General features: G+C 52.9%; 113 protein-coding genes, 3 tRNA genes and 3 pseudogenes (2 of these 119 cut by a window edge). 55 read left to right on the top strand and 64 right to left on the bottom strand.

Annotation, left to right across the window (positions count from 1 at the left end; all coding sequences use genetic code 11):
• On the top strand, positions 1-125 hold the 3' portion of the coding sequence (gene uspE / locus ACOXYR_RS09840) for a universal stress protein UspE (RefSeq protein WP_108474338.1). 826 nt of this gene lie to the left of the window's left edge; the window shows 125 of its 951 coding nt (coding positions 827-951); the start codon falls outside the window, past its left edge; the stop codon is at positions 123-125.
• 70 nt (positions 126-195) lie between these two features.
• Here the strand turns inward: uspE and ACOXYR_RS09835 are convergent, their stop codons facing one another.
• The 3 genes from ACOXYR_RS09835 to pntA form a co-directional block, all read right to left on the bottom strand.
• Positions 196-384 carry a YdiH family protein gene (locus tag ACOXYR_RS09835; protein WP_108474339.1) on the bottom strand — a complete coding sequence of 63 codons (189 nt, stop codon included), beginning with the start codon at positions 382-384 and terminating at the stop codon, positions 196-198.
• A gap of 125 nt (positions 385-509) precedes the next feature.
• Positions 510-1898, bottom strand: a complete 1389-nt coding sequence (pntB, locus tag ACOXYR_RS09830) for a Re/Si-specific NAD(P)(+) transhydrogenase subunit beta (protein ID WP_108474340.1) — start codon at positions 1896-1898, stop codon at positions 510-512.
• A gap of 10 nt (positions 1899-1908) precedes the next feature.
• The gene (pntA, locus tag ACOXYR_RS09825) at positions 1909-3438 is read right to left on the bottom strand and encodes a Re/Si-specific NAD(P)(+) transhydrogenase subunit alpha (protein ID WP_108474341.1); all 1530 of its coding nucleotides are present in this window, start codon (positions 3436-3438) and stop codon (positions 1909-1911) included.
• Positions 3439-3959: 521 nt separating this feature from the next.
• Between pntA and ydgH the strand changes: the two genes are divergently transcribed.
• The 3 genes from ydgH to folM all read left to right on the top strand — a co-directional run bounded on the left by ydgH (position 3960) and on the right by folM (position 7223).
• Positions 3960-4910 carry a DUF1471 family protein YdgH gene (ydgH, locus tag ACOXYR_RS09820; protein ID WP_113856943.1) on the top strand — a complete coding sequence of 317 codons (951 nt, stop codon included), beginning with the start codon at positions 3960-3962 and terminating at the stop codon, positions 4908-4910.
• 172 nt (positions 4911-5082) lie between these two features.
• Positions 5083-6465: an amino acid permease gene (locus tag ACOXYR_RS09815; RefSeq protein WP_108474343.1), complete on the top strand. Its 1383-nt coding sequence runs from the start codon at positions 5083-5085 to the stop codon at positions 6463-6465.
• A 35-nt stretch (positions 6466-6500) separates the two neighbouring features.
• Entirely contained in the window at positions 6501-7223 is a 723-nt protein-coding gene (gene folM, locus ACOXYR_RS09810) for a dihydromonapterin reductase (protein ID WP_421355989.1), read from the top strand.
• Here folM and ACOXYR_RS09805 read toward each other — a convergent pair.
• Positions 7220-7555, bottom strand: a complete 336-nt coding sequence (locus ACOXYR_RS09805; protein ID WP_421355988.1) for a GlpM family protein — start codon at positions 7553-7555, stop codon at positions 7220-7222. The genes folM and ACOXYR_RS09805 overlap by 4 nt on opposite strands.
• A gap of 122 nt (positions 7556-7677) precedes the next feature.
• On the opposite strand from ACOXYR_RS09805, the gene rstA reads away from it, so the two are divergent.
• From rstA to tus, 3 genes are all read left to right on the top strand, one after another.
• Positions 7678-8397, top strand: coding sequence for a two-component system response regulator RstA (gene rstA, locus ACOXYR_RS09800; protein WP_108474346.1), 720 nt, complete (start codon positions 7678-7680; stop codon positions 8395-8397).
• A gap of 2 nt (positions 8398-8399) precedes the next feature.
• Complete coding sequence (gene rstB, locus ACOXYR_RS09795; protein WP_108474347.1) at positions 8400-9701, top strand: two-component system sensor histidine kinase RstB; 1302 nt, start codon at positions 8400-8402, stop codon at positions 9699-9701.
• 74 nt (positions 9702-9775) lie between these two features.
• Positions 9776-10708, top strand: a complete 933-nt coding sequence (gene tus, locus ACOXYR_RS09790; protein ID WP_421355987.1) for a DNA replication terminus site-binding protein — start codon at positions 9776-9778, stop codon at positions 10706-10708.
• Here tus and fumC read toward each other — a convergent pair.
• Positions 10705-12108: a class II fumarate hydratase gene (gene fumC, locus ACOXYR_RS09785; RefSeq protein ID WP_113856948.1), complete on the bottom strand. Its 1404-nt coding sequence runs from the start codon at positions 12106-12108 to the stop codon at positions 10705-10707. The genes tus and fumC overlap by 4 nt on opposite strands.
• Positions 12109-12225: 117 nt before the next feature.
• Positions 12226-13872 carry a class I fumarate hydratase FumA gene (fumA, locus tag ACOXYR_RS09780; protein WP_108474350.1) on the bottom strand — a complete coding sequence of 549 codons (1647 nt, stop codon included), beginning with the start codon at positions 13870-13872 and terminating at the stop codon, positions 12226-12228.
• A 228-nt stretch (positions 13873-14100) separates the two neighbouring features.
• On the opposite strand from fumA, the gene manA reads away from it, so the two are divergent.
• Entirely contained in the window at positions 14101-15279 is a 1179-nt protein-coding gene (manA, locus tag ACOXYR_RS09775) for a mannose-6-phosphate isomerase (RefSeq protein WP_421355986.1), read from the top strand.
• Between the two features lie 99 nt (positions 15280-15378).
• The gene (locus tag ACOXYR_RS09770; RefSeq protein ID WP_421355985.1) at positions 15379-16932 is read left to right on the top strand and encodes a YdgA family protein; all 1554 of its coding nucleotides are present in this window, start codon (positions 15379-15381) and stop codon (positions 16930-16932) included.
• A gap of 136 nt (positions 16933-17068) precedes the next feature.
• On the opposite strand, the gene ACOXYR_RS09765 is transcribed toward ACOXYR_RS09770, so the two are convergent.
• Complete coding sequence (locus tag ACOXYR_RS09765; protein WP_407731107.1) at positions 17069-18097, bottom strand: Mal regulon transcriptional regulator MalI; 1029 nt, start codon at positions 18095-18097, stop codon at positions 17069-17071.
• Between the two features lie 172 nt (positions 18098-18269).
• Between ACOXYR_RS09765 and malX the strand changes: the two genes are divergently transcribed.
• The 3 genes from malX to add all read left to right on the top strand — a co-directional run bounded on the left by malX (position 18270) and on the right by add (position 22200).
• Complete coding sequence (gene malX / locus ACOXYR_RS09760) at positions 18270-19862, top strand: maltose/glucose-specific PTS transporter subunit IIBC (protein ID WP_421355984.1); 1593 nt, start codon at positions 18270-18272, stop codon at positions 19860-19862.
• Between the two features lie 66 nt (positions 19863-19928).
• Positions 19929-21101 (top strand): MalY/PatB family protein, encoded by a 1173-nt coding sequence (locus ACOXYR_RS09755; RefSeq protein ID WP_421355983.1) that lies wholly within the window; start codon positions 19929-19931, stop codon positions 21099-21101.
• Positions 21102-21198: 97 nt separating this feature from the next.
• The gene (gene add, locus ACOXYR_RS09750; RefSeq protein ID WP_407731110.1) at positions 21199-22200 is read left to right on the top strand and encodes an adenosine deaminase; all 1002 of its coding nucleotides are present in this window, start codon (positions 21199-21201) and stop codon (positions 22198-22200) included.
• 49 nt (positions 22201-22249) lie between these two features.
• On the opposite strand, the gene ACOXYR_RS09745 is transcribed toward add, so the two are convergent.
• On the bottom strand, positions 22250-23290 hold the full coding sequence (locus ACOXYR_RS09745; RefSeq protein ID WP_108474357.1) for an oxidoreductase: 1041 nt from the start codon (positions 23288-23290) through the stop codon (positions 22250-22252).
• Between the two features lie 251 nt (positions 23291-23541).
• Here ACOXYR_RS09745 and blr point away from each other — a divergent pair, with 251 nt between their 5' ends.
• The 13 genes from blr (at position 23542) to gstA (ending at position 35437) form a co-directional block, all read left to right on the top strand.
• Complete coding sequence (gene blr / locus ACOXYR_RS09740) at positions 23542-23679, top strand: division septum protein Blr (protein WP_108474411.1); 138 nt, start codon at positions 23542-23544, stop codon at positions 23677-23679.
• A 116-nt stretch (positions 23680-23795) separates the two neighbouring features.
• Complete coding sequence (locus ACOXYR_RS09735; protein WP_421355982.1) at positions 23796-25196, top strand: GH1 family beta-glucosidase; 1401 nt, start codon at positions 23796-23798, stop codon at positions 25194-25196.
• Between the two features lie 276 nt (positions 25197-25472).
• Positions 25473-25688, top strand: a complete 216-nt coding sequence (gene ydgT, locus ACOXYR_RS09730; protein ID WP_108474359.1) for a transcription modulator YdgT — start codon at positions 25473-25475, stop codon at positions 25686-25688.
• Between the two features lie 76 nt (positions 25689-25764).
• Entirely contained in the window at positions 25765-26205 is a 441-nt protein-coding gene (locus ACOXYR_RS09725; RefSeq protein WP_108474360.1) for a DUF2569 domain-containing protein, read from the top strand.
• 77 nt (positions 26206-26282) lie between these two features.
• Positions 26283-26864, top strand: coding sequence for an electron transport complex subunit RsxA (gene rsxA, locus ACOXYR_RS09720; RefSeq protein ID WP_015964281.1), 582 nt, complete (start codon positions 26283-26285; stop codon positions 26862-26864).
• Positions 26864-27439, top strand: coding sequence for an electron transport complex subunit RsxB (rsxB, locus tag ACOXYR_RS09715; RefSeq protein ID WP_421355981.1), 576 nt, complete (start codon positions 26864-26866; stop codon positions 27437-27439). Before rsxA ends, rsxB begins: the two co-directional genes overlap by 1 nt.
• Positions 27432-29564, top strand: coding sequence for an electron transport complex subunit RsxC (gene rsxC, locus ACOXYR_RS09710; RefSeq protein ID WP_421355980.1), 2133 nt, complete (start codon positions 27432-27434; stop codon positions 29562-29564). Before rsxB ends, rsxC begins: the two co-directional genes overlap by 8 nt.
• Positions 29565-30617: an electron transport complex subunit RsxD gene (rsxD, locus tag ACOXYR_RS09705; RefSeq protein ID WP_108474363.1), complete on the top strand. Its 1053-nt coding sequence runs from the start codon at positions 29565-29567 to the stop codon at positions 30615-30617.
• Between the two features lie 9 nt (positions 30618-30626).
• Entirely contained in the window at positions 30627-31247 is a 621-nt protein-coding gene (gene rsxG, locus ACOXYR_RS09700) for an electron transport complex subunit RsxG (RefSeq protein WP_421356013.1), read from the top strand.
• 3 nt (positions 31248-31250) lie between these two features.
• A complete protein-coding gene (locus tag ACOXYR_RS09695; protein ID WP_421355979.1) occupies positions 31251-31946 on the top strand; it encodes an electron transport complex subunit E in 696 nt (231 codons plus the stop codon).
• Positions 31946-32581 (top strand): endonuclease III, encoded by a 636-nt coding sequence (nth, locus tag ACOXYR_RS09690; RefSeq protein WP_108474366.1) that lies wholly within the window; start codon positions 31946-31948, stop codon positions 32579-32581. Before ACOXYR_RS09695 ends, nth begins: the two co-directional genes overlap by 1 nt.
• A gap of 593 nt (positions 32582-33174) precedes the next feature.
• On the top strand, positions 33175-34680 hold the full coding sequence (gene dtpA, locus ACOXYR_RS09685; protein WP_108474367.1) for a dipeptide/tripeptide permease DtpA: 1506 nt from the start codon (positions 33175-33177) through the stop codon (positions 34678-34680).
• A 151-nt stretch (positions 34681-34831) separates the two neighbouring features.
• Complete coding sequence (gene gstA, locus ACOXYR_RS09680) at positions 34832-35437, top strand: glutathione transferase GstA (protein WP_421355978.1); 606 nt, start codon at positions 34832-34834, stop codon at positions 35435-35437.
• A gap of 105 nt (positions 35438-35542) precedes the next feature.
• On the opposite strand, the gene tyrS is transcribed toward gstA, so the two are convergent.
• The 4 genes from tyrS to anmK form a co-directional block, all read right to left on the bottom strand.
• Positions 35543-36817 carry a tyrosine--tRNA ligase gene (tyrS, locus tag ACOXYR_RS09675; RefSeq protein ID WP_113856959.1) on the bottom strand — a complete coding sequence of 425 codons (1275 nt, stop codon included), beginning with the start codon at positions 36815-36817 and terminating at the stop codon, positions 35543-35545.
• A gap of 124 nt (positions 36818-36941) precedes the next feature.
• A complete protein-coding gene (gene pdxH, locus ACOXYR_RS09670) occupies positions 36942-37598 on the bottom strand; it encodes a pyridoxamine 5'-phosphate oxidase (RefSeq protein WP_415727873.1) in 657 nt (218 codons plus the stop codon).
• Between the two features lie 57 nt (positions 37599-37655).
• Positions 37656-37979, bottom strand: a complete 324-nt coding sequence (mliC, locus tag ACOXYR_RS09665; RefSeq protein ID WP_015964270.1) for a C-type lysozyme inhibitor — start codon at positions 37977-37979, stop codon at positions 37656-37658.
• A gap of 97 nt (positions 37980-38076) precedes the next feature.
• Positions 38077-39192 carry an anhydro-N-acetylmuramic acid kinase gene (gene anmK / locus ACOXYR_RS09660; protein ID WP_108474371.1) on the bottom strand — a complete coding sequence of 372 codons (1116 nt, stop codon included), beginning with the start codon at positions 39190-39192 and terminating at the stop codon, positions 38077-38079.
• 283 nt (positions 39193-39475) lie between these two features.
• On the opposite strand from anmK, the gene slyB reads away from it, so the two are divergent.
• Together slyB and ACOXYR_RS09650 are read left to right on the top strand one after the other, a co-directional pair.
• The gene (gene slyB, locus ACOXYR_RS09655) at positions 39476-39943 is read left to right on the top strand and encodes an outer membrane lipoprotein SlyB (RefSeq protein WP_108474372.1); all 468 of its coding nucleotides are present in this window, start codon (positions 39476-39478) and stop codon (positions 39941-39943) included.
• Between the two features lie 244 nt (positions 39944-40187).
• Complete coding sequence (locus ACOXYR_RS09650; protein WP_415727870.1) at positions 40188-41552, top strand: MASE4 domain-containing protein; 1365 nt, start codon at positions 40188-40190, stop codon at positions 41550-41552.
• Between the two features lie 46 nt (positions 41553-41598).
• Here ACOXYR_RS09650 and slyA read toward each other — a convergent pair whose 3' ends face one another.
• Positions 41599-42039: a transcriptional regulator SlyA gene (slyA, locus tag ACOXYR_RS09645; RefSeq protein ID WP_108474374.1), complete on the bottom strand. Its 441-nt coding sequence runs from the start codon at positions 42037-42039 to the stop codon at positions 41599-41601.
• Positions 42040-42234: 195 nt separating this feature from the next.
• Here slyA and ACOXYR_RS09640 point away from each other — a divergent pair, with 195 nt between their 5' ends.
• Genes ACOXYR_RS09640 through ACOXYR_RS09630 form a run of 3 tightly spaced genes read left to right on the top strand, consistent with a single transcriptional unit; the run spans position 42235 to position 45360 of the window.
• Positions 42235-42471, top strand: a complete 237-nt coding sequence (locus ACOXYR_RS09640) for a DUF1656 domain-containing protein (RefSeq protein WP_108474375.1) — start codon at positions 42235-42237, stop codon at positions 42469-42471.
• Positions 42472-42481: 10 nt separating this feature from the next.
• Positions 42482-43339, top strand: a complete 858-nt coding sequence (locus ACOXYR_RS09635) for an efflux RND transporter periplasmic adaptor subunit (RefSeq protein ID WP_189623093.1) — start codon at positions 42482-42484, stop codon at positions 43337-43339.
• The gene (locus ACOXYR_RS09630) at positions 43336-45360 is read left to right on the top strand and encodes an FUSC family protein (RefSeq protein ID WP_421355977.1); all 2025 of its coding nucleotides are present in this window, start codon (positions 43336-43338) and stop codon (positions 45358-45360) included. The genes ACOXYR_RS09635 and ACOXYR_RS09630 overlap by 4 nt, the downstream gene beginning before the upstream one ends.
• On the opposite strand, the gene sodC is transcribed toward ACOXYR_RS09630, so the two are convergent.
• From sodC to ACOXYR_RS09615, 3 genes are all read right to left on the bottom strand, one after another.
• Positions 45353-45874, bottom strand: coding sequence for a superoxide dismutase [Cu-Zn] SodC (gene sodC / locus ACOXYR_RS09625; protein WP_108474378.1), 522 nt, complete (start codon positions 45872-45874; stop codon positions 45353-45355). The two genes, ACOXYR_RS09630 and sodC, sit on opposite strands and share 8 nt — an antisense overlap.
• 76 nt (positions 45875-45950) lie before the next feature.
• Complete coding sequence (locus tag ACOXYR_RS09620) at positions 45951-46847, bottom strand: aldo/keto reductase (RefSeq protein WP_421355976.1); 897 nt, start codon at positions 46845-46847, stop codon at positions 45951-45953.
• 48 nt (positions 46848-46895) lie between these two features.
• Positions 46896-47162 (bottom strand): DUF1289 domain-containing protein, encoded by a 267-nt coding sequence (locus ACOXYR_RS09615; protein WP_199538645.1) that lies wholly within the window; start codon positions 47160-47162, stop codon positions 46896-46898.
• A 101-nt stretch (positions 47163-47263) separates the two neighbouring features.
• Here ACOXYR_RS09615 and ACOXYR_RS09610 point away from each other — a divergent pair, with 101 nt between their 5' ends.
• The 4 genes from ACOXYR_RS09610 to rnt all read left to right on the top strand — a co-directional run bounded on the left by ACOXYR_RS09610 (position 47264) and on the right by rnt (position 50254).
• Positions 47264-47860, top strand: coding sequence for a TetR/AcrR family transcriptional regulator (locus ACOXYR_RS09610; protein WP_421355975.1), 597 nt, complete (start codon positions 47264-47266; stop codon positions 47858-47860).
• 55 nt (positions 47861-47915) lie between these two features.
• Positions 47916-49013 carry an alkene reductase gene (gene nemA, locus ACOXYR_RS09605; protein ID WP_350437218.1) on the top strand — a complete coding sequence of 366 codons (1098 nt, stop codon included), beginning with the start codon at positions 47916-47918 and terminating at the stop codon, positions 49011-49013.
• A gap of 84 nt (positions 49014-49097) precedes the next feature.
• Positions 49098-49505, top strand: coding sequence for a lactoylglutathione lyase (gloA, locus tag ACOXYR_RS09600; protein WP_015964257.1), 408 nt, complete (start codon positions 49098-49100; stop codon positions 49503-49505).
• Between the two features lie 104 nt (positions 49506-49609).
• Positions 49610-50254 (top strand): ribonuclease T, encoded by a 645-nt coding sequence (rnt, locus tag ACOXYR_RS09595; protein WP_108474383.1) that lies wholly within the window; start codon positions 49610-49612, stop codon positions 50252-50254.
• Between the two features lie 70 nt (positions 50255-50324).
• On the opposite strand, the gene ACOXYR_RS09590 is transcribed toward rnt, so the two are convergent.
• Positions 50325-50672, bottom strand: coding sequence for a Grx4 family monothiol glutaredoxin (locus ACOXYR_RS09590; protein ID WP_421355974.1), 348 nt, complete (start codon positions 50670-50672; stop codon positions 50325-50327).
• A gap of 340 nt (positions 50673-51012) precedes the next feature.
• On the opposite strand from ACOXYR_RS09590, the gene ACOXYR_RS09585 reads away from it, so the two are divergent.
• Together ACOXYR_RS09585 and sodB are read left to right on the top strand one after the other, a co-directional pair.
• Positions 51013-51870, top strand: coding sequence for a C40 family peptidase (locus ACOXYR_RS09585; RefSeq protein ID WP_108474413.1), 858 nt, complete (start codon positions 51013-51015; stop codon positions 51868-51870).
• Positions 51871-51992: 122 nt separating this feature from the next.
• A complete protein-coding gene (gene sodB, locus ACOXYR_RS09580; protein ID WP_189623087.1) occupies positions 51993-52574 on the top strand; it encodes a superoxide dismutase [Fe] in 582 nt (193 codons plus the stop codon).
• 39 nt (positions 52575-52613) lie between these two features.
• Here sodB and ACOXYR_RS09575 read toward each other — a convergent pair whose 3' ends face one another.
• Entirely contained in the window at positions 52614-53780 is a 1167-nt protein-coding gene (locus tag ACOXYR_RS09575) for an MFS transporter (protein ID WP_108474385.1), read from the bottom strand.
• A gap of 161 nt (positions 53781-53941) precedes the next feature.
• Entirely contained in the window at positions 53942-54031 is a 90-nt protein-coding gene (gene cydH / locus ACOXYR_RS09570) for a cytochrome bd-I oxidase subunit CydH (RefSeq protein ID WP_015964251.1), read from the bottom strand.
• A gap of 294 nt (positions 54032-54325) precedes the next feature.
• Here cydH and purR point away from each other — a divergent pair, with 294 nt between their 5' ends.
• Positions 54326-55351, top strand: coding sequence for an HTH-type transcriptional repressor PurR (purR, locus tag ACOXYR_RS09565; RefSeq protein WP_108474386.1), 1026 nt, complete (start codon positions 54326-54328; stop codon positions 55349-55351).
• Here purR and punR read toward each other — a convergent pair.
• Positions 55348-56280 (bottom strand): DNA-binding transcriptional activator PunR, encoded by a 933-nt coding sequence (gene punR / locus ACOXYR_RS09560; protein ID WP_108474387.1) that lies wholly within the window; start codon positions 56278-56280, stop codon positions 55348-55350. The genes purR and punR overlap by 4 nt on opposite strands.
• Positions 56281-56389: 109 nt before the next feature.
• Between punR and punC the strand changes: the two genes are divergently transcribed.
• Entirely contained in the window at positions 56390-57574 is a 1185-nt protein-coding gene (punC, locus tag ACOXYR_RS09555) for a purine nucleoside transporter PunC (protein ID WP_421355973.1), read from the top strand.
• A gap of 297 nt (positions 57575-57871) precedes the next feature.
• The gene (gene cfa, locus ACOXYR_RS09550; protein WP_108474389.1) at positions 57872-59020 is read left to right on the top strand and encodes a cyclopropane fatty acyl phospholipid synthase; all 1149 of its coding nucleotides are present in this window, start codon (positions 57872-57874) and stop codon (positions 59018-59020) included.
• A gap of 33 nt (positions 59021-59053) precedes the next feature.
• Here the strand turns inward: cfa and ACOXYR_RS09545 are convergent, their stop codons facing one another.
• Positions 59054-59698: a riboflavin synthase gene (locus ACOXYR_RS09545; protein ID WP_015964246.1), complete on the bottom strand. Its 645-nt coding sequence runs from the start codon at positions 59696-59698 to the stop codon at positions 59054-59056.
• 237 nt (positions 59699-59935) lie between these two features.
• Here ACOXYR_RS09545 and mdtK point away from each other — a divergent pair, with 237 nt between their 5' ends.
• A complete protein-coding gene (gene mdtK, locus ACOXYR_RS09540; protein WP_108474390.1) occupies positions 59936-61309 on the top strand; it encodes an MdtK family multidrug efflux MATE transporter in 1374 nt (457 codons plus the stop codon).
• Between the two features lie 33 nt (positions 61310-61342).
• Here mdtK and zinT read toward each other — a convergent pair whose 3' ends face one another.
• On the bottom strand, positions 61343-61996 hold the full coding sequence (gene zinT, locus ACOXYR_RS09535; RefSeq protein WP_421355972.1) for a metal-binding protein ZinT: 654 nt from the start codon (positions 61994-61996) through the stop codon (positions 61343-61345).
• 239 nt (positions 61997-62235) lie between these two features.
• Between zinT and ACOXYR_RS09530 the strand changes: the two genes are divergently transcribed.
• From ACOXYR_RS09530 to ACOXYR_RS09520, 3 genes are all read left to right on the top strand, one after another.
• Positions 62236-62312: transfer RNA gene (locus ACOXYR_RS09530), tRNA-Val, on the top strand.
• Positions 62313-62316: 4 nt separating this feature from the next.
• Positions 62317-62393, top strand: a tRNA-Val gene (locus ACOXYR_RS09525).
• Positions 62394-62397: 4 nt separating this feature from the next.
• Positions 62398-62474: transfer RNA gene (locus ACOXYR_RS09520), tRNA-Val, on the top strand.
• A 126-nt stretch (positions 62475-62600) separates the two neighbouring features.
• Here the strand turns inward: ACOXYR_RS09520 and ACOXYR_RS09515 are convergent.
• The gene (locus ACOXYR_RS09515; protein ID WP_108474392.1) at positions 62601-62897 is read right to left on the bottom strand and encodes a fimbrial protein; all 297 of its coding nucleotides are present in this window, start codon (positions 62895-62897) and stop codon (positions 62601-62603) included.
• Positions 62898-63350: 453 nt separating this feature from the next.
• On the opposite strand from ACOXYR_RS09515, the gene ldtC reads away from it, so the two are divergent.
• Complete coding sequence (gene ldtC, locus ACOXYR_RS09510; RefSeq protein ID WP_113856972.1) at positions 63351-64316, top strand: L,D-transpeptidase LdtC; 966 nt, start codon at positions 63351-63353, stop codon at positions 64314-64316.
• 100 nt (positions 64317-64416) lie between these two features.
• Here the strand turns inward: ldtC and bhsA are convergent, their stop codons facing one another.
• A complete protein-coding gene (gene bhsA, locus ACOXYR_RS09505; RefSeq protein WP_015964235.1) occupies positions 64417-64674 on the bottom strand; it encodes a multiple stress resistance protein BhsA in 258 nt (85 codons plus the stop codon).
• Positions 64675-64923: 249 nt separating this feature from the next.
• On the opposite strand from bhsA, the gene ACOXYR_RS09500 reads away from it, so the two are divergent.
• Entirely contained in the window at positions 64924-65559 is a 636-nt protein-coding gene (locus tag ACOXYR_RS09500) for a TetR/AcrR family transcriptional regulator (protein ID WP_108474394.1), read from the top strand.
• Between the two features lie 441 nt (positions 65560-66000).
• Here ACOXYR_RS09500 and ACOXYR_RS09495 read toward each other — a convergent pair whose 3' ends face one another.
• From ACOXYR_RS09495 to ACOXYR_RS09370, 26 genes and pseudogenes are all read right to left on the bottom strand, one after another.
• The gene (locus tag ACOXYR_RS09495) at positions 66001-66504 is read right to left on the bottom strand and encodes a hypothetical protein (protein ID WP_407731126.1); all 504 of its coding nucleotides are present in this window, start codon (positions 66502-66504) and stop codon (positions 66001-66003) included.
• A 4-nt stretch (positions 66505-66508) separates the two neighbouring features.
• Positions 66509-68581, bottom strand: a complete 2073-nt coding sequence (locus tag ACOXYR_RS09490; RefSeq protein WP_421355971.1) for a peptidase M23 — start codon at positions 68579-68581, stop codon at positions 66509-66511.
• A 150-nt stretch (positions 68582-68731) separates the two neighbouring features.
• A pseudogene (tssI, locus tag ACOXYR_RS09485) lies at positions 68732-70254 on the bottom strand (type VI secretion system tip protein TssI/VgrG); the annotation flags it as partial.
• Between the two features lie 290 nt (positions 70255-70544).
• Complete coding sequence (locus ACOXYR_RS09480; protein ID WP_421356733.1) at positions 70545-70964, bottom strand: hypothetical protein; 420 nt, start codon at positions 70962-70964, stop codon at positions 70545-70547.
• A 42-nt stretch (positions 70965-71006) separates the two neighbouring features.
• A pseudogene (locus ACOXYR_RS09475) lies at positions 71007-71225 on the bottom strand (type VI secretion system tip protein VgrG); the annotation flags it as partial.
• A gap of 35 nt (positions 71226-71260) precedes the next feature.
• Positions 71261-71437 carry a PAAR domain-containing protein gene (locus tag ACOXYR_RS09470; RefSeq protein ID WP_407732804.1) on the bottom strand — a complete coding sequence of 59 codons (177 nt, stop codon included), beginning with the start codon at positions 71435-71437 and terminating at the stop codon, positions 71261-71263.
• Positions 71438-72192: 755 nt separating this feature from the next.
• Complete coding sequence (locus tag ACOXYR_RS09465; protein ID WP_421356732.1) at positions 72193-72675, bottom strand: hypothetical protein; 483 nt, start codon at positions 72673-72675, stop codon at positions 72193-72195.
• Positions 72676-74898: a hydroxyethylthiazole kinase gene (locus ACOXYR_RS09460; RefSeq protein WP_421425951.1), complete on the bottom strand. Its 2223-nt coding sequence runs from the start codon at positions 74896-74898 to the stop codon at positions 72676-72678.
• Between the two features lie 14 nt (positions 74899-74912).
• Positions 74913-75114 (bottom strand): annotated as a pseudogene (locus ACOXYR_RS09455) (DUF2345 domain-containing protein); the annotation flags it as partial.
• A 213-nt stretch (positions 75115-75327) separates the two neighbouring features.
• Complete coding sequence (gene tssI, locus ACOXYR_RS09450) at positions 75328-77532, bottom strand: type VI secretion system tip protein TssI/VgrG (protein ID WP_421425953.1); 2205 nt, start codon at positions 77530-77532, stop codon at positions 75328-75330.
• 35 nt (positions 77533-77567) lie between these two features.
• Positions 77568-77855: a type VI secretion system PAAR protein gene (locus tag ACOXYR_RS09445; RefSeq protein WP_350437525.1), complete on the bottom strand. Its 288-nt coding sequence runs from the start codon at positions 77853-77855 to the stop codon at positions 77568-77570.
• Between the two features lie 310 nt (positions 77856-78165).
• Complete coding sequence (locus tag ACOXYR_RS09440) at positions 78166-78705, bottom strand: glycine zipper 2TM domain-containing protein (RefSeq protein WP_108476808.1); 540 nt, start codon at positions 78703-78705, stop codon at positions 78166-78168.
• A 195-nt stretch (positions 78706-78900) separates the two neighbouring features.
• The gene (locus ACOXYR_RS09435) at positions 78901-80205 is read right to left on the bottom strand and encodes an NAD(P)/FAD-dependent oxidoreductase (protein WP_015964229.1); all 1305 of its coding nucleotides are present in this window, start codon (positions 80203-80205) and stop codon (positions 78901-78903) included.
• 270 nt (positions 80206-80475) lie between these two features.
• Positions 80476-81018 (bottom strand): alpha/beta hydrolase YcfP, encoded by a 543-nt coding sequence (gene ycfP / locus ACOXYR_RS09430; RefSeq protein WP_108476809.1) that lies wholly within the window; start codon positions 81016-81018, stop codon positions 80476-80478.
• Between the two features lie 33 nt (positions 81019-81051).
• Positions 81052-82077 carry a beta-N-acetylhexosaminidase gene (gene nagZ, locus ACOXYR_RS09425; protein WP_421356177.1) on the bottom strand — a complete coding sequence of 342 codons (1026 nt, stop codon included), beginning with the start codon at positions 82075-82077 and terminating at the stop codon, positions 81052-81054.
• A gap of 11 nt (positions 82078-82088) precedes the next feature.
• Positions 82089-82913, bottom strand: coding sequence for a thiamine kinase (gene thiK, locus ACOXYR_RS09420; protein WP_421356178.1), 825 nt, complete (start codon positions 82911-82913; stop codon positions 82089-82091).
• On the bottom strand, positions 82894-83532 hold the full coding sequence (lpoB, locus tag ACOXYR_RS09415; protein WP_188016846.1) for a penicillin-binding protein activator LpoB: 639 nt from the start codon (positions 83530-83532) through the stop codon (positions 82894-82896). The genes thiK and lpoB overlap by 20 nt, the downstream gene beginning before the upstream one ends.
• A gap of 22 nt (positions 83533-83554) precedes the next feature.
• Entirely contained in the window at positions 83555-83929 is a 375-nt protein-coding gene (locus tag ACOXYR_RS09410) for a YcfL family putative periplasmic lipoprotein (RefSeq protein ID WP_108476813.1), read from the bottom strand.
• A 3-nt stretch (positions 83930-83932) separates the two neighbouring features.
• Positions 83933-84289, bottom strand: coding sequence for a purine nucleoside phosphoramidase (gene hinT / locus ACOXYR_RS09405; RefSeq protein ID WP_015964223.1), 357 nt, complete (start codon positions 84287-84289; stop codon positions 83933-83935).
• 219 nt (positions 84290-84508) lie between these two features.
• Positions 84509-85726, bottom strand: coding sequence for a 3-(3-hydroxy-phenyl)propionate transporter MhpT (gene mhpT / locus ACOXYR_RS09400; protein WP_421356179.1), 1218 nt, complete (start codon positions 85724-85726; stop codon positions 84509-84511).
• A gap of 122 nt (positions 85727-85848) precedes the next feature.
• The gene (gene mhpE / locus ACOXYR_RS09395) at positions 85849-86862 is read right to left on the bottom strand and encodes a 4-hydroxy-2-oxovalerate aldolase (RefSeq protein ID WP_189623047.1); all 1014 of its coding nucleotides are present in this window, start codon (positions 86860-86862) and stop codon (positions 85849-85851) included.
• Positions 86859-87809: an acetaldehyde dehydrogenase gene (mhpF, locus tag ACOXYR_RS09390; RefSeq protein WP_189623046.1), complete on the bottom strand. Its 951-nt coding sequence runs from the start codon at positions 87807-87809 to the stop codon at positions 86859-86861. The genes mhpE and mhpF overlap by 4 nt, the downstream gene beginning before the upstream one ends.
• Positions 87806-88612, bottom strand: a complete 807-nt coding sequence (mhpD, locus tag ACOXYR_RS09385) for a 2-keto-4-pentenoate hydratase (protein WP_421356180.1) — start codon at positions 88610-88612, stop codon at positions 87806-87808. Before mhpD ends, mhpF begins: the two co-directional genes overlap by 4 nt.
• Positions 88613-88621: 9 nt before the next feature.
• Positions 88622-89488, bottom strand: coding sequence for a 2-hydroxy-6-oxonona-2,4-dienedioate hydrolase (gene mhpC / locus ACOXYR_RS09380; RefSeq protein ID WP_421356181.1), 867 nt, complete (start codon positions 89486-89488; stop codon positions 88622-88624).
• Positions 89489-89503: 15 nt separating this feature from the next.
• Entirely contained in the window at positions 89504-90448 is a 945-nt protein-coding gene (mhpB, locus tag ACOXYR_RS09375; protein WP_108476818.1) for a 2,3-dihydroxyphenylpropionate/2,3-dihydroxicinnamic acid 1,2-dioxygenase, read from the bottom strand.
• A 1-nt stretch (position 90449) separates the two neighbouring features.
• A complete protein-coding gene (locus tag ACOXYR_RS09370) occupies positions 90450-92114 on the bottom strand; it encodes a bifunctional 3-(3-hydroxy-phenyl)propionate/3-hydroxycinnamic acid hydroxylase (protein WP_421356182.1) in 1665 nt (554 codons plus the stop codon).
• 187 nt (positions 92115-92301) lie between these two features.
• Between ACOXYR_RS09370 and ACOXYR_RS09365 the strand changes: the two genes are divergently transcribed.
• The 4 genes from ACOXYR_RS09365 (at position 92302) to ACOXYR_RS09350 (ending at position 96109) form a co-directional block, all read left to right on the top strand.
• Complete coding sequence (locus tag ACOXYR_RS09365; protein WP_113856985.1) at positions 92302-93120, top strand: DNA-binding transcriptional regulator; 819 nt, start codon at positions 92302-92304, stop codon at positions 93118-93120.
• 181 nt (positions 93121-93301) lie between these two features.
• Positions 93302-94369 carry an ABC transporter substrate-binding protein gene (locus tag ACOXYR_RS09360; RefSeq protein ID WP_421356183.1) on the top strand — a complete coding sequence of 356 codons (1068 nt, stop codon included), beginning with the start codon at positions 93302-93304 and terminating at the stop codon, positions 94367-94369.
• A complete protein-coding gene (locus ACOXYR_RS09355; RefSeq protein ID WP_421356184.1) occupies positions 94356-95363 on the top strand; it encodes a FecCD family ABC transporter permease in 1008 nt (335 codons plus the stop codon). The genes ACOXYR_RS09360 and ACOXYR_RS09355 overlap by 14 nt, the downstream gene beginning before the upstream one ends.
• Positions 95360-96109 carry an ABC transporter ATP-binding protein gene (locus tag ACOXYR_RS09350; RefSeq protein WP_421356185.1) on the top strand — a complete coding sequence of 250 codons (750 nt, stop codon included), beginning with the start codon at positions 95360-95362 and terminating at the stop codon, positions 96107-96109. The genes ACOXYR_RS09355 and ACOXYR_RS09350 overlap by 4 nt, the downstream gene beginning before the upstream one ends.
• Here the strand turns inward: ACOXYR_RS09350 and ACOXYR_RS09345 are convergent.
• From ACOXYR_RS09345 to ACOXYR_RS09330, 4 genes are all read right to left on the bottom strand, one after another.
• Positions 96095-96817, bottom strand: a complete 723-nt coding sequence (locus tag ACOXYR_RS09345; protein WP_421356186.1) for a substrate-binding domain-containing protein — start codon at positions 96815-96817, stop codon at positions 96095-96097. The two genes, ACOXYR_RS09350 and ACOXYR_RS09345, sit on opposite strands and share 15 nt — an antisense overlap.
• Before the next feature lie 149 nt (positions 96818-96966).
• Positions 96967-97800 (bottom strand): shikimate dehydrogenase family protein, encoded by an 834-nt coding sequence (locus tag ACOXYR_RS09340; protein ID WP_421356187.1) that lies wholly within the window; start codon positions 97798-97800, stop codon positions 96967-96969.
• On the bottom strand, positions 97790-99136 hold the full coding sequence (locus ACOXYR_RS09335) for an MFS transporter (protein ID WP_407731144.1): 1347 nt from the start codon (positions 99134-99136) through the stop codon (positions 97790-97792). The genes ACOXYR_RS09340 and ACOXYR_RS09335 overlap by 11 nt, the downstream gene beginning before the upstream one ends.
• Positions 99137-99215: 79 nt before the next feature.
• Complete coding sequence (locus ACOXYR_RS09330; RefSeq protein WP_421356188.1) at positions 99216-101066, bottom strand: bifunctional sugar phosphate isomerase/epimerase/4-hydroxyphenylpyruvate dioxygenase family protein; 1851 nt, start codon at positions 101064-101066, stop codon at positions 99216-99218.
• A 128-nt stretch (positions 101067-101194) separates the two neighbouring features.
• Between ACOXYR_RS09330 and ACOXYR_RS09325 the strand changes: the two genes are divergently transcribed.
• On the top strand, positions 101195-101833 hold the full coding sequence (locus ACOXYR_RS09325; protein ID WP_015964207.1) for a TetR/AcrR family transcriptional regulator: 639 nt from the start codon (positions 101195-101197) through the stop codon (positions 101831-101833).
• Positions 101834-101851: 18 nt separating this feature from the next.
• Here ACOXYR_RS09325 and fumD read toward each other — a convergent pair whose 3' ends face one another.
• Entirely contained in the window at positions 101852-102064 is a 213-nt protein-coding gene (gene fumD, locus ACOXYR_RS09320) for a fumarate hydratase FumD (protein WP_350435781.1), read from the bottom strand.
• A 224-nt stretch (positions 102065-102288) separates the two neighbouring features.
• Between fumD and ynhH the strand changes: the two genes are divergently transcribed.
• The 3 genes from ynhH to ACOXYR_RS09305 all read left to right on the top strand — a co-directional run bounded on the left by ynhH (position 102289) and on the right by ACOXYR_RS09305 (position 104518).
• A complete protein-coding gene (gene ynhH / locus ACOXYR_RS09315; RefSeq protein ID WP_421356203.1) occupies positions 102289-102549 on the top strand; it encodes a protein YnhH in 261 nt (86 codons plus the stop codon).
• Between the two features lie 7 nt (positions 102550-102556).
• Positions 102557-103969 (top strand): pyruvate kinase PykF, encoded by a 1413-nt coding sequence (gene pykF, locus ACOXYR_RS09310; RefSeq protein WP_015964205.1) that lies wholly within the window; start codon positions 102557-102559, stop codon positions 103967-103969.
• A 312-nt stretch (positions 103970-104281) separates the two neighbouring features.
• The gene (locus ACOXYR_RS09305) at positions 104282-104518 is read left to right on the top strand and encodes a major outer membrane lipoprotein (RefSeq protein WP_007374746.1); all 237 of its coding nucleotides are present in this window, start codon (positions 104282-104284) and stop codon (positions 104516-104518) included.
• 63 nt (positions 104519-104581) lie between these two features.
• Here the strand turns inward: ACOXYR_RS09305 and ldtE are convergent, their stop codons facing one another.
• From ldtE to sufA, 7 genes are all read right to left on the bottom strand, one after another.
• Positions 104582-105589, bottom strand: a complete 1008-nt coding sequence (gene ldtE, locus ACOXYR_RS09300; RefSeq protein WP_421356189.1) for a L,D-transpeptidase LdtE — start codon at positions 105587-105589, stop codon at positions 104582-104584.
• A gap of 103 nt (positions 105590-105692) precedes the next feature.
• The gene (gene sufE / locus ACOXYR_RS09295; RefSeq protein ID WP_421356190.1) at positions 105693-106109 is read right to left on the bottom strand and encodes a cysteine desulfuration protein SufE; all 417 of its coding nucleotides are present in this window, start codon (positions 106107-106109) and stop codon (positions 105693-105695) included.
• Positions 106110-106121: 12 nt separating this feature from the next.
• The gene (gene sufS / locus ACOXYR_RS09290; RefSeq protein ID WP_421356191.1) at positions 106122-107342 is read right to left on the bottom strand and encodes a cysteine desulfurase SufS; all 1221 of its coding nucleotides are present in this window, start codon (positions 107340-107342) and stop codon (positions 106122-106124) included.
• On the bottom strand, positions 107339-108613 hold the full coding sequence (sufD, locus tag ACOXYR_RS09285; RefSeq protein ID WP_415728596.1) for a Fe-S cluster assembly protein SufD: 1275 nt from the start codon (positions 108611-108613) through the stop codon (positions 107339-107341). Before sufD ends, sufS begins: the two co-directional genes overlap by 4 nt.
• A complete protein-coding gene (sufC, locus tag ACOXYR_RS09280; protein ID WP_113856996.1) occupies positions 108588-109334 on the bottom strand; it encodes a Fe-S cluster assembly ATPase SufC in 747 nt (248 codons plus the stop codon). Before sufC ends, sufD begins: the two co-directional genes overlap by 26 nt.
• Positions 109335-109350: 16 nt before the next feature.
• On the bottom strand, positions 109351-110838 hold the full coding sequence (gene sufB, locus ACOXYR_RS09275) for a Fe-S cluster assembly protein SufB (protein WP_189623034.1): 1488 nt from the start codon (positions 110836-110838) through the stop codon (positions 109351-109353).
• 11 nt (positions 110839-110849) lie between these two features.
• Entirely contained in the window at positions 110850-111218 is a 369-nt protein-coding gene (gene sufA / locus ACOXYR_RS09270; protein WP_015964198.1) for a Fe-S cluster assembly scaffold SufA, read from the bottom strand.
• 474 nt (positions 111219-111692) lie between these two features.
• On the opposite strand from sufA, the gene ACOXYR_RS09265 reads away from it, so the two are divergent.
• Both ACOXYR_RS09265 and ACOXYR_RS09260 read left to right on the top strand, forming a co-directional pair.
• Complete coding sequence (locus ACOXYR_RS09265; protein WP_421356192.1) at positions 111693-112055, top strand: CHAP domain-containing protein; 363 nt, start codon at positions 111693-111695, stop codon at positions 112053-112055.
• 1 nt (position 112056) lies between these two features.
• Positions 112057-112542, top strand: a complete 486-nt coding sequence (locus ACOXYR_RS09260) for a DUF3828 domain-containing protein (RefSeq protein ID WP_350435786.1) — start codon at positions 112057-112059, stop codon at positions 112540-112542.
• 46 nt (positions 112543-112588) lie between these two features.
• Here the strand turns inward: ACOXYR_RS09260 and menI are convergent, their stop codons facing one another.
• Positions 112589-112999, bottom strand: a complete 411-nt coding sequence (menI, locus tag ACOXYR_RS09255) for a 1,4-dihydroxy-2-naphthoyl-CoA hydrolase (RefSeq protein ID WP_113857000.1) — start codon at positions 112997-112999, stop codon at positions 112589-112591.
• A protein-coding gene (gene ydiJ / locus ACOXYR_RS09250; RefSeq protein ID WP_421356193.1) for a D-2-hydroxyglutarate dehydrogenase YdiJ crosses the window boundary here: on the bottom strand, positions 112996-113938 show its 3' portion. Its footprint extends 2114 nt past the window's final position; 943 of the gene's 3057 nt are visible here — the last part of the coding sequence; its start codon lies off the right edge, out of view; it ends in the stop codon at positions 112996-112998. Before ydiJ ends, menI begins: the two co-directional genes overlap by 4 nt.

Here is a 113938-nt window from a genome sequence, read left to right as displayed (position 1 = left end):
TTTCTGCGGCATTCCTGGGCAATACAGCGGAACAAGTTATCGATCATCTGCGCTGTGATTTGCTGGCCATTAAACCGAACGACTATGAGACACCTGTCGAACTGGATGACGACGAAGACGATTAAGGGATAACACTGACGTCAGAAACAATAAACCCGCCATTACGGCGGGTTTATTTTTTGCAGCCGCGCTGCATTAATGAATACCGTAGCGCCAGGCAAGGTCGATCTCTTCTTTCAGCTCAAGAGAAGAAAGCGCCATCAGGTCAGCGAATTCTAATTCCAGCTGTTTCAGTTTTTTGAGGTATTGCGCGGGCGTAAGCACAGTGGTATCACGACGAAGATATTCAATAGCCAGCTGTGCGGGGGTCAATTCGGTATCCATAAAAGCCTCTGTTTTTGAAGGAACCTGTGAAGTATATCACATTGCAGTGTCTGTTTTTTGACCAAAAGCAATCCTGTGCAAAAAAAAACCGTCTCTCGAAAGAGACGGCTTCTCAGACATGACTCTTACAGAGATTTCAGAATCGCATCGACACTGGCTTTCGCATCACCGAACAGCATCTGCGTGTTCTCTTTAAAGAACAACGGGTTCTGTACGCCGGCATAACCCGTGTTCATGGAACGTTTGAAGACGATGACATTCTGCGCCTTCCAGACTTCCAGAACCGGCATGCCCGCGATAGGACTCTTCGGATCGTCCTGCGCCGCCGGGTTAACGGTGTCGTTAGCGCCAATGACCAGCACGGTGTCTGTATCACTGAAGTCGTCGTTGATTTCGTCCATTTCCAGCACGATGTCATACGGCACTTTGGCTTCCGCCAGCAGTACGTTCATGTGCCCCGGTAAACGCCCGGCAACCGGGTGAATACCAAAACGGACGTTAACCCCGCGTGCACGCAGCTTCTCGGTGATTTCCGCCACCGGATACTGCGCCTGCGCCACCGCCATGCCGTAGCCTGGGGTGATGATAACTGAATGCGAATTCTTCAGCATTTCAGCGGTATCTTCCGCAGTGATTTCGCGGTATTCGCCCATCTCTTCATCGCCGCCGGTCGAAGAACCGTCGGAGCCGAAGCCGCCCGCTATCACGCTAAAGAATGAACGGTTCATCGCTTTACACATGATGTACGACAGAATCGCACCGGAAGAACCGACCAGCGCGCCTGTTACGATTAGCAGGTCGTTACTGAGCATGAAGCCCGCTGCCGCTGCCGCCCAACCAGAATAGGAGTTCAGCATTGACACCACCACCGGCATATCCGCCCCGCCGATGGATGCCACCAGATGCCAGCCAAAGGCCAGCGCGATAGCAGTCATGACAACCAGCACCAGCCCTTGCAGACCGACGCTATCCGTGCGAACGAAAACCACCAGCAGCAGGAAGGAAACCACCAGCGCCGCCAGATTCAGTTTATGACGGTTCGGCAGCATCAACGGTTTAGACGAGATTTTGCCGCACAATTTACCGTAAGCCACCACCGAACCGGTGAAGGTCACCGCACCGATAAAGATCCCTAAGAATACTTCCGTCAGGTGGATATTGACCAGAATCTGTTCCTGACCAGCATCGTGATGCAGGTAACTGTTAAAGCCCACCAGCACCGCGGCGAGACCGACAAAGCTGTGCAGAATCGCCACCAGTTCCGGCATTTCGGTCATTTCGACTTTCTTCGCCAGACGGATACCAATCGCGCCGCCGATCGCCATTGCGATAATAATCCACACCACATTATGCGTATCCGGCCCAAAGATAGTGGCAATTAGCGCAATCGCCATCCCCGTGATACCAAACGTATTCCCCTGCTTGGATGTCTCGTGCTTTGAAAGCCCGGCAAGACTGAAAATAAACAGGATTGCGGCAACAATGTATGCAGCAGTAACTAATCCTCCAGACATGTGCTACCCCTTAGTTCTTCCGGAACATTTTCAGCATGCGCTGAGTGACGGTGAATCCACCAAAAATATTAATGCTGGCGATCAGCACCGCGATAAAGCTCAGGAAGCTTACCCAACCACCGTCGCCAATTTGCAGCAACGCGCCGACGACGATAATCCCCGAGATGGCGTTAGTGACCGACATCAGCGGGGTATGCAGTGCATGTGAGACGTTCCACACCACGTAGTAACCCACCACGCAGGAAAGCGCAAAAACGGTGAAGTGGCCGAGGAACTCTTTCGGCGCGACGTTGGCAAGCCAGCCAAACAGAATTATCGCCAGGGCAATCATTGCGTATTTACGCCACGGGGAGACGGGTTTCTCCGGCTCTTTTGGCGCTTCAACGGTCTTCGCAGCGGCCTGAGGTTGAGCGGAAACGGGAATCGGCGGCGCAGGCCAGGTGACTTCTCCTTCACGTACCACCGTCACGCCACGCACAACAACGTCTTCGAAATCGATGGTAATAGAACCCTCTTTCTCTTTGCACAGCAGTTTCAGCAAGTTCAGCAGGTTAGTCCCGTAAAGCTGGGACGATTGTGTCGGCAAACGACCGGGTAAATCCGTATAACCAATCACTTTCACACCGCCCGCGGTGGTGACCACTTCATTGGCGACCGTATATTCACAGTTACCGCCATTTTGCGCCGCGAGGTCAACAATCACACTGCCCGGCGTCATGGAGTCAACCATTTCGCGGGTGATGAGCTTCGGTGCCGGTTTGCCCGGAATCAATGCCGTGGTGACAATAATGTCGACCTCTTTTGCCTGTGCAGCGAAGAGTGCCATTTCCGCTTTGATAAACGCATCAGACATCACTTTGGCATAGCCGTCCCCACTGCCCGCTTCTTCTTTGAAGTCGAGCTCAAGGAACTCCGCGCCCATACTCTGTACCTGCTCTTTCACTTCAGGACGAGTATCGAAGGCACGTACAATCGCGCCAAGACTATTAGCTGCGCCAATTGCCGCCAGACCCGCTACGCCAGCACCAATGACCATCACTTTTGCCGGCGGTACTTTACCTGCGGCAGTAATCTGCCCGGTGAAGAAACGACCAAATTCATGCGCCGCTTCGACAATCGCCCGATAACCGGCGATATTGGCCATGGAGCTCAGGGCATCAAGCGACTGCGCGCGCGAAATACGCGGCACGGAGTCCATCGCCATCACGTTAATACTGCGCGCGGCGAGTTTTTCCATTAATTCCGGGTTCTGGGCCGGCCAGATAAAGCTAATCAGCGTCGTGCCCGGATTGAGCAGCGCAATTTCTTCCTCCAGCGGCGCATTAACTTTCAAAATAACGTCGGCATGCCAGACATTATCACCGTCGACAATTTCTGCGCCCGCCTGAGTAAACGCGTCGTCCTCAAAACTTGCCAGTTTACCCGCACCGCTTTCCACCGCCACGCTGAAGCCAAGTTTTAGCAGTTGTTCCACCGTTTTCGGTGTTGCCGCCACTCGCGTCTCCTGGGGCCACCTCTCTTTTGGTACACCAATACGCATAGTTTTCCCTTCCATCGGTTTTTAATGATGGTTTGCCGTCATACCAGGTCCGAACCGCTGGCGCAATAAACGCACAGTCGTTCATCAACCCAAAAATAAAACAGTAACAAACTTTCTATAACCTACTGAAAATACCCGTTGTGATCTACAACCTGAAAACACTATTTTTGATTTTATGCAGGAAAAATTACTTTGCATAAGCAGGTCAGGGATATTTACCTGAAATTGATAGCCAGGCCTGATAATTCGCTTAAGCGAAGCGGCAAAACATGATTTTTCGCCAGAGTGATGAAGCGATTTAACAATATATTAACTTGAAAAAGTGATATCGATGACCCGCTTTTCCGGTCAACAGCCTGTTTTTTCAACATATCGCGAAAAGTTATGCAAAACAGTTATCCGCTTCGCATCTGATGTGAAAAATCACGCAGACAGTGAGTCGAATTAAATGCAATAATCATTGGGTTTTCAGTCAACAACAACACCAGTACCTGGTTTGCGCAAGGCGAAGGATTATTTTTATGAAGCTTAAGAACACTCTACTCGTGTCCGCTCTGTTGTCTGCCGCGGCTGTGTCCGCTCACGCAGCGACAGAATTGACGCCGGAGCAAGCAGCCGCACTGAAACCTTACGACCGTGTCGTGGTTACCGGCCGCTTTAATGCCATTGGCGATGCCGTTCAGGCCGTTTCCCGTAAAGCAGATAAAGAAGGCGCTGCCTCTTTTTATGTGGTTGATACCTCCGATTATGGCAATGGCGGTAACTGGCGCGTGACAGCCGATCTCTACAAAGACGATGCTGCCAAAGCCGATGCCCCGAAAAACCGCATCATTAACGGCGTGATGGAACTGCCAAAAGATCAGGCCGTGACTCTCGAACCGTACGATACCGTGACTATCCAGGGCTTCTACCGTAGCCAGCCGGAAGTGAACGACGCCATCACCAAAGCGGCAAAAGCTAAAGGTGCGTATTCGTTCTATATCGTGCGTCAGGTTGATGCCAACCAGGGCGGCAATCAGCGCATTACCGCCTTCATCTATAAAGAAGATGCCAAAAAACGCGTGCTGCAAAGCCCGGATGCTATCCCGGCTGATTCCGAAGCAGGTCGTGCAAAACTGGCGAAAGGTGGCGAAGAAGCCAAAACCGTGGAGATCCCTGGCGTGGCAACCACTGCTTCCGTGGGCGCCGGTACCGGTGTAGGTCGTTTCTTCGAAACACAGTCATCTAAAGGCGGACGTTACACTGTCACGCTGCCGGATGGCACTAAAGTTGAAGAGTTGAACAAAATCACTGCCGCGCAGATGATTCCGTTCGACAGCGTGAAGTTCACCGGCAACTACGGCAATATGTCTGAAGTCTCCTACCAGGTTGCCAAACGCGCAGCCAAAAAAGGTGCGAAGTACTACCATATTACGCGCCAGTGGCAGGAACGTGGCGGGAACGTCACCATCAGCGCCGACCTCTATAAGTAATTTAGGTTGTGCATAAAGGCGGCGCTTGCCGCCTTTTTTACGCTTTTATGCCTGAACTCATTGCATGCACTCCCCACACTCCGTAAAATCGCGCGCCTGGCGCAATCTTCCATGTTTATGCGATTTCGCCAAATAAATATTCTGGTTTGATGTCGTTTACAACAGGATCCTCATGGAAAAGAAACTTGGCCTTAGCGCCCTGACCGCCCTTGTTTTGAGCTCCATGCTTGGCGCGGGTGTTTTCAGCCTTCCACAGAATATGGCGGCTGTCGCCAGCCCGGTTGCGCTGCTTATTGGCTGGGCCATTACCGGGGTTGGGATCCTGTTTCTGGCAATTGCGATGTTAATCCTGACCCGCATTCGCCCGGACCTGGACGGCGGTATTTTTACCTACGCCCGTGAAGGCTTCGGCGAACTGATTGGTTTCTGCTCTGCATGGGGCTACTGGCTGTGTGCGGTTATCGCCAACGTCTCCTATCTGGTTATTGTCTTCTCAGCGCTGAGCTTTTTTACCGATACGCCAGAACTGCGTCTGTTTGGCGACGGAAATACCTGGCAATCGATTGTCGGCGCCTCTGTTCTGCTGTGGATCGTTCACTTCCTGGTATTGCGCGGCGTACAAACGGCGGCGGGTATTAATCTTGTCGCGACGCTGGCAAAACTGGTACCGCTCGGTCTGTTCATCGTTCTCGCGGCTATTGCCTTCAAAATGGACACCTTCTCGCTCGATTTTAGCGGCATTGAACTGGGCGTGCCGGTATGGGAGCAGGTGAAAAACACCATGCTCATTACCCTGTGGGTGTTCATCGGCGTGGAAGGCGCGGTGGTGGTTTCTGCACGCGCACGTAACAAGAAAGATGTAGGCCGCGCTACGCTGCTGGCGGTGCTTTCCGCTCTCGGGGTTTATCTGCTGGTGACGCTGCTGTCGCTGGGTGTGGTTGCGCGTCCGGAACTGGCGGAAATGCGTAATCCATCGATGGCCGGATTGATGGTCAAAATGATGGGCTCCTGGGGTGAAATCGTCATTGCCGCCGGACTGATTGTCTCCGTGTGCGGGGCTTATCTGAGCTGGACGATTATGGCGGCGGAAGTGCCGCTGCTGGCGGCGACGCATAAAGCTTTTCCACGCGTGTTTGCTCGCCAGAATGCCAACAATGCGCCGTCGGCATCGCTTTGGCTGACTAACATTAGCGTGCAGGTGAGCCTGGTGCTTATCTGGATGACGGGCTCGGATTACAATACACTGCTGACCATCGCCTCCGAGATGATTCTGGTACCCTATTTCCTCGTAGGCGCGTTTCTGCTGAAAATTGCTACCCGACCGCTGCATAAAGCCGTGGGTATCGGTGCGTGCATTTATGGCTTATGGTTACTGTATGCGTCCGGACCAATGCATCTGCTGTTATCCGTTGTGCTCTACGCGCCCGGGCTGTTGGTGTTTCTCTATGCGCGTCGCACTCATGTCGATAATGTGCTGCTAAAACGTCGCGAACTGGCATTGATTGGCTTATTACTGGTTGCCGCCATCCCGGCAACGTGGCTGTTGATGGGGTAGAGATCTCCCCATCGTTAAACGATAAGGAGACGACGATGGGAGAGACGCTTTCGCGCCCAATCCTCATTACCGGCGCAGGCCGTCGCATTGGCCTGGCGCTGGCCCACCACTTGCTTAATCAACAGCAACCGGTAATTGTCAGTTATCGAACCCATCTTCCCGCCATTGATGTGCTGGAGAAAGCCGGTGCACAGTGCATTCAGGCTGATTTTTCAACCGATGGCGGTATCATCGCGTTCTCCGAAGAGGTGAAAATTCGCTGTAGCGGCCTGCGCGCGGTGATTCATAATGCCAGCGCATGGATACCGGAAAATCCACGTCAGCCGCTGAGCGACGTGATGCACGCCATGATGCAGGTACACGTCAATGCCCCTTACCTGTTGAACCACGCACTGGAAAGCCTGCTGCGCGGCCATGGGCATGCAGCCAGCGATATTATCCACTTTACTGATTACGTGGTGGAACGCGGCAGCGAAAAGCACATCGCTTACGCAGCCAGCAAAGCGGCGCTCGACAATATGACCCGTTCGTTTGCCAAAAAACTGGCGCCAGAAGTCAAAGTGAATGCCATCGCGCCATCGCTGATCCTGTTCAATGAAAGCGATGACGCGGCCTATCGTCAGCAGGCACTGAATAAATCACTGATGAAAATTGCCCCAGGCGAGAAAGAGATTATCGATCTGGTCGATTACCTGCTCACCAGTTGCTACGTGACCGGACGAACCTTTGCCGTCGATGGCGGGCGACCGCTCGCTTAATGAAAGCGGCTCCAGACCAGAATTAGCAGCCAGGCGCTCACGCTCCAGCAACCTACCGCTCCTGCCAGCGCCAGGGGCAGTCGCAGAAAGCCGGTGAAATACCACAGCGACAGCAGATAGAGAAAATAAGGAATAATCGACCACATGCCGAAAACGATAGTGGCACGTAACGCTTCCGTGCCGCGCTCGCTGGCGACAATGTAGTGCGCGATCATCGCAAAAGTAGGAAACAGCGGGATTAACCCGGCAATATAGTAATTTTTTGTTTTTGCCAAAATCCCTATCAGCAAGACCACCAGCGCACCCAATAGCGCCTTAATCAGCAGTGCCATTTTTCTTCAGCCAACCAACAAGATGTGTTCGCAGCATAGCTGAATTTATGTTGTTTATGAATGATTAATGGAAGGCTACGCACTGCAGGTGTATGTTAATTCTTTTAAGTACATCTGAGCACATGAATAAGATCGTTTTCGTAGAGGATGATCCAGACGTTGGCGCGCTGATCGCCGCGTATCTGGCAAAGCACGATATGGATGTTGTGGTCGAACCCCGCGGTGATACTGCCGAAGCAGCCATTGCCCGAGAGCAACCCGATCTCGTTCTGCTGGATATCATGCTACCCGGTAAAGATGGCATGACTCTGTGCCGCGACCTGCGTGGTCAGTTTCCGGGCCCGATCGTTTTGCTCACCTCGCTCGACAGCGACATGAACCATATTCTGGCGCTTGAAATGGGTGCCAGCGATTACATCCTGAAAACCACCCCGCCCGCTGTGTTGCTCGCGCGTGTACGTCTGCATCTGCGCCAGCACGCACCTTCCTCTGCCGGAATTGCCCCGCAACCCGCCATGACGCCGCATAAAGCGATTCGCTTTGGCACGCTGTTCATCGACCCGGTAAACCGTCAGGTGGAACTGAGCGGTGATACCATTGCCCTTTCTACCGCCGATTTTGACCTGCTGTGGGAGCTTGCGACCCATGCGGGGCAAATTATGGATCGCGACGCGCTGCTGAAAAATCTGCGTGGCGTCAGCTATGACGGCATGGATCGCAGCGTTGACGTGGCGATTTCGCGGCTGCGTAAAAAGTTGCTGGATAGTGCGACCGAGCCTTATCGGATTAAAACAGTTCGCAATAAAGGCTATTTGTTTGCACCACACGCCTGGGATAACTGATCGTGAAAAAACTGTTCGTGCAGTTTTACCTGCTGCTGTTTGTCTGCTTTCTGGTGATGACCATGCTGGTTGGGCTGGTGTATAAATTCACCGCCGAACGTGCAGGCCGACAGTCGCTGGACGATTTGATGAAAAGCTCGCTTTATCTGATGCGCAGCGAACTGCGCGAAATCCCGCCGCGTGACTGGAGCAAAACGTTAAAAGAGCTGGATCTTAATCTCTCCTTTGATTTGCGCATTGAGCCACTGAATAAATTCCACCTCGCTGAGGTGTCGATGAAACACTTGCGAGAAGGCGATATCGTCGCGCTCGACGATCAGTACACCTTTATTCAGCGGATTCCGCGCAGCCATTATGTTCTGGCGGTCGGCCCGGTGCCCTATCTCTATTTCCTGCATGAGATGCGTCTGTTCGATGTGGCGCTGATGGCCTTTATCGCCATCTCACTGGCCTTTCCGGTGTTCATCTGGATGCGTCCGCACTGGCAGGATATGCTGCGCCTTGAGAGCGCCGCGCAACGTTTTGGCGAGGGCCATCTTGGCGAACGCATCCATTTTGACAGTATGTCCAGCTTTGAGCGCCTGGGCGTGGCCTTTAATCAGATGGCCGATAACATCAACGCGCTGATTGCCAGTAAGAAACAGCTTATCGACGGGATCGCCCACGAACTGCGTACGCCGCTGGTGCGACTGCGTTATCGTCTGGAGATGAGCGAAAATCTGAGCGACGCCGAATCCCAGGCGCTGAACCGTGATATCAGTCAACTGGAAGCGCTGATTGAAGAACTGCTTACTTACGCCCGTCTCGACCGCCCTAAAACGGAGCTTTCGCTCACTACGCCTAACCTGGCCGTCTGGATTGCATCGCACGTGGAAGACGTTCAGGCCGTCACGCCCGAGCGAACGCTTTCGCTGAAGCAGTTGATGCCAGGTGACTATGGTGCGCTGGATATGCGCCTGATGGAACGTGTACTGGATAATCTTGTTAACAATGCCCTGCGTTACAGCCAGAAGCAGATTCAAATTAGCCTGACGCTTGACGGCAGCCGCGCCTGTTTACGCGTAGAGGATGATGGCCCCGGCATCGCGCCGTCCGAACGGGAACGGGTTTTCGAGCCGTTTGTGCGCCTTGATCCCAGCCGCGATCGCGCCACCGGTGGATGTGGGCTGGGTCTGGCAATTGTACACTCCATTGCGGTGGCGATGGGCGGTGAAGTCCGTTGCGACGATAGCGAACTGGGCGGCGCGAACTTCAGCCTTCACTGGCCCGTTTATCACCACATCACCTTTCCCCCCGCTGCCTGACGCAGATTTGCACGTAGCCCGATGCCGGGCTATAGTGCAATAATTAAAAAGTATGTTGTAACTAAGGTGGTAAAATGGCTGACTATGATCTTGTTGAACGCCTGACCAGCACATTTCGTCAGCTTGAGCGCGAATTGCTCGCGGTGCGCGAGCAACTCGCCGAATGCCGCTTGCTGGCTGCCCGCATTTTTGAACTGCCGGAGATCCGTAAAGAAGACGAGCACGCCCCTTTGTCGGAAATTCAGGTGGTACAGCATATCGGTAAAACTGCGCTGACCATGGCGCTGTCGCATTTCGGACATCTGTTTATTCAGCAGCAGTCGGAAACCCGCAGCAGTAAAGCCGCGGTGCGCCTGCCTGGTGCCATCTGCCTTAACGTGACAACGTCACAACATGAAGCACTGCGTGAACGCATTTTGCGCGTAAATACCCTGAAGGGCGCGTTTGAAAAGATTATCACGGTTGATTCCGGGCTCCCGTCCGTCGCCCGCTTCGACTGGGTTCATCGCCATCTTCCGGGGCTTATCACACTCAATGCCTATCGCACGCTGACATTGCTTGATGACCCCAGTACCATTCGATTCGGCTGGGCAAATAAACATATCATCAAGAATTTAACTCGCGACGAAGTACTGGCGCAGTTAGAAAAAAGCCTGCAATCGCCACGCGCGGTGCCACCGTGGACGCGCGAGCAGTGGCAGGCGAAGCTGGAACGTGAGTATCAGGACGTTGCTGCGTTGCCGCAAAAAGCGCGGCTAAAGATTAAGCGCCCGGTGAAAGTGCAACCTATCGCGCGGGTGTGGTATGCCGGAGAACAAAAGCAAGTACAGTACGCCTGCCCTGCACCGCTGATTGCGCTGGTTTCCGGTCCGGGAGCGGTCAGCGTCCCCGATTTAGGTGAGTTGCTAAATTACGATGCCGATAACGTGCAGTATCGTCACAAACCGCAAGCACAGCCGCTGCAATTGATTATTCCGCGGCTGCACTTATGGCTGGCGACCGATTAACCTTTTGCGGTCATACTTCCGACCATCGACTCCGGACGCACCCAGCTATCAAACTCGGCTTCTGTGAGGTAACCCAGCGACAGCGCGGAAGCTTTCAGCGTCAGCCCCTCTTTATGGGCTTTTTTGGCAATTTCAGCGGCTTTATCGTAGCCAATATGCGTATTCAGCGCGGTGACCAGCATCAGTGACTCATTAAGCAACTGATTAATACGCTCGCGATTCGGTTCAATGCCCACCGCACAATGCGCGTTAAAACTCTCCATGCCGTCCGCCAGCAGACGGATGGATTGCAGGAAATTATGGATAATCATCGGGCGGTAGACGTTCAGTTCAAAGTTGCCCGATGCCCCGCCCATGTTGATGGCGACATCGTTGCCCATCACCTGACAGCAGAGCATGGTCATCGCTTCACACTGCGTCGGGTTGACTTTGCCCGGCATGATGGACGAGCCTGGCTCATTCTCAGGAATAGCAATTTCACCAATGCCGCAACGCGGGCCAGAGGCCAGCCAGCGCACATCGTTGGCGATTTTCATTAGCGACGCCGCTAAGCCTTTCAGCGCGCCGTGGGCGTGTACCAGAGCATCACAGGTGGCAAGCGCTTCGAATTTATTAGGTGCAGTGATAAACGGCTGATGGGTAAATTCCGCCAGTTCTTTCGCCACGCGTACCGCATATTCGGGATGGGTATTTAGCCCGGTACCGACCGCCGTGCCGCCCAGTGCAAGTTCACCGACGTGCGGCAAACTGAGTTCAATGTGCTTCAGGTTGTGCTCCAGCATCGCCACCCAGCCAGAGAATTCTTGCCCCAGCGTCAACGGCGTGGCGTCCTGTAGATGGGTACGGCCAATTTTGACGATATCCTGGAAAGCATCCGACTTCTGCTTCAGCGTCTCTTTTAGCTCGTTTAGCTGCGGGATCAACTGTTCGCGCAGGCCAATCAGCGCCGCAACATGCATTGCCGTTGGGAATACATCGTTTGAGCTCTGGCTTTTGTTCACATCGTCGTTGGGGTGAACCTTACGCTCCATGCCACGAACACCGCCGAGCAGTTCACTTGCCCGGTTAGCCAGTACCTCATTCATATTCATGTTGGTTTGCGTACCGGAACCGGTTTGCCAGATAGCCAGCGGAAACTCATCGGCATGCTTGCCTGCCAGCACTTCATCCGCTGCGCGGATTATGGCATCGGCTTTTTCCGTCGGCAGCAGCCCTAAATCCTGGTTTACCTTCGCCGCCGCACGCTTGGTGAGCGCCAGAGCGTAGATCAGCGAGACCGGCATTTTCTCCGTGGAAATTCGAAAATGCTCCAGCGATCGTTGGGTTTGTGCGCCCCATAGTTTCTCGGCGGGGACATCAATAGCGCCCATTGAATCGTTCTCGCGGCGTGTCGTTGTCATTACTTTCTCCTTGATAACAAAGTGATTGTGAAGTGACATTGCTCATGCAAACCATTTTTAATTATGGAAGGTTTTACGCCTTTAAGCATAAAAAAACCGCCCCATAGGGCGGCTAACTCATTTTACGCAGCGGGTGCACTGTGAGGCCTGAATCTGCTGGAAGAAGTCATTCCCCTTGTCATCGACAAGAATGAACGCCGGGAAGTCTTCAACTTCAATTTTCCAGATGGCTTCCATCCCAAGTTCAGGATATTCCACACATTCCAGGCTCTTGATGCTGCTCTGCGCGAGCACCGCCGCCGGGCCGCCGATGCTGCCCAGATAGAAACCGCCGTGCTTGTGGCACGCGTCGGTGACCTGCTGGCTACGGTTACCTTTCGCCAGCATGATCATGCTACCGCCTTGCGACTGAAGCTGGTCGACGTAGGAGTCCATACGCCCTGCGGTGGTTGGGCCCAGCGACCCCGAGGCATAACCTTCCGGTGTTTTTGCCGGGCCAGCGTAGTAAATCGGATGATCTTTAATATACTGCGGCAGGCCTTCACCGCGATCCATGCGCTCTTTCAGTTTGGCGTGCGCAATGTCGCGCCCCACAATAATGGTGCCGGAAAGCGACAAACGCGTAGAAACCGGATATTGTGAAAGCTGTTTAAGGATTTCGCTCATCGGGCGGTTCAGGTCAACTTTTACCGCTTCGCCCTCGCCCGCTTTACGCAGCGATTCCGGAATGTATTTCCCCGGGTTGCTCTCCAGTTTTTCAATCCAGATGCCATCACGGTTAATTTTGGCCTTGATGTTACGGTCAGCCGAGCAGGATACGCCCATGCCCACCGGACAGGATGCGCCGTGACGCGGCAGACGAATCACGCGAATGTCGTGAGCAAAGTATTTGCCGCCGAACTGCGCGCCCAGGCCAAGGTTTTGCGCTTCAATCAGCAACTCTTTTTCCAGTTCGATATCGCGGAACGCCTGACCGTGCTCGTTCCCTTCCGTCGGTAAGCCATCGTAATATTTGGTCGAGGCCAGTTTCACGGTTTTCAGGGTTGTTTCGGCGGATGTCCCGCCGATCACGAACGCGATGTGATACGGCGGACAAGCCGCAGTACCCAGCGTGCGCATCTTCTCAACCAGATAATTTTTCAGTTTCGCCGGCGTGATCAGCGCTTTGGTTTCCTGATAAAGATAGGTTTTGTTAGCGGAACCGCCGCCCTTGGCGATGCACAGGAATTTGTATTCGTCACCATCGACGCTGTAGAGGTCAATCTGCGCAGGCAGGTTGGTGCCCGTGTTCACCTCTTTGTACATGTCCAGCGGGGCGTTTTGCGAATAGCGCAGGTTATCTTCAATAAAGGTGTCATACACCCCGCGTGACAGCGCTGCCTCGTCACCGCCACCGGTCCACACGCGCTGGCCTTTTTTACCAACAATAATCGCCGTGCCAGTGTCCTGACAGGTGGGCAGGATGCCTTTCGCGGCGATATCAGAATTACGCAGGAACTGAAGCGCAACGTACTTATCGTTTTCGCTGGCTTCCGGGTCGCTGAGGATATCGGCAACCTGCTGTTGGTGGGCGGGGCGGAGCATGAAAGAGGCATCATGGAATGCGTGTTTTGCGAGGAGCGTCAGGGCTTGCGGGTCAACTTTCAACACTTCCTGGCCGGCAAACTCGTCAACGCTGACGTAATCGGAACTGAGGAGGTAATACTCGGTTTCATCCTTTTTCAGTGGAAAAGGATCCTGATAGTAAAAAGGTTTGTTCGACATTGTATTCTCACTTACTGCTTCAGGTGATGTTTTCTACCCATTTGGGAATGTAGGGCAAACATGCAGAGCACATATCCATTTGCCCGGCTCAAAAGCGAGTCACCCTATCGTACACAATTTTTTAACAAAAACTGAGACTAGTACGACTTTTTATTTTTTCCGGTGACGCCATAGCGCATTTATTGCTTTAATACCGCCAAAGAATCCACATTGATACAGGGCTTGATAATGCAAAAACTCATCAACTCAGTGCAAAACTATGCCTGGGGCAGTAAAAGTGCGTTAACGGAACTCTACGGCATCGCCAACCCGGACAATCTGCCGATGGCAGAACTCTGGATGGGCGCGCATCCGAAGAGCAGCTCAAAAATCACCGATAATCAGGGAACCGAACGTTCACTGCGCGACGTGATTGACGCCGACAAAGCGACGCTGCTGGGCCGCGAGGTCGCCGAGCGTTTTGGCGAGCTGCCGTTTTTATTTAAAGTACTCTGCGCCGCACAGCCGCTTTCGATTCAGGTACACCCGAATAAACGCGCCTCGGAAATTGGCTTCGCCAAAGAGAATGCGGCGGGTATCGCCATGGACGCGCCTGAACGTAACTACAAAGATCCGAACCATAAGCCGGAGCTGGTCTTTGCCCTGACGCCTTTCCTGGCGATGAATGCCTTTCGCGAATTCAACGAGATTGTTTCACTGCTGCAACCGGTAGCCGGAGCGCATACCGCCATTGCCCATTTCCTCGAACAGCCGAATGGCGAGCGTCTGAGCGAACTTTTTGCCAGCCTGCTTAACATGCAGGGTGAAGAGAAAGCGCGCGCACTGGCAATCCTGCGTTCCGCGCTTGCGAGCCAACAGGGCGAACCCTGGCAGACCATCCGTGTCATTTCAGAATTTTACCCGGACGACAGCGGTTTGTTCTCGCCGCTACTGCTGAACGTGGTGAAACTGAAACCAGGCGAAGCGATGTTCCTGTTTGCTGAAACGCCGCACGCCTACCTCCAGGGCACCGCGCTGGAAGTGATGGCCAACTCAGATAACGTACTGCGCGCCGGGCTGACGCCGAAATACATTGATATCCCGGAACTGGTGGCAAACGTGAAGTTTGAGGCCAAACCCGCGGCCGAACTGCTCACCCAACCGGTGAAAAACGGCCCTGAACTGGACTTTCCAATTCCGGTCGATGACTTCGCGTTTTCGTTGCACGATCTCAACACACAGCCGACAGCTATCGCCCAGCAGAGCGCCGCCATCCTGTTTTGTCTGGAAGGCGAAGCGCTCATCAGTAAAGGGGGGGAATCTCTTCATCTGAAGCCAGGCGAATCCGCGTTTATCAGCGCGGCGGAATCACCGATTCAGGTAAGCGGCAACGGCAAACTGGCACGCGTCTATAATAAGCTGAAGTAAATACTGAAGTTTTAACGTGGGCTTGCTAATCTTAAACACAGCCTTATGACATAACCGGGCGATATGATTTCGCCCGGTTTCATTTTATGGATAAATGCTATGAAAAAATCGCTGGTCGCTGTTGGGGTTGTTGTTGCGTTAGGGGTTATCTGGACAGGTGGTGCCTGGTATACCGGGAAACAGCTGGAAAGTCGTTTTGCGGACATGGTGGCGCAGGCCAATGCCCAACTGAAACGTACCGCACCGGAAGCAGGCCTGGAGCTGAGCTATCAGGATTACCAGCGCGGCATCTTTAGCAGCCAACTGAAAATGGTGGTTAAGCCTATCGCTGGCGCAGATAAAGCCCTGCTGAAACCGGGCCAGAGCGTGGTGCTTAACGAGGATGTCGATCACGGCCCGTTCCCGCTGGCGGCGTTAAAACGCTTTAATCTCGTTCCGTCTATGGCCTCGGTGAATACCACTCTGGTGAACAATGACGTGACTAAGCCGCTGTTTGATATCGCCAAAGGCGAAACGCCGTTTGTGATAGATACCCGTATCAGCTATGGCGGTGATACCCACTCTGCTATCAATCTCAAACCGCTGAACTATGAAAAAGACGCTGAAAAAGTGGCGTTCAGCGGCGGTGATTTTGAACTTTCGGCAGACCGTGACGGTAACGTTGTGTCGCTCACCGGCGAAGCGGAAAGCGGTCTGGTCAATGCAGTGAACGAGTACAATCAGAAGGTACAGCTCACTTTCAATAATCTGAAAACCGAAGGCAGCAGCAAACTGGCGAGCTTCGACGAGCGCGTCGGCAACCAGAAAATCAGCCTGGATAAAGTGGCGGTTTCCGTAGAAGGTAAAGAGCTAACCGTGCTGGAAGGCATGACGCTGGATGGTAAATCTGACCTTTCTGCTGACGGCAAAAAAGTGAACAGCCAGCTCGATTACGCAGTGAAGAGCCTGAAGCTGCAAAGCCAGGACATGGGTAGCGGCAAACTGACGCTGAAAGTCGGCAATATTGACGGCCAGGCATGGCACCAGTTTAGCCAGCAGTATAATGCCCAGGCGCAGGCGCTACTGGCTCAGCCGGAACTGCAAAGCAACCCGGAACTGTACCAGGAAAAAATTACCGAAGCGTTCTTTAGCGCCTTACCGGTGTTGCTGAAGGGCGATCCGTCAATCACCGTCGCGCCGCTCAGCTGGAAAAACGCCAAAGGTGAAACCACCCTGAATCTGTCGTTGCTGCTTAAAGATCCCGCGCAGGCCACTCAGCCGGTACAAACGCTGGCGCAGCAGGTGGACACGCTGGTGAAATCAATCGACGGTAAGCTGGTTATCCCGATGGATATGGCGACCGAATTTATGACCCAGATTGCGAAGCTGGAAGGGTATCAGCAGGAAGAAGCCGAGAAGCTGGCCAGCCAGCAGGTGAAAGGCTTCGCCGCGATGGGCCAGATGTTCCGTCTGACCACCACGGAAGACAACCAGGTGACCTCCAGCCTGCAGTATGCCAACGGTCAGGTGACCCTCAATGGTAATAAGATGCCGCTGGACGACTTTGCGGGAATGTTTGGTTTGCAGGCTCCTGCCATCCAGCAGGATGAACCGCAGCCGCCAGTCACGCCGAGCGAACCGGCACCGGCACCGGCACCGGCACCGGCACAATAAACTATCAGGCCCCTCATTCGAGGGGCTTAACTTTCTGACAACGTGTGCGTGTTCTTGCCGGATGCGGCGTAAACGCCTTATCCGGCCTACAAAACAGTGTAAATTCACTATATTGCAGAAATCAGGCAATTTCGCACTATTTTCTGGCCACCAACCTTGGCGGCATGATCACATTACGCGTCGACGTCTGCCCGGTCTCAATACGCTGTAAAATTCGCTCCGCTACACTTTCACCCATCTCACGCGCAGGCGTTGTCACCCACGTTAACGGCACGTCATCTAACGCACTTTCCGGCACTTCTGCAAAGGCAGCCAGCGTAACGCGTTGATCAAAATAGCTCTCGACGCTGCCTTCCCCGCTTTGGCGCCCGCCACGCATCAGGCCAAACCAGGCCCCCATCGCAATGACATTGTTGTAGCACAGCACGGCGGTGATGGTTGGGTTATGGCGCAATAACGACGTTATGGCGTCTGCCGCCTGCTTTTGACTGGATTCACACTCAACGACCCATTCACTGTGAAACGGCAGGCCGAATTTAATCAGCGTTGAGCAATAGCCGCCAACCCTCTCGGCGCGCGTTAACGACGCGCTCTGTCCACCCAGCCAGGCAATACGCTGGTGTCCACGGCGAATGAGATCTTCGGTCACCACCTGCGCCGCCTGCATGTTATCCGGGCGAATCAAATCCACTTCATCGAGATAACTCGCACGGGATGCGAAAACCAGCGGAATATTCGACGCCTCCGCTTTCTCGCGTAGCTCACTGGCTTGATCCACCGCCCCCGCAATCACCACACCATCCACACCCTGCGCCACCAGCGCGTCAAAGCGCGCCAGCATGTTCTCACCTTTGCGCCCGCTTTGGGTCAAAAAAACCATTTTTCCCTGTGACTCCAGCGAGGCCGTCAGCCCGGCGGTCAGTTCCGCATAAAACGGTGACGACAGCGAGCCGACAATCAGCCCAATGACGCCGGTTTGCCCGCCGCGCAGAGACACCGCCTGGCGGTTACGCACAAAACCTAACTGGTCGATGGCCTGATACACCCGCTCACCGGTCGCGTTGGAGATCCGCCCTTTCCCACTGAGCACCAGTGAGACTGTACTCACCGATACACCAGCGGCCAGAGCGACATCATTGATCGTGACTTTTTTTGCAATTGCCATAAGGACTGGCGATTCCTTTTAAGTGATCGATAAAACGTTTTACCTAATAAGATACTTTATAAACGTTATCATCATTTCATTATGTGATTTCACTCGCACTAAAATTGGGTAAAACGTTTTATCTTGCGCTCCACAACCTCTTTAACCCATTTTTTGTACAAGGAGTCGTTCGATGACGACCAGAGCAGCACAAAAAGTCACATTGTGGGAGTTCTTTCAACAGCTTGGCAAGACATTCATGCTTCCTGTCGCCCTGCTGTCCTTCTGCGGGATCATGCTGGGGATCGGCAGTTCCCTCAGCAGCCATGACGTTCTCACGCTCCTGCCGTGGCTCGACACCCCGTTCCTGCAGGCGCTCTTTATCTGGATGAGCAAAGTCGGATCTTTCGCGTTTAGCTTCCTGCCGGTGATGTTCTGTATCGCCATCCCGCTGGGTCTGGCACGAGAAAACAAAGGCGTCGCCGCCTTCGCCGGTTTTGTCGGTTACGCGGTCATGAACCTGGCGGTCAACTTCTGGCTGACGGCTAAAGGTATCCTTCCCACCACCGATGCCGCGGTTCTGAAAGCCAATAACATCCAGAATATTCTCGGTATTCAGTCTATCGACACCGGTATTCTTGGCGCGGTGATCGCCGGGATCATCGTCTGGCTGCTGCATGAACGTTTCCACACCATCCGCCTGCCGGATGCGCTGGCGTTCTTTGGCGGCACCCGTTTTGTTCCGATTATCACCACCGTTGTATTAGGCCTGGTTGGCCTGGTCATCCCGCTAATTTGGCCGGTGTTTGCGATGGGTATCAACGCGCTGGGTCATGTTATCAACAGCGCGGGCGACTTTGGCCCGATGATTTTTGGTACCGGTGAACGTCTGCTGCTGCCGTTTGGTCTGCACCACATTCTGGTCGCACTGATTCGCTTTACCGAAGCGGGCGGCACGATGGATGTCTGCGGTCACACTGTCAGCGGTGCGTTGACCATCTTCCAGGCGCAGTTAAGCTGCCCGGAAACTCACGGCTTCTCCGAAAGCGCCACGCGCTTCCTGTCTCAGGGTAAAATGCCTGCTTTCCTCGGCGGCCTGCCGGGTGCGGCACTGGCGATGTACCACTGTGCTCGCCCGGAAAACCGTCATAAAATTAAAGGGCTGCTGATTTCCGGCGTGATCGCCTGCGTCGTGGGCGGCACCACTGAACCGCTGGAATTCCTGTTCCTGTTCGTGGCACCGGTGCTGTACGTCATTCACGCGCTGCTGACTGGCCTGGGCTTCACCATGATGGCGATTCTTGGCGTGACGATTGGCAACACGGACGGCAACGTTATCGACTTCGTGGTCTTCGGTATTCTGCACGGCCTCTCCACCAAATGGTATATGGTGCCAGTGGTGGCTGCCATTTGGTTCGTCGCCTACTACGCGATTTTCCGCTTCGCCATTACGCGCTTTAACATCAAAACGCCGGGTCGCGATATCGAAACCAGCAATGCCGTCGAAAAAGCAGTCGCCGGGACTATCGGTAAATCCGGTTACAACACCCCGGCCATTCTTGCGGCTCTCGGTGGCGCTGAAAATATTGTTTCTCTGGATAACTGCATCACCCGCCTGCGTTTGTCCGTCGAGGATATGTCAAAAGTCGACGTAGAAGCGCTGAAAGCTAACCGCGCGATCGGTGTCGTACAGCTTAACCAGCACAACCTTCAAGTGGTGATTGGCCCACAGGTACAATCCGTTAAAGACGAGATTGCGGTGCTGATGAATACCGTTCAGGCATAAAACGCCCTTTGCCCCTGCCTCGCGCAGGGGCAAAATAGCGTCCTCGCTAACAGTTAAGGATTTCACATGTTTGACTTCTCAACGGTGATAGACCGGCATGGTACATGGTGTACCCAGTGGGATTATGTTGCCGACCGTTTTGGTGACGCCGACCTCCTGCCGTTTACCATCTCCGATATGGATTTCGCCACCGCCCCCTGTATTCTCGATGCGCTGACCAAACGCCTGGCGCACGGTGTCTTCGGTTACAGCCGCTGGAAAAACGATGCGTTTCCCCCCGCTATCGTGCACTGGTTTGCCCGCCGTTTTCATAGCATGATCGACGAGGAAAGTATTGTTTACGGGCCGTCCGTCATCTATATGGTGGCGGAGATGATTCGCCAGTGGTCCGCGCCCGGGGATGGCGTTGTGGTACACACACCCGCATATGATGCCTTCTTCAAAACCATTACCGGTAATCAGCGTACGATTGTCGGCGTACCGCTGGAGAAAGCAGAGAACCAGTGGATTTGCGATATGGCAAAACTGGAAGCGGCGCTGGCACAGCCACAAAACAAAATTTTGCTGTTGTGCAGCCCGCATAACCCCACCGGGAAAGTGTGGACGCGCGATGAGCTCAACACGATGGCTGAGCTGTGCGAGAAGCATGGCGTGCGGGTCATCAGCGATGAAATCCACATGGATATGGTGTGGGGCAATCACCAGCATACTCCGTGGTGCGACGTGGCGCGCAGCCCATGGGCGCTGTTCACATCGGGTTCAAAAAGCTTCAATATTCCGGCCTTCACCGGGGCCTATGGTTTGATAGCCGACGAAATCGCGCGCAACGATTATCTGTTTGCACTGAAAAGCCGCGACGGCCTCTCTTCCCCGTCGGTACCAGCACTCGTGGCGCACATCGCGGCCTACCGCGAAGGCGAGCCGTGGCTGGATGCTCTGCGCAACTACTTACAGGATAATATGCGCTACATCGCGCAGACGCTGAATACCGCATTCCCGGAACTGAACTGGGCGATGCCCGAGTCAACGTATCTGGCATGGGTCGATTTGCGTCCACTAAACATTGACGACAACGCGCTACAGGATGTGCTGATCAAACAGCAAAAAGTGGCCATCATGCCGGGTTATACCTATGGCGAAGAAGGTAACGGTTTTATTCGCCTCAATGCTGGCTGCCCTCGCTCGAAGCTAGAACAAGGCGTCGAACGTTTGATTGCGGCCATCAACACGTTACGCTAACGATTTTGCGCAACGATAATTTTTCGTTGCGCAAATAGCTTTTTGCAGTGAAATGTTTTTATAATAGCGCGCACTTAATCTAAAAAAGAGTGCGACCATGATTGATACTACGCTCCCCCTCACTGACATTCATCGCCACCTTGATGGCAACATTCGCGCCCAAACTATTCTCGATCTTGGCCGTCAGCACAATTTAACCCTTCCTGCCTCCAGCCTTGAGGCATTAATTCCGCATGTGCAGGTCACCAGTAATGAGCCCGATTTGGTGAGTTTTTTAAGCAAACTCGACTGGGGCGTCAAAGTGCTTGCCGACCTCGATGCCTGTCGCCGCGTAGCGTACGAAAATATCGAAGATGCGGCGCGTAACGGCCTGCACTATGTTGAGCTGCGCTTCTCTCCGGGTTATATGGCGATGACTCACCAGCTTCCGGTTGAAGGCGTGGTGGAAGCCGTGATTGCAGGTGTTAGTGAAGGCTGCCGTGATTTCAACGTTGAAGCGCGATTAATTGGCATCATGAGCCGCACCTTCGGCGAAACCGCCTGCCTGCGTGAACTTGACGCCCTGCTGGCGCATCGTGACGGTATTACCGCGCTGGATCTGGCGGGTGATGAACTCGGTTTCCCGGGTAGCCTGTTCCTGAGCCACTTCAACCGCGCACGTGATGCAGGTCTGCGCATTACCGTGCACGCCGGCGAAGCGGCTGGCCCGGAAAGCATCTGGCAGGCGATTCGTGAATTGGGTGCAGAACGCATCGGTCACGGGGTGAAAGCCGTTGAAGACGCAGCGCTGATGGAATTTTTAGCGAAACAGCGTATCGGCGTGGAATCCTGCCTGACGTCGAATATCCAGACCAGCACGGTGCCCTCACTGGCCCAGCACCCGCTCAAAACCTTCCTGGAGCATGGCGTGCTGGCGAGCATCAATACCGATGACCCGGCAGTTCAGGGAATTGATATTCAACACGAATACCACGTTGCAGCACCGGCTGCCGGGCTGACGCCTGCGCAAATTCGTCAGGCGCAAATTAACGGACTCGACATCGCTTTCCTGTCGGAAGCCGAAAAATCCGCGCTGCGCGCACGCGTACAAAGCGCATAAAAAAACGGGCGCACAGTGTTTGCTTTGCGCCCGTTATTCATTCCCGTCATCAGGTCAGAGAAAGCACCGCGCGGTGTTTCGCAGATTCAATACCCAGCTCAATCAATTCCATAATCTGAATCGCCTGGCTTGCCGGAACCGGATTCTCACCCACGCCGTTTAACGCATCACGAATCGCCGCATAATAAGCCGGGTAGTTTCCCGGTGTGGTGAGCAGCGTCTCTTCAACGCGATCTTCACCTTCTACACGCGTCAGTACCCCATCGCGCATGTCATAGCCCCAATCTTCCTGCGGCAGACGTTCACCATTCTTCAGGCGTTCTTCCTGTGGGTCGAGGCCATATTTCACGTAACTTGCGCGCGAACCGTGCACAATGTACCGCGCGGTTTCGGCAGCAGCCAGCAGCGTGCCGTGCAGAACCACACGGCGTTGTGGATACGCCAGCACCGCATGAAAGTAATCCGTCGCCTGCGCGCCAGGACGTAACTGCGCAAGATCGACTGACAGGCTGACCGGCAAACCAAAAAGATTCACTGCCTGATCCAGCAGATGCGGGCCTAAATCGTACCAAATGCCGCTACCCGGGCCAGCCAGCTCGCGCCAGCGATTACGTACCTGCGGCCGATAACGGTCAAAGTGCGATTCAAAATAGGCCACCTCGCCCAGTCGTCCTTCGTTAATCAACGACTTCACCGTTAAGAAATCGCTGTCCCAGCGACGGTTATGGAACACTGACAGCAGTTTCCCCTGATTTCTGGCGATGGCGTCCAGTTCGCGTGCTTGTGACAGTGTCACGGTGAAGGGTTTATCAACCACCACGTGTTTGCCCGCTTCCAGCGCGGCCTTTGCCAGCGGGAAGTGGGTATCGTTTGGCGTAGGGATCACCACCAGGTCGATAGTAGGATCGGCGAAAATGTGTTTAGGTTCAGAGAACACGCTGACATTCGGCCAGTCGGCTTTAACTTTGTCGGCGTCGCTACTGGACACCACAGCCAGTTCCATCCCCGGTGTTCCGCTGATAAGCGGCGCATGAAACGTTTTGCTGGCGTAACCATACCCAATTAATCCGACACGAATACTGTCACTCATAATAGCCTCTTATTTGTGCTGTTTTTGCCCGACCCGGTGATGTACCCGTCGCCGTGTAATCGATTTCTTATTTCACAACATATTGCGGTGATGAACAACAGATTAATAACATTATGGTGTACAGAGACGGAGAATAATCGGAAAAAAAAGCAAAAGAGATGAATCGTTTCTGCTGAGGACTTGCGTTGCGCGCCAGGCGAGGTAAGATCTTCGTCCGTATTATTAATATTGTCGAAATTGTCTTAATTACTATGTCTACTGTCTTTACACGGATCGTTGAACTGATCGGTTGGGGCGTGCTTGGCGTCTCGGTTCTGCTTCTTGTTATCGCACACCACATTGATAACTACCAACCGCCAGAACCGATTGCGGCGGCTCAAAAGAAATAAGTCTGTTCGCTGAACAGTGACGGCGATCGCAACTGTGTAACCGGTTTCTGAAACCGGTTGCAACCCCATCATTCCCCTCTTTACACTCACCTTATTGCACAGATAAGGAGAGTTTCATGGCTGCTTTTCCAAAAGATTTCCTCTGGGGCGCTGCAACCGCGGCCTACCAGGTCGAAGGCGCATACAATGAAGATGGCAAAGGGCTGTCTATCTGGGACGTTTTTTCGCACCAGCCCGGCACAACCTATGAGGGAACAAATGGCGACGTTGCGGTAGACCACTATCACCGCATGCTGGAAGATGTCGCGCTGATGGCGGAAATGGGCCTGCAGAGCTATCGTTTTTCCATCTCCTGGCCGCGTTTATTACCGAATGGTCGCGGCGAGGTAAATGAAGACGGGGTAAAATTTTACAGCGATTTGATTGATGCCCTTCTGGCGCACAATATTGTGCCGATGATTACGCTTTATCACTGGGATTTACCCCAGGCGTTGCAGGATGAAGGCGGCTGGGAAGTCCGCTCAACGGCGGAAGCCTTCGAAGAGTACGCGCGTCTGTGTTACGCCCGCTTCGGTTCACGGGTCAAGCATTGGGCGACGTTTAACGAAACCATTGTCTTTATCGGTCACGGTTATATTACCGGCAGCCATCCGCCGTCGGTGAAAGATCCGGCGCGGGCGATTCAGGCTTGCCATCAGGTATTTATCGCGCATGCCATGGCTGTAAAAGCCTTCCGGGAAATGCATATTGACGGCCAGATTGGCTTCGTTAACGTCCTGCAACCCCATACGCCGCTTACCGATTCGCCAGAAGATACCGCCGCCAGTGAACTGGCTGACGCCATTCATACCCACTGGCTATACGATCCAGTACTGAAAGGCACTTACCCGGCTGAGCTTCTCGCTCAAACACAAGCCCTATGGGGCGTGCCGCGCTTTGCGTCCGGAGATGATGAATTATTACGAAATAACCGCTGCGATTTTATTGGTCTGAACTACTATCGTCGTGAGACCGTGACCGCCAACCCCGGTGAGACGCAAACACAGTCTAATCATAGCGGTGAGAAAAATAGCGGTGGCGAATTTGGTTTTAAAGGCTTGTTTAAATTTGTCCGTAATCCTCACGGCGTGTACACAGATTGGGACTGGGAGATCTGGCCACAAGGATTGACCGACGGCATTATGATGATCAAAGAGCGCTATGGGGCTATTCCTATCTACATCACGGAAAACGGGCTTGGCGCGAAAGACCCGATTGTGGACGGCGACATCGTTGACCAGCCGCGTATTGATTATTTACGTATGCATATTGATGCGCTGGAAAACGCCATTGCGTTAGGTGCCGATGTGCGTGGTTATTATCCATGGTCATTCATCGACCTGCTAAGCTGGCTCAACGGTTACAAAAAACAGTACGGTTTTGTTTATGTCGATCATCAGCAAAACCTGGCCCGTAAGCGCAAGAAAAGCTTTTACTGGTATAAAGAAGTCATTAGTAGCCACGGCAGCATCCGTTAATCCATTGTGGGCGCCGAACGGCGCCCAACCACTTTTCGTGATATCCTCATTTCCTGCGATATATCAATAACGCCATTTTCTGTTCTTGAATTTGTCATTATTAACCCAAATAATTACAGCGTCCTGAAGAGAGTGTGCCCATTGTGGGCTGAACTCTTAATAAAAACGGGTGTCGATAAACTGATTGTCAAACTGAGCGATACGCCCTTGCGGTGTTGCGCTTTTGCGCCCCTTCAGGCCCTGCGTGATTTAACATTATAAAATGGATACCTACAAATGACCGTCCTGGATTATTTACTAAAATTCCGTAAAGTCAGCTCGCTGGAAAATCTAGAAAAGCTTTATGATCATCTTAACTATTCCCTTTCCGACACCAATGAATTAATCAATATGTATCGCGCTGCCGATCATCGTCGGGCTGAGCTGGTTTCTGGCGGTCGTTTGTTCGATATCGGCCAGGTGCCGAAATCCGTTTGGCATTACGTGCAGTAACTATTGTTATCATCAGCGTCAGTTGCTTATACTCCACCGCCATATTTATAACTGACGCTGATAATCAGGAGACGAAATGTCGTCAAACTCTGCAGAACGAATTGGTGGATGGCTGCTCGGCCCACTGGCGTGGCTGTTAGTAGCGCTGCTCAGCATCAGTCTGCAACTGCTGATGTTCGTTAACGCCCTGCTCAATCCGCAGATCCTGAGCCTGTTAAAAGCCCAAAGCAGCACGCAACTAGCCCTGTGGGTGCTTTCTTTAGCGTTCGTGATTGCCATGTGGTATTACACATTGTGGCTGACCATGGCTTTCTTTAAGCGCCGTAAAAATGTGCCTAAGCACTATATTATCTGGTTACTGGTCTCATTATTGCTGGCGCTTAAGGCGTTTGCATTCGCACCGGTTTCCGATACCATCGCGCTGCGCCAATTATTGTTGCCGTTAGCCGCTGCGGCGCTGATTGTGCCGTATCTCAAACGCTCATCCCGCGTGAAGCGTACGTTTGTGAACCCTTAATAACCACACTCTTGCCCAGTTGTCGATGAACGCACTTTCGTCGATAATAGGCGGCTTTTTTTGTTACAGGTCGAATGATGACTGACTATTTATTGCTCTTTATCGGTACCGTACTGGTAAATAACTTCGTCCTGGTGAAGTTCCTCGGGCTGTGCCCGTTTATGGGCGTGTCCAAAAAGCTGGAAACCGCGATGGGTATGGGGCTCGCGACCACTTTCGTCATGACACTGGCGTCCATTTGCGCGTGGCTTATCGATACCTGGATCCTGATTCCGCTTAATCTGATTTATCTGCGCACGCTGGCCTTTATTCTGGTCATTGCCGTAGTAGTGCAATTCACCGAAATGGTGGTGCGCAAAACCAGCCCGGCGCTTTATCGCTTGCTGGGCATCTTCTTACCGCTGATCACCACCAACTGCGCGGTGCTTGGCGTGGCGCTGCTCAATATTAACCTCGGCCATAACTTTTTGCAGTCGGCGCTGTATGGCTTTTCTGCCGCCGTGGGTTTCTCGCTGGTGATGGTACTGTTCGCTTCTATTCGCGAACGCCTGGTAGTGTCGAATGTGCCTGCGCCGTTTCGCGGTAATGCTATTGCGCTGATTACCGCAGGGTTAATGTCTTTGGCGTTTATGGGCTTTAGCGGATTGGTGAAGTTGTAATGATGACCTTCTGGATTGCCGTCGCCGCAATCAGCGTTTTAGGGCTGATTTTCGGCGTCATACTGGGATACGCCTCACGCCGTTTCGCGGTGGAAGACGACCCGGTTGTCGAAAAAATTGATCAACTCTTACCGCAAAGCCAGTGCGGGCAGTGCGGCTATCCGGGCTGTCGCCCTTATGCCGAAGCAGTAAGCAACGGTGAAAAAATTAACTGCTGCGCCCCCGGTGGCGAAGCGGTAATGCTGAAAATTGCCGAATTACTCAACGTCGATCCGCAACCTGTCGATGGCGATACTGCCGTTCAGGAGCCGATACGGATGCTGGCCGTGATCGACGAAAACAACTGTATCGGTTGTACCAAGTGCATTCAGGCGTGCCCGGTTGACGCCATTGTCGGCGCAACCCGCGCGATGCACACGGTGATGAGCGACCTCTGCACCGGCTGCAACCTCTGTGTTGCCCCCTGCCCGACACAGTGTATTGAACTGCGTCCGGTCGCCACCACAACCGACAGCTGGAAATGGGATCTGCAAAGTATCCCGGTACGTAATATTCCTGTGGAACAACATGCTTAAGTTATTTTCCGCGTTCAGAAAAGAGAAAATCTGGGATTTCGATGGGGGGATTCACCCACCGGAAATGAAAACTCAGTCTAATGGCACGCCGCTGCGTCAGGTTCCCCTTGCGCAGCGTTTCGTCATTCCTCTGAAGCAACATATTGGTGCTGAAGGCGAGTTGTCGGTAAAACCCGGCGATCGCGTGCTGCGTGGTCAACCGTTGACGCGCGGCTGGGGGCGAATGCTGCCCGTACACGCGCCAACGTCCGGAACCATCGTCGCCATTGAGCCGCACGCCACGGCGCACCCTTCCGCATTGCCGGAAATGAGCGTCATTATTGATGCCGATGGCGAAGACCAGTGGATTGCCCGCGACGGCTGGCACGATTATCAGAATCGTTCACGCGAAGAATTGATCGAGCGTATTCATCAGTTCGGTGTCGCGGGGCTGGGTGGTGCTGGCTTCCCAACCGGTACAAAACTGCGCGGCGGCGGTGATAAAATCACCACTCTGATTATCAACGCGGCAGAGTGTGAACCGTATATCACGGCCGATGACCGACTGATGCAGGATTGTGCGGCGCAGGTCATCGAAGGTATTCGAATCCTGGGGCATATTCTGCAACCGCAGCAGATTTTAATTGGCATAGAAGATAACAAGCCGCAGGCTATTTCGATGCTGCGTGCGGTGCTGGCGGGCGCGCATGATATCAGTCTGCGCGTTATTCCCACCAAATATCCCTCCGGCGGCGCGAAGCAATTAACGCAAATTCTTACCGGCAAGCAGGTTCCGCACGGTGGACGCTCATCCGACATTGGCGTATTGATGCAAAACGTCGGTACCGCGTTTGCAGTGAAACGCGCAGTGATTGACGGTGAACCATTAACCGAACGCGTGGTGACCTTAACCGGTGAATCCGTGAGTCGCCCGGGTAATGTCTGGGCGCGTCTGGGCACGCCGGTCAGCCATCTGCTGGAAGACGCGGGTTTCTGCCCCTCCGCTGAACAGCTTGTGATTATGGGCGGCCCGTTGATGGGCTTTACCCTGCCGTGGCTGGACGTTCCGGTGGTTAAAATCACCAACTGTCTGCTGGCACCATCGCCATCCGAAATGGGCGAGCCTGAAGAAGAAAAAGGCTGTATCCGCTGTAGCGCCTGTGCGGACGCCTGTCCGGCCGATCTACTGCCTCAACAGCTTTACTGGTTCAGTAAGGGCCAGCAGCACGATAAAGCGACAGCGCACAATATCGCTGATTGTATCGAGTGCGGTGCCTGCGCATGGGTCTGCCCGAGCAGCATTCCACTGGTGCAGTATTTCCGTCAGGAAAAAGCGGAAATCTCTGCGATTCGTCTAGAAGAGCAGCGCGCCGCGGAAGCGAAAGCCCGCTTCGAAGCACGTCAGAATCGCCTTGAGCGTGAAAAACTGGCGCGTGCCGAACGCCATAAAAAAGCAGCCGTACAGCCCGCGGCGAAAGATCAGGATGCGATCAACGCGGCACTGGCACGTGTGAAAGAGAAACAACAGCAGGCCACGCAGCCGGTCATCATCAAAGCGGGCGCACTGCCCGATAACAGCGCCGTGATTGCAGCTCGCGAAGCACGTAAGGCGAAAGCCCGTGCTGCCCAGGCAGAAAAACAACCATCGGAAAACGGTGATGCGGTTGATCCGCGCAAGGCCGCCGTTGAAGCCGCCATCGCGCGCGCCAAAGCGCGTAAAGCGGAACAGCAAGCGGCCAGTGAGCCTGTTGCGGTAACGCAAGCCGTTGATCCACGTAAAGCCGCTGTTGAAGCCGCCATCGCCCGCGCCAAAGCGCGTAAAGCGGAACAGCAAGCAGCCAGTGAGCCTGTTGCGGTAACAGAAGCCGTTGATCCACGTAAAGCCGCCGTTGAAGCCGCTATTGCACGGGCCAAAGCGCGTAAAGCAGAGCAGCAAGCAGCCAGTGAACCTGCGGCAACAGTGGATGCCATTGATCCACGTAAGGCCGCCGTTGAAGCCGCTATTGCGCGGGCCAAAGCGCGTAAAGCCGAACAACAGGCCGCAAATGAGTCGGCTGCCAATGATGATCCACGCAAAGCTGCCGTGGCAGCAGCTATTGCCCGCATTCAGGCCAAAAAAGCCGCGCAAGCTGTAAACGAGGAATAAATGGTTTTCAAGATAGCGAGTTCTCCTTATACCCATAACCATCGCCAGACGTCGCGTATCATGATGCTGGTGATTTTGGCCGCCCTGCCCGGCATTGCGGTGCAAAGCTGGTTTTTCGGCTGGGGAACCCTGATTCAGCTTCTGCTGGCCTCATTAACGGCCTGGGCTACGGAATCATTTGTATTGCGTCTGCGTAAGCAGGCTATTGCCGCAACGCTTGCGGATAACTCCGCCTGGCTGACCGGCATTCTGCTGGCCATCAGTATTCCGCCATTCGCCCCATGGTGGATGGTGGTACTGGGCACCGCCTTTGCGGTGATCATCGCTAAACAACTCTATGGCGGCTTAGGGCAGAATCCGTTTAACCCGGCGATGATTGGCTATGTTGTACTGCTTATCTCCTTCCCGGTGCAGATGACCTCCTGGCTGCCGCCGCATGAAATTGCAGCCAATACGCCGGGTTTTATCGACGCATTACAGGTGATTTTCACTGGCCACACGGCTGCGGGCCAGGACATGAACGCGCTGAAAATGGGCGTAGATGGCATCAGTCAGGCCACACCGCTGGATACTTTCAAAACGTCGCGTCATGCGGGTCATTCTGTCGAGAGCATTATGCAATCGTCGATTTATCACGGTGCGCTGGCGGGCATTGGCTGGCAATGGGTTAACCTGGCGTATCTGGCGGGCGGGCTGTTTTTACTGTGGAAAGGCGCTATTCGCTGGCACATCCCGGTGAGCTTCCTGTTGAGCCTGGCAGTCTGCGCCACACTTGGCTGGCTGTTTAACCCGGAAAACGTCGCCTCGCCGCAGATGCATCTGCTGTCAGGTGCCACCATGCTGGGTGCATTCTTTATTCTGACCGACCCGGTGACCGCCTCTACCACCAACCGTGGACGCCTGATTTTCGGCGCGCTGGCAGGCCTGCTGGTGTGGCTGATTCGCAGCTTCGGGGGTTATCCGGATGGCGTTGCTTTTGCCGTATTGCTGGCGAACATTACCGTACCGTTGATCGACTACTATACGCGCCCGCGCGTTTACGGCCATCGCTGAGGATTGATGATGTTAAAAACGATGCGTAAACATGGGATAACCCTGGCTCTGTTTGCCGCAGGCTCTACCGGCCTGACAGCGGCAATCGACCAGTTGACCAAAAATACCATCGCCGATCAGGCGGCTAAACAGCAGAACGCGCTGTTTGAGCAGGTGCTACCGGCGGATCACTATAATAACGATTTGCTGCAAAGCTGCTATCTGGTCAGCGCGCCGGCGCTGGGGAAAGGCACGCATAGAGTGTATATCGCACGTCAGGGTGAGCAGGCTGTCGCCGCTGTGATGGAAGCTACGGCACCGGATGGCTACTCCGGCGCCATTCAATTACTGGTCGGCGCCGATTTCAACGGCACCGTGCTGGGAAGTCGTGTCACAGAGCATCACGAAACGCCGGGTCTGGGCGATAAAATTGAGCGGCGAATTTCCGACTGGATAACTCATTTTGCCGGGAAAACCATCGCTGGCGAGAGCGACGCAACGTGGGCGGTGAAAAAGGATGGTGGCCAGTTCGATCAGTTTACCGGCGCGACCATTACGCCTCGCGCAGTAGTAAATGCGGTAAAACGTGCCGGGCTGTATGCTCAAACGTTACCGAATCAACTTTCTAACCTGCAGGCCTGTGGAGAGTAAACCATGAGCGAAGTCAAAGAGGTTATTGTCCAGGGGCTGTGGAAGAACAACTCTGCACTGGTACAGTTACTGGGGATGTGCCCGCTTCTGGCGGTGACGTCAACGGCGACCAACGCGCTGGGCCTTGGCCTGGCGACTACGCTGGTTCTGACGTTAACCAACTTTGCCATCTCCTGCCTGCGTCGCTGGACGCCTGCAGAGATTCGTATCCCTATTTATGTGATGATTATCGCGTCGGTAGTGAGCGCTGTGCAAATGCTGATCAACGCCTATGCTTTCGGCCTCTACCAGTCGCTGGGGATTTTTATCCCGCTGATCGTAACCAACTGTATCGTCGTGGGGCGTGCCGAAGCCTTCGCGGCCAAAAAAGGGCCAGCGTTATCGGCACTGGATGGGTTTACCATCGGCATGGGCGCAACCTGCACTATGTTTGTGCTGGGCTCCCTTCGCGAGTTATTAGGTAATGGTACGCTGTTCGACGGTGCAGACGGCCTGCTGGGTAACTGGGCGAAAGCGCTGCGAATTGAAGTGTTCCATACGGATACGCCCTTCCTGCTGGCAATGCTCCCGCCAGGTGCCTTTATTGGTCTCGGCATGCTGCTGGCGATTAAATATCTGATTGATGAACGGACGAAACAACGCAAGGCGAAAGCCGTGCCCGCCACGGACGTCGGCGTTGAAACTGCTGAGAAGGCCTGATGAACAAAGTAAAACGGCTGGAGATTTTAAGCCGCTTGCGGGACAACAACCCGCATCCGACCACCGAACTCAACTTTAACTCCCCTTTCGAGTTGCTGATCGCGGTTCTGCTGTCAGCACAGGCTACGGATGTGAGCGTTAATAAAGCCACAGCCAGGCTTTATCCTGTGGCGAATACGCCGCAGGCGATGCTGGAACTCGGCGTGGATGGCGTGAAGTCTTACATCAAGACTATCGGCTTGTTTAACAGCAAAGCTGAGAATGTGATAAAAACCTGCCGGATGCTGATTGATTTGCACAACGGAGAGGTTCCGGAAGATCGCGCGGCGCTGGAAGCGCTGCCTGGCGTGGGGCGCAAAACGGCAAATGTGGTGCTCAATACCGCCTTTGGCTGGCCAACTATCGCGGTTGATACCCATATCTTCCGCGTCTGTAATCGCACGCAATTTGCTCCGGGCAAGAACGTTGAGCAGGTTGAAGAAAAGCTTCTGAAGGTGGTGCCGGCGGAGTTTAAGGTCGACTGTCACCATTGGTTGATCCTTCATGGCCGCTACACCTGCATCGCCCGTAAACCGCGCTGCGGTTCCTGCATTATCGAAGATCTCTGTGAATACAAAGAGAAAGTCGACATTTAGTTGTGTAAGGCGGCGCGTTTCCTCACCGCGTCGCCGTTAAATTCCCGCCGCGTCGATGTTAATCATTAGAATCCAGAGCATTATTGGTGTGAATACCCTGCCCTAAACAGTTTTTCTGGTTAATTCTTTTTTTAACACCTGAATTTTCTATAGCTTTTGCGTTTTGTACACTCTGGTAACATTATGTTATCTCAATGTTATCCTTTGTTCATATAACGCCCATCAATTCAATGTGTCACCCTGATGACACGAGACGATCAACCAGTTATTTTTCAGAATCCAGGCTATATCACTACTTCCAAAGCAAATCAGTAGAAGATATGGTCACTACGCCGTATATCCCCGTGCCAGGCAGAGTAAAACGCTACCTATTGGCAATGCAGAAAATTTAAATCTGAATAACATTTATATATATGGTCATTTGTAGTACCTTACGTATTTGTAACAGGGTATTACAAAACCCTTGTGCGAAAGCACCGGATAGTGAACATTACTCCCCGTTTCCCCTCCAGAATAACTATAAAGGCGGATGTCGATACGAATTTCCGTCCAGTAACGCCCCGTTAAGATGGGATGTAAAAAAAGAGGTATATGTGTCTACTGCAAACAATAAACCAACTGAAAGCGTAAGTTTGAACGCTTTTAAACAACCGAAAGCGTTCTATTTGATCTTCTCGATCGAACTTTGGGAACGTTTTGGTTACTACGGCTTGCAAGGTATTATGGCTGTCTACCTGGTTAAACAACTGGGTATGTCCGAAGCCGATTCGATTACGTTGTTCTCCTCCTTCAGTGCCCTGGTCTACGGTTTAGTCGCTATCGGCGGCTGGCTGGGCGACAAAATTCTGGGGACGAAACGCGTTATTATGCTGGGCGCAATTGTGCTGGCGATTGGTTATGCGCTGGTCGCGTGGTCTGGTCATGACGCGGCTATCGTATATATGGGTATGGCGACCATTGCGGTTGGTAACGGTCTGTTCAAGGCTAACCCATCCTCCCTGCTCTCTACCTGCTACGAAAAAGATGATCCGCGTCTGGACGGTGCATTTACCATGTACTACATGTCCGTCAACATCGGTTCCTTCTTCTCTATGCTGGCAACCCCATGGCTGGCAGCGAAATTCGGCTGGAGCGTGGCGTTCGCACTGAGCGTTGTGGGCATGCTGATTACCGTCGTCAACTTCGCGTTCTGCCAGCGTTGGGTGAAACAGTACGGTTCTAAACCTGACTTTGAGCCAATCAACTACCGTAACCTGCTGCTGACTATTGTCGGCGTTGTTATTCTGGTCACTATCGCGACCTGGCTGCTGCACAACCAGGATATCGCGCGTATGGTGCTGGGCGTGGTTGCGCTGGGTATCGTAGTTATCTTTGGTAAAGAAGCGTTCGCGATGCAGGGTGCTGCTCGCCGTAAGATGATTGTGGCATTCATCCTGATGCTGGAAGCGATTGTGTTCTTCGTCCTTTACAGCCAGATGCCGACCTCTCTGAACTTCTTCGCTATCCGTAACGTTGAGCACTCTATCCTGGGTATTGCGTTCGAACCGGAACAGTACCAGGCGCTCAACCCGTTCTGGATCATCATCGGTAGCCCGATTCTGGCCGCTATCTATAACAAGATGGGCGACCGCCTGCCGATGCCGCACAAATTTGCTATCGGTATGGTGCTGTGCTCTGGTGCCTTCCTGGTGCTGCCGCTGGGTGCGAAATTCGCCACCGACGCGGGTATCGTTTCTGTGAACTGGCTGATCCTGAGCTACTGCCTGCAGAGTATCGGTGAACTGATGATCTCCGGTCTCGGCCTGGCGATGGTGGCGCAACTGGTTCCTCAGCGTCTGATGGGCTTCATTATGGGTAGCTGGTTCCTGACCACTGCCGGTGCGGCGCTGATTGCTGGCCGCGTCGCCAACCTGATGGCTGTTCCTGAAAACGTCACCGATCCGCTGATGTCTCTGGATGTTTACGGTAAAGTGTTCCTGCAGATTGGTGTTGCCACCGGTATCATCGCCCTGCTGATGCTGCTGACCGCATCGAAGCTGAATCGTATGACTCAGGACGACGACAAAACCGTTACTGCGCAGGAAACCGCTTCCGCGTAATGTCATCGGGAAACATTTGAATTTGAGCCGTTAACGCAAGTTAACGGCTTTTTTTTTATCCTCGCGGGCACTAACATAGCGAAATGCCCTTCGTCACCGCTGTGTGGCTCAAGATAAAAAAACCGATGACATCTGCCTGAAGGAGTTAGCTATGAAACTGTTCTATAAACCCGGTGCCTGTTCACTTGCATCGCATATTTCGCTGCGTGAAAGCGGTCTGGACTTCACACTCGTGGGCGTAGACCTGCAAAAGAAAGTGACCGAAACCGGGGAGGATTTCCTGCAAACCAACCCTAAAGGGCAGGTTCCCACACTCCAGTTGGACGACAACACTGTTCTTACAGAAGGCGTCGCTATTATGCAGTATATTGCCGACAGCGTTGCCGATCGTCAGTTGCTCGCGCCAGTCAGCAGCATCAGCCGCTATAAGACGCTGGAATGGCTTAATTTCATCGCCACCGAGTTACACAAGGGCTTTACCCCGCTATTTCGTCCTGATACTCCGGAAGATTACAAACCGACCGCGCGCGCGCTGCTGGATAAAAAAATGGCCTATATCGATAGCGAACTGGCCGATTGCGAATGGATTAGCGGTTCACGCTTTACCATTGCCGATGCGTATCTCTTTACCGTTTTGCGCTGGGCTTTTGCGGTGAAACTGGAGATGGACGGATATAAAAATATTGCGGCCTATATGACGCGTGTCGCGGCGCGTCCTGCCGTTGCAGCAGCCATGGCGGCGGAAGGTCTGAAATAACATAAACCCGGCCGGATAAGCGTAAGTGTCATCCGGCAAGATACTGCTTCAGACATAAAAAAGGGCGTGATTTCTCACGCCCTTTTTCATTCCTGTTGTACTGAATTATTTCCAGCACACCAGACAGTAGTTTTTCTTACCGCGACGCAGCAGCGTGTAGCGGCCATACAGGCGATCGCTTTCGCTGAAGGTATATTCCGGGTCAGACTGTTTCTCACCGTTGATGGTGACCGCGTTCGATGCGATAGTTTTACGCGCCTGACCGCGAGACGGTTGCAGCTCTGAATCCACCAGCGCCTGCATCAGGTCAGCACCTTTCTCCATCTCGACCATGGGTACACCGTCCTGTGCCAGCTGTTCGAAGTCTGCTTCGCTCAGCGCGCTCAGGGTGCCGTTAAACAGGCTCTCGGTGATACGTTTTGCTGCCACCAGACCTTCTTCGCCGTGAACCAGACGGGTAACCTGCTCAGCCAGAACGTACTGGGCGCGCGGGGCTTTACCGCTGTTTTTGTCTTCTTCTTCCAGCGCATTGATCTCTTCAATGTCCATGAAAGTGAAGAATTTCAGGAAACGATAAACGTCCGCATCGGCAGTGTTGATCCAGAACTGGTAGAATTTATACGGGCTGGTTTTCTTCGGATCGAGCCATACCGCGCCGCCTTCGGTTTTACCGAATTTGGTGCCGTCCGCTTTAGTGATCAGCGGAACCGTCAGGCCGAATACCTGATTCTGGTGCAGACGACGGGTCAAATCGATACCGGAGGTGATGTTGCCCCACTGGTCAGATCCGCCAATCTGTAATGAAACACCGTGCAGTTTGTTAAGGCAGGCAAAGTCATAGCCCTGCAACAGGTTATAGGAGAACTCGGTGAAGGAGATGCCCTGATCGTCACGGTTAAGGCGCTGCTTAACCGCTTCTTTGTTGATCATCTGATTAACGGAGAAGTGTTTGCCGATATCGCGCAGGAAGGTCAACACGTTCATGCTGCCAAACCAGTCGTAGTTGTTCGCGGCAATGGCTGAGTTGTCGCCACAATCGAAATCGAGGAACGGCGCAACCTGTTTGCGGATTTTATCCACCCACTCCTGAACCGTATCTTCAGTGTTCAGTTTACGCTCGGCAGCTTTGAAGCTCGGGTCGCCAATCAGACCGGTCGCGCCACCTACCAGTGCAACGGGCTTATGGCCCGCTTCCTGGAAGCGTTTCAGGCATAACAATGGAACAAGATGCCCCAAATGCAAGCTATCAGCGGTGGGATCGAAGCCGCAATAGAGCGCGATCGGGCCTTGCGCCAGTCGCTCTGCTAACGCTTCCTCGTCCGTCACCTGGGCCACGAGGCCCCGCTCTTGCAATTGTTTAATCAAGTTACTGCTTGCCATCAAATTCTCCATGTATAAACGACTGCACCTCTGTCGGTACACGACTTTTTCGCCTGACGCGAAAGGGATATAGAATAAAGCGCCAGCCCTTTCAGCACCAGCGCTTAACACAACAATTTTGCCCTTAAGGCGCGAGTCGGTCGATTTTCCAGTCGTTCGCGTCGCGCTGGTATAAAAAACGGTCGTGCAGACGGTGTTCACCGCCCTGCCAGAACTCCATCTGTTCGATCGAGACGCGATACCCGCCCCAGAAACTCGGCAGTGGCACGTCGCCCTGCTGGAACTTCTGTTTCAGTTCAAGGAATTTGCTTTCGAGGATGCCTCGCGCGGAAATACGGCTCGACTGTTTTGATACCCAGGCGCCAATTTGACTGTCGCGCGGACGGCTGTGGAAGTATTTAACCACTTCAAGCGTAGAGAGGCGTTCTGCTTTGCCGGTGACCATCACCTGACGTTCCAGCGTATGCCACGGGAACAACAGGCTGATACGCGGATTCTGTTCCAGATGATGCGCTTTGCGGCTGCCGAGGTTGGTGTAAAACACCATCCCTTTTTCATCATAGTGCTTGAGCAAAACGATACGCTGGTAAGGTTGTCCGTTTTCATCGACGGTCGCCACCACCATCGCAGTAGGATCGGCAAGCTTCGCCTCACAGGCCTGAGACAACCAGCGCTCAAACAGCGTCAGCGGTTCAGCGGGAAGATCGCGGCGGCGAAGACCGCCACGGGTATACTCTCGGCGCAGATGCGCAATTTGCTGCAATTCGTCGTTATCGGACATAGCGATTGTGATTGTCAGAAATGGGTAGCGTTATTGTGCGCCGCCCGGGTGAAAATCTCAACGCTTAGGGTTTTGTAACTGACAGTTATTCAGCACGATACGGTCACGTTTGTAGACGGTGGCGTCGTTGCCTTTCGACCAGAAGACGTAAATACCATCAGTGTAGCGCGCTCCGGATGCCGACAGCCCCTGCGGCAGATGCAACTGCTGGTTGTCATAAACGAAGCTGACTTCCTGGCGAGGATTATTCAGTTTAACGGTGAGAGGTTTTTCATCGCACTGGTACTCAAGCGTGTCGGTTTGCATCCGTTCCATAAACTGGTTATAGGTGCTGCAACCAGCCAGCATTAAAGGGATAACAGCGATAAGTAATTTTTTCATTGGCGTGCCTTACGACTTTCCTGGTCCACAGGAGGTACGAACCCTCCCTTTTTCCTGAGTTTATCGCGCGGCACGCCAGGATGATTTCAGCAAACTCTTATTTGCGGGGATTTGCCGGAAAAATAGCCCCCAGAACGCTTTCATGCGTAGCCCCCGTCACCGATGGCAGATTTCCCGGTAAACCCGCGAGGGTACGCCAGGCGAGCCACGCAAAGGCCAACGCCTCCATATCGTCCCCGCTTATACCATATGCATCCGTCGCGGCGACTTCCGTTCCCGGCAGCATACCGGCCAGGCGCGTCATGACCATCGGGTTGCGGCTACCCCCACCGCACACCAGCAGACGATCGCAGCCACCGCTCAGCAGCACCTGCTCGCTGATAGTCGTGGCCGTGAGTTCTGCAAGCGTCGCCTGCACATCCTGAGGACGTAGTCCAGGGAATTGCCCAAGCACGCGTTCTATCCAACCGTAGTTAAAGTATTCGCGTCCGGTACTTTTTGGCGCAGGCGCGGCAAAATAGGGATCGCAAAGCATCTCCTGCAGCAGCGGTAGGAGCACTTTGCCTTCGCTGGCCCATGCCGCATCTTTGTCATACGGTTTTTTCTGGTTGCGCCAGATCCAGGCATCCATCAGCATATTGCCCGGGCCGGTATCAAACCCCCGAACCGGCTGACCGGGAATCAGCAAAGAGAGATTGGCAATACCGCCAATATTCAGAATCATTCGTCGCTCAGTGGGATGCGCCAGCAACGCATGATGGAAAGCGGGCACCAGCGGTGCCCCTTGGCCGCCTAACGCCATATCGCGACGACGAAAATCGCCGACTACGGTGACACCCGTTTGCGCCGCGATGATATTGTTATCACCAATCTGCAGCGTATGTGGCGCAGTACCTGTCGGTTCATGCCAGACGGTTTGCCCATGGCACCCCACCGCCACAATATCCTCGGGCTGAAGTTTTTCCTGCGTCATCAGCGCCTGTACCGCATCAGCGAACAATCGTCCCAAACGCGTATCTAGCTGACCAAACTGTGAGAGCGTCAGCTGTTGTCCCTGACAAACGGCCAATACCGCCTCTTTCAGTTCGATGGGTATAGGGAACGAGAGGCTGGCCAGTTGCGCGACGCTGCTTTCATCAATAGCCGCCAGTACAACATCAACCCCGTCGAGACTGGTTCCGGACATCACGCCAATATAACGGCCTGATTTCATACGCCTTCCTTAGTTGCATAAGCAATGGAATTACACTCCACCATAAAGCAATGCCCAATGCTATGATGCAATAATAATTTTTAGTGATATTTTATACAGCAGACGCGCACATGGACAAAAAATGTGCGGTTTTCAGGGGGAGTGTTTAACGTTGGTTAAGTTATTCCACGTTATTATTTGCCTATAGTTGTGCAGAATATATAACCTGCGATGAGCAAATACCATATAATTACCTGATACGGATGCTCGCATGAGCGTTTCTTGGTGAACAGGAGATTCATAAATGATGTTACGTGTTTTGACCGCTTCTATGATCGGTTTATCGTTAGCAGGGTGCGTAAGCAGCAGCGGTCTGTCCGGCGATGTCTATTCAGCTTCCGAAGCCAAGCAGGTCCAGAATGTCACTTACGGTACTATCGTTAACACGCGTCCGGTACAAATTCAGGGCGGTGATGATAGCAACGTCATTGGCGCAATCGGTGGTGCGGTGCTGGGTGGTTTCCTCGGCAATACCATCGGCGGCGGTACGGGCCGATCTCTGGCAACCGCAGCAGGGGCTGTCGCGGGCGGCGTAGCCGGCCAGGGCGTCCAGGGTGCAATGAACAAAACCCAGGGTGTTGAGCTGGAAATTCGTAAAGATGACGGCAACACCATCATGGTTGTTCAGAAACAAGGTGACACCCGTTTCTCTGTTGGCCAGCGTGTCGTAATGGCAAGCAACGGCAGCCAGGTGACCGTTTCCCCGCGTTAATGATTTTCAGCGTGGCCCAATCGGGTCACGCTTTCTTGCATGACTCCGCTGACATTTCCTTACTGATCCCCGGAATCCTTTAGATATATTGATGGCGTGAATATAAATAAGCCATTCTTCAATGTTATTATTTGCGCAAAAACAATATTCCTTCGGATAAATTCATCTAAGATTAATCCCGCCGGGAGGGATGCCCTGGGAAGCTGTGAATACTTTCACTCCGAATAATATTGGAATGTTGTCTATGCTGATGAAATTGAAGTTTCCGTTACAGCGTTTTTTGGTTTACTTCACCATTTGTATAATGGGGATTGTAATCCTCAATCATTTTTCTGCGGCGATAATTCATCGTACCCCTACGATTGCGCCGTTACTTTTCCCTATTTTGACTATGTTTTTAATGGTTTTTCATGCCATGATCGCCGCCTTCATGGTCATGAAATACTCCTGCGATAAACATCGTCTTTACCTCACGCCTATCGCCTTTGCATTCGCTGGGTCGGCCCTCCTGATGCTGGGAACACTGGACAGCTTCCCCGACTGGTTCATGTGTACCGGGCTTACTCGGGTTAACTATAACGACACGTTGATATTTTATTTCTTCCGCAACATCATGATGGCATTTCTTTTTATTTTCGCCGTCATTTTGTATGCCTTAAAAAAACGTGAGATGCATACATTTAAGATCCATACGATTATTCTCGTAGGCATCCTCCTTTTTACGCTAAGCATGCTGATATTATCCTGGCTTTACTCCAGCCATTACGAATTGCTCAGCATCAATTTTGTCGATAATAATACTTATCAGTTTACGCAGTTATGGGGTAATTTGCTGGGATGGATATTAATAGTCCTGTGGATTATCGCTCTACTGACAATTCTGTTTGTTACTCAGCTCAACAATATTTTCTGGTATAGCGGCGCCTTCTTCTGCGCCTGCTATATCTTTACGCTGATTGTGCTGATGTCTTCCGGGCATAGTGCGGGTTACACCTGGTATGAAGCCCGTTTGTTCGAGACCATCTCAACCCTGTTTCTGATTCTGGTGTTGCTTTGCGATGTCTTCACGCTCTATCGCCAGTCCAACACCAGGTACATGCACTCCTATCAAAACTCTATTCGCGATCCGCTGACGCAACTCTTTAACCGCAGTTACTTCTATGACACGTTCACCGCATTGATGCCAAAAGTCGCCCCTGGCCACCCTATCTCGGTGATTGTCAGCGACCTGGATCACTTTAAACGCATCAATGACAAATATGGCCATTTGCAGGGTGACAAGGTGATTCAGTTTGTCTCAAAAGTACTGCAGGATTCCGTGCGACAAAATGATGTCGCCGCGCGCATCGGCGGAGAAGAGTTCGCCCTGCTACTGGTCGGTGCTTCTTCAGGCGTTGCCCAGGGCATCGCCGAGCGTATCCGTGTTGCTATTGCCAGCCAGGATGCTGAAAGCAGCCAGTCGCAATTGCCGGAACCTATCACCATCAGTATGGGCGTTTACACTGCCACTGATCTATCCGTTCACGTAGAAGAGTGCGTACGTCGGGCAGATGAAGCGATGTACCGGGCAAAAGAGGCTGGACGTAACCGCGTGGTCGTTTGGGAATAAGAGGTAAAAAATCCCTGCCTTGTGGCAGGGATTTTGTCGAACAACATCAATCTCTGGATTGCAGGTCGATAATGTTTTGTTCCAGCTTGTGGATGAGCGCAACCAGTTGGTCAGTCTCTTCCGGCGAAATCCCCGAAAGAATTTCGCCTCGCGTCTGACTGATCACCGCTTCCATCTCTTCAATCAATGGCTCGGCTTTTTCGGTCAGTTTTATTCGCTTAGCACGGCGATCGTTTGCGCACGTTTGGCGAGAGATAAGCCCTTTCTCTTCCAGTTGATCCAGTGTGCGTACCAACGACGGCTGCTCGATACCGATCGCTTTAGCCAGCTGGATCTGCGACTGCTCAGGGGGCAACTGATGAATATTATGCAGCGTGACCCAGTGTGTCTGCGTGAGTTCCAGAGGTTTGAGGCGATGGTCGATCAGAGCACGCCAAATGCGCACCAACCGTGCCAGATCAGAACCTAATGGCGATTCCAATTTCATCTCCTTATAATTAGCTTGCTAAGTTATTATACTGATTTTAGAATAGTGTGCAGTATTTAAATACTCAAAACAAATGTATTGCCGCCTACGCGCGATGCAGAGCAATGATTTACACTGTGTTAAAGTTGTCTGCATTTCGTTAGCGTTACGCTCACTATCGAGTCTTAACTCTTCAATTGCAAAGGATTTCTGCTTGTGAAGTCGATTCTTCAACTCCCGGGACTACCGCTGCAAGACCTCGTGGTGGGTGCCTCTATCTATTTTCCACCGCTATTTAAAGCCGTCCTGCTCGGCTTTCTTATCTGGCTGGTTGCACACCAGCAACTGCGTGACTGGATGTACGCGGGCGATATCTGGCATCCCTTGCTGATGGATCTCTCGCTGTTTGCACTCTCCGTTTGCGGCGCGTTGCTGATTTTAGTCCTGTGGTGAAGCTATCTAAATGAAAAAATTAAAATATTTCTCTACGCTTCTGGTTGCTGCTCTGGCGGCTATCGCGGTCTGGCTGTGCTGGAACTACTACATGCAATCGCCCTGGACACGTGACGGAAAAATTCGTTCAGAGCAGGTGAATATTACCCCGCAGGTTTCCGGTAGCATCCTTAAGCTGAATGTGAAGGATAACCAGTTTGTTAAAGCAGGCGACGTCCTGTTTGAGATTGACCCCACGCCGTGGCGCATCGCTGTAATGAACGCTGAAGCGCAACTGGCAAAAGCGCAGTCCGATCTGGTGAAAGCTAACCACGAGGCCACACGCCGACAGAACCTGCCGCATAACTATATTTCAGCAGAAGATCTCGATAGCGCAAATATGTCGGTCAAAGCCGCCAAAGCCACCGGGGATGCCGCTGCCGCAGAACTGGAACATGCCCGCTGGCAGTTGACGCAAACCATCGTTAAAGCACCCGTCGATGGCTGGGTTACAAACCTTTCTACTCGTGTCGGGAACTACGCTACACAGGGGCAACCTGTGTTTGCGTTGATTGACAGTCATTCATTCTATGTTGTCGGCTATTTTGAAGAGACCAAGCTGCGCCATATCTCGCCAGGCGATAGCGCCACAATTCAGCTCTACAGCAACGGCAAAACGTTACAGGGTCACGTTAACAGTATTGGCCGTGCGATTTACGACCAGAGTCTGGAGAGTGACAGCAGCCTGGTCGCCGATATCAAACCTAATATTCCGTGGGTTCGTCTGGCACAGCGCGTTCCGGTGCGCATCGAATTTGATAGCTTACCGGATGACGTAGTGCTGGTCGCCGGGACTACTTGCTCCGTGTCGATTGGCAGCAAAAAATGACCTTACCGAGTCTGAGCCTGGCGTCACTCCCCTGGTTTAAGGCAACCCCGACACAGTGGCGATACGCATTACGTAACGGCATCGCCATGTGTCTGGCGTTGAGCATCGCCTACTACCTGCAACTGGATGAACCATACTGGGCGATGACCTCTGCGGCGGTGGTGAGTTTCCCTACCGTCGGCGGCGTTATCAGCAAAAGTTTTGGCCGTATCGCCGGTAGTCTCTTTGGTGCCTGGGCTGCGGTGATTATTGCGGGTCATACCCTAACCGATCCGTGGCTGTTTTTAGTCTGTATGGCGGGCTGGATAAGCTTTTGCACCTGGGCGTGCGCGATGTTCACCAACAACGTGGCCTACGCCTTTCAACTGGCGGGCTATACCTGCGCGATTATCGCTTTTCCGGTGATTAACGTCGCCGATGCCACCGAACTGTGGACGATTGCTCAGGCGCGTGTTTGCGAGGTCATTGTCGGCATTTTATGTGGCGGGTTGATGATGATGATTCTGCCCAGTACGTCCGATGGGACCGCACTGCTAACCGCGCTTAAAAACATGCATGCGCGCCTGCTGGAACACGCCAGCCTGCTCTGGCAACCGGTGACTACCGATGCCATCCGCACCGCGCATGAAAGCGTGATCGGCCAAATTCTCACCATGAATCTGCTGCGTATTCAGGCTTTCTGGAGCCATTACCGCTTTCGCCAGCAAAATTCATTGCTGAATGCCCTTCTGCATCAACAATTACGGCTGACCAGCGTCATTTCCAGCCTGCGGCGCATGCTGCTCAACTGGCCCAATCCACCGGAAAATATTCGCCCGGTGATCGAACAACTTTTACAGGCGCTGGCACGGCCTGGTTGTGACGTCTACACCGTAGCGCGAATCATTGCGCCGCTGGCCCCGACCGATCCAGAGGATTACCGTCATCGCGCCTTCTGGGAACGATTACGTTATTTTTGCCGCGTCTACCTCGACAGCAGCCGCTGGCTTTTACGGCTGGAAAACGCCACCGCTATTTCGGAATTCCGTGTGCCTGCAGCCCCGGCACTCATGCGTCATACGGACCACGCGGAAGCTGCCTGGAACGGCGTGCGTACTTTCTGCGCTTTGCTGGCTGTCGGCGCCTGGGCCATCAGTACCCAGTGGGAGTCCGGTGCGGCGGCACTCACGTTGTCGGCTATCTGCTGCGTGCTCTATTCCGTCTCTCCTTCGCCGTTTAACTCCCTAACATTATTGATGCGCACCCTGGTGCTGCTCTCGCTCTTCAGCTTTGTGGTGAAATTTGGCCTGATGGTACAGATCACCGATCTGTGGCAATTTCTGCTTTTCCTGTTTCCGCTGCTGACCACGATGCAATTGTTCAAATTACAAATGCCCAAACGCGCGGGATTATGGGGGCAACTGATTGTTTTTATGGGCTCGTTTATTGCCGTGACCAATCCGCCGGTCTACGACTTTGCCGATTTTTTAAATGACAATCTGGCTAAAATGCTCGGCGTAGGACTGGCGTGGATGGCGTTTGCCGTACTGAAACCCGGCTCCGATGCGCGCAAAAGCCGCCGTCATATTCGTGCGTTACGGCGTCACTTTGTTGATCAACTCAGCCGACACCCAACCAACAGCGAGCACGATTTTGAGTCGTTGGTTTATCATCATATCAGTCAGTTAAGTAACAGTAAGGATGACCTGGCTCGGCGCTGGCTGCTGCGCTGGGGCGTAGTGTTGTTGAACTGTAGTCACGTCGTGTGGCAGTTACGTAGCTGGGAAGCGCGCTCTGACCCGCTTTCACAGGTACGCGATCTTTGTATTAGTCTGCTGCGGGATGTGATGAGCGAGCGCGGCGTACAGCAACGCCCGCTCACCACGTCATTACAGGAATTACAACGTATTTCCGAGGCGCTGTCCCATCATCACCAGCCCGCCGCCCGTGAACTGGCGTCGATTATCTGGCGACTGCACTGTTCACTTTCACAACTGGAACAGGCACCGGTAGCCGGAACGATTACCGAACGAACTACTTAATTACCCCACAGGCATAGCGCGCCCCGCCGCCGCCCAGCGGTTTGGGATGATCGGACATGTTATCGCCGCCAACGTGAATCATCAGCGCTTTGCCTTCAATGTCCGCCAATTTCTTCAGGCGTGGTGCATACACCGGGGTGGTGGCTTTGCCGTCTTTATCAACGATAAGCGCCGGTAAATCACCGAGATGACCTTTACCATCCGGCCCTTCATGTTTACCGGTGTTTTCAGGATCGAAATGCCCTCCTGCGGCTTCCGCGGCGCTGGCTTTTCCGTCTTTGATGGCTGGCTGACAACTGCCGTTGGCGTGGATATGAAAACCGTGTTCTCCAGGCGGTAACGCCTTGAGATCGGGCGCAAACTCAAGCCCTTTATCGGTTTCACTGATTTTGACGCTACCAATTGACTGGCCGACGCTCTGGGATGTGACAAGATTCATTTCGACATTGTCACCCGCTGCCTGCGCTCCAGCTGAAAAAGCCAGCGCCAGGATCGTCAGAGTAAATCGTTTCATGATGCCTCCGTTACTGTCGTGTCCCCGTTAAGTGTAAACCAGGGACACGATTTTCACCGGAAGCCGGGGAAATCACTCAGGGAACATCATAGCCTAACGCCGCTTTGCGGATGCGGAACCACTGTTGGCGCGTCATCTCGAGCGACAGGGATTCAATCGCTGATCGCACACGCTCTATTTTGCCGGATCCGATGATGGGCAACGGTTTCGAGGGCAGACGCAGCACCCATGCGTAAACCACCTGCTCAATACTGGCGGCGTTCAGCTCTGTGGCGACCTGCGCCAGTTCAGCACGTAGCGGCTGGAACTCGTCGTCGTTAAACAAGCGACCACCGCCCAGACAAGACCAGGCCATCGGACGAATGCGCAGTTGCTGGAGTTGATCCAGCGTACCATCCAGAATGGCTGGCTGATGAATCGGCGAGATTTCTACCTGGTTGGTCGCCAGAGTAAATGGCAGACGCGACTGCAACAACGCAAACTGTGCTGGCGTAAAGTTAGAGACGCCGAAGTGGCGCACTTTTCCGCTCTGATGCAGGTTCAGAAACGCTTCCGCTACTTCATCGGCGTCCATCAGTGGATCTGGACGATGAATCAGCAGCAGGTCAAGACGGTCGGTCGCCAGGTTAATCAGCGACTGCTCTGCGCTACTAATAATGTGCTTGCTGTCGGTAATATAGTGGCCCAGAACGTTTTCGGTTTTCGCCGTAGTGGCGATACCGCATTTGGTGACGATTTCCATACGATCGCGCAGATGCGGCGCAAGCTTAATTGCTTCGCCAAAGGCGGCTTCACACTGGTATCCGCCGTAGATATCGGCGTGGTCGACTGTCGTCACCCCGAGGTCGAGATGCTCTTCAATAAAACTGACGAGCTGACGGACGGACATGTTCCAGTCCATCAAACGCCAGTATCCCATGACGAAACGTGAAAATTCCGGGCCTTGCGGCGCCAGGGTAATACGCTGAACCATAGCAGCTTCCTCAATGAAAATTTGCTATGAGTATACGCAATTCTGCCCTTAAAACAGTGAGGGTTGCTGAGGTTCTTCGGCATCGACCGTCTTGTTTGCGCGTATTTTACGCAGCAAACGTTGTCGACAGAGGCGTAACACCTCCTGCTTTTGCCCATCGCTCATCTTTTGCCAGTTGAAGCGCTCATCGCGGCTGCGCATACATCCACGGCAATATCCACGCTCATCACTCTGACAAATTCCCCGGCACGGACTCTGCACCGGGAAAAATTCCAGTTGCTCCGCCACGTTGGCCTCCTGTTCTCGATATATCATCTCATTGAAGACGTTTACGCCCGGCTGTGCAACTTTATCGTCAACGGGAGGGATGAAAAAAAACTTGCACTAGACCGATTGGTCTATTAGATTATTTTCCCATGAGCAAACATAGTGAACATGATACCCGCGAACATATTCTGGCCACCGGCGAGCAACTTTGCATGCAGCGCGGTTTTGTTGGAATGGGCTTAAGCGAACTGTTGAAAACGGCGGAAGTGCCGAAAGGATCGTTCTACCACTATTTCCGTTCAAAAGAAGCCTTTGGCGTCGCCATGCTTGAACGCTATTTTGCCGACTACCACCAGCGCCTCGCGCAACATTTTGCCGCTGGTGAAGGAACGTATCGCGACCGCCTGCTGGCTTACTATCAGCAGGCCGTTAATCAGTTTTGCCAGCAGGGTAAAATTAGTGGCTGCTTAACCGTGAAACTCTCCGCTGAAGTGTGCGACCTGTCGGAAGACATGCGTGCAGAAATGAATAAAGGCGCCAGTGAAATCATAAACCTGCTCGGGCAGGCGCTGGAACAAGGCCGTCGTCACGGTTGTTTACGCTTCGACGGCGAGGCGCATACCCAGGCAGAAGTGCTCTATTCACTCTGGCTTGGCGCGAACCTCCAGGCCAAGATTTCTAAGAGCTCAACGCCGCTGGAAAGCGCGCTGGCTCACGCCAAAATTATAATTGCCGCGCCCGCGTAATAAGGGCGTTTTATTTTACCGAATTACTAGACGACCGGTCTACTCAGGAGTCACCATGTCGCAAGAAAAACTGTTTACCCCACTGAAAGTGGGTGCTGTTACTGCCCCTAACCGTGTCTTTATGGCCCCGCTCACCCGCTTACGCAGCATTGAGCCGGGCGATATCCCAACACCGCTGATGGCCGAGTATTATCGTCAACGAGCCAGTTCAGGGCTGATTATCTCTGAAGCGACGCAGATCTCCGCCCAGGCGAAAGGTTATGCTGGCGCGCCAGGTCTTTACAGTGCAGAACAAATTGCTGCGTGGCAGAGAATCACCGCCGGCGTTCATGCTGAAGGGGGGCGTATTGCCGTGCAATTCTGGCATACCGGGCGTATTTCCCACTCAAGCCTGCAACCTGACGGCCAGGCTCCGGTTGCCCCGTCTGCTCTGAGCGCGGGGACACGTACTTCTCTGCGTGACGAAAACGGTCATGCCATTCGCGTGGATACGTCGATGCCGCGCGCCCTGGAAACCGAAGAGATCCCGGGAATTGTGAATGATTTCCGTCAAGCAGTCGCCAATGCCCGTGAGGCCGGATTCGACCTGGTTGAACTGCACTCTGCACACGGTTATCTGCTGCATCAGTTCCTGTCGCCTTCTTCTAACCACCGTACCGATCAGTACGGCGGCAGCGTCGAAAACCGTGCCCGTCTGGTGCTGGAAGTGGTTGATGCCGCAATTGAAGAATGGGGTGCCGACCGCGTTGGGATCCGCGTCTCGCCGATTGGTACCTTCCAGAGCCTGGATAATGGCCCGAACGAAGAAGCCGACGCGCTCTATTTGATAGAGGAACTGGGCAAACGCGGGATTGCTTACCTGCACATGTCTGAACCAGACTGGGCCGGTGGCGAACCCTATAGCGAAACTTTCCGCGAGAAAGTGCGCGCCCGCTTCCAGGGTGTGATTATTGGTGCCGGCGCCTATACTCCTGAAAAAGCCGAAGATCTGATTCAAAAAGGGTTAATTGATGCCGTTGCCTTTGGCCGTGCGTATATCGCCAACCCGGACCTGGTGACCCGTCTGCAACGCAAAGCGGAACTCAACCCTCAGCGTCCGGAAAGCTTCTACGGCGGCGACGCCGAAGGTTACACCGATTACCCTACCCTGTAATCGCACATTGATAGCGGCAGGGATCGGCCGCTATACTAAAATAATGTTTTGTTTTGAATAATGATTATCCAGTGAGAGGAAATTATGCGCTTATTACACACCATGCTTCGTGTTGGTGACCTGCAACGTTCCATCGAGTTTTACACCAAAGTCCTGGGTATGAAACTGCTGCGTACCAGTGAAAACACTGAATACAAATACTCCCTCGCCTTCGTCGGCTATGGCGATGAAAAAGACGAAGCCGTGATTGAGCTGACCTATAACTGGGGCGTCGATAAATACGATCTCGGCAATGCGTATGGTCACATTGCCCTGAGCGTCGATAACGCGGCTGAAGCCTGCGAACGCATTCGCAACAACGGCGGCAACGTTACGCGTGAAGCGGGCCCGGTAAAAGGCGGCACCACGGTTATCGCCTTCGTTGAGGATCCGGACGGTTATAAAATCGAACTGATTGAAGAAAAAGATGCCGGTAAAGGCCTCGGCAACTGATTCCCCACGGACGCTACGGCGTCCGTTCTTTTATCCGCTTTTACTGCATCTCCTGGCAAAATTTGCCATAATGCGCGCTACTTTTTTCAGGTTAAGAGATTCTAATGTCCGACAATGCGCAACTGAATGGTCTGTGCGACCGTTTTCGTGGTTTTTATCCCGTGGTGATTGATGTAGAAACCGCCGGATTCAACGCCAAAACTGATGCTCTGCTTGAAATTGCAGCGATCACGTTGAAAATGGATGAAGATGGCTGGTTGATGCCGGACACCACTGCACATTTCCATGTTGAGCCGTTTGAGGGTGCGAATCTGCAACCGGAAGCGCTGGCGTTTAATGGTATCGATCCGACTGACCCGGAGCGTGGCGCCGTGAGCGAATATGATGCGCTGCATGCTATTTTCAAAATGGTGCGCAAAGGCCTGAAGGACGCGGGCTGCAACCGTGCCATTATGGTCGCGCATAACGCCACCTTCGATCACAGTTTTATGATGGCCGCCGCCGAGCGCGCGAATCTGAAACGTAACCCGTTCCACCCTTTCGTCACCTTCGATACCGCTGCCCTGAGCGGTCTGGCGCTGGGGCAAACCGTTCTGTCGAAAGCCTGCATCGCAGCAGGTATGGCCTTTGACGGCGAGCAGGCACACTCCGCGCTGTACGACACGGAACAAACCGCGCAGTTATTCTGCGAAATCGTCAACCGCTGGAAACGCCTGGGCGGCTGGCCGCTACCAATAGCAGCAGAATAAATCTCATAAAAAAAGCGACCGTTCCAGGTCGCTTTTTTGTGCCCGCTGACGCAAAAGCGCCTTTCGCGAATTACTCCGCTTTTGGCTCTTCTTCTTTATATTTTGCAGCAGCTTCTTTGATCAACTGCTGCAATTCGCCGCGCTGGTACATCTCGATGATGATGTCGCAGCCGCCAACCAGCTCGCCATCAACCCACAGTTGCGGGAAGGTCGGCCAGTTTGCGTATTTCGGCAGCTCTGCGCGGATCTCCGGATTTTGCAGAATATCTACGTAAGCAAAGCGTTCGCCACAGGCAGAGAGCGCCTGCACAGCTTGTGCGGAAAAACCGCAGCTCGGCAGTTTCGGGGAACCCTTCATGTACAGCAGGATGGGGTTCTCAGCGATCTGACGTTGGATTGTTTCAACAGTTGTGCTCATTGTCTTACTTCCTTAACTTCGAATACCACATGTAGTCTGACATTGTAGCGTTTCAGACCTCAGACGGAAAATAACATTTTATTCACGCTTTACTATTTTAACGTCTGAGCACAGAAGATGCCTGTGAAATGTCACTTTAGCAACCTGCTGACTAAAAAACTGTCCATTTTTTAGCTCATTGTATTTCGATTGCTGTTTTTTTTTGCACTTGCTAACGAAACACTATTTTAGATACAAAATCGCTATTAACTTTATTGCTTTATATGGATTAGAATTGATGAGTTTTGTAAATCATACCCAGGCATGAATTTTTATGCCTCCATACTCAGAGGATTGCTCAGTGGCGCGAATAAAAAAAATGTCGATCACGCTCTGTGCTTTGCTGTTTTCATCATTAACATTCTCGCCGCTCTCGCACGCTTCCGGTCATACGAAAGCCACGTCGGCGCAAAAATCGCTCTCCGCAAAGGGAAGCGAACGGAAGAAGAAAAATACCGTCAGCAAAAGCAGCAGCAAGAAGAAGTCCACCGCCTCAACCAGTAAAAAAACCACCACGAAGGCGACGGCAAGTAAAAAAATCGCCTCTACCGCCAGCAAATCATCCCGCACCGCGCGCGCCGCCAGCACCACCAGAACGGCCTCAACGCGTCGCAGTAAGAGCAGCGCGATGAAAACCGCAGCGGCAAACGTCACCACCAAATGCGTTGCCCGAAAAGGTCACAGGAAGTCCTGTACCACCAGCAAGGTGGAGAGCAAACCGTTAACTATTGCTGAAGCGCACAAGGCGCGCGTGCAGAAAGCACAAAAAACCGCGATGAACAAATTGATGGGCCAGATTGGCAAACCTTACCGCTGGGGTGGCACGTCTCCGCGCACCGGTTTTGATTGCAGCGGTCTGGTTTATTACGCCTATAAAGATCTGGTGAAATTCCGTATTCCGCGAACAGCTAACGAAATGTATCACCTGCGCGATGCCCGTGCGATTGACCGGGGTGAGTTGGAGAGCGGCGATTTAGTGTTCTTCCGCACGCGTGGACGCGGCACCGCCGATCACGTTGGTGTCTACATCGGCGGTGGAAAGTTTATTCAGTCTCCGCGTACCGGTCGCGATATTCAAATTACCTCCCTCAGTGAAGACTACTGGGATCGCCACTACGTCGGCGCACGCCGCGTAATGACGCCGAAAACCATCCGCTAACCCCTACCCTGCCACACATCTGGCAGGGTAACCTTCTCTTTTATCACACCTTTTAATTTGCTACTCTATCCACACTCAGTACAGGGTTACTGGGGATATTAACTATAAAAAGGAGAGTAGCAATGTCGTTCGAATTACCTGCATTACCGTATGCCAAAGACGCTCTGGCACCGCACATTTCTGCCGAGACGCTCGAGTATCATTATGGGAAACACCACCAGACTTACGTTACCAACCTGAACAATATGGTTAAAGGGACGGCGTTTGAGGGCAAATCACTGGAAGAGATCATTCGCACCTCTGAAGGCGGCGTGTTCAACAACGCAGCACAGGTCTGGAACCACACCTTCTACTGGCACTGCCTGGCACCGAATGCCGGTGGCGAACCGACCGGTGACGTGGCGGAAGCCATCAACCGTTCTTTCGGTAGCTTTGCTGAGTTTAAAGCGCAGTTCAACGATGCAGCCGCGAAGAACTTCGGTTCTGGCTGGACCTGGCTTGTGAAAAAAGTCGACGGCAGCCTGGCAATTGTCTCTACCTCTAACGCAGGTACGCCGCTGACGACGGATGCCAAACCGCTGCTGACGGTCGATGTGTGGGAACACGCTTACTATATTGATTACCGTAATGCACGCGTTAGCTATCTGGAGCACTTCTGGGCGCTGGTAAACTGGAAGTTTGTTGCTGAGAATCTGGCGGCATAAAGAAAATGACGCAGAAGGGTTTCCCCTTCTGCGTTGTTGTTACTGGCTTACCACGACCTCTTCACCCTGAGAGCGGCTGCTGAAGAAAACCAGCAGTAGCGCCAGTCCTGCCACAATCGCCCCCATCACCGGCACAAAGCTGTAACCCAGTCCGCCAGAAATCACCGCACCACCGGCTACGGCACCTAAAGCATTACCGAGATTAAACGCGCCAATGTTGACGGAAGAAGAAAGCCCCGGCGCTTCATGCGCAACACGCATTACGCGCATCTGCAACGGTGGCACCACCGCAAAGGTCGCCGCGCCCCACACCACCATACTGAATGCGGCACCGATTTCCGTGCGCGCCAGGAACGGGATCGCCAGCATTATCAACATTAACAGCAGCAGAAAACCTTTCAGGGTACCGCTGACTGAACGGTCTGCAAATTTACCACCAAGATAGTTGCCGATGGAGAAACCTACACCAATCAGCACCAACATCAATGTGATAAAGGCAGGTGTCGCATCCGTGATAGTGTGCAGCACCGGCGAAATGTAGGTATAGAGCGTGAACATCGCCCCCGCGCCCAGCACGGTGGTGAGCAACGCAGACAGTACCTGCGGGCGAACCAGCACCGACAGTTCACGCTTCACGTCCGGTTTCTCACCCGCCCCGCCTTTCGGCAGCGACAGCCACAGACCAATAATCGCAATCACGCCGAGCCCGGCCGTCGCCAGGAACGACATACGCCAGCCGATCGTTTCTCCGAGCCATGTTGCCGCCGGAACGCCGCCGATGTTGGCGATGGTCAGCCCCATAAACATGGTCGCGACGGCGCTCGCTTGTTTATCTTTCGGTACCACGCTTGCGGCAACAACCGATCCCAGACCAAAGAACGCACCGTGATTGAGGCTGGTAATAATGCGCGACAGCATTAACGTAGTGTAATCCGGTGCAATCGCGGAAAGGACGTTGCCCAAAGTGAAAATCGCCATCAGGAAGATTAACGCGTTGCGCCGTGCGCGATGTGAAAGCAGCAGCGTCATCAGCGGCGCGCCAACCATCACACCTACAGCGTAAGCGCTGATCAACATGCCAGCGGCGGGAATCGAGACATCAACCCCTTTGGCAATAACGGGTAATAGCCCCATTGGCGAAAATTCGGTGGTACCGATTCCGAATGCGCCTACGGCTAACGCCAGTAAGGGATAATTCACTTTCATGCTTTGACTCCGGTTTGCCGCAAACGCAAGGCGGCGTGACAACAGATGGCAAAAGCATGACATCAATCACAAAAAAACAGAAGTGAACAAATTAGCAAAATATTTTTGCTGAATTGATAACAATCGAAGAGAGGGAGAGCCGTCTCTCCCTTTAGGATGGGTTAATGCAGGACGGCGGTCAGCGCAGCAGCAACGATCAGCGCCAGCGTAATAACCGTGGTGGTAATTGACATCTTCAGTTCGGTACTCATCAATTTTTCTCCTTATTATCCCCACACCAAAAGTGAGCTATGTCATTTTTGCACACTTAATCGCAAAAATCTTCCCGGATTTCACGCAATAACCGATTTTGCGCTTCCACTTTTGTCAAAGATAAGACAAAATTCGACGCTTATTAAAAAGTGTATCGGCCATTGACCCCCTCCTGTCGTCCTGTGTCGTTTTCCCGGCGAACCGCAATTCATAACATTGCGCCAGGGTGAGTGAAGGCAAACGTTTTCGTATTGAATCGATCAGGGGCAGGCCCGGGTCTGGAGTGAGATGGAATGGCAACTATTAAAGATGTAGCGAAGCGCGCAAACGTTTCCACTACAACTGTATCACATGTGATTAACAAGACGCGTTTTGTCGCCGAAGAGACGCGTGAAGCGGTGTGGGCGGCAATCAAAGAATTGCACTACTCTCCCAGCGCCGTGGCCCGCAGTCTGAAGGTCAATCACACCAAATCCATTGGTTTGTTGGCGACCAGCAGTGAAGCTGCCTACTTTGCAGAAATTATTGAAGCCGTTGAGAAGAACTGCTTCCAGAAAGGCTATACCCTGATCCTCGGTAATGCGTGGAACAATCTTGAGAAACAGCGCGCGTATCTCTCAATGATGGCGCAGAAGCGCGTGGACGGCCTGCTGGTGATGTGTTCAGAATATCCGGAATCATTGCTGCAAATGCTGGAAGAATACCGCCATATTCCGATGGTGGTCATGGACTGGGGTGAAGCGAAAGCCGACTTTACCGACTCGGTTATTGATAACGCCTTTGAAGGCGGCTACATGGCTGGTCGTTATCTGGTGGAACGCGGACATCGCGAAATCGGCGTGATCCCAGGCCCACTGGAGCGTAACACCGGCGCGGGTCGTCTGGCTGGCTTTATGAAAGCCATGGAAGAGATGATGATCAAGGTGCCGGAAAACTGGATTGTGCAGGGCGATTTCGAACCGGAGTCCGGCTACCGCGCGATGCAGCAAATACTGTCCCAGAATCCGCGCCCTACCGCTATCTTCTGCGGCGGCGATATCATGGCGATGGGCGCGTTGTGCGCCGCAGACGAAATGGGCCTGCGCGTGCCGCAGGATATCTCGCTGATTGGTTATGACAACGTGCGCAACTCGCGTTTCTTTACGCCAGCACTGACCACTATCCACCAGCCGAAGGACTCCCTCGGGGAAACCGCCTTCAATATGCTGATGGACAGAATCGTCAGCAAACGCGAAGAGTCGCAGTCCATCGAAGTGCACCCGCGCCTGATTGAACGCCGTTCCGTGGCCGACGGCCCGTTCCGCGATTACCGCCGTTAAGCGTCTTTGCGGACGCTCGAGTCGGGCGTTCGCAACCATTCATTGTTCAGCGTTTCACTGTCCCCTAAATAGTCGAGTAACCAGCTTAGCGCTGGTGAACTGTCGTTTTGCTGCCAGGTCAGACAACAGGCGGCATCGGGAAACGGGTTTTCCAGTGCCAGTGCCGCCCATTCGCCTTTATCAATCTTTGGTTGCGCAAAATGATCTGGCACCATTCCAACGCATAATCCAGCAGATAAACAGGTTTCTGACGATTCCCAGTCCGGTACCACGACCCGCTTCTGGTTATCCAGTAACCAGGTGGTACGTTTAGGTAACGAACGCGATGTATCTTCGCGCACCAGTGACGGCCAGTTGCGCAACACGTCATCACTGAGCGGCCCCTCCATTTGTGCCAGTGGATGCGAGCGGGCGACCACGCACTGCCAGCTCAGCATGCCCATATCCCGGAACGCATATCGCCCCCCTACGGGTATCGCGCGTGTCGCGCCAATCGCCAGTTCAACTCGCCCATCCGCCAGCGCATCCCATACGCCATTAAAAACTTCCTGGTAGACCAGCAGCTCTACATCACTGAAGTGGCGATAGAAATCAACAATCATCTGTCGTGTGCGTTCGGGTTTGACAATGTTATCCACGGCAATCGCCAACTGCCCACGCCAGCCGTTGGCTATTTGTTGACACTGCTGACGGGTGATCTGCATTTTTTTGATAACAGAGCGCCCCTCTTTCAAAAACCATGCCCCTGCAGGGGTTAATTCCACATCCCGGTGACGACGTTCAAACAGCGGAACCGCCAGCCACTCCTCGAGTTGCCGTACTGTATAACTGATTGCAGAAGGCACACGGTGGAGCTCATTTGCCGCGCCGCTAAAGCTTCCGTTCCGCGCGACAGCATCCACAACTTCCAGCGAATATTCAGACCACATTTTCTGCTCACAAAATTTTTGAAACCACTACGCAAATATTAGCGTTTCACAAGGCAGTTTTCACTCTCTACACTCTCAGCCTCCTCATCTGTACAAAAAAGGCGTTTTTATGCAACCTGGGAAAGGATTTTTAGTCTGGCTGGCGGGCCTGAGTGTTTTAGGCTTCCTCGCCACCGATATGTATCTTCCGGCTTTCGCCGCGATTCAAAGCGATCTGCAAACACCGGCTGCCGCCGTGAGCGCGAGTCTGAGTTTATTCCTTGCCGGGTTTGCCGTAGCACAGCTGCTGTGGGGGCCGCTCTCAGATCGCTATGGCCGCAAGCCTGTCCTGCTGATTGGCCTGACGATTTTTGCCCTTGGTTGTCTGGGAATGCTGTGGGTACGCGATGCCACCACCCTGCTCGTTCTGCGATTCGTGCAGGCAGTCGGCGTATGTGCCGCAGCGGTAACCTGGCAGGCGATGGTGACCGATTATTATCCGGCACAGCGAACTAACCGTATTTTCGCGACCATTATGCCGCTGGTCGGGCTTTCTCCGGCGCTGGCACCGCTGTTGGGAAGCTGGATCCTGCACCACTTTGAGTGGCAGGCTATCTTTGCTACGCTCTTTGCCATCACGCTGATTTTGATGATCCCCGCGTTGCGCCTGAAATCCGCTCACAAAAAGGTCACGGTAAGTGGCGATAAGCTGACATTTATGAAGCTGTTACGCAGTCGCGATTATCGCGGTAACGTCCTGGTGTATGCGGCCTGCTCGGCAAGCTTCTTCGCCTGGTTGACGGGCTCACCGTTTATTCTGAATGCGATGGGATATAGCCCGACCGTGATTGGACTGAGTTATGTGCCACAAACCATTGCTTTCCTCGTCGGTGGTTATGGCTGTCGCGCAGCACTGCAAAAGTGGGATGGCGCAAAACTGCTGCCATGGCTGCTGTTAATTTACGCTGTCAGCGTCCTTGCCACCTGGGGCGTCGGCCTCACCGCGCATGTCTCGCTCACCGCCCTGCTGATACCGTTCTGCGTGATGGCAATGGCCAACGGCGCCATTTACCCGATTGTGGTAGCGCGCGCGCTGCGACCGTTCCCTCAGGCAACAGGCCGTGCGGCAGCATTACAGAATACGCTGCAATTAGGTCTTTGCTTCCTGGCAAGCCTGGTGGTTTCTTCACTGATTGCCGCCCCGCTGCTGGCAACCACCAGCGTGATGGTCGCCACCGTCGTTCTGGCCGGAATAGGCTACAAGATGCAGGCTGGCGCAGAGGAAAATTCAGCAGAAGAAACTTCACGCGCCTAACATCATGAATATCAATGTTATTAACTCGTAGTTAGTTTGCTAAGATTTTTAATTGAATCAGTAGATTTTGCGTCCTATACTGAATCGGTGTCACATAATTACGATAGTTATTACTTATTAACGGGAGCAGGACGCCTCCCGGTTCCCCATGGATGGTCTTTTCGGCAAGGGAAATCTCCCTTCCTCTGTGCTACGTCGGATAGCAGGCTCACGGAAATTCCGTGAGAGTTCTCACAAACTCTAAAAAGCGTCTACGCTGTTTTAAGGTTCTGATCACCGGGTCGGGATGGAGAAGCTATGAGCTCATCGTGTATAGAAGAAGTTAGCGTACCGAATGATGACTGGTACCGTATAACCAACGAACTGTTAAGCCGGGCAGGCATCGAAATTAACGGTAACGCCCCCGCAGACTTGCAGATCAAAAATCCCCAGTTCTTTAAGCGTGTTTTGCAGGAAGGTTCCCTGGGGTTAGGCGAAAGCTATATGGACGGTTGGTGGGAATGCGAGCGTCTCGACATTTTCTTTCAGAAAGTCCTGCGCGCTGGCCTTGAAAATCAACTGCCCCGCCACCTGAAAGATACGCTGCGCATCGCTGCTGCCCGCCTGTTTAATCTGCAAAGTAAAAAACGCGCCTGGATGGTCGGCAAAGAGCATTACGATCTTGGCAACGATCTCTTCAGCCGCATGCTGGATCCCTTTATGCAGTACTCCTGCGGGTACTGGAAAGACGCCCAAACTCTGGAAGAGGCCCAGCAGGCGAAGCTCAACCTGATTTGCCAGAAACTGAATCTTGAACCCGGCATGCGCGTGCTGGATATTGGCTGCGGTTGGGGCGGGCTGGCGCAATATATGGCGGAGCATTATGGTGTCAGCGTTGTCGGCGTGACCATCTCCGCAGAACAGCAGAAAATGGCGCAACAGCGCTGTGAAGGGCTGGACGTGACGATTCTGCTTCAGGACTACCGTGACCTGAACGATAAGTTTGACCGCATCGTGTCCGTCGGTATGTTTGAACACGTTGGGCCGAAAAACTATGCCACTTATTTCTCGGTGGTCGACAGGAACCTGAAACCTGACGGTTTATTCCTGCTGCATACTATCGGTTCAAAACGTACAGACCTTAACGTCGATCCATGGATCAACAAATACATCTTCCCAAACGGTTGCCTCCCTTCCGTACGCCACATCGCGGATGCCAGTGAACCACACTTTGTAATGGAAGACTGGCACAACTTTGGCGCGGATTACGACACCACGCTGATGGCATGGCATGAACGTTTTCTGGAGAGTTGGCCGGAAATTGCTGACAACTATTCGGAACGGTTCAAGCGGATGTTTACGTATTACCTCAACGCCTGCGCGGGGGCATTTCGCGCGCGTGATATTCATCTCTGGCAGGTGGTTTTCTCGCGCGGCGTGGAACACGGTTTACGCGTCGCACGCTAGTAAAAATCCCCCGGCATCAACCGGGGGATTTTTTTATGCTTCAGGCTGCGCCGCCGCGATGGCTGCGGCTTCTTTCGCTGCCAGTACGCGCTCGACCGTATCAACAACGGCCTGAGTCTGCGGGTCAATCTCAATGTTGATTTTATCCCCCAGACGTTTCGCCCCCAGCGTGGTACGCTGCAAAGTTTCCGGAATCAAGTGCACGCAGAAACGGGTTGGCGTGACTTCACCGACCGTCAGGCTAATCCCATCAATACCAATAAAACCTTTATACAGGATGTATTTCATCAGTGAGGGATCCTGGATTTTAAACCAGATCTGCTTGTTGTTCTCGGAGGTGACAATTTTCGCCACTTCAGCGGTCGTCATAATATGGCCCGACATCAAATGCCCGCCAATTTCGTCGCTGAATTTGGCCGCGCGTTCAACGTTCACCACATCACCCACATTCACATCACCCAAATTCGTAATGCGTAGCGTCTCTTTCATCAGATCGAAGCTAATCTGATTGCCATTAATTTCGGTCACGGTCAGGCAGCAGCCGTTATGCGCTACCGATGCACCCGTTTCCAGGCCATCCAGCATGTAGTCCGGCAGCTCAACAACGTGCGTGCGGAAATTCGGTTTTTCATCGATGGACACGATTTTTGCCGTGCCCTGCACAATACCAGTAAACATGCACTTAACTCCTGTCGATAATTACTCCGGCGGGGCTTACAGCCACACCGTATTTTCTGATACGAACAATAACAGTTGCCCAAACAGGTTGCCAGCCTCGGCGCAAAGACGACGATTTTTAGACTGGCTTAATGGCAAATCCCCGCTACAATAGCTGGCAATCCTCTTTTTTATCTTCTTGCTGCCTGTTCAGGCGGCTTTTCTGTCTCTCAAATAACAAAAAATATAGGTGTTAACGTGCAGAAGTATTTTAGCGAAGCGCGTCAGTTATTGGCTCTGGCTATCCCCGTGATTCTTGCGCAGGTTGCCCAAACGGCAATGGGGTTTGTGGATACCGTGATGGCGGGCGGTTACAGCGCGACCGATATGGCCGCCGTGGCTATCGGTACCTCCATCTGGTTACCGGCCATTTTATTTGGTCACGGTCTGCTGCTGGCGCTGACGCCAGTCATTGCTCAGCTCAATGGTTCGGGCCGTCGCGAGCGCATCGCAGCGCAGGTTAGCCAGGGATTCTGGCTGGCGGGCCTGGTGTCCGTGTTAATTATGGTTGTTCTGTGGAACGCGGGCTATATCATCCGCTCAATGCATAATATCGACCCGGCACTGGCGGATAAAGCCGTCGGCTATTTGCGCGCACTGTTGTGGGGCGCACCTGGCTATCTGTGCTTCCAGGTCGCACGTAACCAGTGCGAAGGGCTGGCAAAAACCAAACCGGGTATGGTGATGGGGTTTATTGGTTTACTGGTCAACATTCCGGTGAACTATATCTTTATCTACGGTCATTTCGGCATGCCGGAACTGGGCGGCGTGGGCTGCGGCGTTGCTACAGCGGCGGTCTACTGGGTAATGTTTATCAGTATGTTCTATTACGTTAAACATGCCGGTTCCATGCGCGATATTCGCAATCAAAAGGGTTTTGTTAAACCCGATATTGCGGTACTTAAGCGCCTCTCGTCACTCGGCCTGCCCATTGCACTGGCGCTGTTTTTCGAAGTCACGCTGTTTGCCGTGGTGGCGTTGCTGGTGTCCCCGCTGGGTATTGTCGATGTCGCTGGCCACCAGATTGCGCTGAACTTTAGCTCGCTGATGTTCGTTCTGCCGATGTCGTTGGCCGCGGCGGTCACGATTCGCGTAGGATTCCGACTGGGCCAGGGTTCAACCCTCGATGCCCAAACATCAGCCTGGACCGGGCTGGGTGTCGGCGTTTGCATGGCGGTGCTGACGGCCATTTTCACCGTCTCGCTGCGCGAGCATATCGCCCTGCTGTATAACGATAATCCCGAGGTGGTCACGCTCGCAGCACAGTTAATGTTGCTGGCGGCGCTGTACCAGATTTCTGACTCCATTCAGGTGATAGGCAGCGGTATTCTACGCGGCTATAAAGATACGCGTTCCATCTTCTTTATCACCTTTATCGCTTATTGGGTGTTGGGCCTGCCAAGCGGTTACGTGCTGGCGCTTACCGACCTGGTGGTTGAGAGAATGGGCCCCGCCGGTTTCTGGCTCGGCTTTATTATCGGCCTGACCTCTGCAGCGATTATGATGATGCTGAGAATGCGCTTTTTACAGCGTCAGCCGTCAAGCCTGATATTGCAGCGAGCTTCGCGCTAATCCTTTGAAGGCCGCATCCGTGCGGCTTTTTCATTAATGATGTAGCATTTCATCCACAACTTGTTCTGTGGTCATTTGCCATGGATAGTAGGTCGGCCAGTTATCCATCTCTTTTAGCAGCACTTCCTGGGATGTATTACCCATAAAAATGTGGAAATGGGCGGATTTACGCGGCGCAATGGTGTGATCGCTGAACTGTACGTATTTTGGCGCGGCTGAACCTGCATCCTGACACTCGAAAAGATAGCGTACCCCCTTCTTACCTGACGCGTAGGTCAAAATTTTATGCCCGGCGTAACGGTAGTGACAGGCGTTAACCTTATCGCCTATATGGAACTCCATCACCCCATTTTCGATACCAATCGTTTCGACATTGGTGGCATACCCTTTGCGGTAGTAAGCCTTGATTTGCTCGGCAGTTTTGCCTGATTCCTTTGCTGCTTTCTGCTTAAATACCGGATCAAGGTCGCCATTTAGCAGAAGGCCGTTAACGGATTGCCACACGCCATCCCAGTCAGAAAGCGCACGATCTTTTACCGCGCTATCCTCGAAAATACCGTTTGCCGCCTGCTGTTCGGCTGCCGTCAAAGGTACGCCATGACTGTGATTCCCATGTGCGGACACCGCGCTGCTCGTCATCAGCGCAGCAATGGTCAGTGTTATTTTCCCCAGATGCTTCAACGTCATTCCCTCATTCGCGAAAAAAATGAATGTTATATTATAACATATCAAACATCAACACGAGACGAGCATAATGTCATCACCTCTCTCACCCGGAAGCACCGTGGGTCAACGATTAAACCTTAACGGCAGAAAAATGCGCCAGATATGCGTAAAACTTCTCCAGTCACATGAAATTGCACATTTTCCCCTTGCCACATCCCGCGGCTGCCGCTAATATTCGTCCCCGTTGTCACGGCAACAATGCGTTCGTAGCTCAGTTGGTTAGAGCACCACCTTGACATGGTGGGGGTCGTTGGTTCGAGTCCAATCGAACGCACCATTTTGCGTTTATAGCTCAGTTGGTTAGAGCACCACCTTGACATGGTGGGGGTCGTTGGTTCGAGTCCAATTAAACGCACCATTATGCGTTCGTAGCTCAGTTGGTTAGAGCACCACCTTGACATGGTGGGGGTCGTTGGTTCGAGTCCAATCGAACGCACCATTCTCTTTTCTCTCCCCTCTTTTTCTTATCCTTTGTTTTCTGCGCATTAGTTATTTCGAATAAATAAAAAGCACCATGAGTAATGAACAACGATTTGCCCATTACCCACGATGCCTTCAATGTTGTTCAGCGATAAGTAATCTGTAATACCTGTAAATCAGGATGGTCTGCAACGCTATAAACTTGTGCAGTCGCGAGATGCTGCATCATTGTAAATTGAGCGCCCTCACGTAACGATTGCGTTTCACGCTGCTGCTTTCCGTCACGGAAACAGGAGACGTGAACCACATCACGCTCAGGATTGACGCGGCAGGCTTCTTCAACAATCGAGCCGCGGAAATGAATCACCCCTGAATTAGCGTTCGCTAATAGCGGGCATGCAAAGAGAGCGGCCATCAGGCCATACTGAAGAGTACGTTTCATCCGTGTATACCTCACGTCCTGTGAGAAAGTCCGGTGACGCGGTGAACGAAAACCCATCAATCATTGATAAGCGTTTATTTCAACCGTCCCACATCACATCCCAACAAACTGAGAATCATTTAAGAATTTTCTCAAGCTCAGAATTAATGTAGCGTGATTTTTTACGGCTGAAAATAGTATTACCCGCAATATCTTCTCTCGATAATCAAAAATGAGATCTGACGCAGATACGTGTCGTAGATCTCATCCTCATATTATTTGCGACATGATGATGGTCCGCGAGAAATGCAGGTCATGGTCAAAATAGCGTTCTGCTCGGGCTGGTAGTCCTGGCTTAAAGAGCCGCTAATCGGAAACATTTACACATACTTGCAATCGCGCCTCACTTCCCGACACTTTCAGCAATCATAATATCCGTTTATGTTTTAGCGACTTGTTAACTGGATAAACATGATGAGTAAACAAAGACGTTTTACCCGCTGGGCAATGGGCATTGCGCTTGCCGCCACCGTAGCGTGGAGTCTGCCCGTTTCCGCCAATACCTGGCCGCTGCCATCCAACGGCAGCCGTCTCGTCGGGGAGAACCGCTATCACGTAGTTGAGAATGACGGGGGCTCGCTGGAGGCAATCGCTAAAAAGTATAACGTCGGTTTCCTTGCTCTGTTGCAGGCAAACCCGGGCGTAGACCCTTACGTTCCGCGTGCGGGCAGCGTGCTGACGATTCCGCTGCAAACGCTTTTGCCGGACGTGCCGCGTGAAGGCATCGTCATCAATCTCGCGGAATTGCGCCTCTATTACTACCCACCAGGAAGCAACAAAGTAACCGTCTACCCTATTGGCATTGGTCAGTTAGGCGGTGATACGGTGACCCCAACCATGGTGACCACCGTTTCGGACAAACGTGCCAACCCAACCTGGACTCCCACGGCAAATATTCGCGCGCGTTATAAAGCACAGGGCATTATTCTGCCGGCGGTAATGCCAGCTGGCCCGGATAATCCAATGGGCCATCACGCCATTCGCCTGGCGGCTCAGGGCGGCGTTTATCTGCTGCATGGAACCAACGCCGACTTTGGTATCGGCATGCGCGTCAGTTCCGGCTGCATTCGCCTGCGTGACGGTGATATCCGCAACTTGTTTGAGAAAGTTACCCCGGGTACCAAAGTGAATATCATCAACACGCCAATTAAAGCCTCGGTCGAACCTGGCGGCGTACATTTAGTTGAAGTTCACCAACCGCTATCGAAACATATCGATGATGACCCGAAAACGCTGCCTATCGTGCTGAATGAGACGATGCGCGCGTTTAAAGAAAAGACACAAACGAATACGGATGTGATGAACTATGCGATGGAGCTGCGCTCCGGCATGCCAGTTGACGTCACCCGCCATCGCATTGGGCAAGAGCAATCGATGTAACGCTGATTCCAGACAAGCAAAAGCCCTGAGTGATGTGATCACTCAGGGCTTTTTTGTGGCAGTGGCTTATTTAAAACGGCATTAATGAGGGAGTTAATGCTTATTTATAAATAACAGCCGTACCATGCAGGTTGTTCGGACCACTTACGGAAGTGATACGGAACGATTTAGCGCCCATTTCGTCTGCCTTCTGAGACAGCTGATCTTCCAGAGAAGCCAGGTTCGGGCCTGCTGATGCCGCAATGGTACCGACTTTATGCTGATCCGCCGGGGTGGACTGAACTTCAACCGCAGCGAAACTTGCAAATGAGAGTGAACTCAGAACAGCGGCGAGAGCCAGAGTTTTTACGTTTTTCATGATTATGACCTATGCAGATGAACTATGATGTAGAGCAATCTTTATTAACTTAACGATCGATAAGGTAATGATAATGAGATCTGGATCACTCGTCAACATGATTTTTATAACGATCATTTAAATAATTAAAATCAGCCTATTTTTCATACCCATATGAATTATTTATTTTTGGGAATTCACCGCTGGCAGCCTGAAGCGATTATTTTTATAATGAGCGTTCACTTAAACCGAAAGAGGTACAACGGCACTATGACAACTGAGACGCAAAGTTGCGCTAAAAAGGGCCGTGGTCGACCAAAAGTATTTGACCGGGAAGCTGCGCTGGATAAAGCAATGACGCTTTTCTGGCAGCATGGCTACGAAGCCACGTCACTCTCCGATCTCGTAGAGGCCACGGGGGCAAAAGCACCTACCCTGTATGCAGAATTCGTGAATAAAGAGGGGCTCTTCCGTGCCGTTCTCGATCACTACATCGCTCACTTCGCCGCAAAACATGAAGCGAAGCTCTGCTGTGATGACAAGCCAGTTGATGAGGCGCTGAAGGATTACTTCACCGCTGTCGCGACTTGCTACACCAGTAAAGACACGCCTGCGGGCTGTTTCATGATTAACACCTCAGCCGCGCTGGCGGCATCGTCAAAAGAGATAGCGAAAACCATTAAATCCCGCCACGCCGTTCAGGAACAAACGCTGCGCGAGTTTTTACAGCATCGTCAGGAGAAAGGCGAAATTCCGGCTGGGAAAGATGTGAAAGAGCTGGCGCTGTTTTTAAGCTGCGTATTGCAGGGCATGTCGATTAGCGCCCGCGAAGGCGCAAGCTTTGACACATTGATGCAGATTACCCGCACGACGCTGGGGCTGTGGCCGCATATGTTGGGTGAGTGATTTTCTGGCAATGCAGTAACAGATGAGACGGGGAGCTCTGGTATGTGAAGAACTCCCCGTTACGATAAATGCGTTCTGCTTTTCATCATCAAGCGCATTGTTTTGAATAGGTTCAAGTCTTTGATAGATAATCTTGCGAAGATAAACATCTAATTCTTTCGAATGATAAAAATCGACACATCTGTACATGATAAGATTTGCTGATGCCAGAGCCCCCCGATCTGTGCTGGGTTTATAAAAATTACCGGTTTTTACTTTTATATACCAGGCCAGAACATTGTCTCGCTTGCTAGAAAAAGCCATCCCGACATCAATATAGCCATAAGTATTATTATGGCGCGGAAGTTTATCGAAATCCACACCCATCCGCTCATAATTATTTATTATATTCAGGGCTAATTAACGACAATGTAAATCCAATCAATCCCCCTTGCGTTATCGTTACTTGAATTTATCAAGACATTTATCATCGCTTACACTTTCAATATTTATATGATATACAGCTCCTGTGTTTGAGATATATACTTCTTTAGGCTTATCGGTTTTACTCTCATCATTATAAAAATAGCCCCCGATAATTTTATTCTTCTTTGATATATAAGTGACAGTGTCAGTATGAACTCCACCATTTATTGTCATAATGAATGAGGCATCAAAGTTCATGGTACCCCCCCCCTTAAAATATATTTCACCATTAGAAATCACTCTTGTCTCAGAAACACCGTTAGGTTCGTCATTACTAATTAATATCAGTAAGTCTACCATTTCGGATTTTTTATCTCTTGCTTTATACTCACCAATATCATCCAGGATTTTATTTGACACTTTTCCACAAAGCATCACTGAGTAATCATTCAAATTTTTGAGTTGAGAGCACTTTGCCGCAAAAGGCAGTGAAATAAATATCAAGCCTACCAAACCGATTAATGTTTTTTTAAAATCCATTGTTTTAAATAATCCTTATGTAATTTAATGGAGGTGTTATTTCATCATTCAATACATACCAAGAATGCTCAAAAACTGGCCAACGAACTAAATCGAAGCCATCTGCTGCTGGGTTTATTCGCCGTGTAACTTCTCTTGCATGTGACAAACTACATCCTTTATCCGCCCAATAATTAACGCCTAAACTGCCGCTAGGTGTCAATCGATGGCTTACCATTATGTATTTTTGCTTACTTGCCCAAAAGTATCCCCCTGCATCGCAAGAAAAATAAGCATTTTCAACTGGGAGTTGGTTATTGGGTTCTGTAGTAAAAAAATCATCATCTGACGGATTCCTATACTTTCCATAATTTCTATAATTCTCACGACCAGTTAGATGTATGGTACCTCTGCCTTTAAATCTTGCGCCATCACCAACAACATTATTTCCAAGTTTAAGTCCCTGTTCTGTTCCTGGCTCATACATATTAAAATAACTCAAATCACCATTTTCTATAAAAGACGCAAATCTGCCTGTTTCTCTCGCCATCTGACCGAAATAATGCGCAATCCGCAATGGAGTTGTAATTAAGTACTTCCTTAGTGACTTCGATAGTTCATTTTTCAACCCTGCAGGTCTTATCACCTCACCATTGCTATTTTGTCCTTGGCTAGTAATCCGCTCAATGAGAGTGTCTTTACTTAATGGTCTTGTAAGTTCTGATGTCATGGGATAAGCATTTTGATAACGTCTTACCAGACTTAAAATATCATTTTCTCCTAACCACCCACATTTCCTGAAATGTGCAATAAACTGTCTGGGATCAAAATGCCATACACGCCTGGCAGGTAAAGGATTCTCTACCAAACAAAGTGCCTTACAGTGTTCTGTCAGCAAATCTAGGTCAGGCTCTGTCATCGGCTTACTCAGTACGTCATTGGGGGATTTCAGCCACTCAAACCGTGATTCCACGGTGGCGCTGTCCCATTCTAGCGGAAAATGACAAATCATCCGACTTAGGTCATTGCGGGTTGTACACAGGATGGTTGGTGAATTGCACTGGCTGTTGGTGTCCGTATCATCGTTCACCAGTTTCCACCCCGTCCAGTGTGGAAAATCACCATCGCTGTAAACCCTGATATCTCTCGCCCCTAAGTTAACTATGCCTTTACCCTGTGGCGTATTGATTGTTCGCCACAGCGGCGCATCCGCCGGGACTAATTCTTCATATTCAGTATTAACAACCCGACCAAAACGCAGCATCTCATAACCGGCACTTGGGCTTTTCGGATAGAGTTGCAGCGCGTAGGAATAGAGATTGTATTCATAATCCTTACCATCAGCATCAATTAAGGGAGAACCTACTTCAGTATAGGTATCATTAAGCGCTTCATTCTGCTGACGCGTCACCATCGTACAACTGCCTTTATCAAAACTCATTGTGACATACAATGGCACGCTGGTTCTTTGTACCGGACTGTTGTTCGCCAGCGAGTTTTCTTCCGGCATGTCCTCATAAACCGGTGTTCCGGCAGGAAGATAAAAATGGCTGTCACCGTAAACTACTTCAGTTCGTCCGTCTTTCTTCAGATCTGTTTCCGGTGATGTTCTTCCTGTGATTTTCTGAATGTTTTCATCATCACAAAAAATCTGAAAATGCAAGGCGTTCTGACCGTCCACCATCCCTGCTGCACCAACCGGTTCTTTCCGGCATAGCGTATTTCCCGGCTGCACATTACTGTCAATGCTTCTCAGGTGCATATATAATGAGTAATAGACTATTTTACCCTCTTCTCCACTACCGATTTCTGTTTCATGTTTTATCAAAACATAGCCTTTGTCCGTAACTCCGTTATAATTTAAAGGGGGAATTGTATTTTCCGCTGGTTCTGGCTGGCGTATTGAAATAACCTTCCCCTCGGCAATACACCTAACAGTCTCTGACGGATTGCCGTTCAAATGAACTCCACCATGCCAAGATCGACCGCTATTCATTGGGAAATTTCTTTCTGGATCAACAGACATCATTCTGTTTACCCAGTCAGAGTCTTTTTCAGTGTCTGTATGTGCATGCAATATTGGAGGGCTGATTATCATTATCAATAGTCCTTATTAAGGTTATAAAAATTATAACGAGTATGAATTATTTATTCACAGAGCTTCTCTGCTAAGAAAGTAGAGAATCATAGTATTATTGTATTATTATCACTACCGTCATCCATGATCTTTCTCTGAATGATTATCCCGCTATGAAAACATGAACTTCACTCTGGTCTCATCATTACAGATATCATCATCATTATTACTATCCGTATCATTACTGACTAAAGTGTTCAGGACAGTAAGTTGCAGTGTAGGTACCGGCTTCCCCGGACTGCCCCCGCCATTCAGATTTATCTTCGGCCCCACTATATCCACGCCACCAGAGTGTACCACCACGAACGAGCCACCCGCTTTCAGGCTTATCTGGCTGCTGCTCTCCAGCACGATATCCCCGTCCACCTTTATCCCCAGCGCGCCACTCACCTTCTCCGCAAGGTCGCCCTTCACCTCCAGGCTGTGCTTCCCTTCCACCAGGCTGACGTGGTTCCCCGTCGTTTTGTGCTCCTGCTTGCCTTCCACCGTCACCTTTCGGTCGTTTTTTACGTAAAGGCCGTCGTCATGGCTCACGCTTACCGTCCGGTCGTTCGTCACCTTCAGCGTCTGGTCGTTACGCACCGTGATGCTCCGGTCATGGGCCACTGTGATGGTCTGGTCATGTCCCCCGGCATTCTCTTTCCCCACCGTCACCGTCTGGCCCAGCCCCACCGTGATGTTCTGGTTGTTGCCGATGGTCTCCGTGTGGTCATGTTTCACATCCGTTGTCCGGTCGTTAAGTACCTCTGTATCCATGTTCTTCTGCGCGTGGATATAGACCTGTTCATTATCCGTGGCGTCCTCGAATCGCAGTTCGTTAAAACCACCGCCCTTGTACGTCTTTGACCGGATGGTCATCTGCGTCTTCGTCCCCGGCAGGTCGCCCGGTGAACGGTTATCCTCGTGGTAGGTACGGCCCGTCACAATGGGCTGGTCCGGGTCGCCGTTCAGGAAGTCCACTATCACCTCCTGGCCCACGCGTGGTATCGCCAGGTTGCCGAACCCCGCGCCCGCCCACGCCTGCGATACCCGTATCCAGCACGAACTCTCCTCCGTCATACCGTGATAACGGTCCCAGTGAAACTTCACCCGCACCCGGCCGTGTTCGTCGCAGAAAATCTCCTCGCCCTCCGGCCCGGTGACAACGGCACTCTGCGGGCCGTCCACCTTCGGCTTCGGCAGGGGCTGTGAGCGCCACGTCCGGTCTGCCGGGATAACCGTGATATGGTTACTCAGCGTCGTACCCTGCCCCCGGCTGCCGTGCAGCGCCTGCGGCTGGCTCCCCGTCAGCGTGCTGCTCACCACCTGCCACTCACGGTTCGGGTTCGCTCCCTGTACCGGATGCCCCGTCAGGGTGAACCGCCGTCCCGGCCACAGCGCCGGGGAGTTACTCACCCCCGTCGCCGCTTCGGCATTGTTACGCAGACCTTCCAGCCGGTAGCGGGTGAAGTCCTGGCCGTGCTGCTCGTCCTTGTAGCGCCCAGGCCAGTCCAGTATTTTTACTGCGTTAACTGCCCGTTGAGGTTTTCAGCATCCTCAATGTAAATACCCGGCCAGTCCGGCACCTTAAACGTGTGGTCTTTTGAACGCACCTGCGAGGGGCGCACCTGCGCCTGGTAGCGGAACAGGCTGATTATCCGTAAGTTTGGGATCAATATTTTCCTGCTGGCAACAATTTGAAATGACAGAAATATTCTTGCTAATTTCGATGAATTCTTATAGGAACATCCTTATATTCAGGAATTACTATAATTCATTAGCAGAAGCTTCATATTGTATATCTTTTAAAGGGATTATTATAATCTAGCCACAATATTATATATATGATTGTCATTCTCTTATATAGCTATCAAAACCTTTACAAACATAAGAACCATCAGGACGTAATATTTCCATTTCTAAAATAGAACTAAATTTAATTTCATTATTCATCTTTGTAAAAGAGAAAAAAATACCCCGAAGCCCCATTATCATCGCACATTTTTCTTATCTTCTCGGGTGTTAAAAAACTGACTTCCCAAACGCAACCATTGTTGGGGAAATTATTCATATTGGGATAATTATCTATAAACTGTTTAGATGACTGATAATCACCAGGATTTCCCCGACTGAAAATAATCTGCGTGGCGTGTTTCATAACATTATTTATCTGATTGTTTTTTTCATAATATTGAAGTTCATTTTTCAGATTTTCCGCAGCCATTTGCTTGACATAAGCAAAGTTATCTGAAGAAGAATAAAAACCAGTAACAATCGAATTAACCTCCCTTCGTGTAAAACAATTAATCCCATCTGCAAATGCACACGATGAACATAAAAAAATAAAAAATACAATAGTCTTCATAATATATCTTCAAAATCATTAGCGTGTATTATCATCACCAGATGTTATTACATCAGAATCTACAGCCTGTCTCACCACCTTAAAGCACGCCCCCTTCTCCAGCAACTGCTCCGCCGTCTGGCGGAACGAGTCTCTGGCGACATCCACATCCAGGACAAACGGCGATGAGTATGCCTGGGCGAGGCGGAAATCCACCACCGCAAACGTCTCCGGCACCAGTCCGTCCATCGTCAGCGTAAAACGCAGCCCTTTTAATGACATGATGACCTCCCTGGTATTGCTATAGGAAAAAGTAATTAACCGATATTGACCGTACCGCCACCGATAACCACGCCGCCACAGTCAATGGTATCGACGGCTCTGGCGGCGGGCAGGCCGGCAATGAATACGGTGGAGGAGCCTGCAATAATGGCGGTCTCGTAATAACCGTCATGCCAGGTGCCTTTATCACTAAGTCTGGCTGCTGTGGATATATAACTTTCCTCATGTGTTATATTATTTAAACACTAAAATACAAAACTGGCATGGTATACCTTATTTAAATCACAACAACTCCAATCAATTACATTCAATATATGAAGTCATTTTACTTTCTTCGCGTATCACGATGACACAAAATAGAAAAGCTAACAGATTTTATTCTTCAACATGAATTGTGAATTTTTTGAAATGTATTCCAGGATTTGATGCACCGAATATTGAGCCATCCAGTTCGATAACTATATCCTGTTTGACATTAATATCACCTTCAATTTCAATCGTGTTGCAAACGGGATTCAAATCATCAAAATCCCCGGCGCATTTTACATTAATACTATCACCTTTTATTTTTTCTCACCAATCTATTCCATTACGGGAAGAGTCCTTTCTGTCTTGTACACACCGGAAGAATATGGCTAAATTGTATAATAAAACCGATCTCGAATGATCCCCCCTTCATTTGAACCTGTATATTATACTTCTCTCCGACCTTAGCGGATGGGAGTTACTCAGGAGCATAACGCATACTCCCTGAGCAAGAAACTATAGCTGGGGAAATAAAAAAACATACAAACATAATCTCATTACAACTATGGTGTTTTTTAAACACCTCTCCATAAAAATTATTTAAAAAATATTTAAGTCTCGTGTTTTTGAGTAATTTTGAGTCAGTACTACTCCATGAAACCCTGATTCGCTGTCTTATCTCACCGACAATTACCAGCCCAGATAAAAATATTTTTAATCATCATTTAATCTTAAATGAGAGATATGCTTCCTTGTAGTCCTTAAATAAGGAAGACTCACCTACACCAGCAAATGTGAAATTTATATGCGTAGGCAACTCTATCTCTGCTTGAAAACATTTACCTGTATGATAACCAGCGTCATCATTATATTTACATGAAACTATTGCGCTCATACCAGTATATTTTGTTGTTACAAACACATCAGCCAAAATAGGAACGCCATCAGTAATAGCTTCCCAAACCCCATTATCATTCACAGTAAAATAATCACTTTCACCACTTGACATCCCCCGGCAAACCCTAAGATAGCTAACTGATTGAAATTGTCCCTTCCAAATAAACAAACAATCTTCTTCTTCCGCGAAATTCCATTTAGCAGGAATAGCAATAGTCGCTTCTTTAAAATTTATTGATTTATAAGTCTCACTACTATAGCTCGAGCCGGAAAAAAGAACAAAAAGCAATGTTATCACTATTTTCATTTAAAGATCACCCAGAATAAAATATACATTTTGTGTTGATTGATACCGTCGTTCAAAAGATTGTGTATCCCACCTATTTATAATCATGCTCACAGATCTTGAATTCTCACGAGTAACTCCAGCATCAGCCCTTCGTGACACTCCATTTTTTGCTGCAAACTGTCCTCCAGAATCAATACAGTTATAAGGTATTGTAGATATATTCTGAGGATTTGCTATTACAGGAACTCTTAATCGTGTAGAATTTTGCCACCAATTATTATCGTAATCCGTACGACTCAACCACCCTCTATAAGTCCAATACCCCGTGTAATTTGCTAAACCTGTTAACTGCTTAAACCCTCTCCCTCGAAATTTCATCCCATCTCCAACACGTGATAAATTTGCATCAATAATGCTTCTTTGGGGAGAAGTCAAAATAGGCCTATTCCTTTGATCTCTTCCCATTACTACAGACAAACGATTATTTCTTGAATCTCGCAAATCGCTTTTGGTAACATTACCTAAATCATTACCATCGCGCTCATAATTATAAAAATACCCATATGTATCTTTCGGATCTGCATAGTAACCATTAGTTTCATCTGCGAATGAAGGATGTTCTGGATGGTGGACATATGAAACAGTACCCTCAACCATGAGATTTAAATTTTGTGATTCAATCGCGCCTTGCCCTAAAAAATGAGCAGCTCGTTCTGGATTATTCATTCCATATTTAACCAATACAGCATTCATAGAGGGTCGATACTTTTCTCTGATCGTTTCAGATGTTATGGAGTAAATCCTACTTAAATCTGATTTATCTAACCATATACACTTCCTGAAATGCTCAATAAATCCATAAGGATCAAAATGCCAGACTTTGCCTTGAATCAACTCGCCAGAGTCAAAACACAGCGCTTCTACGTGCTGTTTGAACTTGCCATAATCCTCATCATTCATCAGAACGCGGTCCTTTTTTCCCTGCGTCCCCGGAACCTGCCATATAGCCGTTTTTTCCGGCGTACACTGCTCCCAGGGCAAACCGGTCATCAGCCATTTATACCTGGTATCAATTGTGCTTTTTTCCCACTCAAACGGTAAGCAGCAGATAAGCCTGTTGCTTTGAGCCTCAAACCTGCCCTCTTCCTGCAACTTTCTGATGATCTCCGAATTACACTGACTGTGTGTATCGTTGTCATCATCAACCAGCAGCCATCCTGTCCAGTGGGGGAAATCTGCATCGCTAAACTTTTTAATATCAGGAGCGGCAAGATTTACCACCCCCGTTCCACCTGGATAACTGACTGTCATCCATAATGGTGCGTCAGCCGGAACCAGCGTTTCATTTTCCGTATTGATAACCCGGCCAAAACGAAGCAACTCAAATCCGGCACTGGGGCTCTGTTTATAATTCCGCATAGCGGTTTTATAAAGATTATATTCATAATCTTCACCATCGGCGTTAACCAGCGGCTCGCCCAGCAGATCATACTTCCCGTCAGTCTGCATATTCTTCTGTCGGGTCACCATCGTACAGTTGCCTTTTACCAGGTTCATGCTGACATACAGAGGCGCACTACTGGTATACAGCTCAGAAAGCCCGCCCAGGGAAGTGCTGTTATTTGCGGGGGCTTTATCGTAAAACGTTGTTCCTGCTGGCAGATAAAAATGGATATCACCGTAAACCGCATCAGTGCGACCATCTTTCGAAATATCCAGTTCCTTCGTTTTTCGTCCCGTCAGTTTACTGATGTTGGCATCATCGCAGAAAATCTGGAAGTGAAATTCATTCTGGCCGTCAGTCATTCCGGAAGAGCCAAGTGGGTCTTTCCGGTAAATTTTGGCGTCAGCTTTTATCTCTGCTTCCAGAAACTTGAGATGCATATACAAAGAGTAAAAAACGACCTTACTGTCTTCTCCGGAACCTATTTCTGTCTCATGTTTCAATAAAACATAACCATCATCCGTCCCTCTTACAGCGGCATACTTCAATGGAAACTGGTCTCTTTTTTCTGGCGGAGACGGCTTGCGGAACGACACCACGGTCCCGTCAGCGATTGCCCTCACTTTCTCCGCTGCTGTGCCTGTATCAGTATGCGATATATGTATGCCCCCATGCCAGGACGCTGATGCATTGAGAGGATATCCCCGGCGAGCATTGACAGGCATCATCGCTTCAATCCAGTCTGCGTCAGACTGAGTCGCCTCTTTATCTCTCAGAAACGGAGGACTGATAATCATATGTTGACTCCTTGTCAGGAAAAGCTGAAGTTACTGGAAGGTTCGGTCGTTTCAGGTGCCACATTCGGGAAGTCTTTTGGCTTATTGGCCTTATCTTTTCGCCCGTAATGCCCGGTTTTGGTCTAAAACTCCCCCTGAGTGGCAGACTCAATACCATTGGCATCAAGCGTGATATAACTTCCGCTCCCCGTTAATCGTGACTTTTTTCTTTGTCATAGTCAGATGAATACTTCCGTGACAGGACTGCCCTGCATTGACAGGGAAGCCCCTCTGTGTTTCTGAGGGCATCATCCGGTTCACCCAGTCAGCATCATTTTCAGGGTTTGAGCGCTCACGTAAAAATAGTGGGATGATGATCATTTTATAATCCTTTATTAATGTAATGAACAATGTTGCAATGGTGTGATATACATCCGGATAATATTGTTGTTACGAAAACATAAACCTGACTACTGATTCTTCACTTTCTGGCTCATCATGTTCTCCTGAGTCATTACCACTTCCGGAACGATCACTTCCTCTGCGCTCAGCCGGGGCAGACGCCGAATCCCCCTCATCCGCCAGAGCTTTTATTGCAGTTGGCTGCAGCGTCGATACTGGCGTCCCCGTACTCCCCCCGCCGTTCAGATTTATCTTCGGTCCCGCAATGTCAACCCCTCCGGCATGTATCACCACGAACGAGCCGCCCACCTTCAGGCTTATCCGGCTGCTGCTCTCCAGCACGATATCCCCGTCCACCTTTATCCCCAGCGCGCCACTCACCTTCTCCGCCAGGTCACCTTTCACCTCCAGGCTGTGCTTCCCCTCCACCAGGCTGACATGGTTCCCCGTCGTTTTGTGCTCCTGCTTCCCTTCCACCGTCACCTTTCGGTCATTTGCCACGTACAGACCGTCATCGTGGCTGACCTCCACCCGCCGGTCGTTCGCCACCTTCAGCGTCTGGTCATTGCGCACCGTGATGCTGCGGTCATGGGCCACCGTGATGGTCTGGTCATGTCCCCCTTCTTTTTTTGTGCCCACCGTCACCGTCTGGCCCAGCCCCACCGTGATTTTCTGGTTGTTGCCGATGGTCTCCGTGTGGTCATGCTTCACGTCCGTCGTCCGGTTGTTAAGCACCTCCGTGTCCATGTTCTTCTGCGCATGGATATACACCTGCTCACTGTCCGTCGCATCCTCGAACCGCAGCTCGTTAAAGCCGCTGCCCTTGCAGGTTTTTGAGCGGATGGTCATCTGCGTCTTCGTTCCCGGCAGGTCGCCCGGTGAACGGTTATCCTCGTGGTAGGTACGGCCCGTCACAATGGGCTGGTCCGGGTCGCCGTTCAGGAAGTCCACTATCACTTCCTGGCCCACGCGCGGTATCGCCAGGTTGCCGAACCCCGCGCCCGCCCACGCCTGCGATACCCGTATCCAGCACGAACTCTCCTCCGTCATACCGTGATAACGGTCCCAGTGAAACTTCACCCGCACCCGTCCGTGTTCGTCGCAGAAAATCTCCTCGCCCTCCGGCCCGGTGACAACGGCACTCTGCGGGCCGTCCACCTTCGGCTTCGGCAGGGGCTGTGAGCGCCAGGTCCGGTCTGCCGGGATGACTGTGATATGGTTACTCAGCGTCGTTCCCTGCCCCCGGCTCCCGTGCAGCGCCTGCGGCTGGCTCCCCGTCAGCGTGCTGCTCACCACCTGCCACTCACGGTTCGGGTTCGCTCCCTGTACCGGATGCCCCGTCAGGGTGAACCGCCGTCCCGGCCACAGCGCCGGGGAGTTACTCACCCCCGTCGCCGCTTCGGCATTGTTACGCAGCCCTTCCAGCCGGTAGCGGGTGAAGTCCTGGCCGTGCTGCTCGTCCTTGTAGCGCCCCGGCCAGTCCAGTATTTTGTACTGCGTTAACTGCCCGTTGAGGTTTTCAGCATCCTCAATGTAAATACCCGGCCAGTCCGGCACCTTAAACGTGTGGTCTTTTGAACGCACCTGCGAGGGGCGCACCTGCGCCTGGTAGCGGAACAGGCTGATACACGCCGTCGTCACCTCGCGGGTGTTCGGGTTAAACGGTATCTCCCCGTACACCGGCAGGCCCGCCACATCATCGCAGAGCGTGAGCGTCTGCTCCGGGCTGTCGTCAGCGTATCTGTCATAAAAGAAAATGCCTTCCTCCGCCCACAGCCGGGTCAGAAACGCCAGGTCGCTTTCACCGTACTGGACGCAGAACTCCCGGGCCGGGTGGCTCTCATAAAAGCGCGGCGTCCACTGCGTCACTCCGTCCTCGTTTAACAGCGTGGCGGAGATGGCCTTAATGTCCTGCAGCTGGAAGATACGGTAGTTCTGGCGCAGCCCGCTGCGCCACAACGGCGGGCGTATCTGAAGGTGGTACTGCATCTGCCAGCCGTTGTGCTCCTTCATGCCGAACCCCGACACCACACCGCTCACATAACGCAGCGCCGTGCTGCCCTGCCAGATAGTCAGCACGGCCCCCTTTTCCAGCAGCTTCTCCGCAGTCTGGCGGAACGAGTCGCTGGCGACATCCACATCCAGGACAAACGGCGATGAGTATGCCTGCGTGAGGCGGAAATCCACCACCGCGAACGTCTCCGGCACCAGTCCATCCACCGTCAGCGTAAAACGCAGCCCTTTTAATGACATGATGACCTCCCTGGTATCGCTACAGGAAAAAGTAATTAACCGATGTTGACCGTACCGCCACCAATAACCACGCCGCCACAGTCAATGGCATCGCCGGTTCTGGCGGCGGGCAGGCCGTCAATGAAAACAGTGGCAGAGCCACTGGCGATTTTGCGCGGATGGGGCGGATGGTCGGGGGCTTTGTCATGAGGTGTCAGCGGGTCGCCCATACGGGCGGCGGGTAGGCCGTCAATAAACACAGTGAGAGAGCCTGCAATAATGGCGGTCTCGTAGAAACCGTCATGTTGTGTTCCTTTATCGCTGAGTCTGGCTGCTGTGGGCATACATAATTCCTTTTAATTATCTATCGTTATATTTTCTGGTTGATATTTTTCATTGATATTGGCGCACGCTACCGCCCAGGGAAGCCCCTTTACATTCTGTTTATAAACAGCATTTCATTATTAATCAGTCAAAGATCTCGAGTATAGGATGAACCACCAGCAACATAAATTCGTGTAATCTAATAACATTATCTTTCAGAAAATATTAAATTCATAAAAATTATGATTTGTTTTAATTAATTTATTATAAATATAAAAAAAGCCCCTCAGCCTGAGCGAATGAGGGGCTAAAACAACAGTAACGCTATTTTTACGTTTTGTTAGTCAGAATTAATTGGCCATTATTATCCAGCGGAATTTGCGTTCCCGGATCTTTATCCATCCGGATTTTGCCCTGCTGGTCGCCAATTTTATACGTCACGTCATACCCAAGCATTTTCTCGGATTTGTCATACACGGTTTTGCAGCGTTTCTGGGTGCTGGTGTAGGTGTCATTATCCTGCATCGAGCCCTGGATCTGATTCCCGGCGTAGCCGCCACCTAATGCCCCTACCACCGTGGCAACGTCTTTTCCGCGTCCGCCGCCAAACTGGTGACCAATCACGCCACCCGCGACAGCGCCGAGCACGGAACCGGTAATCCGGTTTTCATCCTGTACCGGGCGGCGATGGGTAACCGCCACATTGCGGCACTCCTCACGCGGAGTTTTGATGGTTTCTTTGATAGGTTTAGCCGAAATCACCTGCGCATATTGCGGGCCGCGGTCAAACACGTTCAGGCTGGCGACTGCCGCCACGCCAAGCGCAGCTGCGACGCCAATCCCTATACCCGCCAACATCGATTTATTCACGGGAAATCCTCCTTTGTTGCTGATAGTAACAATTCTGCAACTTGGTGAGAGGGTTAGCAAATCAGAAAGCGGATGAAAAGTGCGAGATAAAACCACAAACCCGCATGAATCAGAGGAGTCTTAGCGGTAATTTCTGTTAGTCAGCGAACAATCTGCTGAAAATGGCCCGACAGAACGTCGGGCCGGGATGTGACATTAGTGCAGTTTCAGGCGCGGGCGGATCACGCGGTTGATACTGCCGACCAGCATCATCAGGCCGGTTTTGATGTAGCCATGCAGTGCAATCTGGTGCATACGATACAGCGAGATATACACCATACGCGCAATGCGACCTTCAACCATCATCGAGCCGCGCATCAGGTTGCCCATCAGGCTGCCGACCGTCGAGTAGTTCGAAAGTGAAACCAGCGAGCCGTGATCTTTGTAAGAGTACGGTTTCAGCTCTTTGCCCTTCATCTGCGCCAGAATGTTATTCAGTGCGCAGGTTGCCATCTGGTGCGCAGCCTGAGCACGCGGCGGCACAAACCCGCCTTCCGGACGGGCGCAGGACGCACAGTCGCCAATGGCGAAGATGTCCGCATCACGTGTAGTCTGCAACGTCGGTTCAACCACCAGTTGGTTGATACGGTTGGTTTCCAGACCGCCAATCTCTTTCATAAAGTCTGGCGCTTTGATGCCCGCCGCCCACACCATCAGGTCGGCCTGAATATATTCGCCGTCTTTGGTGTGCAGGCCGCCTTCATCGGCGCTGGTGACCATGGTCTGCGTCAGGACGCGTACGCCCATTTTGGTCAGCTCGTTGTGCGCGGCACCGGAAATACGCGGCGGCAGCGCAGGCAGAATACGTTCGCCCGCTTCCACCAGCGTGACGTTCAGTGCATCGTTGGTCAGGCCTTTATAGCCGTAGCTGTGCAACTGTTTCACCGCGTTGTGCAGTTCGGCCGAAAGCTCAACGCCGGTTGCCCCACCGCCCACGATGGCAATATTCACTTTACCGTTCGCGCCGAGGTTCGCTGAATATTTCAGGAACAGGTTCAGCATCTCCTGATGGAAACGACGTGCCTGATGCGGGTTATCGAGGAAGATGCAGTGCTCTTTCACGCCTGGGGTGTTGAAGTCGTTGGAGGTACTGCCCAGCGCCATCACCAGTGTGTCGTAAGCCAGCTTACGTTCCGGCACCAGCAGATCACCCTTCTCATCACGCAGTTCAGCGATAGTAATGGTTTTCGCTTCGCGGTTGATGTCCATCACCGAACCCAGCTGGAACTGGAAGTGATGGTTACGCGCGTGCGCCAGGTAGCTCAGCGCATCTACGCCTTCATCCAGAGAGCCGGTTGCCACTTCATGCAGCAACGGCTTCCACAGATGACTGTGGTTGCGGTCCACCAGCGTAATTTTCGCTTTTTTGCTCCGGCCAAGCTTTCTACCCAGTTGAGTAGCCAGTTCCAGGCCGCCAGCGCCACCACCCACAATAACGATTCTTTTGATTGGTGTAGTCACATGACCCCCTTAAAAATTATTAACCAATTGTTAATTAAAAGTTATTAAAATAGCTCTTATCTAACAACAAGTTACTATTCCGAAACCATTCAGCAGCAAGAAGAATAACATGAACGGTGCATTGGTCATACCAAATTTGATGTGTATCAAGTTTTACCGCGCAGAAGTTAAACAACTTTAGCGTTTAGTGGGATTTTTGGTGGGTGATGGAAGTGAAAAAGGAGGGAAATTTAACATTTCACGCCCCAGAACGGGGCGTGGAAAACGGTTTCAACCTAAGGTTTTAAAAGCTTTAATACGCTGCAGATGTGGCGAGATGTTTTTAAATTTATGCCCCTGAACGTCATCCCAGATAATTTCATAAAAGTGATGCAGTTCCTGCGCCGAGCGCTGGCTGTCGAGCGCCTCATCCTTACGGGAAAGGATGGCCAGGCAGCGGTCGCGGTTTTTCTCGCGGAAGTTGTTCACACACTTGGTGGCAATATCGAGATACTCTTCCGGGCGGTCAATCTTCCCGTCCATGTTCTCATTCGGGAACAGGTTCGGGTTGAAGATCACCTGACGTACGTCGCATAAAAAGCCGATGCGTTCCGCCCAGTAGCCACCGAGCCCCACACCGCAAATCAGCGGGCGATCGTCGACGTTGAGCTGCAACATTTTGTCCACTTCTTTAAGCAAATGCTGCATATCATGTTTTGGATGCAGCGTACTGTAGCTAATCAACCGCACATCCGGATCGATAAACTGGAGCTGCAACACTTTTTCATGGTTGCCTGGGCTGTTCGAGTCAAAACCGTGCAAATAAATAATCATTTGATCCTCACCACAACTCCCTTGTCGGGAGGGTTAATGGCCTGCCTTCACGTCCTGCCAGCGTTCATGGAGCTGTTCAAGTTGCGCACTGACGCTCTTCCAGCGGGCGGAATCCCTTAACGCCTGACGTGTAAATGAACCTTTATGATACAATTTCGTAACACGCTCAGCATTGATCGGCGACAGGTTATCAAGAACGCTGACCGCGCCTTTACGATTATTGCAGACCAGGATCATATCGCAACCCGCATCCAGCGATGCCTGACCGCGTTCGGCATAGCTGCCCATAATCGCCGCGCCTTCCATCGACAAATCATCAGAGAAAATCACGCCATCGAAACCTAGCTCACCGCGCAACACGGTTTTCAGCCAGTGCGGCGAGCCGCTTGCCGGGCGCGGGTCAACGTCGCTGTAGATGACGTGTGCAGGCATAATGGCATCGAGTTTGTTTTCCGTAATTAGCGTCTGGAACACCGCCATATCTTTGGCGCGAATGTCGGCTTCGCGACGCGGATCGCGCGGCGTCTCTTTATGGGAATCGGCGGTGACCGCACCGTGCCCCGGGAAGTGTTTGCCGGTGGTTTTCATCCCGGCGCTGTGCATACCGTCGATAAAGTGACGCGCCATCGTCAGCGCTTTTTGCGGATCCGCATGATAGGAGCGCTCGCCAATCGCGGCGCTGATATGCCCAACGTCCAGCACCGGCGCAAAGCTGATATCGATATCCATGGCAATCATTTCGCTGGCCATCAGCCAACCGGCCTCAACCGCCAGCCGTCCACCCTCTTCCTCGCCGAGCACGGCGGCAAAAGATTGTGCGGCAGGCAGGCGGGTAAATCCTTCGCGGAAACGCTGCACGCGACCGCCTTCCTGATCGACCGCCACCACCAGGTGATTACGCGATGCTTCACGGATCTGGCGCACCAGTTCACGCAGCTGCGCCGGATCATGATAGTTACGGGTAAATAAAATCAGGCCGCCTACCAGCGGATGCGCCAGAATCTCGCGCTCTTCCGCATCCAGTTCGTAGCCTTCCACATCCAACATTACCGGACCCACACTGACCTCTCTTATCGTTTTTCCTTTAACTGACACCAAATTTCATCTGCCAGCGTGATAAATTGTCGATCGCCGGTTTGCCGCCAGCGACACTCGTACCAGCCCGCCATGAGCATTAACACCCAGGGCCGCCAGCGTAAAATCTGTTGCCACAGCGCGTCTGGCGCAATGCTCGCCAGCGTCGCGTACGCATCGCTGTAGTCACGGCGTTGACGCTCGTCCTCCATCCACATCGACGCCAGCTCCAGTGCGATATCGCCGTCCCCGGCATACTCCCAGTCAATCAGCCGCAACCCGGCAGGCGTATGCACAATGTTGCCCGCGTGAACATCCATATGCAATGGCGAGAGGCGCAGCGGCTGCGGCTCTCGCTGCTTTTTCAGGCGATGTAACGTCCGCAGCCAGAACGGCGTGCGTCGCGCAGGGTGGCACTGCTGCCAGTAGCGTTCCAGCAACGGCTGCACCGTTACGCGCCAGCCGAAACGCGGCTGCTGATGCAGATGATACAGGAGAGACGCCAGTTGGCGAGGGGGCGGCAGCACGCTTTTCACCTCTCCGCTGAAAAATTCAACGGCCATCCAGCCAGCGGTATAAAAAACCGGCTTCGGGGCGAGCGTGGAGGGTAAACGCGTGAGCGCGTGATAGTGACGCAGAAAGTGAAATTCTCGGGCCTGCGCCGTGTGGTGCTGACGCAAAACCCGCTGCTGATCACCGCAGGCGATGATGCAGCTACTGCCGCTCAGCCCCGCGTAATCAGGGCTGGCGACAAGATGATACTGAGGAAAATAGCGTGACAGAACCGCGTCACGCGTGAGTTTATTGCTGAGTGACGGCACCGCTACCTGACCAGATAATCTCGCCCGTCTGTACCAGCATCAGCTGCATTTTGAGTACCGGGGAATTCACGTTGCCGGTGGCGTTGCTGTAGAGCACATACTGTGCGCCGACGTTACGGGCAATTCCCATCGCTTTGCTGCGCGAACCGAGGCTATCCTGCGGTGACAGGCCAAGCTGCTGTTTAGCAACAGCCAGCTGCTGCGCGGAAACCAGGGTGAATTTACCGTTACCGGTCAGTGCGTTACGCAGCGCCGTTGTCGCTTCAGCCGCGTTCAGCGTGCCGTTGGTACGGTTATTCACGCTATCGACCAGCAGAATGCTGCCCGCATTCACGCCGCTGGCCTGCAACATTTTGCCTGCCATCGGCTGCACCGCACCATTCCAGTCATAGTGACGAACGCGAGGCGCAGGCTGCGACGGCTGTTGGTCCTGATGCTCAATAGGGCCTGGTTGCTGCGGGATCGTCGGAACAGAAGGCACCGTCGGTACCGGCTGCTGCGGTTCGACTGGCTGTTGCGGTGTTGGCTTCGCCTCTTCCACCGGTGCGGGTTGTTCTTGTTTCACCACGCACCCGGAGAGCAGGACAGCCAGTGCCGAGATTAGCGCATAGCGACGCAATGTAGTCATTCCGTTTTACCCCTTACAAATAAAGATAAAGTCGGACTTTATGTGCGCCCAGGCTGCTGGCGCTGCCGTACAGCGTGACCGATCCCATAGCCGGGATGGTGACGGTACGCGGCGCTTCAAGCGGGTGCATTTCCAGTCCTCTGGCTTCATACCAGTAAAAACGATAATGAAGGGTGACAGGTTCACGCCGTTCATTGAACAGTTTCGCGCTGGCGGTCGCCTGAATTTCCGACCGCGTCAGCTCAGGCTTTTCCGCACTGATCCCGGCGGCCAGGACATTCGATTCCATCACCAGCGTTTGCTGATCGCCTACCGGAATTTCCGGATGCGAGCCACAACCGGCCAGCAAAAATGCGGCCAGTAGCGCGGCTGAAAAGCCTGCTTTCATCACTTAACCTTTATGTGCCAGCATCGGCCCAAGCGGACGACCGCCCAGCAGATGCATATGAATATGGAAGACTTCCTGCCCGCCGTGGCGGTTGCAGTTCATGATCAGACGATAGCCATCATCAGCAATGCCTTCGTCGCGGGCAATTTTTGCCGCCACGGTCACCATACGACCCAGCACCTGTTCGTGTTCAGGCGCCACGTCATTGGTCGTGGCAATCAGGATGTTAGGCACGATCAGAACGTGAGTCGGCGCCTGTGGGGAGATATCGCGGAACGCGGTAACCAGCTCATCCTGATAAACGATATCCGACGGGATTTCGCGACGAATAATTTTGCTGAAAATAGTTTCTTCTGCCATGAGGGATTCCTTAATTATGCGACCGTGCGAATTCCTGTTATTGATCTTCAGGGTTTTCTGATGCACGGGAGACTGGGTAAGAGTATGAGCGACTTACTCCTTCTCTTTCAACCTGATTACGTTTTTTATTGTATTAACTCGGAAAAACCCCGGCAAGAAGGTCAAAACAGAGGGGAATTGATAGGCCGGGCAGCCTTGCACCGCCCGGTAAAATTACGCTTAAGACGCTTCAATCGCGGTGGATGCCAGCTTCTGTCGATTCATTAGCCAGAAAACCGCAACACCAGCCAAAACGATCCCCGGCGCGGAGGCGGCCATCACGCCTACCGTGCCGGTACCCAGCGCCAGCATTTTTCCGGCCAGCAGCGGGCCGCTCATCGCCCCCAGACGGCCAATCGCGACCGCCGTGCCAACACCTGTGGCGCGGATTTCGGTGCGATAAAAGAGCGGCGCCAGCGCATACAGTACGCTCTGTCCCCCCGTGGCAAATAACCCGGCGACAAATCCGGAAAGCAGCATCGTGCTCAGCGATTCCGCCGAACCGAGCGCCAGCAGCGAGGCCAGCATGCCGCTGTAAATCAGCAGCGACATGCGCATTGGGCTCAGTTTATCCATCAATGCGCCGAGGATAAGCGTGCCCACCGCGGCACCCATTTGTAGGGAGAACATTACCCCCGCCGCCTGCGAGCCGCTAAAGCCCTGGTCAACCAGCAGCATTGGCAGCCAGTTGATCAGCATATACACCACGAGCAAGGTGAAGAAGTAGCAGAGCCACAGCAGTAACGTGGAGGAGGCCGTCCCCGGCGCGAGTAACGCGCGAAGTGGTGCGGGCGACGATGCCTGTTGATGGGTAAACGCCTGCGATTCGGGTAGCCAGCGCATCAGCAACGGCACCAGCAGCAGCGGTACGACGCCGCCCACCCAGAATACGGTTTGCCACGCCTGCGCCAGGCCGCTAAACCCCAGCGCTGCCGCCAGCGCCGCGCCAATCGGCACGCCACAGTACATCAGGCTCACCGCCGTGCCGCGAAAACGCGGGCCTGCCGCTTCAGAGGTCAGGGCTATCAGATTAGGTAGCGCCGCGCCCAGCCCCACACCGGTCATCAGACGCGCAAAGACCAGCGACGGAAAACTCCACGCCAGCGCGGTGGCTATCGAAAAGAGACCAAACAGCATGACCGATCCCAGCAGAATGCGTTTACGACCATAGCGATCGGCAAGCATTCCACCTACCAGCGCGCCGGGCAGCAGACCCAGTATCCCGGCGCTAAAAATCCAGCCCATCTGCATTTTATCGAGCGCAAAAGCTTGGGCGATACCAACAGCGGCAATGCCTGCCGCCTGTAAATCCAGCCCTTCCATCAGGGCGACCAGAAAACAGAGCCCGATGGTCAGTATCAGGCGTGATGTTGCAGGTGTAGAGGCGATGTTCGACATAGCGTTACCTTTGCGAGGGTGACAGGTGAAAGGCGGCTGATACGTTGCCAGCCGCGCATTTTTTCCTTGCAAACGCGCCCGCCAGGCATCATGCCGGGCGGGCGAAGCTTTCTTGTTATGTTTTACGCTTTGGCTTTCAGGTCGAGCGCCACATCGACGATCATGTCTTCCTGGCCGCCAACCATTCGACGTTTACCGAGCTCAACCAGAATATCCACCGCGCTGAGGCCGTAGCGCTGCGCCGCCACTTCGCTGTGGCGCAGGAAGCTGGAGTACACCCCGGCGTAACCGAGCGCCAGCGTTTCACGGTCAACGCGCACCGGGCGATCCTGCAACGGACGCACCAGATCGTCTGCCGCCGCCATCAGCGCATACAGATCCGTGCCGTGATCCCAGCCGAGCTTATCCGCCGCAGCAATAAAGACTTCCAGCGGCGCATTCCCTGCCCCTGCGCCCATTCCTGCCAAACTTGCGTCAATACGATCACAGCCCTCTTCCACCGCTACGATAGAGTTCGCTACGCCAAGGCTCAGGTTGTGGTGTGCGTGCATCCCGGTTTGTGTTTCCGGCTTGAGCACCGCTTTCAGCGCACGGAAGCGGTCGCGAATGTCGTTCATGTTCATCGCGCCACCGGAATCAACCACATAAATGCAAGTTGCACCGTAGCCTTCCATGAGCTTCGCCTGTTTCGCCAGATTTTCCGGTGTAGTCATATGGCTCATCATCAGGAAGCCGACAGTGTCCATGCCCAGCTCACGTGCGAACGCGATATGTTGTGCGGAGACATCCGCTTCGGTGCAGTGCGTTGCCACACGCACCACGCGCGCGCCAGCCTGATAAGCGGCTTTCAGGTCATGCAGTGTTCCGATGCCAGGAATCAGCAGGGTGGCGATTTTGGCGTGCTTCACCGTATCGGCGGCCGCTTCAATCCATTCGATGTCGCTGTGCGCGCCGAAACCGTAGTTAAAGCTCGACCCCTGTAAACCATCGCCGTGCGCCACTTCGATAGAATCCACGCGTGCGTCATCCAGCGCTTTGGCAATCTGGCGCACATTGTCTAAGGAATACTGGTGGCGAATGGCGTGCATGCCGTCACGCAGAGTGACGTCGGAGATATAGAGTTTTTTACCGATCATGCGACTTCTCCTGCTGCTTTCACCATGGTTTGCGCCATTTTTTCCGCCGTCGACATCGCCGCTGAGGTCATGATATCGAGGTTGCCGGCGTAGGCCGGCAGATAGTGCGCCGCGCCTTCGACTTCCAGATACACCGCCGTTTTCAACCCGGAGAACTGCCCAATTCCCGGAATGGTCACCGGTTTATCCTGCGGAATCATTTCAAACTGCACCTTCTGCTTCAGGCGATAGCCCGGTACATACGCCTGCACGGCCGCGGCCATCTCTTCAATCGACGCTTCAATTTCAATTTGCGAGGCGTCCTCGCTCAGCACATACACGGTGTCTCGCATCATCACCGGCGGCTCTGCCGGGTTGAGAATAATGATGGCTTTGCCTTTCGCCGCGCCGCCCACCACTTCAATGGCCTGCGAGGTGGTTTCGGTAAATTCGTCGATATTGGCGCGTGTGCCCGGCCCGGCAGATTTACTGGAAATTGAGGCGATAATTTCCGCGTAGTGAACCTTCGCCACGCGGGAAACCGCCGCCACCATTGGGATAGTCGCCTGACCACCGCAGGTCACCATGTTGACGTTGCCCTGGCTGAGGTTTTTATCGAGATTCACCACCGGCACGCAGTATGGGCCAATTGCCGCAGGCGTCAGGTCAATCAGGCGAATATTGGGTTTCTTCGCCCGCAGCGCGGCGTCGTTTTTCACATGTGCCCCCGCGCTGGTGGCGTCAAAGACGATATCAATGTCGGCGAATTCCGGCATCGCCATCAGGCCGTTGACGCCTTCATGGGTGGTGGCAACGCCCATACGACGCGCGCGCGCCAGGCCGTCGGATTCCGGGTCGATTCCGACCATCACCGCCATTTCCAGGTGTTTGCCGTTGCGCAGAATTTTGATCATCAGGTCGGTGCCGATATTGCCTGAACCGATGATGGCGACTTTTATCTTACTCATGACTGACTTCCTTCTTGTGCGGCAGAGAACGTGGCTGCCACAGAACCAATACCTTCAATACGCGCCTCAAAACGATCGCCTGGATTGATGGCGACCATCGGGCCCAGCGCGCCGGTCAGCACGATGTCACCCGCACGCAGCGGTTCGCCAAGGCTCGCCATCTTGCGCGCCAGCCAGACGGCGGCGTTAAGCGGATGCCCCAGACATTCACTGCCGCGCCCGCTGGACACCTCTTCGTTATTACACGTCATGCGCATGGCGCAGTTTTTCAGGTCTAAGCCTGCCGGGCGCATCGCCGGGCTACCGATGACGTACACGCCGCAGGAGGCGTTGTCCGCCACTGTATCGACAAACTTAATTGACCAGTCGCGCACACGGCTGCCCACCACCTCCAGCGCGGGTAGCACCCATTCGATAGCGCTGTATAGCTCATCAAAGGTGGTATCGGCGTTTGGCAAATCGCGGTTCAGCACCAGCGCAATTTCCGCTTCAATTTTTGGCTGCATCACGCGATCAAAAGGGATCGTGTCGTTGTCGCCGTAACACATATCGGCAAACAGCGTGCCAAAATCCGGTTGATCAACGCCCAGTTGCTGTTGCACTTTCGGATGGGTCAGGCCAATTTTGCGCCCGACCACGCGACGGCCTTTCGCCACCGCGTTTTCCACATTGAGAGCCTGGATGGCATAGGCGGCTTCGGCATTATCAGGGCCGATAATGTCGCGTAACGGCGCAATCGCCTGTCCGGTTTGTTCGGCCTCGCGTAGAGCGGCGGCCAGATGTTCCAGTGTTTGTACAGACATCACGGCTCCTTATGCGCGTTTGAGGTAATCCAGCACCAATTGGTTGAAGGAATCTGCATGTTCCCATTGCGCCCAGTGCCCGCAGTCGCGGTAAATGTGCAGCTCAGAGCCATTAATGCCGGAAAGCAGACGTAAACCTGCATCCATCGGGACGAAACGGTCGTTGCGGCCCCAGACAATCAGCGTCGGGGCTTTAATTTCAGCCAGCCGCGGGCTAAAGTCCGGGAACTGTTTCGGGTTGGCTTCCAGGCTCTTAATAAAGTTTTCCAGGTGATCGCGACGCGCCAGCATATTATTGAGACGCGCTTCAAACAGCGCCTCGGTCAGATCGCTTGGGTCGTAGACGAAGATGTTCATCATCTTCTTCAGGTTCTCGATATTGGGTTCACGATACAGGCCATTCAGCAGCTTAATACCTTCCGTCGGCATCGGGGTGAACAGGCTCATTCCGCCCGTACCGCCGCCCATCAGTACCAGTTTGCCGACGCGTTCCGGCCAGGTTAAGGTAAACGCCACCGCACTGTGCCCGCCCATGGAGTTACCCAGCAGATGCACCTTCTGGATATCCAGCTGATCAACCACGCTTTTCAGAATGCGCGCGTTGAGGTCGGAACGGGAACCGCTATTAATGATGGTGTCACTCTTCCCCCAGCCCGGACAGTCGAGCAGGATAACGCGGTAACCGGCTTCCACCAGCGGGTCGATGTTACGGCTAAAGTTCGCCCAGCCGGTTGCGCCGGGGCCTGAGCCGTGCAGCATGACGACGGTTTCATCGCCCTGCCCACAATCGTTAAAATGGATGCGCAGCGTCTCGCCGCCCTCTTCAACATTCAGAAAACGGCTGGTTGCGGCTTCAGTTTGCGGTTGATAGGTCATTGTTTTTCTCCTGCTTTAATTCTGTGAACGGGCGCTGAGGGAACCAAAACCGGCAATCCATTCAGGGATTGGGCGGTAGTAACGCCCCTCGGTGCGATAGTCGCCAAAGGCCGACAGCGCAGCGAACGCGGCAACCCAGGTCTTAATTTCGTGGGTAGATTTCCCGGCAATGGCCGAAAGTTCTTCATTACTGACGGCATCCAGCTCGCCCAGACGCTTCTGTTCAAGCAGCGTCATAAACTGGTTATCCCAGACCGGGTTGAGCGGATGCAGGCTTTTCTGGTCTTCAATAAACTTCTCGGCGGCTTCGATGACGCGGCGCTGACGCAGCTCACGCTCGTCCGGCGGCAGATGCTTACCGCTGCCCAGCAGACGATCGCGCATGTGGGCGTCTACCTTCGCCAGCTCCGGCACCGGCGGCTGATGCGATAACCCGCCAGACCCCAGAATCAGGACGCGCTTGTTGAGGGTCGTGAGGAAACGGCCAATCACTTCCCCCATCATGCGGGTACGCTGGAAACCGGGCAGCGGCGTGGCGACACCGTTAATGAAGATGGGCAGCACCGGGCGAGAATCCAGCCCGCCTAACAGAAACTCCAGCGGCTGGGCAAAACCGTGGTCAACCTGCATACAGTAGGAAACCGCCAGGTCGATGCCGTTTTTCATGGTGTAGTGTGCGCAGGCCTCTGCGATATCCGTCGGCACCGGCAGTTCACCCGCAGCGCTGGAGAAATCGCCAATCGCCGTCGCGCCAACGCCCAGGCAGAACGGCGGCATCACGTCGTAGAAGAAGCCGTTGTAGTGATCGGGCGCAAAGAGCACCACCAGTTCCGGGTCAAAAGCCGCAATGCGTTTGCGCGCTGCAGCAATCACGCCATCCACTTCATCCAGTACCGCCTGGGCCGGGTCGACATAGCCGACCAGCGGCGTGTGGGAGAGACAATGCAGATATGCGTTCATATCAGGCCACCTTTTCAACAGGAGCGGAGGATGAAACGGCTTGCAACGCCATGACGCTGGCAAGCAGGTTTAGTTGGTTACCCAGCGTTTGCGGAATTGCCAGCGCGGCGACAAAACGGTCCGGGCGAATGACCGCCACCGACGCATCCTGCGCCGCAAACCAGGTTTTCAGGCGGTTTTGCGTATCACCGAGGCGAAGCACGCCCTCGACGTTGTCCTGCGGGGTATGAATCTGTACGTCTGGCACGATCTGCATGAATTGCGTACCCAGCGCGCGCCAGCGGGCAATTTGCTGCTCGCTCATGCCCCACAGCGGGTTGCAGCCCCAGCCGATAATGGCGAATTTTGCGCCAATCACGTCATCCAGCAGCGTCACCTCGCCGTTCTCTCGGGTCACTTTCGGCTGAATAAACATCTTGCCGACCGGGGAGTTTTTGGCGCTGGCGTCCATCACCAGCGCGCCTTCGCGGTACTGCGGCATCGGTTTAAAGCGCATTTCGAGGAAATAACGTTTTACCGGCGGGATATAGTTCAACAACCACGAGATGCCATCACGCACGTTGCCATGCCAGCGTTTTGCCGGGGCGAGGACATTTCCGGCGGTAACGGATAAATCAATCATCGCTTTGGCATGGTCACGACGCTCCTGCTGGTAGGTATCCAGCAGACGCTCACCCGCGTTACCGTTCACCACCAGCGCCAGTTTCCAGGCGAGGTTGAAGGCGTCGCGCATCCCGCTGTTATAACCCTGCCCCTGCCAGACCGGCATGATGTGCGCGGCATCGCCCGCCAACAGAATACGATCAACACGGAAACGTTCGGCAATGCGCGCGTTGTGGGTGTAAACGCGCTGGCGAATCAGTTCAACGTGATCGGGATTCGGCAGCACTTTGCTCAACAACTGACGCATGTTGTGCGGCTCGCTCAGTTGTTCTTCGGTTTCGCCCGGCATCACCATGAACTCGAAGCGGCGCACGCCATGCGGCAACGCAGCGGAAACATAAGGACGTACCGGGTCGCAGCACAGATAGATGTGTGGTGTCGCCAGAGGATCGTTGGCGATATCTATCACAATCCATTTATTCGGTGCGGTTTTGCCTTCAAACGGCACATTGAGCGTACGACGCACCACGCTTGCCCCACCATCGCAGGCCACCAGCCAGTCAGCTTTCACCGTTTCGCGCTGCCCTTCCGGGCCTTGCAGATTAATCGTGACACTGTCACTATTTTGACTAAACGCTTCCAGCTCGCGTGAGAAAAGTACCCGCACGTTCGGGAAACGCGCCAGCCCTTCATACATCACCGCATCGACCTGCGGCTGAATAAAGGCGTTTCGCCGCGACCAGCCAAACTCATCGGTCATTGGTTGAATATCAGCAAAGCAGCGACCTTTTGGAGTCAGAAAACGCATCGCATGCCACGGTGTGGTATGGGGCAACACTTTCTCCACCAGGCCGACCGACTGCATGGTGCGCAGCGCTTCATCGTCAATACCGATGGCGCGCGGATAGTCGATCAGTTTGTCGAGCTTCTCAACTACCAGTACTTCGACGCCCATCTGCCCAAGGTAGTTCGCCATCATCAGGCCCACCGGGCCCGCACCAATAATGGCGACCTGAGCGGACTGCTGAACGGCAGGCTGGATATCGGGATTTATCGTTGTCATGTCATTACCTCACTTCTCGGACCAAATGATCGGTACGGATACGCCCGCGCCGCCATTTGTTAAGTTGATGTAAATATTTTTTTATAATGCGCTCAGTATATGTCCGGTAATTTAGGCTACAATCAAAACAGGCCCGGATGTGCACTCTGTGCACACCGTTGTTTTAGCTATAGAATTGTCAGGAAATATGAAGAATAACGAGGCGACGGAATACAAAACGGTACGCGGATTAACCCGAGGGTTAATGTTATTAAACTTGTTAAATAAATTCGACGGAGGCGCGTCAACCGCGACGCTGGCTGAGTTTAGCGGCCTGCATCGCACTACCGTGCGGCGACTGCTGGAAACACTTCAGGATGAAGGCTACGTTCGCCGTAGTTTGTCCGATGACAGCTTCCGTTTGACGATGAAAGTTCGTCAGTTGAGTGAAGGATTTCGTGACGAACATTGGATTTCTGCACTTGCAACGCCATTACTTGGCGAATTATTGCGCGAAGTCATTTGGCCGACTGATTTAACCACGCTCGACGTTGACGCAATGGTGGTACGCGAAACCACGCACCGTTTTAGCCGTCTCTCTTTTCACCGTGCCATGGTGGGGCGCCGCCTACCGCTGCTGCTGACCGCGTCGGGTATTACCTGGCTGGCGTTTTCCGCGGAACACGACCGCCAGCCGATTATCGACATGCTGGCTGGCCGCCCGGAGCCGGAGTATCAACTGGCGCGCGAACCCGAGAAGCTGGCATCAATTCTGGAACGCACACGACATAATGGCTACGGGGAAAACTTTGGCGGCTGGCAGCAGGAGGAAAAAATCGCCTCGATCGCGGTGCCGGTACGCAGTCAGGGCCGGGTAATGGGCTGTCTGAACCTGGTGTATATCGCCAAAGCGATGACCATTGAACAGGCGGCAGCGAAGCATTTGAGTGCGTTACAGCGGGTAGCGAAGCAGATTGAGGCGCGCATGGAGGAGCAGGAGATTATCTATGAGCACCCCTCACCCTAATCCTCTCCCACAGGGAGAGGGAACCGATCGAGCCGGGTTTGCAGATCTCTCCCTGCGGCTGAGAGCCCCATCGCGCACCCTCCCCCAGAAATTAATAGGTATCTCCCCCACAACCATTTGCAATCCCCATCGTTATATATTCAAATACACATCGAAATTTTCCGTCCCTTAGAGCCACTTCATGTTGAATGTAAAACGTCTGCTTCCCGGCATCGCGCTGCTCTGCGCCACGTGTGCCGTTGTTTCACCCGCCGAGGCGGATCGCACGCTCACCGACCAGCTTGGCCGTCAGGTCACCCTGCCCGATACCGTTAACCGGGTGGTAGTATTGCAACACCAGACGCTCAATCTGCTGGTGCAGTTAGACGCCAGTAAAGACGTGGTTGGCGTACTCAGCAGTTGGAAAAAACAGTTGGGCCCCGATTTCGCACGCTTTATGCCGGCACTCTCCTCTTTGCCCATGCCCGGCGACCTGACGCAGGTGAATATCGAAAGCCTGCTGGCTCTGCGCCCGCAGGTAGTATTCGTCGCCAACTATGCGCCTGCGGCGATGATTCAGCAGATTCAGAACGCCGGGATCCCGGTGGTCGCGATTTCGCTGCGTGAAGATGCCGCCGGTGAAAAAAACAAGATGAACCCGACGATGGCTGATGAAGAACACGCCTATAACGAAGGGCTGAAACAGGGTATTCGCCTGATTGGCGCGGTGGTGAATCGCGACAAACAGGCAGACGAGCTGATCCGCTACACCTTTAGCGCGCGCCAGAAATTCAACGCACCGGTCGCGGATATTCCCGAAGACAAAAAAGTCCGCGTTTATATGGCGAACCCGGATCTCAACACCTACGGCTCCGGAAAATATACCGGGCTAATGATGCAGCATGCGGGTGCGATGAACGTCGCAGCGGCGACCGTGAAAGGTGCGCGTCAGGTGTCGCTGGAGCAGGTATTGCAATGGAACCCGCAGGTGATTTTCGTGCAGGATCGCTACCCGGACGTGGTGAAAGAAATCACCACTGATCCACAATGGCAGGCCATTGATGCCGTGAAAAATCATCGCGTCTGGCTGATGCCGGAATACGCCAAAGCCTGGGGCTACCCGATGCCGGAAGCGCTGGCGATTGGCGAATTATGGATGGCGAAGAAACTCTATCCAGAGCGCTACAAAAACGTCGATGTCGATGCTCAGGCCCAGGATTATTACCAACGCTTCTACCGCACTGACTGGCAGCCGCATGCTCAACCGTAGTCAGCCGCTGGCGCTTCAGGGTGGGTTGATGCTGCTCACCCTTTTTCTTGCCGTGGTGTCCCTTTGCTTTGGTCAGTATCCTCTGCCCCTGCGCGATGTGCTCTGGCAGCTGTTTCATCCCAATGCGTCTGCGGATATCGCGCAGCAGATAGTCTGGTCAGTGCGCTTACCGCGCGTGTTGATGGCGCTGCTGGCGGGGGGCGCGCTGGGGTTGTGCGGTGCGACGCTTCAGGGCGTGTTCCAGAATCCGCTGGTCGATCCGCATATCATCGGCGTTACCTCCGGCTCCGCTTTTGGCGGAACGCTGGCGATTTTGCTGGGGTTTAGCGCCCCGCTGATGATGGGATCCACGTTCTTCTTTGGCCTGCTGGCGCTGTGCCTGGTCTATCTCATCGCTGCGTTACAGGGGCGAGAAAGCACGCTGATTTTGATCCTCGCCGGGATCATTCTCAGCGGTTTCTTTGCCGCGCTGGTAAGCCTGATGCAGTATCTCGCCGATACGGAAGAGACGCTGCCCAACATCGTGTTCTGGCTGCTCGGCAGCTTTGCGACCGCAAACTGGCACAAAACGCTGATGCTCGCGCTCCCGGTCGCCCTGGCCGCTGCGGTCCTATTTAAACTGCGCTGGCGCATTAATTTACTGACCCTCGACGATAAAGATGCGCGCGCGTTGGGCGTTAACGTCACACCGCTACGTCGCGGGGTGCTGGTGTGCTGCGCTCTGCTGGTTGCCGCACAGGTGGCGGTAAGCGGCAGTATTGCGTGGTTGGGATTGGTGATTCCCCATCTGGCCCGTTTGCTGGCGGGTGCGGATCACCGTCGCCTGCTGCCAACCGCGTTCTGGCTGGGTGCCAGCTTTATGATTGTGGTGGATGACGTGGCGCGCACGCTGACGGCGGCGGAGATCCCCATCGGCATTCTGACCGCATTGATTGGCGCGCCGCTGTTTACCCTGTTACTGGTGCGCAACGCGCGCCGAGGAGCCCGCTCATGACCGCGTCACTTTCTCTGAATGCATTGGTATATGGTCATCAGCAGCCGTTGTTTTCCCCGATGACACTCGAGTGCCGTCCCGGTGAAATCTGGGCGGTGTTGGGGGCAAATGGGCGCGGGAAGAGCACATTGCTCGACACAGTAACTGGCGTGCTGCGGGCAATCTCTGGCAGCATACTTGTGCGTGGCGGCGTGGGGATTGTGCCGCAATCTTTTCGTCCGGCGTTTGCCTGGCGGGTACGGGATGTGGTGCTGATGGGCCGTGCGCGTCACATCGCCCTGTTTGCGCAACCCAAACAGGAGGATGAGCAACAGGTGACGCAGGCGCTGGCGCAGCTCAATATTACGCATCTGGCCGATACATTGTTCCACGCCCTTTCCGGCGGCCAGCAGCAATTGGTGATGATTGCGCGCGCGCTGGTCAGCGCCAGTCAGAATATTTTGCTCGATGAGCCCTGCTCGGCGCTGGATCTCGCCAATCAGCAAACCGTGTTGCAGCTGATCAGTAACCTGGCTCATGGTCAGTCGCGCACGGTGGTGTTCACCACACACGATCCCACTCATGCGTTACAAATCGCCAGCCACACGTTGCTGCTGTTGCCCAACGGCGAGTGGCTGGCAGGCGCAACATCGGACATCGTTCAGGAAGAAAACCTGCAACGCGCGTATGGCCTGCCGGTGCGTAAAATTCAGCTTATTGATTACGCATGCCCGGTTCTGGCGCCGCTGTTTTCAATTTACCGCTAAAAAACCTGCGTCGCGCAGATAACGTTGCCCAACGTCCGCAAGGATAAAGGCATACAGTGTCTGCGCATTTTCACTCTCAGCCAGCCGTGCGACATGGTAATCACAGCGAATATTCTGCACCAACGGAAGCGAAACCACGCGCAGAGCGTCGTCGTGCGTTAACGCGGCGGCATAGTGCGCATAGCCGATAAACAGATCGGTCAGCTCCTGTTGCAGCAACCATTTACTGGCGATTTCACCTGACGGAATGCACAGTGAGTCGCGCCCGCCGACCAGTTGCATAGCGCGGGATTTCAGTTGCTCACCGAGGCCGGGATAAAGGCTGTTTATATTATCAAACAGCTGCCAGGTGTAATCACCGGAAGGGTCACAGCCTGGCGTGGAGGTCGCCAGCCGCAAGGCTGGGTTGCGCAGAAGTGTTAATGCGTCGCTCCTGAGATGGCGACGCGCGGTCAGAATTAGCGTGTTGCGGGCAAAGATCTGGCTTTCCCGCGCCAGTCCCTGCGCAACCAGCGTTTGTGGGTGCTGCGCGTTAGCCGAAGCAAACACATCGCACGCCTCACCCGCTTCGATACGCTCACGCAGCAGCCCGGCCGGACCAAAATTCAGGTTCACCGGGATGGCGGTTTGCGCGGTAAAACATTCAATCAGAGGAATAAATGCGCGACGCAGGCTGCCTGCGGCGAAAAGCGTTAAGGGGGATGGCATAGCAATATCCAGCGGGAAAACGGATATTTTAGCGGGATTATGCGCAATGTGCAGCCCGTAAAAATGCCGGGGGCGCTGCGCTTGCCCGGCCTACAAGGGCTGATATTCCCGTTGGTCTGATAAGCGCAGCGCATCAGGCAAAAGCAGCATTAATCGATTTGAGCCAGGGCGCGCAACTGTTCCGGCGTTGCCACGGGGAGATGGAAGAAATCGAGATACGCGGGAATCATCTCAAACAACATATCCGTGCCCTGCTGAGTCGCACAACCGCGCGCTTTTGCCAGCGCCAACAGTGGCGTGACGGCCTGCTTCATGACCACTTCACCGACGAACATCTCCGGCGTAAGCAATTCAGCGGGCAGCGGCAACGGATCATCCGGGCTCATCCCTAAAGGCGTCGCGTTCACCACCAACTGATGTCCGGTAGGATCGTTCGCCATCAGGGTGATTTTCAGCCGTGGGTAATGCGCCTGTAAACGCGTAGCGAGCGCCGCAGCCATTTCCGGGCGGTTGTCATACAGGCTGAGCGCCGTAACGCCTGCCGCCGCTAAAGAGGCGGCAATCGCCGAGCCTACTCCGCCGCTGCCCACCACCAGCGCGCGGGCCCCACGGGTTTGAAAGCCTTTGCGCTGAATACCGCGCACGAAACCGTCGCCATCGAACATTTCGCCGGTAAGCGAGCCATCCGCCTCGCGACGAATGGCATTGCATGCGCCGGCAATGGCCGCTGTCGGGCTCAGACGCGCCATGAGCGCACAGGTCGCCACTTTGTGCGGCATAGTGACCAGCGCTCCGGCAATATTGGTCATTTTGAACAGTGTCGGGACGAAAGCCGCGTAATCCTCAGGCGTGACGCCCACCGGCACCACTCTGGCATCCACCTGCTGATCCGCAAACCACGGGTTGTAGATCATCGGTGCTTTGAAGCCTTCCGTCGGATAACCCAGATGGGCAATTAACCGCGTGTGACCACTAATTTGCATCGGTTTCTCCCTGCGTAATATCCAGTTCAATACGTTTTACATCACCAAGAATAAAGAGATATGCCACCACGCCGAGCAGTGCGGCCCCGCCGATATAGATAAGCGCATAGAAGAAGTTGCCAAAGGCGGCGACGATAAAACCAATCACCAGCGGAGTGAGGATACCCGCGAAGTTAGCGCAAAAGTTAAACAACCCGCCGGTGAGGCCACCGAGTCCTTTGGGCGCCATATCGGAGATAAGCGTCCAGCCAAGCCCGACCATTCCCTGCCCAAAGAACGCGAAGGACATCACCAGGATCACCGCCGTGTCGCTCTCCAGCCAGTTAGCGGAGATGATGCAGCTTGCCATCAGCAGCCCCACCACGATCGGCAGCTTACGGCCAAGGTTGGCGCTGCCTGTGGCTTTAAGAATTTTGTCCGATACCCAGCCGCCGAACATCACGCCGCCCGCCGCCGCCAGGAACGGCAGAATGGCGAAGAAGCCCACTTTCAGCCACGGCATATGGCGCTCGGTTGCCAGATAAGTGGGGAACCAGGTAAGGAAGAAGACCAGCACCGTGTTGCCGGCAAATTGCCCAATACTGGCCCCGAGAATTTGCCGTTTGCTCAACAACTGGCGCACCAGCGGCCAGCTGAAATGCTTTTTTTTCTCCGTTCCGGTGGTGATACCGCCGCCTGCCGCGATGTAATCTCGCTCCTGATCGCTCAGATGTTTATCTTCGTGCGGTTCGCGATAACAGCGCCACCACACCAGCGCGAATAGCAGACCAAAGACGCCAACGGTAATAAACAATGTTCGCCAGCCAAAACCATCCATTATCCAGAACAGTAATGGCGCGAAGCAGGCCAGCCCGAGGTATTCCCCCACCGTATACACCGCCGTGGCGCGCGCGCGCTCCTGCTGCGGGAACCAGGCGCTGACGACCCGACTGTTGACCGGGAAGCATGGCGCTTCACTCACCCCAAGGCCGAAACGGCACAGCAACAGCGTTTTCAGGCCAATCGCGAAACCATGCAGTAAGGTAAACAGCGACCAGAAACTCAGCGCCAGTAAATAGGTGACTTTGTTGCCAAAGCGGTCAAGGAACATCCCGCCGGGAATTTGCGCCAGCGCGTAAGTCCAGGCAAATGCAGAGAAAACAATCCCCATCATTGCCGCGCCTATCCCCAGATCTTGCGTCAGTTGTGGGGCGGCGATACCTAAAACCGTTCTGTCGAGATAATTGATCATAGTACCCGCGGCCAGCAGCGTCAGAATACCAATACGCCGCCGTGAGCGGGGAACCGCCGCCACCGCCTCAACGGTTGCCACGCGATTATGGCTATATGTGTTCATAGGGCTTACCTGTCGTTGTAGAGTGCAGATGAATGTTTATTGTTATGGTCTTATGTCCGAAATGAACCGGATGGTACAGTTAAAGCATCTGACGGTACTGCATCGCCGAAAGGCGTACGGCGGCATTTACCGCCCCGTACTGGGCGTAACCACCGCGCCTTTCGGTCAATTCGAAAAAGAAGCGCCCTTCACTGAACGGCCAGCTATAGCGATGGAAAAACTCACCACCCTGCGCATCGCGGTCATACAGAATTTGCTGCTGTTGCAGGGTTGCCATCCCTTCCGCCTGACCAAAGCGCGCGACCAGATCCTCGTAATAATTCGCCGGAACTGGCAGCGAAATGGCCGGGGAGAACGGCGGCATCGCCGGTAAATCGCGACAGGAAAAAGCGGCGTGCTGCAAGCCCGCGCCCTGATAACAAGCAACAGAGCGCGCAATCTGCGTGGCACGGCTTTGCGAAATATTGAGTGCAAAACGAATATTGCCCTGCGGGCTTTGCACTGCCAGGCTGCGCACCAGTCCGTACGGGTCGGGCATGGTTTGTTCGTGCTCAAGCTCAAAACCAAACACCGAGCGGAAGAACATCACCCAGTTATCACGGCTGTCGGCTTCCATACCCAGTGCCAGATGATCGATTCCTGTAAAACCCTCAAGGTTATCATCAGGCGTCAGGGTGAAGTCCTGGGTGTAGATATTTTGTTTCTCATCAACCAGATAGATAAGGCTCCCGTCCGGCGCGCACACCGCCGGAATGGTGCTTTCATTCGGGCCGACTTCCCCTTGCCAGGTGGCATAGCCGTACGCACGTGCCCGGGCAATCACCGCCGTACTATCGCTGACGCGCAACGCCATCGCGCAAAGAGAGACGCCATGACGTTGATAGAAGTGATCCGCCCAGCTGTGCGGTTGATAGTTAATGATGACCCGCGCATCGCCATTGCTCCACAGCGCCACCTGCTTAGAACGGTGCATTCCGGTCTGTCGAAAGCCCATTCCCGCCAGCATCGAGCCCAGTTTTTTCGCCTCTGCGGCGCTGGCGGTAAACTCAATAAACTCCATACCGAGCCATTGTGGCAATGGCTCGGTGACAAACAGATCCGCATCGCTTTTACTCAGCGCCATGCGGGTTTGCTCCTCCAGCCACAGCAGAGAGCGATACCCATCTTTCGCCGTCGCGCCGTTGGGCGAGGCGCGAAAACCGTCGTTAAAAATTTCCAGCGACCAGGGGCCACGATAGCCACGGCGCGTCAGTTCTGTCGCGAATTCAATCAGCGGCAACTCGCCCTGACCAGGGAAGCAGCGAAAATGGCGGCTCCACTCCAGCACATCCATCTTCATTAGCGGGGCATCTGCCAGTTGCAGGAAGGTGATTTTCTCCAGCGGCACCTCATTCAGGCGCGTGAGATTATCCCCAAGCGACAGCACGTGAAAACTGTCCAGCACAATCCCCATCGCCGGGCTATTGACTGCGTTGACGCGCTCCCACGCCTGATACCAGCGATTGACGTGTGTCCCCCAGGCCAGCGCTTCGTAGCCAATATGGATATTCTCCTGCTCCGCCAGCGTTGCCAGCGCCCGCAGATCGGCAACCTGCAGGTCAAAATCTGCCGAGCAGTTCGGCGAGACATTGCTGCACAGCAACATGGTGTCGCACCCCAGCTCATGCATCAGCGCGAATTTACGTTTCGCTCGTGCAAGATTGGCGGCAAACTGTTCGCGGCTTGCGCCTTCGAAGTCACGAAATGGCTGAAATAAGGTAATTTTTAAGCCCAGATCGTCGGCCAGCATTCGGATATCGGTGGGCGTACCGGTATAATAGAGCAGATCGTTTTCAAAGATTTCAACGCCCTGATAGCCCGCCGCCGCAATGGCGCTCAGTTTTTCAGGCAGCGTACCGGAAATGGAAACGGTGGCAATGGAGCGCAGCATAGGTTTCGCCCTGTGTGAATGAAAAGATGAAACGAATATGAATCATTTGGTTCATTTACGCCAGATTCGGTTGCTAAATTGTGATCATTGTGTGTATTTTTTGTTCTTGAGAAAAAACAGGAGTTGCTATGTCCGCCGTTGCTCACGATGAAGCACAGTCTCTGAAAGACAGGATTTTTACCGCCGCGATCGCCGTTTTCGCCGAGCATGGGCTCGCCGGGGCGCGTATGGAACAAATTGCCGGGGAAGCACAAACCACTAAGCGCATGGTGGTGTACTACTTCAAAACGAAGGAACAGCTTTATCAGGCCGTGTTGCAGCACGTTTATGCGCGTATACGTGAAACGGAACAGCAACTGGGGCTGGAAAATGTGCCACCGGTCGAGGCGCTGGTGCAACTGGTGAAATGGAGCGTGCGTTATCACGCCACGCATGCCGATTACATGCGGATTATCTGCATGGAGAATATGCAGCGCGGGAAATGGTTATTATCGTCCGATGACTTTAAGCGGGTGAATAAGAGCGCGCTTTCGCTGCTGGAGAATATTCTTCAGCGCGGTCAGCAGCAAACGATTTTTCAGCCCGGCGTGGAAGCGCGCGATGTGCACCGCCTCATCAGCAGCTTCAGCTTTTATCAGGTCTCCAACTTTTACAGTTTTAATAGCCTGTATCTGGATGGCCCGTTGCCGGAAATTGATGATGAAGCGTTAATTGCGCATCACAGCGATATTGCCGTTAAAGCGGTGCTACGTTTTGTGATTGCCTGAGTACATTGCCCGGCGGGGTTATTGCCCTGCCAGTGCTTTAATCACCTTTTCCATGGCTTCGCGCGTCAGTTCTGAACGCTGAATCTTACTGTTCGCCAGCGCCGTACGTACCACGCCCGCAATCACAATATGTTTCGGTTCCTGGCCCAAATCGCGCATTTCGAGCACAACTTTACCGACCACTCGACACATCTCCTGGTACAGAACCTCGTCTTTACTCAAACTTCCCATTCCGCGCGCTCCCTGTTTTCCATTAATAATCAAAATATTATTGATTCAAATTTAATATAAATCAAATTGATGAATTCACGACTTTTTGTGCCGCAAAACGGCCTGTTACGGCGAGGAATTCATCAGTAAACCTTACCGCGTTGTTATAATACCTTACTGGAAAGGTTTTTATTTTGTTAATCCTTACCTTTCTGATTTTGAAACGCTGTTTTTATTTTCTTTTTGTGTTGTTACACCGTATAATACGCGCCGATTCTTTCTTGAATGGTTTCAGCTCATTGAACTGTATTAATAACCAACATAATTATCGTACCCTTCAGTTTGCTGACCTACGAGCACACTTTCCTCTGCACGCTTTTTTGATGTCACCTATCCTTATGATGGCGTGGCGTCGCAAGTTTCGTAACACAGGTTTGACTCCGTGGCTGTGCGCTTATGGAGCGAGATTCCCATATCCTTCTCAACTTACTCAACTTAAAGACTAAGACTGTCATGAAAAAGACCAAAATTGTTTGCACCATCGGTCCGAAAACCGAATCCGAAGAGATGTTAGGCAAAATGCTCGATGCGGGCATGAACGTAATGCGTCTGAACTTCTCCCACGGTGACTATGCTGAACACGGTCAGCGCATCCAGAACCTGCGCAACGTGATGAAGAAAACCGGCCAGAAAGCCGCTATCCTGCTGGATACTAAAGGTCCGGAAATCCGCACCATCAAACTGGAAGGCGGCAACGACGTCTCCCTGAAAGCAGGCCAGACTTTCACCTTCACCACTGACAAATCTGTTGTCGGTAACAACGAAATCGTTGCTGTCACCTATGAAGGTTTCACCACCGACCTGTCCGTTGGCAATACCGTTCTGGTTGACGATGGTCTGATCGGCATGGAAGTTACCGCTATCGAAGGTAACAAAGTTATCTGTAAGGTGCTGAACAACGGCGACCTGGGTGAAAACAAAGGCGTTAACCTGCCGGGCGTTTCCATCGCGCTGCCAGCACTGGCTGAAAAAGACAAACAAGACCTGATCTTCGGTTGCGAACAAGGCGTTGACTTTGTTGCGGCGTCCTTCATCCGTAAACGTTCTGACGTAGTCGAAATCCGTGAGCACCTGAAAGCGCACGGCGGCGAGAAGATCCAGATCATCTCCAAAATTGAAAACCAGGAAGGCCTGAACAACTTCGACGAGATCCTCGAAGCGTCTGACGGCATCATGGTTGCGCGTGGCGACATGGGCGTTGAAATCCCGGTTGAAGAAGTTATCTTCGCGCAGAAAATGATCATCGAAAAATGTATCCGTGCACGTAAAGTCGTTATCACTGCGACTCAGATGCTCGATTCCATGATCAAAAACCCGCGCCCTACCCGCGCAGAAGCCGGTGACGTTGCCAACGCCATCCTGGACGGCACCGATGCCGTAATGCTGTCTGGCGAATCCGCGAAAGGTAAATACCCGCTGGAAGCTGTGACCATCATGGCGACCATCTGCGAACGTACTGACCGCGTGATGACCAGCCGTCTGGAGTTCAACAACGACAGCCGTAAACTGCGCATCACTGAAGCCGTTTGCCGCGGCGCGGTTGAAACTGCTGAGAAACTGGACGCGCCGCTGATCGTGGTTGCTACCCAGGGCGGTAAATCGGCTCGCGCAGTGCGTAAATACTTCCCGGATGCCACCATCCTGGCGCTGACCACCAACGAAACCACCGCGCGTCAGCTGGTGCTGAGCAAAGGCGTTGTGCCGCAGCTGGTGAAAGAAATCTCCTCTACTGATGATTTCTATCGTCTGGGTAAAGAAGTCGCTCTGGAAAGCGGTCTGGCGCAGAAAGGCGACGTTGTCGTGATGGTTTCTGGCGCACTGGTACCAAGCGGAACCACCAATACTGCATCCGTACACGTACTGTAATAATTTACAGATCTATTTCAGATGCGAATAAAAAGCGCCCTTCGGGGCGCTTTTTTTATTACGTCTAATCACCACGCTCAATAAAAAAGCAAATCAGATTTTACTCTTTAAACTAAAATTATCTAAGACGAATCCGATGGAACTCCCCTGTTTTCATAGAGTTTTTCTTTCATCAGAGGGAAAGTCGATGCTTCTTTGAGCGAACGATCAAAAATAAGGGTTTTCGGATAAAAAAATATTCTCAAGATAAAAAAGTTTGTGTAATACTTGTAACGCTACATGGAGATTAACTCAATCTAGAGGGTATTTATAATGAATCGTACTAAACTGGTACTGGGCGCGGTAATCCTGGGTTCTACTCTGCTGGCAGGTTGCTCCAGCAATGCTAAAATCGATCAGCTGTCTTCTGACGTTCAGACTCTGAACGCTAAAGTTGACCAGCTGAGCAACGACGTGAACGCAATCCGTTCCGACGTTCAGGCTGCTAAAGATGACGCAGCTCGCGCTAACCAGCGTCTGGACAACCAGGCTCACTCTTACCGTAAGTAAGAGTTCTGGTAATAAAATGGCGCACATTGTGCGCCATTTTTTTTGCCTGTGATTTAACAATCGCTACTGCGTTATCGTTCCCGAAACTTCGCCCTCCGACACCGCATCACCACGCTGCATCGATAATGACGGCTCTGTCGAGCGCGCTGTGCCACTTTCAGCACTCACGGCGACCGGATACCCCGCCCGACGCGTCAACGCCTTCTGAAGCTGCTCCTTGCGTACATCCGCATGCTGTGAGAACTGCGTGAAGTCAGACGAGAGCGTGAAGCTCAGATTCTGCGTATCCTGTTCCGGATTCTGCGATAGCGGACGATGCACTTCCACGTAACGCATGCCATTCGGCTCAACGGAATATTTCACCGGCTCGTTGATGACGCGCACCGGCGTGCCACTACGAACCTGGCTGAACAGCGCTTTGATATCCGGCGCATTCATACGGATGCAGCCTGAACTTACGCGCAGACCCACGCTGTCCGGCGCACTGGTGCCGTGAATCAGATATTCACCGTTACCGTATGCCAGACGCAGTGCATAGCGCCCCAGCGGGTTATTTGGCCCGGCAGGTACTACGGCAGGCAGATGGATCCCCTTCGCCGCAGAACGCGCGCGAATGCCCGCTGGCGGCGTCCAGGTTGGATTGGGGATCTTCTGACCGATGCGTGTGGTCATCTCCGGCGTTTCAAGCCCCTGTAATCCGATACCAATCGGATAAACCTGAACCTGATTTTCTCCCGGTGGATAGTAGTAGAGCCGTAGCTCAGCCAGGTTGACGATGATGCCTTCACGCGGAGCATCCGGCAGCAGCATCTGCGATGGGATGGTTACGACCGTTCCCGGTTTCGGTACCGGCGCCATGGTGTTATTGGCTTCAATAAGCAGCATCGCCGCCGTGTCAAAACGTCGCGCAATGGCCTGTAAGTTACGATCGCTCTCCTGAACCGTGTAGGTTTGGTTCTGGCCAATCAGGCGACTGTTGGCCGGAGGAAGCGGATAATCAACAGCCCAGGCGCTATGTACCGCACTAAGAGCCGCTAAGATGCTAAGAGTTATAAGAGACGCGCGCTTCATATGGGATTCCTTATTCACATTCACTGACAAACCGCCAGAAAGCAGAACGGCCAGCGAGGCGGTTCCTGCCTCGCGTAACTGTATGAAAGCTGTCTATATTATATTAGCTGAAGTTAGCGACTTGCGCGCGAATCGCGCGAATCATGGCTTCCAGCCCCTGCGAGCGCGAGGGCGTGAGGTGTTGGGTCAGCGCCATCTGGCTGAACCACGGGCGAACGTCAAAGGCGAGAATGTCGTCCGGCGTCATTTGGTCATAGAGAATAAACACCACGGCAATCAATCCTTTCACAATTGCCGCATCGCTGTCGCCCTGTAGTTCGACAATACCGTCCGCATTACGGGAAACCACAATCCACACCTGGCTCTGGCAGCCCTGAATACTGTTTTCCGGGTTATGTGCCTCCGGTGTCAAGGGCGCAAGACGCTGCCCCAGCTCAATAATGTAGAGATACTTCTCCTCCCAGTTTGCGCACCGGCCAAAATTACGCAGCAGCTTCTCTTTATCCGGTAAAGCAGCCATTATCCCTCCCTGTTATCCCAATAAGTGATGAATGCGTCGCAGCCCCGTCACCAGACGGTCGACCTCTTCAAAGGTGTTATACATCGCCAGTGACGCCCGGCACATTGCCGGCACCTGATAAAATGACATCAGCGGCATCGCACAATGATGTCCGGTTCGCACGGCAATGCCGTAGTTATCCAGGAAACTGCCGACGTCATAGGCGTGGTGCGTGCCGAGGTTAAAGGCGATAACGCCCAGTCTGTCCGCCGGGCCATAAAGATGGAGATCGGGCACGTCTGCCAGCGCGGCCAGGGCGTAATGCATCAGCGTTTGTTCATACTCGCCAACCGCTTCAAGCCCCAGCGCATTGAGATAATCGAACGCCGCGCCGAGCCCCATAATACCGCCCGTATTCGGCGTCCCGGCCTCGAAGCGCCACGGCGCTTTCGCCCAGGTCGTGCCTTCCGTCAGGCTGACGGTCGCAATCATTGAGCCGCCCCCTTCCCACGGCGGCATCGCCTGCAGTATTTCTTCTTTCACATACAGCACGCCGATCCCCGTCGGCCCATACAGTTTATGGCCCGAAAAGGCATAGAAATCGCAGTCCAACGCCTGCACATCGACCGGGTGATGCATCACCGCTTGCGCGCCATCAATCAGTGCTTTCGCGCCGTGTTGATGCGCCAGTGCGATAAGCGCCGCCACGGGGTTTTCTGTGCCGAGGACGTTAGACACCTGGGTCACCGCCAGCAATCGTGTGCGCTCGTCGAAAAGCGTTGGTGCAATATCCATCTGCAATGTGCCATCAACATTGAGTGGGATCACGCGCAGTTCCGCGCCTGTCCGGGCGCAAAGCATTTGCCACGGCACAATATTGGCGTGGTGCTCCATCGCGGTGATCACAATGTTATCGCCTGCACGGACGTTGTCGTTTCCCCAACTGTTGGCCACCAGGTTTATCCCTTCGGTGGTACCGCGCACGAAAACCAGTTCTTCAGCGGAACGGGCATTAAGGAAGTTTGCCGCTTTCTGACGCACCTCTTCCATCCGCTGCGTCGCTTCAGCGCTCAGCGTATGAATGCCACGATGCACCGCCGCGTAACCATGACGATAAAACTCCGCTTCTGCGCGGATCACCTGCTCCGGTTTTTGCGCGCTGGCGGCGGAGTCGAGATACGCCAGTGGCTGACCATTCACTTCCCGGCTTAACACCGGGAAATCGTCGCGCACCTGTTGTACGGAAAATGTCATTGTGAATCTCCTGGCAAGCGCTGGCCGATCCGCGCCAGTACCTGCTGTTTCAGCGCATCATGGGCGATGGCTTCCGTCAATTCGGCAGCAAAGGCATAGATAATGATTTTGCGCGCGTCGCTGTCGTTTATACCGCGCGAACGCAGATAAAAAAGCTGTTCATCATCAATGCGCCCGACCGTCGCGCCATGGCTGCATTTTACGTCATCAGCGTAAATTTCCAGCTGCGGTTTAGTATCCGCCTCCGCCAGTCGCCCCAGCAGCAGATTGTTATTGGTCATCTGCCCGTCGGTTTTGATGGCGTGTTTCGCCACGTTAATCAGACCATTAAATACCGCACGGCCTTTATCGCTGACGATAGTTTTGTGCAACTGACGGCTGTTGCAATAGCCTTTGTTGTGTTCAAGCCAGGTGCGGGTGTCGCACACTTCCGTATTGATCGGCATCGCCAGGCTGTTCATGCGTAAGGTGGTGTTTTCACCGTTTAACTGAGTGCTGGTGTGGTGTCGCGTTACCGCCGCGCCGAGCAGAAAACTGCTGCTGTGAGCGCTGGCATCCTGACCCAGCCGAATGTCGTTATGGGCAAAGTGGAAGCTCTGCGGATTTTCAAAGGCCAGCTTTAGATGATGCAGATGCGCATTGTCCGCCACATCCATGGTGAATCGCGCCCCGGTAAAGTGGCGTTGATCGTTGAGGCTGACGTAATGTTCAATCACCGTCGCTTCCGCGCCAGTTTCCAGCGTGATGTGGTGGCGATAATGGGCGGTGTTCATTTCATCGCCCATCAGGCCCCGCGTGATGTGCATAAGCAGCAACGGTTTCGCCGGACGTTGATTACGGGCGATGCGTATGTGCGTCACCGTTGCCGCGAGGCTTTCGGTGAGATGCAGAAAAACTTCGCCGTTAACCGCCGCAGGCAGGTCTTCACGCACGTTATTGACCGCAACCTCAAACCCGCTCTCGTCCAGCGCATCGCTCAGTCCAGGCGCAAACTGACCGTCGACAAACACCAGACGCCACGCATCCATCGTTAAGGCCAGTGAATCGGGCGCAATATCTTCAAGCGTGGTCAGCCGTGGCGCGACAAACTGGCTATTGAGCAGGCTATCCAGTGCGGTGTATTTCCAGTCTTCATCTTTACGCGTGGGCAGACCCAGTCGCAGCACCTGTTGCAAATGTTCCCGCGCCTGAGGGGAACGCTGTTCGCCCTGCGCCTCAAACAGATGATGCCACTGTTGCAGCGCGTTACTGCTGTTCGGTAAGCCAGCCATAGCCCTGCTCCTCCAGTTGTTTCACCAGGGTAAAGTCGCCGGATTTCACAATCCGCCCCTGATAAAGCACATGCACCACATCCGGTTTGATGTAGTCGAGAATGCGCTGGTAGTGGGTGACGATGATAAATGACCGCTTACCATCACGCAGAGAGTTCACGCCGTCTGCCACAATCTTCAGGGCGTCAATATCCAGCCCGGAATCCGTTTCATCCAGAATGCACAGCTCTGGCTCAAGCACCGCCATCTGCAGGATGTCATTGCGCTTTTTCTCACCGCCGGAGAAGCCGACGTTAACCGAGCGGGTCAGCAAGTCCTGCGGCATTTTCAACAGGTTGATTTTCTCTTCCATCAGATCCTGAAAATCAAAGCGATCCAGCGCGTCCTGACCACGATATTTACGCACGGCATTCAGCGCCGTTTGCAGGAAAAACTGGTTGCTGACGCCCGGTATTTCTACCGGATACTGGAACGCCATAAAGATCCCTTCCCCCGCCCGCTCTTCAGGGGAGAGTTCCAGCAGGTCTTTACCCTTAAAGGTCACCGTGCCGCCGGTCACTTCATAGTCTTCGCGCCCGGCAAGCGTAGCGGAAAGCGTACTTTTCCCGGAGCCGTTCGGCCCCATAATGGCGTGCACTTCCCCCGGCTTTACCTCAAGGCTCAAGCCGCGCAGGATTTCTTTCTCTTCAACGGCAACCTGTAAATCTTTGATACTTAACATAGAGATCCCTTAATTCTTATCCGACGCTGTGTTCGAGGCTTATCGCCAGCAGTTTTTGCGCTTCCACGGCAAACTCCAGCGGCAGCTCGGAGAAGACGTCCTTACAGAACCCGTTAACGATCATCGAGATCGCATCGTCTTCGCTGATCCCACGCTGCAGGCAGTAGAACAATTGATCTTCACCGATACGCGAGGTAGTGGCTTCATGTTCCAGCTGTGCACTGTTATTGCGGCATTCAACATACGGGAAGGTATGCGCGCCACAGTCCGGGCCTATCAGCATTGAGTCGCACTGGGTGTAGTTACGCGCGTTGGTGGCGGTAGGCATGATTTTAACCAGCCCGCGATAGCTGTTCTGGCTATGCCCGGCGGATATCCCCTTTGAGATGATCGTCGATTTGGTGTTTTTGCCGATGTGGATCATTTTGGTGCCGGTATCGGCCTGCTGATGCCCGCTGGTCAGCGCCACCGAGAAGAATTCGCCAATCGAATTATCGCCGCGCAAAATGCAGCTCGGGTATTTCCAGGTAATGGCGGAACCCGTTTCTGACTGGGTCCAGGACATTTTGCTGTTTTCGCCCTCGCACAGGGCGCGCTTGGTGACAAAATTCAGGATACCGCCGGTGTTGTTATCGCCAGGGAACCAGTTTTGCACCGTGGAGTATTTCACTTCCGCGTTTTTGTGGATGATCACTTCCACGACCGCCGCGTGCAGCTGATAACTTTCACGCACCGGGGCAGAACAACCTTCGATGTAACTCACATAGCTGCCTTCATCAGCAATCAGAATGGTGCGTTCAAACTGGCCGGTTTTTTCCGCGTTAATGCGAAAATAGGTCGACAGCTCCATCGGGCAGCGCACACCTTTCGGGATGTAGATGAAGGTGCCATCTGACGCCACCGCCGCGTTCAGGGCGGCAAAAAAGTTATCGTTCGATGGCACAACCGTGCCAAGATACTGTTTCACCAGTTCCGGATGATCGTGAATCGCTTCGCCAAACGAACAGAAAATAATGCCCTGCTCAGAGAGTTTTTCGCGATAGGTGGTCGCCACGGAAACCGAGTCGAAAATCGCATCAACAGCCACTTCTTTACCTTCGCGAACCGGTACGCCAAGCTGGTTAAACGCCGCTTCGACTTCATCGGTGAGGAAGGTATTGGCACCCGTCTGCTGCACCGCGCCCGGTTCAGAGGCACAGGTCTCATCGCAGTTGCCGCATGAGGGCGCAGAGTAGTAGCTGTAGTCCTGATAATTGAGCGAAGCATAGTTCGCTTTCAACCAGTGCGGCTCTTTCATCTGCTCCCAGGCATGGAAGGCATTCAGGCGAAACTCGAGCATCCATTCGGGCTCATTACGTTTTGCCGAAATCGCGCGGACCACCTCTTCGTTGATTCCTTTCGCCAGTTCGTCGGTCTTTAACTGGGTGAAGAAGCCCTCTTTGTAATTCAGCGGGCCGCCGGTCCAGGTCTGGACATCGTCAGTTGCTTCAGTATTGCGCGTCATAATCGTACCGCCTATACCCCAAAACTTTCGCCGCAGCCGCATTCGTTCTGCGCTTTCGGGTTATGAAATTTAAATATCTGATTCAATCCTTCGCGCACGTAATCCACTTCGGTGCCATCGATAAACGGCATCGCGGAAAGAGGCACCCACAGTTTTGCGCCGTCAGACTCAAATAACAGGTCATCGGCATGAGGCTCGGTTACCGTATCCAGCACATAGCCAAATCCTGCACAGCCGGTCTGTTTCACGCCAAGACGCACGCCCTGCATCCCTGGTTGTTTACTCACCAGATTGCGAATTTGTGTTGCTGCTGCAGGCGTTAACGTCAGGCCACGCCAGGCAAAATCATTGGGATCAAACGTTCCAGAATCTACTTCCATTGGTCTACCTCATCGGTTAAGCCATCGAAGGCATAACGCTATGTTAGTGATAATGATTATCACTTCAACCCATCTGCAACAGGGGTATTACCTTCGAACCTGTTTTACAGTGGCTTTTTATAAGCATAGACCCTCATTGTGCGGGCAACAGGGAGAGATGATTTTTTACAACACATTGAAAAATAATAGATTAAGAAAAGGTAATTACCGGAAGTGGTTGAAGAACAAAACATGCATCGATAATGCCTATTTATTTGATAGTTTTTGAGACTTCTGTCCCTATAAGTCACGTTTAAGGGTGATGGACAATTATTTCATTCTTGCTGTCGTAAAATTAATCATTCCATCTATTAAAGGCTCATCAACATAACCAATGCTGATGTTCGTTAACGAGGGCACACACTTTATGACATCAACAAACATTAACCATGCGTAAAGTATTGTTATTATTAACATTCCAATACAGGAAACAGCATGGCCTGGGATAAACACAAAGCCGTTGAATACGCGCGAATTTACGCGGGAAATTCAAGCCAAAAAAGATGCGCTCATTTCGTTTCTGAGGCCATTCGTCATGGAGGAGCACATATTCACAACACACCACATGCAAAGAATATGGCATCAAATCTCTATGCTGCGGGTTTTCGGCCTGTATTTGGTGAACCGCGCGAAGGTGATATTGCGGTAATTCAACCCATCGCAGGCCACCCTTCTGGCCATGCATGTATTTATGATGGACATGGCACCTGGTATTCAGATTTTAAGCAGCACGGTATGTATCCAGGTGCTGCATGGCGTAATGCCAAGCCCGCGTACCAACTCTACAGGCAGGATTAAAATGAGATTGTACATAATAGCGTGCTTGCTGGTTCCTTTGAGTGCCCGTGCTAGTTTGCCTCCAGCCGGACCGGAAGCCTCTGCACTCAGGTTTAATCAGTGGTATTTGTCTCAACTACAACGAGACAGAAATCCTCTCACTGATTATCAAGGTCTTTCACCTTATGTTACTGAACAGACCATCAAAGCGTTGCTAAAATCAAACCAGTCAGACCCTGAGATAGTTGATGTTCCTGATGTCGATATGTTTATAAAAGCACAAGATATTGAGGATGACTGGCAGGAAATAAATGTCGTCTCATCAGACTATGATCCCGTTTGTATGCAGGTCTATATTACCTTCGGCACAAAGCATAAACATACTGTGATTGATTGTATGGTTAAAGAAAAGGGCATCTGGAAAGTCAACTCTGTTGCTGGTCAGGCTATCTCACCAAATAGTGGTCTTAAATCTTCATTGTCAGACAAAAAATCGCCCATGCCTTAAATAACGCACTAACACCCGGTGAAGTTCAGCGGGTGTTAGTTGGGAATCAGATTACCGCAGTGGTCAGGCGCGATGTGCAGCACAAGCGCCCTTCCTCATCGAAGATTTCGATTTGCCACACCTGGCTGCGACGCCCGGTGTGGATAGCTTTACAGACGCCGCGTACCCGGCCGCTACGCACCGCGCGGATATGGTTGGCATTGACTTCCAGTCCGACAACTTTTTGATCGCCCTCGGTACAGAGATAACCCGCCACTGAACCCAGTGTCTCGGCGAGAACAACCGATGCTCCGCCGTGTAGCAGACCGAATGGCTGGTGCGTGCGATGGTCAACGGGCATCGTCGCCTCCAGCGCATCATCGGTTAACGCAACATAGCGAATATCCAGCAGCGCCATCATCGTCCCTTCGTTCATCGCATTCAGGGCATCGAGGGTCGTCTGACGTCTCCAAATCATCCAATAATCTCCAGAAGTGCCTGTAACGGATGGCGAACGCCATTACCTTCCACGCGCTTCACCTGGCTACGGCAGGAATATCCGGTTGCCAGACAGCGATTACGCGGCAGGCGTTGCATGGCCTGCTGCCATGATAGCGCATAAATCCCCAGCGAGTTTTGATGGTTTTTCTTTTCGTGACCATAGGTTCCCGCCATGCCGCAGCAGCCAACGTTGACGTTCTCCAGCTTCGCGCCAAATCGGGCAAATATGGACGCCCACTGTTTTGGCGCGGAAGGCAGCGCGGTCACCTCGGTACAGTGACCAAACAAATACCAGGGCTCGCCGCCGGATTCGTGGCTATCAATACCTTCCAGCGCCTGAGGCAGCCATTCGTGCACCAGCATGACGTTGAAATCGCCGCGTTTATCGCCCAGCACCTGCTTATATTCATCGCGATAACACAGCACCAGCGCCGGGTCGACGCCCACCATAGGCATGCCCAGCTCCGCCACCCGGTTTAGGTACTCCGCCGTTTTACGCGCGGTTTTGGTAAAGCGCGTCACGAAACCTTTAATATGCTGTGCTTTACCATTTGGTGAGAACGGCAGCAGCACCGGCTGAAGGCCCAGCTTATCGATCAGACGAATAAAGTCGGCCACCACCTGCGCATCGTAGTAGCTGGTGAAGGGATCCTGCACCACCAGCACGGTCATCGCTTTTTGTTCGGGCGACAATGCCTCAAGCTGCTCCAGCGTCATATTGGCGGAACGGTGCGAAATCATCTGCTTTTGCAACGACGGTGCGGAAAGCATCGGCAAATCAATCATACCAATGTGTTTTTCCGACAGCTTGCGCACCAGTGGCTGGCTCATAAAGAAGTTAAAGGTTTTCGGCGCACGCGCCATCAGCGGCGCATAGCTTTCAACCGTCGCCACCAGATGATCGCGGAGCGGACGC

The organism is Pseudocitrobacter faecalis, from assembly GCF_965231525.1.
In the GTDB taxonomy this organism is placed as follows: Bacteria; Pseudomonadota; Gammaproteobacteria; order Enterobacterales; family Enterobacteriaceae; genus Pseudocitrobacter; species Pseudocitrobacter faecalis.
This window is presented reverse-complemented; position numbering and strand designations above follow the sequence as displayed.

Excerpts from the sequence above, each read along its gene's own strand:
- ACOXYR_RS09835 (WP_108474339.1), bottom strand. The coding sequence starts at position 384 with ATGGATACCGAATTGACCCCCGCACAGCTGGCTATTGAATATCTTCGT.
- pntB (WP_108474340.1), bottom strand. The coding sequence starts at position 1,898 with ATGTCTGGAGGATTAGTTACTGCTGCATACATTGTTGCCGCAATCCTG.
- pntA (WP_108474341.1), bottom strand. The coding sequence starts at position 3,438 with ATGCGTATTGGTGTACCAAAAGAGAGGTGGCCCCAGGAGACGCGAGTG.
- ydgH (WP_113856943.1), top strand. The coding sequence starts at position 3,960 with ATGAAGCTTAAGAACACTCTACTCGTGTCCGCTCTGTTGTCTGCCGCG.
- ACOXYR_RS09815 (WP_108474343.1), top strand. The coding sequence starts at position 5,083 with ATGGAAAAGAAACTTGGCCTTAGCGCCCTGACCGCCCTTGTTTTGAGC.
- folM (WP_421355989.1), top strand. The coding sequence starts at position 6,501 with ATGGGAGAGACGCTTTCGCGCCCAATCCTCATTACCGGCGCAGGCCGT.
- ACOXYR_RS09805 (WP_421355988.1), bottom strand. The coding sequence starts at position 7,555 with ATGGCACTGCTGATTAAGGCGCTATTGGGTGCGCTGGTGGTCTTGCTG.
- rstA (WP_108474346.1), top strand. The coding sequence starts at position 7,678 with ATGAATAAGATCGTTTTCGTAGAGGATGATCCAGACGTTGGCGCGCTG.
- tus (WP_421355987.1), top strand. The coding sequence starts at position 9,776 with ATGGCTGACTATGATCTTGTTGAACGCCTGACCAGCACATTTCGTCAG.
- fumC (WP_113856948.1), bottom strand. The coding sequence starts at position 12,108 with ATGACAACGACACGCCGCGAGAACGATTCAATGGGCGCTATTGATGTC.
- fumA (WP_108474350.1), bottom strand. The coding sequence starts at position 13,872 with ATGTCGAACAAACCTTTTTACTATCAGGATCCTTTTCCACTGAAAAAG.
- manA (WP_421355986.1), top strand. The coding sequence starts at position 14,101 with ATGCAAAAACTCATCAACTCAGTGCAAAACTATGCCTGGGGCAGTAAA.
- ACOXYR_RS09770 (WP_421355985.1), top strand. The coding sequence starts at position 15,379 with ATGAAAAAATCGCTGGTCGCTGTTGGGGTTGTTGTTGCGTTAGGGGTT.
- ACOXYR_RS09765 (WP_407731107.1), bottom strand. The coding sequence starts at position 18,097 with ATGGCAATTGCAAAAAAAGTCACGATCAATGATGTCGCTCTGGCCGCT.
- malX (WP_421355984.1), top strand. The coding sequence starts at position 18,270 with ATGACGACCAGAGCAGCACAAAAAGTCACATTGTGGGAGTTCTTTCAA.
- ACOXYR_RS09755 (WP_421355983.1), top strand. The coding sequence starts at position 19,929 with ATGTTTGACTTCTCAACGGTGATAGACCGGCATGGTACATGGTGTACC.
- add (WP_407731110.1), top strand. The coding sequence starts at position 21,199 with ATGATTGATACTACGCTCCCCCTCACTGACATTCATCGCCACCTTGAT.
- ACOXYR_RS09745 (WP_108474357.1), bottom strand. The coding sequence starts at position 23,290 with ATGAGTGACAGTATTCGTGTCGGATTAATTGGGTATGGTTACGCCAGC.
- blr (WP_108474411.1), top strand. The coding sequence starts at position 23,542 with ATGTCTACTGTCTTTACACGGATCGTTGAACTGATCGGTTGGGGCGTG.
- ACOXYR_RS09735 (WP_421355982.1), top strand. The coding sequence starts at position 23,796 with ATGGCTGCTTTTCCAAAAGATTTCCTCTGGGGCGCTGCAACCGCGGCC.
- ydgT (WP_108474359.1), top strand. The coding sequence starts at position 25,473 with ATGACCGTCCTGGATTATTTACTAAAATTCCGTAAAGTCAGCTCGCTG.
- ACOXYR_RS09725 (WP_108474360.1), top strand. The coding sequence starts at position 25,765 with ATGTCGTCAAACTCTGCAGAACGAATTGGTGGATGGCTGCTCGGCCCA.
- rsxA (WP_015964281.1), top strand. The coding sequence starts at position 26,283 with ATGACTGACTATTTATTGCTCTTTATCGGTACCGTACTGGTAAATAAC.
- rsxB (WP_421355981.1), top strand. The coding sequence starts at position 26,864 with ATGATGACCTTCTGGATTGCCGTCGCCGCAATCAGCGTTTTAGGGCTG.
- rsxC (WP_421355980.1), top strand. The coding sequence starts at position 27,432 with ATGCTTAAGTTATTTTCCGCGTTCAGAAAAGAGAAAATCTGGGATTTC.
- rsxD (WP_108474363.1), top strand. The coding sequence starts at position 29,565 with ATGGTTTTCAAGATAGCGAGTTCTCCTTATACCCATAACCATCGCCAG.
- rsxG (WP_421356013.1), top strand. The coding sequence starts at position 30,627 with ATGTTAAAAACGATGCGTAAACATGGGATAACCCTGGCTCTGTTTGCC.
- ACOXYR_RS09695 (WP_421355979.1), top strand. The coding sequence starts at position 31,251 with ATGAGCGAAGTCAAAGAGGTTATTGTCCAGGGGCTGTGGAAGAACAAC.
- nth (WP_108474366.1), top strand. The coding sequence starts at position 31,946 with ATGAACAAAGTAAAACGGCTGGAGATTTTAAGCCGCTTGCGGGACAAC.
- gstA (WP_421355978.1), top strand. The coding sequence starts at position 34,832 with ATGAAACTGTTCTATAAACCCGGTGCCTGTTCACTTGCATCGCATATT.
- tyrS (WP_113856959.1), bottom strand. The coding sequence starts at position 36,817 with ATGGCAAGCAGTAACTTGATTAAACAATTGCAAGAGCGGGGCCTCGTG.
- pdxH (WP_415727873.1), bottom strand. The coding sequence starts at position 37,598 with ATGTCCGATAACGACGAATTGCAGCAAATTGCGCATCTGCGCCGAGAG.
- mliC (WP_015964270.1), bottom strand. The coding sequence starts at position 37,979 with ATGAAAAAATTACTTATCGCTGTTATCCCTTTAATGCTGGCTGGTTGC.
- anmK (WP_108474371.1), bottom strand. The coding sequence starts at position 39,192 with ATGAAATCAGGCCGTTATATTGGCGTGATGTCCGGAACCAGTCTCGAC.
- slyB (WP_108474372.1), top strand. The coding sequence starts at position 39,476 with ATGATGTTACGTGTTTTGACCGCTTCTATGATCGGTTTATCGTTAGCA.
- ACOXYR_RS09650 (WP_415727870.1), top strand. The coding sequence starts at position 40,188 with ATGCTGATGAAATTGAAGTTTCCGTTACAGCGTTTTTTGGTTTACTTC.
- slyA (WP_108474374.1), bottom strand. The coding sequence starts at position 42,039 with ATGAAATTGGAATCGCCATTAGGTTCTGATCTGGCACGGTTGGTGCGC.
- ACOXYR_RS09635 (WP_189623093.1), top strand. The coding sequence starts at position 42,482 with ATGAAAAAATTAAAATATTTCTCTACGCTTCTGGTTGCTGCTCTGGCG.
- ACOXYR_RS09630 (WP_421355977.1), top strand. The coding sequence starts at position 43,336 with ATGACCTTACCGAGTCTGAGCCTGGCGTCACTCCCCTGGTTTAAGGCA.
- sodC (WP_108474378.1), bottom strand. The coding sequence starts at position 45,874 with ATGAAACGATTTACTCTGACGATCCTGGCGCTGGCTTTTTCAGCTGGA.
- ACOXYR_RS09620 (WP_421355976.1), bottom strand. The coding sequence starts at position 46,847 with ATGGTTCAGCGTATTACCCTGGCGCCGCAAGGCCCGGAATTTTCACGT.
- ACOXYR_RS09615 (WP_199538645.1), bottom strand. The coding sequence starts at position 47,162 with ATGATATATCGAGAACAGGAGGCCAACGTGGCGGAGCAACTGGAATTT.
- ACOXYR_RS09610 (WP_421355975.1), top strand. The coding sequence starts at position 47,264 with ATGAGCAAACATAGTGAACATGATACCCGCGAACATATTCTGGCCACC.
- nemA (WP_350437218.1), top strand. The coding sequence starts at position 47,916 with ATGTCGCAAGAAAAACTGTTTACCCCACTGAAAGTGGGTGCTGTTACT.
- gloA (WP_015964257.1), top strand. The coding sequence starts at position 49,098 with ATGCGCTTATTACACACCATGCTTCGTGTTGGTGACCTGCAACGTTCC.
- rnt (WP_108474383.1), top strand. The coding sequence starts at position 49,610 with ATGTCCGACAATGCGCAACTGAATGGTCTGTGCGACCGTTTTCGTGGT.
- ACOXYR_RS09590 (WP_421355974.1), bottom strand. The coding sequence starts at position 50,672 with ATGAGCACAACTGTTGAAACAATCCAACGTCAGATCGCTGAGAACCCC.
- sodB (WP_189623087.1), top strand. The coding sequence starts at position 51,993 with ATGTCGTTCGAATTACCTGCATTACCGTATGCCAAAGACGCTCTGGCA.
- ACOXYR_RS09575 (WP_108474385.1), bottom strand. The coding sequence starts at position 53,780 with ATGAAAGTGAATTATCCCTTACTGGCGTTAGCCGTAGGCGCATTCGGA.
- cydH (WP_015964251.1), bottom strand. The coding sequence starts at position 54,031 with ATGAGTACCGAACTGAAGATGTCAATTACCACCACGGTTATTACGCTG.
- purR (WP_108474386.1), top strand. The coding sequence starts at position 54,326 with ATGGCAACTATTAAAGATGTAGCGAAGCGCGCAAACGTTTCCACTACA.
- punR (WP_108474387.1), bottom strand. The coding sequence starts at position 56,280 with ATGTGGTCTGAATATTCGCTGGAAGTTGTGGATGCTGTCGCGCGGAAC.
- punC (WP_421355973.1), top strand. The coding sequence starts at position 56,390 with ATGCAACCTGGGAAAGGATTTTTAGTCTGGCTGGCGGGCCTGAGTGTT.
- cfa (WP_108474389.1), top strand. The coding sequence starts at position 57,872 with ATGAGCTCATCGTGTATAGAAGAAGTTAGCGTACCGAATGATGACTGG.
- ACOXYR_RS09545 (WP_015964246.1), bottom strand. The coding sequence starts at position 59,698 with ATGTTTACTGGTATTGTGCAGGGCACGGCAAAAATCGTGTCCATCGAT.
- zinT (WP_421355972.1), bottom strand. The coding sequence starts at position 61,996 with ATGACGTTGAAGCATCTGGGGAAAATAACACTGACCATTGCTGCGCTG.
- ACOXYR_RS09515 (WP_108474392.1), bottom strand. The coding sequence starts at position 62,897 with ATGAAACGTACTCTTCAGTATGGCCTGATGGCCGCTCTCTTTGCATGC.
- ldtC (WP_113856972.1), top strand. The coding sequence starts at position 63,351 with ATGAGTAAACAAAGACGTTTTACCCGCTGGGCAATGGGCATTGCGCTT.
- bhsA (WP_015964235.1), bottom strand. The coding sequence starts at position 64,674 with ATGAAAAACGTAAAAACTCTGGCTCTCGCCGCTGTTCTGAGTTCACTC.
- ACOXYR_RS09500 (WP_108474394.1), top strand. The coding sequence starts at position 64,924 with ATGACAACTGAGACGCAAAGTTGCGCTAAAAAGGGCCGTGGTCGACCA.
- ACOXYR_RS09495 (WP_407731126.1), bottom strand. The coding sequence starts at position 66,504 with ATGGATTTTAAAAAAACATTAATCGGTTTGGTAGGCTTGATATTTATT.
- ACOXYR_RS09490 (WP_421355971.1), bottom strand. The coding sequence starts at position 68,581 with ATGATAATCAGCCCTCCAATATTGCATGCACATACAGACACTGAAAAA.
- ACOXYR_RS09480 (WP_421356733.1), bottom strand. The coding sequence starts at position 70,964 with ATGAAGACTATTGTATTTTTTATTTTTTTATGTTCATCGTGTGCATTT.
- ACOXYR_RS09465 (WP_421356732.1), bottom strand. The coding sequence starts at position 72,675 with ATGAAAATAGTGATAACATTGCTTTTTGTTCTTTTTTCCGGCTCGAGC.
- ACOXYR_RS09460 (WP_421425951.1), bottom strand. The coding sequence starts at position 74,898 with ATGATTATCAGTCCTCCGTTTCTGAGAGATAAAGAGGCGACTCAGTCT.
- tssI (WP_421425953.1), bottom strand. The coding sequence starts at position 77,532 with ATGTCATTAAAAGGGCTGCGTTTTACGCTGACGGTGGATGGACTGGTG.
- ACOXYR_RS09445 (WP_350437525.1), bottom strand. The coding sequence starts at position 77,855 with ATGCCCACAGCAGCCAGACTCAGCGATAAAGGAACACAACATGACGGT.
- ycfP (WP_108476809.1), bottom strand. The coding sequence starts at position 81,018 with ATGATTATTTATTTGCACGGTTTTGACTCGAACAGCCCAGGCAACCAT.
- ACOXYR_RS09410 (WP_108476813.1), bottom strand. The coding sequence starts at position 83,929 with ATGAAAGCAGGCTTTTCAGCCGCGCTACTGGCCGCATTTTTGCTGGCC.
- hinT (WP_015964223.1), bottom strand. The coding sequence starts at position 84,289 with ATGGCAGAAGAAACTATTTTCAGCAAAATTATTCGTCGCGAAATCCCG.
- mhpT (WP_421356179.1), bottom strand. The coding sequence starts at position 85,726 with ATGTCGAACATCGCCTCTACACCTGCAACATCACGCCTGATACTGACC.
- mhpE (WP_189623047.1), bottom strand. The coding sequence starts at position 86,862 with ATGATCGGTAAAAAACTCTATATCTCCGACGTCACTCTGCGTGACGGC.
- mhpF (WP_189623046.1), bottom strand. The coding sequence starts at position 87,809 with ATGAGTAAGATAAAAGTCGCCATCATCGGTTCAGGCAATATCGGCACC.
- mhpD (WP_421356180.1), bottom strand. The coding sequence starts at position 88,612 with ATGTCTGTACAAACACTGGAACATCTGGCCGCCGCTCTACGCGAGGCC.
- mhpC (WP_421356181.1), bottom strand. The coding sequence starts at position 89,488 with ATGACCTATCAACCGCAAACTGAAGCCGCAACCAGCCGTTTTCTGAAT.
- mhpB (WP_108476818.1), bottom strand. The coding sequence starts at position 90,448 with ATGAACGCATATCTGCATTGTCTCTCCCACACGCCGCTGGTCGGCTAT.
- ACOXYR_RS09370 (WP_421356182.1), bottom strand. The coding sequence starts at position 92,114 with ATGACAACGATAAATCCCGATATCCAGCCTGCCGTTCAGCAGTCCGCT.
- ACOXYR_RS09365 (WP_113856985.1), top strand. The coding sequence starts at position 92,302 with ATGAAGAATAACGAGGCGACGGAATACAAAACGGTACGCGGATTAACC.
- ACOXYR_RS09360 (WP_421356183.1), top strand. The coding sequence starts at position 93,302 with ATGTTGAATGTAAAACGTCTGCTTCCCGGCATCGCGCTGCTCTGCGCC.
- ACOXYR_RS09355 (WP_421356184.1), top strand. The coding sequence starts at position 94,356 with ATGCTCAACCGTAGTCAGCCGCTGGCGCTTCAGGGTGGGTTGATGCTG.
- ACOXYR_RS09350 (WP_421356185.1), top strand. The coding sequence starts at position 95,360 with ATGACCGCGTCACTTTCTCTGAATGCATTGGTATATGGTCATCAGCAG.
- ACOXYR_RS09345 (WP_421356186.1), bottom strand. The coding sequence starts at position 96,817 with ATGCCATCCCCCTTAACGCTTTTCGCCGCAGGCAGCCTGCGTCGCGCA.
- ACOXYR_RS09340 (WP_421356187.1), bottom strand. The coding sequence starts at position 97,800 with ATGCAAATTAGTGGTCACACGCGGTTAATTGCCCATCTGGGTTATCCG.
- ACOXYR_RS09335 (WP_407731144.1), bottom strand. The coding sequence starts at position 99,136 with ATGAACACATATAGCCATAATCGCGTGGCAACCGTTGAGGCGGTGGCG.
- ACOXYR_RS09330 (WP_421356188.1), bottom strand. The coding sequence starts at position 101,066 with ATGCTGCGCTCCATTGCCACCGTTTCCATTTCCGGTACGCTGCCTGAA.
- ACOXYR_RS09325 (WP_015964207.1), top strand. The coding sequence starts at position 101,195 with ATGTCCGCCGTTGCTCACGATGAAGCACAGTCTCTGAAAGACAGGATT.
- fumD (WP_350435781.1), bottom strand. The coding sequence starts at position 102,064 with ATGGGAAGTTTGAGTAAAGACGAGGTTCTGTACCAGGAGATGTGTCGA.
- pykF (WP_015964205.1), top strand. The coding sequence starts at position 102,557 with ATGAAAAAGACCAAAATTGTTTGCACCATCGGTCCGAAAACCGAATCC.
- ACOXYR_RS09305 (WP_007374746.1), top strand. The coding sequence starts at position 104,282 with ATGAATCGTACTAAACTGGTACTGGGCGCGGTAATCCTGGGTTCTACT.
- ldtE (WP_421356189.1), bottom strand. The coding sequence starts at position 105,589 with ATGAAGCGCGCGTCTCTTATAACTCTTAGCATCTTAGCGGCTCTTAGT.
- sufE (WP_421356190.1), bottom strand. The coding sequence starts at position 106,109 with ATGGCTGCTTTACCGGATAAAGAGAAGCTGCTGCGTAATTTTGGCCGG.
- sufS (WP_421356191.1), bottom strand. The coding sequence starts at position 107,342 with ATGACATTTTCCGTACAACAGGTGCGCGACGATTTCCCGGTGTTAAGC.
- sufD (WP_415728596.1), bottom strand. The coding sequence starts at position 108,613 with ATGGCTGGCTTACCGAACAGCAGTAACGCGCTGCAACAGTGGCATCAT.
- sufC (WP_113856996.1), bottom strand. The coding sequence starts at position 109,334 with ATGTTAAGTATCAAAGATTTACAGGTTGCCGTTGAAGAGAAAGAAATC.
- sufB (WP_189623034.1), bottom strand. The coding sequence starts at position 110,838 with ATGACGCGCAATACTGAAGCAACTGACGATGTCCAGACCTGGACCGGC.
- sufA (WP_015964198.1), bottom strand. The coding sequence starts at position 111,218 with ATGGAAGTAGATTCTGGAACGTTTGATCCCAATGATTTTGCCTGGCGT.
- ACOXYR_RS09265 (WP_421356192.1), top strand. The coding sequence starts at position 111,693 with ATGGCCTGGGATAAACACAAAGCCGTTGAATACGCGCGAATTTACGCG.
- ACOXYR_RS09260 (WP_350435786.1), top strand. The coding sequence starts at position 112,057 with ATGAGATTGTACATAATAGCGTGCTTGCTGGTTCCTTTGAGTGCCCGT.
- menI (WP_113857000.1), bottom strand. The coding sequence starts at position 112,999 with ATGATTTGGAGACGTCAGACGACCCTCGATGCCCTGAATGCGATGAAC.